Below are 115,343 nucleotides of genomic sequence, written 5' to 3'. Positions count from 1 at the left end.
ATTACCCTGTGGCTGCTGCTGCCGATTTCGCTGCTACTGGCCCTGTTCTTTATTCAGCAAGGCGCCTTGCAGAATCTCCTACCCTATCAGCCATTTACCACGCTGGAAGGCGCGCATCAGCTCCTGCCAATGGGGCCAGTCGCTTCGCAGGAAGCGATCAAAATGCTGGGCACCAACGGCGGCGGTTTCTTTAACGCTAACTCCTCACATCCGTTTGAGAACCCCACGGCGTTGACCAACTTCGTGCAGATGTTGGCGATCTTCCTGATCCCGGCGGCGCTGTGCTTCGCCTTCGGCGAGGCGGTGAGCGATAACCGTCAGGGCCGGGCAATTTTGTGGGCCATGACGATCATCTTCGTGGTCTGCGTGGCGGTGGTGATGTGGGCGGAAACCCGCGGTAACCCGCATCTGCTGGCCTTTGGCGCAGACAGCAGCATCAACATGGAAGGGAAAGAGAGCCGCTTCGGCATCCTCGCCAGCAGCCTGTACGCGGTGGTGACCACGGCGGCCTCCTGCGGGGCGGTGAACGCCATGCATGACTCCTTTACCGCGCTGGGCGGCATGATCCCGCTTTGGCTGATGCAGATTGGCGAAGTGGTCTTCGGCGGCGTCGGATCGGGCCTCTACGGCATGCTGCTGTTCGTGCTGCTGGCGGTCTTTATCGCCGGGCTGATGATTGGCCGCACACCGGAGTATCTCGGCAAAAAAATCGACGTGCCGGAGATGAAAATGACCGCGCTGGCGATTCTGGTGACCCCAACGCTGGTATTGCTGGGTACCGCGCTGGCGATGATGACCGACGCAGGCCGTAGCGCAATGGCCAACCCCGGCTCGCACGGTTTTAGCGAAGTGCTCTATGCCGTATCTTCCGCCGCCAACAACAACGGTAGCGCCTTCGCCGGCCTGAGCGCCAATACGCCGTTCTGGAACTGCCTGCTGGCGGTGTGCATGTTCGTTGGCCGCTTCGGCGTCATCATCCCGGTGATGGCGATTGCCGGTTCACTGGTGAGTAAAAAGATCCAGCCCGCGACGCCGGGGACGCTTGCCACCCACGATGCACTGTTTATTGGCCTGCTGATTGGCACCGTGTTGCTGGTTGGCGCCCTGACCTTTATTCCCGCCCTGGCGATTGGCCCGGTGGCGGAACATCTTTCCCTGTTTTGAGTGATGCGGAGCTATTGGTTATGAGTCGTAAACAACTGGGCCTGTTTGAACCGTCGCTGGTTCGCCAGGCGCTGATCGACGCCGTGAAGAAACTCAGCCCTACCGTCCAGTGGCGCAATCCGGTGATGTTTATCGTCTGGATTGGTAGCGTGCTGACCAGCGCGCTGGCCATTGCCATGGCCGTGGGCGCTCTGCCGGGTAACGTGGGTTTCAGCAGCGCTATCGCGCTGTGGCTGTGGTTTACCGTGCTGTTCGCCAACTTTGCCGAAGCCATGGCGGAGGGCCGCAGCAAGGCGCAGGCCAACAGCCTGAAAGGGGTCAAGAAAACCGCTTTTGCCCGCAAACTGCGCGAAGCCCGCTACGGGGCGGAAATGGATCATATTCCGGCCGATGACCTGCGCAAAGGCGACGTGGTGCTGGTGGAAGCCGGTGACATTATCCCCTGCGATGGTGAAGTGATTGAGGGGGGCGCATCGGTGGATGAAAGCGCCATTACCGGGGAATCCGCCCCGGTCATTCGTGAATCCGGCGGCGACTTCGCCTCGGTTACCGGCGGGACGCGTATTCTCTCTGACTGGCTGGTGGTGCGCTGTAGCGTTAACCCGGGTGAGACCTTCCTCGACCGCATGATCGCCATGGTCGAAGGCGCCCAGCGACGTAAAACGCCAAATGAAATCGCGCTGACGATTCTACTGGTGGCGCTGACTATTGTCTTCTTGCTGGCAACGGCGACCATCTGGCCGTTTTCCGCCTGGAGCGGCGCGCCCATTAGCGTCACCGTGCTGGTCGCCCTGCTGGTGTGCCTGATTCCCACCACCATCGGCGGCCTGCTGTCGGCCATCGGCGTGGCGGGGATGAGCCGTATGCTCGGCGCAAACGTGATTGCCACCAGCGGCCGCGCGGTAGAAGCGGCAGGCGATGTTGACGTACTGCTGCTGGATAAGACCGGCACCATTACCCTGGGGAACCGTCAGGCCTCGCAGTTCCTGCCGGCTCAGGGCGTGGATGAGAAAACGCTGGCCGATGCCGCGCAGCTCTCGTCGCTTGCTGATGAAACGCCGGAAGGCCGCAGCATCGTGGTACTGGCAAAACAGCGCTTCAATCTGCGCGAACGTGATGTCCAGGCGCTACACGCTACCTTCGTGCCGTTTACCGCCCAAAGCCGAATGAGCGGCATTAATATTGATAACCGCATGATCCGTAAAGGTTCGGTCGATGCTATTCGCCGCCATATTGAGAGCAACGGCGGTCACTTCCCGCTGGATGTCGAGCAGAAGGTCGAAAGTGTTGCCAGTCTGGGCGCCACGCCGCTGGTGGTGGCCGAAGGCGCACGGGTGCTCGGCGTCATCGCGCTGAAAGACATCGTCAAAGGCGGCATTAAAGAGCGCTTTGCTCAGTTACGCAAAATGGGCATTAAAACGGTGATGATCACCGGCGACAACCGGCTGACCGCCGCCGCCATTGCTGCGGAAGCGGGCGTTGATGACTTCCTCGCCGAAGCCACGCCGGAAGCCAAACTGGCGTTGATTCGTCAGTATCAGTCCGAAGGCCGGATGGTGGCGATGACCGGCGACGGTACCAACGACGCTCCCGCGCTGGCACAGGCCGACGTGGCGGTCGCGATGAACTCGGGTACGCAGGCGGCGAAGGAAGCCGGCAACATGGTGGATCTGGACTCTAACCCGACCAAGCTGATTGAGGTGGTGCATATCGGTAAACAGATGCTGATGACGCGCGGCTCGCTGACCACGTTCAGTATCGCTAACGACGTGGCGAAATATTTCGCCATTATCCCGGCAGCCTTTGCCGCCACCTGGCCGCAGTTGGGCGTGCTCAACATTATGCACCTGCACTCACCGAACTCGGCCATTCTCAGCGCGGTGATTTTTAACGCGCTAATCATCGTCTTCCTGCTGCCGCTGGCGCTGAAAGGCGTGAGTTACCGACCGCTGTCGGCATCGGCGATGCTGCGCCGCAACCTGTGGATTTACGGCGCGGGCGGGCTGGTGGTGCCGTTTATCGGTATTAAAGTGATTGATTTACTGTTAACCCTGCTGGGTCTGGTGTGAGGAAATAACCATGTCTGCATTACGTCCTGCCATTGTCATTTTTCTATTCCTGGCGGTGATTACCGGCGGCGTCTATCCGTTGCTGACCACCGCGTTAGGGCAGTGGTTGTTCCATACTCAGGCGAACGGTTCGCTGATTTTCGAAAACCATGAGATTCGCGGATCGCAGCTTATCGGCCAGAACTTTAGCGACCCCGGCTATTTCCAGGGGCGTCCCTCCGCCACCGCCGACGCGCCGGATAACCCGATGGCCTCCGGCGGCAGCAACCTGGCGGGCAGCAACCCGGCGCTGGATAAGCTGTTTACGGACCGCATCGCCGCGCTGCGCGCCGCTAATCCGGATGCCAGCCGCACGGTACCGGTTGAACTGGTGACCGCGTCCGCCAGCGGTCTGGATGCCAACTTGTCCCCTGCCGCCGCGCTGTGGCAGGTGCCGCGTATCGCCAAAGCGCGCGGGCTCTCGCCGCAATGGTTAACGCAACAGGTACAGGCGGCAACCCATACGCCGCTACTCGGCTTTCTCGGCCAACCTGTGGTAAATATTATTGAGCTGAATATGGCGCTGGATGCCCACAAGGATAATTGATGATGACCAACGAGCCGCTGCGTCCGAACCCGGATCGCCTGCTGGAACAAACCGCCGACGCGCACCGCGGAAAGCTGAAGATATTCTTCGGCGCCTGCGCCGGGGTAGGTAAAACCTGGGCGATGCTGGCAGAGGCGCAGCGGCTGCGTACGCAGGGGTTGGACGTGCTGGCGGGCGTGGTAGAAACCCATGGCCGCAAAGAGACCGCCGCGATGCTGAATGGCCTGAGCATTTTGCCGCCAAAGCGCACCGCCTACCGCGGTCGCTATGTGATGGAATTCGACCTGGATGCCGCCCTCGCCCGTCGCCCGGCACTGGTGTTAATGGATGAGCTGGCCCACAGCAACGCGCCCGGCTCCCGCCATCCCAAACGCTGGCAGGACATCGATGAGCTGCTGGAAGCGGGCATCGACGTCTTCACCACCGTTAACGTGCAGCATCTGGAGAGCCTGAACGATGTCGTCAGCGGCGTCACCGGTATTCAGGTGCGGGAAACCGTGCCCGATCCTTTTTTTGACGCCGCTGATGAGGTGGTGCTGGTGGATCTGCCGCCGGACGACCTCCGTCAGCGCCTGAACGAAGGCAAAGTTTATCTGGCCGGCCAGGCCGAACGCGCGATCGAAAATTTCTTTCGTAAAGGTAACCTGATCGCCCTGCGCGAACTGGCTCTACGTCGTACCGCCGAGCGGGTGGACGATCAAATGCGCGCCTGGCGCGACGGTCAGGGACAGGAAAAAGTGTGGCATACCCAGGACGCGATCCTGCTGTGTATTGGCCATCATGCCGGCAGCGAAAAGCTGGTGCGCACCGCCGCGCGTCTGGCCGCCCGTCTGGGCAGCGTCTGGCACGCCGTTTACGTTGAAACCCCTACGCTGCACCGTCTGCCCGAACCGCAGCGCCGCGCTATCCTTAACGCACTGCGCCTGGCGCAGGAGCTGGGCGCAGAGACCGCGACGTTGTCGGAGCCGTCCGAGGAAGCGGCGGTGATCCGTTATGCGCGTGAACACAATCTGGGCAAAATTGTCATTGGCCGTCAGCAGAAGCGTCGCTGGTGGCGCGGTGAACGCTTCGGCGACCGGTTGACTCGCCACGCGCCGGAGCTGGACCTGCTGGTGATAGGCGTAGATGAGACGCCCCTGCCGCTGCCCGAGCGCTCAAGCGACCGCCGCCCGTTTATCGACAAATGGCGCGTTCAGATCCGTGGCTGCCTGGTGGCGCTTGGGCTGTGCGCCGCCATTACGTGGGTGGCCGCTCAGTGGCTCATGACATTTGACGCCGCCAACCTGGTCATGCTCTATCTGCTGGGCGTGGTGATCGTCGCGCTGTTCTATGGCCGCTGGCCGTCGGTACTGGCGACGGTGATCAACGTGGTCAGTTTTGATCTCTTCTTTATCGCCCCACGCGGCACGCTGGCCGTCTCCGATGTCCAGTACCTGCTCACCTTCGGCGTGATGCTCACCGTCGGTCTGGTCATCGGTAATCTGACCGCTGGCGTGCGCTATCAGGCGCGTGTGGCCCGCTATCGCGAGCAACGAACACGGCACCTGTATGAAATGTCGAAAACACTCGCGGTGGGTCGCAACGCCCGCGATATCGCCCTCACCTGCGAGCAATATATTCGCTCGACCTTCCACGCCCGCAGCCAGGTGCTGCTGCCGGACGAAAACGGGAAGCTGGCGGCGCTAAATCATCAGGAAGGTATGACGCCGTGGGATGAAGCCATCGCCCACTGGAGTTTTGACAAAGGGCTACCCGCCGGAGCGGGAACCGACACGCTCCCCGGCGTCCCCTATCTGATTCTGCCGCTACGCAGCGCGGATAAAACCCACGGACTGGTCGTCGTCGAGCCCAATAATCTGCGTCAGCTGATGGTGCCGGAACAACAGCGACTGCTGGAAACCTTTACCCTGCTGGTCTCCAGCGCGCTGGAGCGGCTGGCATTGACGGCCAGCGAAGAGCAATCAAGGCTTATCAGCGAACGCGAAAGCCTGCGTAACTCGCTGCTCGCCGCGCTGTCGCACGACCTGCGCACACCGTTGACCGTGCTGTTTGGCCAGGCCGAAATTCTGACGCTCGATCTCGCCAGCAGCGGTTCGCCCTACGCGCCGCAGGCGAACGAAATTCGCCAGCACGTGCTTAACACTACGCGTCTGGTAAACAATCTGCTGGATATGGCGCGAATTCAGTCCGGTGGCTTTAATCTCAATAAGGAGTGGCTGACGCTCGAAGAGGTCGTGGGCAGCGCACTGCGTACGCTGGAACCCACGCTTGGCGGGAGGAAAATCCTTCTTACCCTGCCCGACCCGCTGATGCTGGTGCACCTCGACGGCCCGCTGTTTGAGCGAGTGCTCAACAACCTGCTGGAGAACGCCGTGAAGTACGCGGGCAGCGAGGCGCAAATCGGTATTCGCGCGGCAACGGAAAACAACCGCCTGCTGTTGGACGTTTGGGACAGTGGGCCGGGGATTCCAGGCGGCCAGGAACAGCATATTTTTGCCAAATTCGCCCGTGGCCACAAAGAGTCGGCCATTCCCGGCGTGGGGCTAGGTCTGGCCATTTGTCAGGCCATCGTTGAGATTCATGGCGGGACGCTGTCTGTCAGTAACCGCCCGGAAGGCGGCGCCTGTTTTCGTGTTACACTGCCACTGGAACAACCGCCTGAACTTGAAGAGGGATACGAAGAGCTGTGACCAGCGTTCTGATTGTTGAAGACGAACACGCCATTCGCCGTTTTCTGCGTACCGCGCTGGAAGCCGAAGACCTGCGCGTTTTTGATGCCGAAACCCTCCAGCGCGGGTTGCTGGAAGCGGCGACGCGCAAACCAGACCTGGTGATCCTCGATCTCGGCCTGCCGGACGGTGATGGCCTCGATTTCATTCGCGATATCCGCCAGTGGAGCCCGGTGCCGATTATTGTGCTGTCGGCGCGCAGTGAAGAGAGTGACAAGATAGCGGCGCTGGATGCAGGCGCCGACGATTATCTGAGTAAACCATTTGGCATCGGCGAGCTTCAGGCGCGCTTACGCGTCGCGCTACGTCGCCATGCCGGTGCCCAGCCCAATGAACCCGTCGTCTCCTTTGCTGATATCACCGTTGACCTCGCCTCACGGCGAATTACCCGTGGCAGTGCAGAAATCCATCTCACCCCGATTGAATTCCGTCTGCTGGCGGTACTGCTCAATAATGCCGGTAAAGTGCTCACCCAACGCCAACTGCTCAGCCAGGTATGGGGACCTAATGCCGTAGAACATAGTCACTATTTGCGCATTTATATGGGGCATCTTCGCCAGAAACTGGAAATAGATCCCGCGCGTCCTCAGCATTTATTAACCGAAACCGGAATTGGCTATCGTTTCATGTTATGAATAGTTATTCATATTTACAACATAGCCAACTTTTATTTTTAATCAGAAATAACTTAATCTGAAAATATTAAAATACGGTTTTAAAACCCTTTCAAATATATAATTAACACAATTTATTTACATTACTTAAACAATCCAGCATTTTATCCTGACTCGTCGCTCATCAATAATGAATAATTTTATAAATGATCTCTTATTGTTGATCACCCTCACAGTTTTAAGCCCACCCGGAGATAAAATGGCTGCGCTTTAGGATATTCATCTGAGGTATACGAAATGGAAAACAATAACCGATTGATGCCCCACATACGGCGGACAACACATATTATGATGTTTGCTCACCGTAATAGTTTCGACTTTCACTTCTTTAACGCCCGATAAGTCTCCCGACTTCGGGCGCCTCGCAGTTATTCCTTGCTAATTCAGGCTTCTAGCCTGCTGCCAGCGCTCGCCATGACAAACCTGTATCTGCCGGCCACCGGACCGAGTTGGGTTTGCTACATTCTGAAAAAAGCAATGTTCTGATTTTATTGTCAGCGAGATCTTATTGCTTTTTTTTCCGGCGATATCAATTTCTCCATTGAGAAATTGAGGGACTGCTATTACCTAAAATAAAGAGTCGAAAAAATGTCTGAATTAAAAATTGCCGTTAGTCGTTCATGTCCTGACTGCTTTACTACCCAGCGTAGTATTATCAATACCTGCGACACCCACTTTATTGATGTCGCGGCTGCCGTATTATCTATTGAAGACGTTGAGTGCGGTAAACTCGACGAAATAGATGCGACGGGTTATAACCTGCCAGTATTTATTGCTATTAATAAAGATCAAATCGTTCCGGCTGAATATCTTGCCCGCATTCAAGGGGTATTCGAGCACGATGAAACCCGCAACGATTTCTATGGCCGCCAGTTAGAGGCCGCCGCCCACAAGTACGAAGTCAATCTGCGCCCGCCATTCTTTAGCGCGCTGGTCGATTACGTGGCTCAGGGCAACAGTGCCTTTGATTGCCCGGGGCACCAGGGCGGCGAATTCTTCCGCCGTCATCCGGCAGGGAATCAGTTTGTCGAGTACTTTGGCGAAACGCTTTTCCGTTCCGACCTGTGTAACGCCGACGTGGCAATGGGTGACCTGTTAATTCACGAAGGCGCGCCGTGCATCGCTCAGCAGCACGCGGCGAAGGTGTTTAACGCCGACAAAACCTACTTCGTGCTCAACGGCACCTCCTCCTCTAACAAAGTGGTGCTCAACGCGCTGCTGACTCCGGGGGATTTAGTGCTGTTTGACCGTAACAACCACAAATCCAACCACCACGGCGCGCTGTTGCAGGCTGGAGCCACACCGGTCTACCTGGAAACCGCACGTAACCCGTATGGCTTTATCGGCGGCATCGATGCCCACTGCTTTGAAGAAGGCTATCTGCGTGAACTGGTGGCAGAAGTGGCGCCAAACCGCGCACGTAACGAACGCCCGTTCCGTCTGGCGGTCATCCAGCTGGGCACCTACGATGGCACTATCTATAACGCCCGTCAGGTGGTGGATAAAATCGGTCACCTGTGCGACTACATCCTGTTTGACTCCGCGTGGGTAGGCTACGAACAGTTCATTCCGATGATGGCCGACTGCTCACCGCTGCTGCTGGAACTGAATGAAAACGATCCGGGGATTCTGGTGACTCAGTCGGTGCACAAACAGCAGGCCGGTTTCTCCCAGACTTCGCAGATCCATAAAAAAGATAGTCATATCAAAGGCCAACAGCGCTATGTGCCGCATAAACGTCTCAACAACGCCTTTATGATGCACGCGTCCACCAGCCCGTTCTACCCGCTGTTTGCCGCGCTGGACGTCAACGCGCGGATGCACGAAGGACAGGCGGGCCGCAATATGTGGATGGACTGCGTCTCGAACGGCATTGAAGCACGTAAGCTGATTCTGGATAACTGCCACCACATTCGTCCGTTTGTCCCCGCCGAGATTGACGGTAAACCGTGGCAATCCTGGCCGACCGAGCAGATTGCCAACGACCTGCGCTTCTTCCACTTCGTCCCGGGCGAACGCTGGCACGGCTTCGAAGGCTACGCAGAGCATCAGTACTTCGTTGACCCGTGCAAACTGCTGCTGACCACCCCAGGCATTGACGCTAACGGCGAGTACGACACCTTTGGCGTGCCGGCCACCATTCTGGCCAACTACCTGCGTGAACACGGCGTGGTGCCGGAAAAATGCGACCTCAACTCAATCCTGTTCCTGCTGACGCCAGCGGAAGATATGGCCAAGCTGCAACAGCTGGTGGCGCTGCTGGTGCGCTTCGAAACGCTGCTGGAATCTGACGCGCCGCTGCAAGAGGTGCTGCCGTCGCTCTACGGTCAGCATAAAGATCGTTACGCCGGTTACACCCTGCGCCAGCTGTGCCAGGAAATGCACAACCTTTATGCCCGCCACAACGTCAAACAGCTGCAAAAAGAGATGTTCCGCAAATCGCACTTCCCGCGCGTCAACATGAACCCGCAGGAAGCGAACTTTGCCTACATCCGCGGCGAGGTCGATCTGGTGCCGCTGTCGATGGCGGAAGGCAAAATCGCCGCCGAAGGCGCCCTGCCGTATCCTCCTGGCGTGCTGTGCGTTGTCCCGGGTGAAATCTGGGGGGATTCCGTTCTGCGCTACTTCAAAGCGCTGGAAGAAGGCATCAACCTGCTGCCGGGATTTGCGCCAGAACTGCAAGGGGTTTACATCCAGGAACACAACGGTCGCAAAGAAGTGTGGTGCAACGTGATTAAACCTCAGCAGCCGCTGCCAGCGATGCTGAAAGGGGAGAAATTATGAGCAAAGCCAACAACAAAATGGGTGTTGTTCAGCTCACCATCCTGACGATGGTGAACATGATGGGCTCCGGTATCATCATGCTGCCCACCAAGCTCGCTGAAGTCGGCACCATTTCCATTATCTCCTGGCTGGTCACCGCCGTCGGTTCGATGGCGCTGGCCTGGGCCTTCGCTAAATGCGGGATGTTCAGTAAAAAATCCGGCGGCATGGGCGGCTATGCGGAGTATGCCTTTGGTAAGTCGGGCAACTTTATGGCCAACTATACCTATGGGGTATCGCTGCTGATTGCCAACGTCGCGATCGCGATTTCGGCGGTGGGTTATGGCACCGAGCTTTTCGGTGCCGCACTGAGCCCCGTGCAAATTGGGCTCGCCACCATCGGCGTGCTGTGGATCTGTACCGTTGCCAACTTCGGCGGCGCGCGCATTACCGGACAGATCAGCAGCATCACGGTATGGGGCGTCATTATCCCGGTGGTGGGTCTGTGCGTGATTGGCTGGTTCTGGTTCAGCCCGACAATGTACGTCGAGTCCTGGAACCCGCATCACGTGCCGTTCTTTAGCGCGGTCGGTTCATCCATCGCTATGACGCTGTGGGCCTTCCTCGGTCTGGAATCCGCCTGCGCCAACGCTGAAGTGGTGGAAAACCCGGAACGTAACGTACCGATCGCCGTGCTCGGCGGGACGCTGGGGGCGGCGGTGATTTACATTGTCTCCACCAACGTGATTGCCGGGATTGTACCGAATATGGACCTGGCTAACTCAACCGCCCCGTTCGGCCTGGCCTTCGCGCAAATGTTCACGCCGGAAGTCGGTAAAGTGATCATGGCGCTGATGGTCATGTCCTGCTGCGGTTCGCTGCTCGGCTGGCAGTTCACTATCGCCCAGGTATTCAAATCCTCGGCGGACGAAGGCTACTTCCCGAAAGTGTTCTCTCAGGTTAGCAAGGCGGATGCGCCGGTTAAGGGGATGCTGGTCATCGTGGTCATTCAGTCCGGGCTGTCGTTGATGACCATCAGCCCGTCGCTGAATAATCAGTTCAACGTGCTGGTGAACCTGGCGGTCGTCACCAACATTATTCCGTACATCCTGTCGATGGCAGCGCTGGTTATTATCCAGCGTATGGCTAACGTGCCGATGAACAAAGCGCGCATCGCTAACTTCGTGGCATTCGTTGGGGCAATGTATAGCTTCTATGCGCTCTACTCTTCCGGTGAAGAAGCGATGCTGTACGGTTCCATCGTGACGTTCCTCGGCTGGACGCTGTACGGCCTGGTGTCACCGCGTTTTGAGTTGAAGAATAAACACGGTTAATTGACTTACCCGTTCGGGCTGTAGACCACTACAGCCCGCTTTCTTTTCTTTCGTTGATAAGGCAGCTAACTTGAGTAATCCAGATCGTATTGTCTCCGACCCAGAACGGATCCTCCGTCTTATTCAGACCCAGCAAATTTGCCGTATCGCACTGAACGATGAGAGCAGCCCGTACATTGTTCCGGTCAACTTTGGTTGTACCTATCAGGACGAACGCTGGACGTTCTATTTCCATGGCGCGCGCACCGGTAAAAAGATGCGTTTGTTGCGTAAAGACCCGGCAATCAGCCTGGAAATAGACGGTGATTATCGCTTAATTCCCGCCGAGGATGCCTGTGATTATAGCAGTGCGTACACCAGCATCATTGCCAATGGACAGGCGTCGATTTTGCAAGAATGCGAAGAAATGACCACCGGGCTGGACCTCATCATGCGGCAGGCCGTACCAGGTAAAACCTTCAGCTATCGTGACGATATGATGAAAGCGGTGTGCGTCGTGCGAATGGATTGCCAGACGCTAACCTGCCGCCAGCATCAGGGAATATGAAAAAGGAGCCTTACGGCTCCTTTGTCTTAACAGCGATGATATCAGGCGTTTTTCAGCACTTCGCTAACAATCTCTACCGCTTCTTTCTCAATCTGCTGACGATGCTCAGCGCCAAGGAAGCTTTCGCAGTAAATCTTGTACGCATCTTCCGTGCCGGACGGACGCGCCGCAAACCAGCCGTTATCGGTCATCACTTTCAGACCACCGATAGATGCGCCGTTACCCGGTGCAGCGGTCAGGCGTGCGGTAATCGGATCACCGGCCAGAGTGCTGGCGCTGACCATCTCAGGAGAGAGCTTAGACAGCGCCGCTTTCTGTGCGGAAGTCGCGCTCGCCTGCAGACGGTTATAGCTTGGCGCGCCGAAACGTGCGGCCAGGTCGTTGTAGTGTTCCTGCGGATTCTTACCGGTGACGGCGGTGATTTCTGCCGCCAGCAGGCACATGATGATCCCGTCTTTATCGGTTGACCACGGCGTACCGTCGAAGCGCAGGAAGGAAGCGCCCGCGCTCTCTTCGCCGCCGAAGCCAAAGCTACCGTCGAACAGGCCATCAACAAACCATTTAAAGCCCACCGGCACTTCCACCAGCTTACGGCCCAGGTCATTCACCACGCGGTCAATCATTGCGGAAGAGACCAGGGTTTTACCCACGGCAACGTCTTTGCCCCACTGCGGACGATGCTGGAACAGGTAGTTGATCGCCACCGCCAGGTAGTGGTTCGGGTTCATCAGCCCGGCCGGGGTGACGATACCGTGACGGTCGTAGTCAGGATCGTTGGCAAATGCCAGGTCAAACTTATCACGCAGCGCCAGCAGGCCCGCCATCGCGCACTCGGAAGAGCAGTCCATACGGATTGCGCCATCTTTATCGAGGTGCATGAAGCGGAAAGTCTGGTCAACGTGATCGTTAACGATAGTCAGGTTCAGGTTGTAGTGCTTCGCGATACGTTTCCAGTATTCGATACCGGAACCGCCCAACGGATCAACGCCCAGGGTCAGACCGGCTTTCTGGATCGCCGCCATATCGACGATATCCGCCAGCCCTTCAATGAACGGCTGCACCAGATCGACTTCCTTCACATGACCCGAGGCCAGCGCCGCATCGTAAGAGATGCGCTTCACGCCGTTCAGATCGGCGGCCAACAGCGCGTTAGCGCGGTCTTCAACCACTTTGGTGACGTTGGTATCAGCCGGGCCACCGTTTGGCGGGTTGTACTTGATACCACCGTCTTCCGGCGGGTTGTGGGACGGCGTAATGACAATGCCATCGGCCAGCGGGCCGCCTTTCTTGTTGTGCACCAGGATAGCGTTGGAAACCGCCGGTGTCGGCGTGAAACCATTGTTTTCCTGCACAATCACATCAACGCCATTCGCCGCTAACACTTCAAGTACGGAGATGAACGCAGGCTCAGAAAGCGCGTGCGTATCTTTTCCGACGTAGCATGGGCCCGAAATTCCATTTTTCGCGCGCTCTTCAGCAATCGCCTGAGCAATGGCCAAAATATGCTTTTCATTGAAGCTGTGACGACCTGCGCTACCGCGGTGACCGGAGGTCCCGAATTTCACCGCGTGTTCCGCATTGCTCACGTCCGGCTGCAGCACGTAGTACTGGGCCGTCAGTTGAGCGACGTTGATCAAATCACTCTGCTGTGCGGGTTGACCCGCACGGGTATGGTTTGCCATTGCCTGGTCCTTCTTATGCAAGGGTTAGATTGTCAGTATTAGATGGTACCGCAAACCTTCTCAATCAATTCCGCCGGGAATTGCATTGACTGCATGATGTGTTCGACCATGCTGCATTTACGGCCCGTATTGGTATTGGTAATGACCCAGTATGGCGTATCCGGAACCTGTTTTGGTTTCGTCTGATTGCCGTTTTTCAGCAGCGTTTGCTCGTCGGCAGCAAAGTAGACGCGGGTACGGCCATGAAGGGATTCGGTTGCCTCAGCAAACGCATTGTTGTCCAGAGAGTACAGCGTGGTCAGCACCAGCATGAAGCGGTTTACCGCTTTCTTCTGCTCTGCATACTCGTCGGAGAGCAGCAGTTCGCGCATGGCACGGACTTTATCTTTGGCGGATTTAACCGTTTTCACCTCAGCAACGGGGGCAGCAGCGGGCGCCGGAGCGGCAACCGTTTCTGCTTTGACGACCGGCGCGGCAGCGACGGCTGCGGGCTGGGAAGCGGCGGAGAATTTCAGCATACGCCGTAAAATGTCGGACGCGCTCTCGCCAATGCGCAGAGTGTGGGCTGCAATATAGCGATAGAGCTCGTCATCAACTTCGATCGTTTTCATCTTAATCCGGTGCGATAATTTTTCTGAATACAGTTTATTGGGATTATAAAGTCAAAACCCAACAGCGGGTAGCGCCAAACCAGGGGCACGGCAAAATTCGGATGAGTTCCTCACTTGCCCCTGAGCGTTAGAATGTTCAACATGATACCCTAACCCGACAATGCGAAAAAAAGAACTTTGCTATGAAATTGAATTTCCGAGCGCAAACTGCACAAAACCTGCACAATAATTCCCCCATCGTCCTGGTCCACGGTCTGTTCGGCAGCCTGGATAACCTCGGCATTCTCGCCCGCGACCTGCTTGCCGATCACGATGTCATTCAGGTCGACATGCGTAACCACGGTCTGTCGCCGCGTTCCGACGATATGAGCTATCCGGCCATGGCGCAGGATTTGCTCGATACTCTCGACGCCAACCAGATTGAGAAAGCGACATTCATCGGCCATTCAATGGGCGGAAAAGCGGTGATGGCGCTGACCGCGCTGGCCCCGGAGCGCATCGACCGCCTGGTGGCAATCGACATTGCGCCGGTGGATTACCACGTGCGTCGTCATGATGAGATTTTTGCCGCCATTAACGCCGTCACCAGCGCGGGCGTCTCCACGCGCCAGCAGGCAGCCACGGTGATGCGCGAGTATCTGCATGAAGAAGGCGTGATTCAGTTTCTGCTGAAGTCGTTTGTTGACGGTGCCTGGCGCTTTAACGTGCCGGTGCTGTGGGAGCAATATCCCCATATCGTCGGCTGGGAAACCATTCCGGCCTGGGAACACCCTGCGCTGTTTATTCCCGGCGGCAATTCACCGTATATCACCGAAGCCTATCGTGACGATCTGCTGGCGCAGTTCCCGCAGGCGAAAGCGCACGTGATTGCCGGGGCGGGTCACTGGGTTCACGCCGAAAAACCGGACGCCGTGCTGCGCGCCATTCGCCGTTACCTCGCTGAGTGATTAAAAATGCATCGACCGCGCGCCAGAATGGCCGTGGTCGTTGGCGTGCGGGTTCCACTGTTGTATGATTGCGCGCTGTCTGCACCGGGCACCGTCCGGTAGCTTGTTTCCCCGAAGTCACTCAGAACCATGGCAAAAGAACAAACGGACCGTACGACATTAGATTTGTTCGCAAATGAGCGTCGGCCGGGAAGACCCAAAACCAATCCGCTTTCGCGTGACGAACAGCTCCGCATTAATAAGCGCAATCAGCTCAAACGCGACAAAGTTCGTGGGCTTAAGCGCGTCGAGTTAAAGCTAAACAGCGACGCCGTTGATGCGCTCAACGAGCTGGCGGCAGCCCGTGACATGAGCCGCAGCGAACTCATCGAAGAGATGCTGATGAGCCAACTGGCGCTGCTGCACGGACAAGGGAAAGTCTGAAATATCCCCCCAGAACGCACTTTCATGTAGCAGAGTGTGCAGTACGGCACGATAGCTGTTTCCGCCCGCTTCTCTGTTCTGCTATGATTGCCCTTATCTGTGGGCAATAAGCCACCACCATATCATTAAGTTTCAAGAGGTTATTTTACTCATGGCAATCGTTGGCATCTTCTTCGGTAGCGACACCGGGAACACCGAAAATATCGCAAAAATGATTCAAAAACAGCTTGGTAAAGATGTCGCTGACGTTCACGACATTGCCAAGAGCAGCAAAGAAGACCTGGCAGGCTACGATATCCTGCTGCTGGGTATCCCAACCTGGTACTACGGTGAAGCACAGTGCGACTGGGACGATTTCTTCCCGTCTCTGGAAGAAGTTGACTTCAACGGTAAGCTGGTCGCCCTCTTCGGCTGTGGCGATCAGGAAGACTACGCGGAGTACTTCTGCGATGCGCTGGGTACGATTCGCGACATCATCGAGCCAAACGGCGCGACCATCGTTGGTCACTGGCCAACCGCAGGCTACCACTTCGAAGCGTCGAAAGGCCTGGCCGATGACGACCACTTCGTGGGTCTGGCGATTGACGAAGACCGCCAGCCGGAGCTGACCGCTGAACGCGTTGAAAAATGGGTTAAGCAGGTTGCTGAAGAGCTGCACCTCGACGAAATCAAAAACGCCTGATGATATTGAGGCGCGATAACAAATCGCGCCTCATTAATAGGTAAAAGCAATCAAAATAATAGCTACATTTTTTTAACTTTTCAGCGCATACCTGTACAATATCTTCTGATTTAGCGTAGGTTCATCGCTCTGTTTGTCGGTGACGCCTCGTTTTTGAAAGCTTAGTTTACCCAAGCCTTGCTGTTTTCATTTATCCAGGGTCATTCTATAATGAGACGCATTAAAACGGGTGAATTCTCTGTGATACTTTCGCTGATGGAAGTTAATCGTTTAGCAACAGGACAGATTCCGCATGACTGACAATAATACCGCATTAAAGAAGGCTGGCCTGAAAGTCACACTTCCACGGTTAAAGATTCTGGAAGTTCTTCAGGAACCGGATAACCACCATGTCAGCGCGGAAGACTTATACAAACGCCTGATCGACATGGGTGAAGAAATTGGCCTGGCCACGGTTTATCGTGTCCTGAACCAGTTTGATGACGCGGGCATCGTGACCCGTCATAATTTTGAAGGCGGCAAATCCGTTTTCGAACTGACCCAGCAGCATCACCACGATCACCTTATTTGCCTCGACTGTGGCAAAGTGATCGAGTTCAGCGACGAATCTATCGAAGCTCGCCAGCGTGAAATTGCCGCCAAACACGGAATTCGTCTGACCAACCACAGCCTTTATCTTTATGGCCACTGCGCTGAAGGCGACTGCCGTGAAGATGAACATGCTCACGATGGTGTAGAGAAGTAACTTCCCCCCTCGTTAAAAAGCCAGCGCCATGCGTTGGTTTTTTTTTGCCCTTCGTTCGCATTCAGCCATAAAAAAACCGCTGCAAGCAGCGGTTTTTTCAGTTATTAGCATTCGCCTTATCTTATGGCTTCACGGTGTTATTGCTGCGAATTTCCTGCCACATCTTATCGCATTTGGCTTTTACGGCCTGGTCGTTACCGGTACGGGTTGCCTGAATACACTGCTGGTAATCCAGCACGCGTACGGATTCCTGATTAGCAAACTGTTCATGCTGTTTCTCTTTTTTCAGCACGTTCAGCACGCTCTGGCAGGCCTGGATTTTGTCCGGATTGCCTTCAGCGGTGTTAATGCACGCGCTGTAGGCATCCTTCAGCTTACTGTCTTCTTTCGGCGTGGATGGCTGAGCGCAAGCGGTAAGGCCAGCGGCCATCAGGGCAACAATAATCAGTTTTTTCATACGATGAGCCTCTTAGCGGCGGCAGAGGCTTCCCCCTGCCGCATCATGCATCAGAAAATAGTGAACGGTGCGATAACCATGAATTTCACGTCACGCTCATCCTGGAAGATGTTGCCGTAACCACCGCCCCAGCTTGGGATGTCGGAGTGGTTGTCGTACTGAGTGAAGTGCAGTTTGAAGAGGGTACCCTTCGCGCGGCCTTCCTGTACGGTATACATGGCATCCAGGCTGTATGCAGATTCTCTGATCGTATTGTTTTTGTTGTAGTAGGCATCCGGGTTCATCTGCCAGGTCGCTGGTTTCGCATCCCATGCATAGACGTAGGATGCACCCACTGCCCAGCCAGGAAGATTCCAGTTCTTCAGGTCATACATACCACCGAAGAAGACCGCTTTTTCGCCGTTGGCGTTGAAGTCAGAGCGGTTATCCCACCAGATATCCAGACGACCGTTAGATGACGCGTAGGTCGGGGTCATACGCTGCAGGAAGTAGCCCTGCTGACCGTCAGCCTTAACCCAGGTCCCTTCCAGACGGAAGTCGAACACTTCGTTCAGCTTATAGCCAAATGTTAACGCCTGCAGCCACGCGGTGCCGTCGTAAATGTCGTTCACGCCGTGATCGCTCACTTTGTCACGGGTACCGTAGAACTGGTAGCTGGTGGTCAGCGGGCCGCCAGGGATATCAAATTTGTAGCTTGCTTTGGCGAAGTACTGGTCGACATAACCTTCCGCCTGACCGAATGCCGCTTCCAGCACCAGGTCATTTTTAAAATCGTATTTCGCACCAATAGAGTGCAGGTAATCAACTTTGGTCTTCTTATCATTCTGATAGAAGTTATCCATCTCCAGATGCCATGGCGCCTTATACTCATTGGTCCACATGTAGGAGAAGCTCAGCGCGCCATTGTCGCCGTAGTCAAAGTTTGCCCCGGCTTCAGCGCCCTGGTAAGTACCCGGCATAAAGCTCCAGTGCGGTGCCAGCAGGGTTTGACCGGTTGGTTGAATGTAACCCGCACGCGCCCAGGTTGGGCCAAGTTTAAATTTAGCTGCCGCTTTATACAGGCTGATACCGCTCTTATCGCCGCTGTAATCTTCGCTATAGCCTTTATTTTTTGACGAGAATGCAATTTCGTTCGGGTGACCGCTTTCGCTACTTTCCGCCATTTCAATCGCGGTAAAAGCAGCAATATCAATACCGAACATGTCAGCCGCATAACCCGACTGGAAGTCGAGGTTGGCGTTCCAGGTGGAGTGAGAAAGGTTGGTTTTATATTTGTCGTGGTCGGTCACATCTTTACGGTCACGCTCACGCTGCCAGTAGTAGATGCCGCCGGTTAATGTTGAATCATCAATGAACCCTTCTGCCTTCGCTTCCGGAGTCATCACAAAGCCTGACATTGCTGTCACACCGGCGATAGCCAGCGCCAGCGTACTACGTTTGCCACTAAACGTACGCATAGTTATATCCTCTTTGACTTTTAAAAATGCCGCTGCAAAGCAGAAGCAAAAAAATAAAACGCTAAAAAATGAACTTCTGGAAAAAAGGTGTTTCAGTACATTGATAGACTATTTTTCGCGACGCGAATTATCAATCCTTTTCCGCAACAAGAGTGCAGGATTATGACAAAGCGCACATATTTGGTTTCAATGTGTAACGTAATGCATTGTTAACATTTGCACAAGCCAGCCCTTGCGGGGCTTGGATGAAATGTTAATGAGACCGTTTACATTGAAGATCAGGGGTGGGTAGATGTAAAAAAGTGCGAACGTACCAGATCCAGGAAAATATTATTAATTCGCATCGCGAAACTATAAAAAAGAACCGGTTTGCACATTACCGGAACAGAAAGGAACGATATGTTGCCATCGGCGCCAGGGGCATATGACCAGGCAAAAAAAACGCCGCAAAAGCGGCGTTTTTCATGTTGGATCGGCGAGTATTAGCCAACCCAGGTATCACGTAAACCAACGGTACGGTTAAAGACCAGCTTGTCTGCCGTGCTGTAGCGGCTGTCGAGGCAGAAGTAACCCTCACGCTCGAACTGGTACGCTTTACCGGCCTCAGCGGCCTGCAGAGACGGCTCAGCATAGCCCTGCTTGATAACCAGTGACTCAGGGTTCATCACCGCCAGGAAGTCTTCTGCGGCGCCTGGGTTCGGTACGCTGAACAGACGATCGTACAAGCGAATCTCTACCGGCAGCGCGTGCGCGGCGCTAACCCAGTGAATTACGCCCTTCACTTTGCGGCCATCAGCCGGATCTTTGCTCAGGGTATCAGCATCGTAGGTACAGAAGATGGTGGTGATATTGCCTTCGGCATCTTTCTCCACGCGCTCTGCTTTCACCACATAGGCGTTACGCAGACGCACTTCTTTCCCCATCACCAGACGCTTGTACTGCTTGTTCGCTTCTTCACGGAAGTCTGCGCGATCGATCCAGATTTCGGCGCTAAACGGCACTTCACGGCTGCCCATTTCCGGTTTATTCGGATGGTTAGGCATGGAAACCATTTCGCTCTCACCCTGCGGATAGTTTTCGATCACCAGTTTTACCGGATCGATAACCGCCATCGCGCGCGGCGCGTTTTCGTTCAGATCTTCACGAATGCAGGATTCCAGCGACGCCATCTCAATGGTGTTGTCCTGCTTGGTCACGCCGATGCGCTTGCAGAACTCGCGAATGGAGGCGGCGGTGTAGCCACGGCGACGCAGACCGGAGATGGTCGGCATACGCGGGTCGTCCCAGCCTTCGACATGTTTTTCCATCACCAGCTGATTCAGCTTGCGCTTGGACATCACGGTGTATTCCAGATTCAGGCGCGAGAATTCGTACTGGCGCGGGTGAACCGGAATGGTGATGTTGTCCAGCACCCAGTCGTACAGACGACGGTTGTCCTGGAACTCCAGCGTACACAGCGAGTGGGTAATGCCTTCCAGCGCATCGCTGATGCAGTGAGTGAAGTCGTACATCGGATAGATGCACCACTTGGTGCCGGTCTGGTGGTGATCGGCAAATTTAATACGGTACAGCACCGGGTCACGCATAACGATAAACGGCGAAGCCATATCGATTTTGGCGCGCAGGCACGCGGTACCTTCCGCGAAGCCGCCGGTACGCATTTTTTCGAACAGCGCCAGGTTCTCTTCTACGCTGCGATCGCGGAATGGGCTATTTTTGCCCGGCGCAGTCAGCGAGCCGCGATATTCACGGATCTGTTCCGGCGTCAGTTCGTCAACGTAGGCCAGGCCTTTGTTGATAAGTTCTACAGCGTAGGCGTGCAGCTGATCGAAGTAATCCGAGGAGTAGCGAACGTTGCCTGACCAGTGAAAACCTAACCACTCGACATCGTTTTTGATCGACTCTACGTATTCGATATCTTCTTTCACCGGGTTGGTGTCATCGAAACGCAGGTTGCACTGGCCCTGGTAGTCTTTCGCGATACCAAAGTTCAGGCAGATAGATTTCGCGTGGCCGATGTGCAGATAGCCATTCGGCTCTGGCGGAAAACGTGTATGCACCGTGTTGTGCTTACCGGTTGCCAGATCTTCATCGATGATCTGACGAATAAAGTTAGTCGGGCGGGCTTCAGCCTCACTCATCGTGGATTCCTCAAAGCGTAAACAACGTATAACGGCACATGATCTTATAAGCCGCGCCCGGAGACAACTATTAGTTGCACAAAAAGGCGTTGTACCGATGAATATGGGGGAATTTACGGCAAAAAAAAGCGGCGGAGGAATTCCCCCGCCGCTTAAGGCATTAATCTACTTTACTCAGGAGCGATTATTTACCTTTAATCTCATACAGCGGCGTCTGACCCGCAACCACGTGACCTTCGGCTTTAATCACCAGACCGCCGAAATCATCGCTGTTACTGCATACAACTGGGCTGATCATTGAGCGTGCATTTGCGTTCAGGAAGTCCAGATCCATTTCCAGGATTGGCTGACCTGCTTTGACTTCCGCACCCTCTTCAACCAGGCGGCTGAAGCCTTTACCTTCCAGCGCTACGGTATCGATACCCATGTGGACAACGATTTCCGCGCCTTTATCTGTTTCCAGACAGAACGCATGGTTGGTGTTGAAGATTTTCACGATAGTGCCCGCAGCCGGGGAAACAACGATGTTGTCCGTTGGTTTCACCGCAATGCCGTCGCCGACCGCTTTGCTGGCGAACGCTTCGTCAGGCACCTGCTCCAGCGCCACCACATCACCGGTAATTGGCGAAACCAGCGCTTCAACGGTTGCGGCGTTAGCCACTGCCTGCGGTTTTACCGCAGCAGGTGCCGCAGCCGGCGCGCTGTCAGCAGAAGCAGCGGCAACCGGGCCACGTGCAACCACTTTCTTCATCGCATCGCCAATCGCTTCTGCTTTCGCACCCACGATAACCTGGATGGTTTGTTTGTTCAGTTTCACCACGCCGGATGCACCCAGGCGTTTACATACTGCGTCACTCACCTTCGCGGAGTCGGCAACGGTCAGGCGCAGACGGGTAATACAGGCATCAATCGCTTTCAGGTTGTCAGTACCACCAACGGCAGCAATGTAGCTGGTCGCCAGTTGATCCAGACCTTCTTCCGTGTTGCTGTTGGCTTCGTTGGTCACAACGTTTTCGTCTTTATCTTCGCGGCCCGGCGTTTTCAGGTTAAACATGCGAATAACCACGCTGAACAGCACGAAGTAGATAACGAAGAACACCAGACCCATCACCACCAGCATCCAGACGTTCTTACTCGCTGCCGGCAGGCTGTACATCAACACGTAGTCGATAGCACCTGCGGAGAAGGAGAAGCCCGCGTGGATACCCAACAGCGTTGCAATGAACAGGCTCACGCCGGTCAGAATCGCGTGCAGGAGGTACAGTACCGGCGCCAGGAACATGAACAGGAATTCCAGCGGCTCGGTCACACCGGTCAGGAACGCGGTGACGGCAACAGACAGCAGCATACCGCCGACCATCGGACGACGCGCTTTTGGCGCTGCGAAGTACATCGCCAGTGCCGCACCCGGCAGACCAAACATCATGATCGGGAAGAAGCCGGACATGAACATACCCGCGGTGCCGTCACCCGCATAGAAGCGGTTGATGTCGCCGTGGAATACCGCACCCGCCGCGTTGGTGAACTCACCAATCTGGAACCAGGCGATAGTGTTCAGAACCTGATGCAGACCGGTTGGGATCAGCAGACGGTTGATGAAACCAAAGATACCGGAACCCAGCGCGCCCGCGCCGACGATCCACTCACCGCCCGCATGGATAGCGTTCTGCACCGGCGGCCATACGTAGCCGAAGATGGCAGCCAGCACCAGACAGAAGAAGCCGGTTGCGATCGGCACAAAACGTTTACCGCCGAAGAAGCTTAGGAAGTCAGGCAGTTTGATACCCGCCCAACGGTTATAAACGGCACCACCGACCAGACCGGTAATGATACCGGCCAGCACACCCATGTTAATGGCTGGGTTGATAGTCACCATTGCTTTGGTCAATACGAAATAACCTACCGCACCCGCCAGCGCTGCCGCACCCGCGCTGTCTTTTGACCAGCTGGATGCCACACCGATAGCGAAGATTAGCGCCAGGTTATCAAAGATAGACCCGCCCGCCTGTGCGATAAACGCGACGTTGAGTAAATCTGGCTGACCAAATCGCAGCAACAGCGCCGCAACTGGCAGCACGGCGATAGGGAGCTGTAACGCCCTACCGAGTCGCTGGAAAAAACCTAAAATATTCATCTTATTCCCCCTACGAGACCCCGAGACGGCTCATTTAATCTAAGCCATTTTTTTATTGTGCAAAAAAGCATGACACTGCGATGTCTTGTAAACTGCATTTACACCTGTTCAGGCATCAGAGTGTGTGAAAATTTAATTCGTATCGCAAATTAAACGCGTTCTTTTTGTGACTATAGTCACCAAATATTGTTCTCACCACTCCCTTTCACTGGCTAACTATGAAAACTTATTTTATCATTCAAAAAATCAAAACGGATTGCTCCCTATCGATGCAAACAGGTTACGCTTAGAGAGTGCACGGAGACGCCATCCGCCAACTTCTTACATTTTACATTTGAGGTGAAGAATGAGACTGATTCCTCTCGTTAACGCTGAACAAGTCGGCAAATGGGCTGCTCGCCACATCGTTAACCGCATCAACGCATTTCAACCCACCGCGGACCGTCCGTTTGTCCTCGGACTGCCAACCGGCGGTACCCCGCTGGCGACCTACAAAGTGTTAGTCGAAATGCATAAAGCGGGCCAGGTTAGCTTTAAACATGTTGTCACCTTTAACATGGACGAATATGTCGGCCTGCCAAAAGAGCATCCGGAAAGCTACCACAGCTTTATGCACCGTAACTTCTTCGATCATATCGACATTCCTGAAGAAAACATCAATCTGCTGAATGGCAACGCGCCAGATGTTGACGCAGAGTGTCGTCGCTATGAAGAGAAAATTCGTTCTTACGGTAAAATCCACCTGTTCATGGGCGGTGTGGGCAACGACGGCCACATTGCGTTCAACGAACCGGCATCGTCACTCTCTTCCCGTACCCGCATCAAGACGCTGACTCACGAAACCCGCGTGGCAAACTCCCGCTTCTTCGATGGCGACGTCTCTCTGGTGCCAAAATATGCGCTGACCGTTGGCGTGGGCACCCTGCTGGATGCCGAAGAAGTGATGATCCTGGTGCAGGGCGCGCCGAAAGCGCTGGCGCTGCAGCAGGCGGTTGAAGGTAACGTTAACCACATGTGGACCATTACCTGTCTGCAGCTGCACCCGAAATCGCTGATCGTTTGCGACGAACCGTCCACGATGGAGCTGAAAGTTAAGACCCTGAAATATTTCAATGAATTAGAAGCTGAAAATATCAAAGGTCTGTAATGTCTTACCCGTCCCACGCCGCGGCGTGGGACAACATTTTTTGAATACCGGGGGTCGTAATGTATGCATTAACCCATGGCCGGATCTTTACCGGTCACGAAATTCTGGATGACCATGCGATTATCGTCGCCAATGGCCTTATTGAACGTATTTGCCCACTGGCTGATGTACCAGCGAACGTCGAACAGCGTTCCGTGAATGGCGCCATTCTCGCCCCTGGTTTTATCGACGTTCAGCTTAACGGCTGCGGCGGCGTACAGTTCAACGATACTGCCGAAGCGGTGACCGTTGAAACGCTGGAGATTATGCAGAAAGCCAATGAGAAATCTGGCTGCACCAGCTTCCTGCCGACGCTGATTACCACCAGCGACGACCTGATGAAACAGGGCGTACGCGTGATGCGTGAATATCTGGCCAAACATCCGAACCAGGCGCTGGGCTTGCACCTCGAAGGCCCGTGGCTAAACCTGGTGAAAAAAGGCACCCATAATCCGGAATTCGTGCGCAAGCCAGATCACGAACTGGTGCAATTCCTCTGCGACAACGCTGACGTGATCACCAAAGTGACCCTGGCGCCAGAGATGGTCGCACCGGAAGTGATTACCGCGCTGGCTAACGCCGGTATCGTGGTTTCCGCCGGGCACTCCAACGCCACGGCGAAAGAAGCGCGTATCGGTTTCCGCGCGGGCATCACCTTCGCCACCCATCTGTTTAACGCCATGCCGTACATGTCTGGCCGCGAACCAGGCCTGACCGGTGCAATTCTCGATGCGAATGAAATCTACTGCGGTATCATTGCTGATGGCCTGCATGTGGACTACATCAATATCCGTAACGCCAAACGCCTGAAAGGCGATAAGCTGTGCCTGGTCACCGACGCCACCGCACCGGCAGGCGCCAATATTGATCAGTTCATTTTTGCCGGTAAAACAATATACTACCGCAATGGTCTCTGCGTAGACGAAAACGGCACCTTGAGCGGTTCATCGCTGACGATGATCGAAGGGGTCCGCAACCTGGTCGAGCACGCTAACATTGCGCTGGACGAAGTGCTGCGTATGGCGACGCTCTACCCTGCTCGCGCGATCGGTGTTGAAAAGCACCTCGGCAGCATTGCCCCGGGTAAAGTGGCGAACCTGACCGCATTCACCCACGACTTTAAAATCATCAAGACCATCGTTAATGGCGACGAGGTCGTTACTGAGTAAGAGAAAGTATGACATCAGGCGGACAAGCTCAAATTGGTAATGTTGATCTCGTAAAACAGCTTAACAGCGCGGCCGTTTACCGCCTGATTGACCAGCATGGGCCAATCTCGCGGATTCAGATTGCCGAGCAGAGCCAGCTTGCCCCCGCCAGCGTAACCAAAATTACGCGTCAGCTTATTGAACGCGGCCTGATCAAAGAAGTCGATCAGCAGGCCTCCACCGGGGGCCGCCGCGCCATTTCTATCGTCACCGAAACCCGCAATTTCCACGCGATTGGTGTCCGTTTGGGCCGCCACGACACCACCCTGACACTGTACGATCTGAGCAGCAAGGCGGTTGCCGAAGAACACTACCCGCTGCCGGAGCGCACTCAGGAAACGCTGGAACATGCGTTGCTCAACACCATTGCCACCTTTATTGAATCGTGCCAGCGTAAAATTCGCGAGCTGATCGCCATTTCGGTGATTCTGCCCGGTCTTGTCGACCCGGAAAGCGGCATTATTCGCTATATGCCGCATATCCCGGTCGAAAACTGGCATCTGGTGGAAGCACTGGAAAAACGTTTCAAAGTCACCTGCTTTGTCGGCCACGACATCCGCAGTCTGGCGCTCGCGGAGCACTACTTTGGTGCAAGCCAGGACTGTGAAGACTCCATTCTGGTGCGCGTGCACCGCGGTACCGGCGCGGGCATTATCTCTAACGGGCGTATTTTTATTGGCCGTAATGGCAATGTGGGTGAGATCGGCCATATTCAGGTTGATCCGCTCGGCGAGCGCTGCCACTGCGGTAACTTCGGCTGTCTGGAAACCGTGGCTGCGAATGCCGCCATTGAGCAGCGCGTGCGCCATCTGCTTGAACAGGGCTACCAGAGCCGAATCACGCTTGACGATTGCCACATCAAAACCATCTGTAAGGCGGCCAATAAAGGTGACCCACTTGCCACCGAAGTTATTGAGCACGTGGGGCGCCATCTCGGGAAAACAATTGCCATCGCCATCAACCTGTTTAACCCACAAAAAGTGGTAATTGCTGGTGAGATCATCGAGGCTGACCGCGTGCTGTTACCCGCCATCGAAGGCTGTATCAATACTCAGGTTCTGAAGGCGTTCCGCAAGAATCTGCCGGTGGTGCGCTCAACCCTCGACCATCGCTCCGCGATTGGCGCTTTTGCGCTGGTTAAACGCGCCATGCTGAACGGGATTTTGCTGCAACATTTGTTGGAAGGTTAGTCCTGAGAGGTAATGCTGGGGATAACGTGTATAATTACGCCTCTTCAAAAACAAACGCCAGGTAGTCCATGACCATTCAGAATGTAATCTGTGATATTGACGGCGTGCTGATGCACGATAACGTCGCCGTGCCGGGCGCGGCAGAATTCGTCGCGCGCGTACTGGATAAAGGTATGCCGTTTCTTTGTCTGACTAACTACCCTTCACAGACGGGTCAGGATTTAGCGAACCGTTTCGCCACCGCAGGCATCGACGTGCCTGACAGCGTATTTTACACCTCCGCCATGGCTACCGCCGATTTCCTGCGCCGCCAGGAAGGCAAAAAAGCGTACGTGGTCGGCGAAGGCGCATTGATCCACGAACTTTATAAAGCCGGGTTCACCATCACCGACGTCAACCCTGACTTCGTTATCGTGGGTGAAACGCGCTCCTTTAACTGGGAGATGATGCACAAAGCGGCATTCTTCGTGGCCAATGGCGCACGCTTCATTGCAACCAACCCGGACACGCATGGCCGCGGCTATTACCCTGCCTGTGGCGCACTGTGCGCCGGCATCGAAAAAATCTCAGGCCGTAAGCCGTTTGTCGTTGGCAAGCCAAGCCCGTGGATCATCCGCGCCGCGCTTAACAAAATGCAGGCACATTCAGAGCAGACGGTGATCGTCGGCGATAATCTCCGCACCGATATTCTGGCCGGCTTCCAGGCTGGTCTGGAAACGATTCTGGTCCTCTCTGGCGTCTCCACCGTGGATGACATCGATGATATGCCGTTCCGGCCATCATGGATTTATCCGTCTGTGGCGGAAATCGACATTCTCTAATAGATTCACATAAATTATTGGTAGATGGATATAAAGCACCATATTCATTTGCCAATAATATAGATACAAAATATAAATTCATATCAGCAATACCACCCTTTCCGTTATATAACATAAATCCTCCCATCCTATTCCCACCCTGATAAAAAATGTGATCCATCATGTGAAAAATAATTATCGTAATCCCACAAGCTATTTTTATAATAGATTTCTTTAATTTCATTATTTACCCTCACACTCATACTTGTATGGTGATTGAGAGGATAAATAATGAGACCGCGTCAGGAAATAGCCCAGCCCCGTCACTTTTCATATTGTTGGTTGCCCTCCAGCGTGGAAGGAACATGGCTTAAACCGTATTTACAAGCGGTTCATCTCCCCCATCAGGAGGACGAGAACAACCAGACATTGCTGCTGGAGATTAAACAACTCACTGCAGACACGGTAATAGCCGCCGCTCCTCATGAAGCCTCGCTAATTTTTAAACTCGAGCCCTTCACGGACTCTCAGCCATGTCATGGCGAATATTTGATTACACGCGATGATTACGCGATAACCATTACTGCCGGAGATTATGCCGGGTTACTGTATGGCTGGTTCCATTTGCTGCGTAATATCGCTAATCCAACGGGTGTGAAGGAAATAACAAAAGAACGCCCGGCTTTTGCAATCCGCATGATTAACCACTGGGATAATATGGATGGCTCGATCGAGCGCGGATATGCAGGCCGTTCACTCTTTTTCGCTGATAATAAAATAAGTTACGATGAAACTCGCCTGTGCCAATACGCACGCCTGCTGGCCAGCGTCGGCATCAACGCCCTGACGATAAACAATGTTAACGTCCACCATCATGAAACTAACCTGATTCGTCAACACCTGCTGCCTGACGTTGCCCGTATCGCGGCTATTTTCCGCCGCTACGCTATCCAGCTTTTCCTGAGCGTTAACTTTGCCGCGCCTATCGAAACCGGCGATCTCGCCACGGCAGACCCCTTTGATCCGCAGGTTGTGACGTGGTGGCAGCAACGCGCCGAAGAGATTTATCAATATATTCCTGATTTTGGCGGCTACGTAGTGAAAGCGGACTCGGAGCATCGCCCTGGCCCCTTCACCTATGAGCGTACCCATGCTGACGGCGCCAATATGTTAGCGCGCTCGTTAGCTCCTTACGGGGGTCTGCTGTACTGGCGCTGCTTCGTCTACAACTGCCAGCAAAAATGGTATGACCGTAGCACCGATCGCGCCCGTGCCGCCTGGGACCACTTTGCGCCACAGGATGGGCAGTTCGATGACAACGTTATTTTGCAGATCAAAAGCGGTCCGATGGACTTCCAGGTTCGTGAACCGGTATCACCCCTGCTGGGCGCGATGCCCCACACCAACAAAGTCATGGAATTGCAAATCACCCAGGAGTATACCGGCCAGCAAATCGATCTCAGCTGGTTAGTTCCCCAGTGGAAAACCATTCTCGGCTTTGATACCCAACCGGGAAGGCACGACGCCTCGATTGCCGATATCCTTGCAGGCCGTTGTCGTCAGCACTCTATGCGCCACAGCGGCGTCACGGCGGTGGTCAACACCGGCGATCATCCCTTCTGGACGGGTCATCCGCTTGCGCAGGCCAACCTCTACGGTTATGGCCGTTTAATATGGGATCCTGAGATCGATGAACGCCTGCTGGCACAGGAGTGGTGCAAGCTCACGCTGTCTGACTCCCCCAAAACCGTCGACACCGTTAGCCAGATGCTGCTCAGCAGCTGGTTAGTTTACGAAAGCTATACCGCACCACTGGGTGTAGGCTGGATGGTACAGCCCCATCACCACTACGGTCCCGCGGTTGATGGCTACGAATACGATAGCTGGGGTACTTACCACTACGCTAACCGCTACGGTCTTGGCGTCGACCGCACCCAAAACAGCGGTACAGGATACGTAAAACAATATCATCCGCTCAACTGCCAAATGTATAACAACCCGAATCGCTGCCCGCAGGAGCTGATTTTATTCTTCCATCATCTGAAATATCGCCACGTCCTGCCTTCAGGTAAGACCGTTATCCAGCACATTTACGACAGCCACTTTAATGGCGTGGCTCAGGTTGAAGATTATATTCAAAAATGGGCGGAGCTTGCCGCAGATAAAAACATTCCAGAAGTTCTATTTCACGAAGTACAAGAGCGTTTAAATAGACAACTGAATAACGCTGAAGCCTGGCGTGACCAGGTCAACACCTATTTTTATCGTAAATCAGGTATTCATGACTCACGAAACAGAAAGATTTATCCCTGACAAATAAAAACCATTAGCCGGTGGCATTTATGCCACCGCTAAATAAATTCATCTAACTTTATGGCGTATTTCTGGAGATACCCTATGAGCACCCCTGTACCGATTAAACTGCGAACCTATATTGGTTACGGCATGACGGACCTCTTTTCCAGCGGCGCATTTTCCATTATTGCGGCGTGGTTAATGTATTTTTTTACCAACTTTTCGGGTTTGACGCCCATTCAGGCAGGATCGATTCTATTTATCGCCAAAATTATCGATACCTTCGTTAGCCCCTGCGTTGGCTATCTTACCGATAATATCGGGAATACCCGGTTAGGCCGTCGTTTTGGTCGCCGACGCATCTTCCTGCTGCTGGGCGCAGTGCTGGTTTATGTCTATTCACTGCTGTGGATCCCCGGCATGCCCTATCTTTACTATCTGGTGGTCTACCTTTCCATAGAGATCATCGGTGCGCTGGTCATCATTCCCTGGGAAACCCTCGCTTCCGAAATGACCGACGACTACAAGCAGCGCAGTATTCTGTCCGCCGTTCGTCTGTTTTATGGCGGTTTCAGTACCTGGCTCGCGACCTTCTTACCGGGACGTCTGTTTGCACATTTCGGTACGTCGGACAGCAAAGTTTTCTTCATTAACGCCGTCATTTTCTCCGTTATTTTTATGGTAGCTCTGCTGGTCACCTGGTCCACCACCTGGGAGCGTAAACAGGAAAGCACGGCAGATGCCCCTAAAGCGCGCAGCTTCAGCATAAAACATATTTTTACGGATATGGCTTCTACGCTACGCGTGCGCTGCTTCCGCCAGCACCTGACCATGTACGTGCTGTCGTTTACCTCACTCGATCTGTTCTACACGGTATTTATCTATTTTATTATCTACTCGCTGAACAGCACTTCGGTGATGGCCTCAAACCTGTTGGCGGTGGGTATTTTCCTTACCGGCTGGAGTAACGCGCTGATGGCGTGGATGGTGATCCGTTATGGCCAGACCTGGAGCCTGAGAATCTGCCTGACCGTCAGCATGTTGTGCTTTTTTGTCTTTTCCGGGTTCTACTTCTGGAAGCCTTTATTGATGCTTCCCATCATGTACGTCACTTCGCTTATCTATCAGTTCTTCAAGGGTGGCTACGTCTATATTATCTGGAATATTTATCCTTTTATTCCTGATGTCGATGAATTGGTCACACGCCAACGCCGCGAAGGTGTTTTTGCTGGCGTGATGACGCTTGCCAGAAAAAGCACCTCAGCGCTGGCTGGAATGTTAATTGGCATCGTACTGCAAGCCGTCCATTTCGACGCGACCAGCAGTACTCAATCCATCACCACTATTCACGGGATTACTGCCCTGTTCTTTTTTGGCAACGTCATTTTGTTACTGCTCAGCACCATTATTGCGTTCCGCTTCAAGCTGTCGAAAGAGAATCATCAGATAGTCAAAAATGAAATTGCACGTTTGAAAAATGGCGGTTCGTTAAGCGATACGGCTCCTGAAACGAAGGCGGTACTGCACACCCTGACCGGCCTGCCGCATGAAAAATTGTGGCCCGAAAAATAACCTACTCTCATCCGAATTCAGTCGTATCGGAAATATAATTTAAATTCATAATGGATGAAAAGAATGAAAAATATCACCTTACTATCGACTGCTATTAGCCTTGCTCTTATGAGTACCTCTGCATCAGCAATGAAAATTACAGATTCCTGGGTTAACTTTCGTGAAGCTTATATGTCCGGGAGCGAACAATTCCAGACAAAAATAGAATACGGAATGAAATTGGATGACGACCTCTATTTCAGCATTCAGAATACTTCCGGGCAAGGTAAGCACTTTGATGAATTTAATAACCGCTATAATGAAATTGAATCCAACTATAAGATCCCACTTGCTTCACGCCTGTTCTTCTGGCCCGGTTTCGTTTTTAACTGGGGTTCTAACGGCAGCGCCTTTGATCCCTACGTCAAACTTGGCGTGCAGGTGACTGATAACTTCATGCTCATTGCAGGCTACCGCTATAACCAGAACAATTATCAGAGCTTCGACTATAACGGCGATTACACCGAAGATTCCAACCAGGAAGTTAACATCTGGGCCGACCTCAATGTCACCGACCGAATCTGGATGGAGTACAACTTTACCTATCATAAACGTGATGAAGATTATCGCTACGGCAATGGTTCGACCGAGAACTACGAGCATACGTTAGCGTTAAGCTACAAAATTGACGACCACTTTACGCCTTATATTGATGTCGCTTATCTGGATAAAGCCAGCGACGGCGATGACGAAAACCGGGTACGTATAGGCGTGTACTATCATTTCTGACGTTCTCATCACCCGGCAGCCTGGCGCTGTCGGGTGATGTGCACAAATGCCACATCACACGCCCGCCCGAAAACGGAATCGATAAAAAAATCCGCATAAAAATGAAGATTCATCAATAACAGAAGATTCTACGTACGTATTTTTTAGTATTCATTAAGCCCTATTGCATTATTTCTTCCAGAGGCTGAAAAAGCCTTGCACCCGTGCGCCCTTTACGGCATTTTTTTAGTCATGCAAAGGCAACGCGATAGCGCAACGCCACACAACAACACAGCACAACAGGGTTAACGGAGAAGTCTATGTGTTCTATTTTTGGTGTACTGGATATTAAAACTGACGCGGGCGAGCTGCGTAAAAAAGCGCTTGAGCTCTCCCGCCTGATGCGCCACCGTGGCCCGGACTGGTCCGGTATTTACGCATGCGATAAAGCCATTCTTGCGCATGAACGTTTGTCGATTGTTGACGTGAACGCCGGTGCCCAGCCGCTGTATAACGAAAAGAAAACGCACGCTCTGGCGGTCAACGGTGAAATCTACAACCATCAAGCCCTGCGCGCTGAATATGCCGATCGCTATCAGTTCCAGACCGGCTCTGACTGTGAAGTGATCCTCGCGCTGTACCAGGAAAAAGGCCCCGAGTTCCTTGACGATCTGCAGGGCATGTTCGCCTTCGCGCTGTATGACAGCGAGAAAGACGCCTACCTGATTGGCCGTGACCATATCGGTATTATCCCGCTGTACATGGGCCATGATGAATTCGGCAACTTCTATGTCGCCTCAGAAATGAAGGCGCTGACTCCGGTTTGTCGCACCATTCAGGAGTTCCCGGCAGGCAGCTACCTGTGGAGCAAAGACGGCGAAATTCGTCAGTACTATCAGCGCGACTGGTTCGATTACGACGCGGTAAAAGACAACGTCACCGACAAAAATGAGCTTCGTCAGGCGCTGGAAGAATCCGTGAAAAGCCACCTGATGTCCGACGTTCCTTACGGCGTGCTGCTGTCCGGCGGTCTGGACTCTTCGGTTATCTCGGCTATCACCAAAAAATTCGCCGCCCGTCGCGTCGAAGATCAGGAACGCTCTGAAGCCTGGTGGCCGCAGTTGCACTCTTTCGCCGTCGGTCTGGAAGGTTCACCTGACCTGAAAGCCGCGCAGGAAGTGGCTAACCACCTCGGCACCGTGCACCATGAAATTCACTTCACCGTGCAGGAAGGCCTTGATGCCATTCGTGATGTTATCTACCACATCGAAACCTATGATGTGACCACCATCCGCGCCTCCACGCCGATGTACCTGATGTCACGTAAAATCAAAGCGATGGGCATCAAAATGGTGCTGTCTGGCGAAGGTTCTGATGAAGTGTTTGGCGGCTACCTGTACTTCCATAAAGCGCCGAACGCCAAAGAACTGCACGAAGAGACCGTACGTAAACTGCAGGCTCTGCATATGTATGACTGCGCCCGTGCCAACAAAGCGATGTCCGCCTGGGGCGTGGAAGCACGCGTGCCGTTCCTGGATAAAAAATTCCTCGATGTGGCAATGCGCATCAACCCGCAGGACAAAATGTGCGGCAACGGTAAAATGGAAAAACACGTGCTTCGCGAGTGCTTCGAATCCTATCTGCCGGCAAGCGTGGCGTGGCGCCAGAAAGAGCAGTTCTCTGACGGCGTTGGCTACAGCTGGATTGATACGCTGAAAGAAGTGGCGGCAAAACAGGTGACCGACCAGCAGCTGGAAACCGCACACTTCCGTTTCCCGTACAACACGCCGAGCTCAAAAGAAGGCTACCTGTACCGTGAAATCTTTGAAGAGCTGTTCCCGGTGCCGAGCGCTGCGGAATGCGTACCGGGTGGCCCGTCCGTAGCATGTTCCTCTGCGAAAGCCATTGAGTGGGATGAAGCATTCAAAACCATGGACGATCCGTCTGGCCGTGCGGTAGGCGTGCATCAGTCTGCTTATAAGTAAGCACGATGTTTTAATAGCAGGGCCCCGATGGCGACATCGGGGCCCTGCTTCTTTCCGCTGTCGGCAAACCCACGTTTGCAGTGATAACAATCAATTCTTAAACCGGTGCCAGAACCCACTAGCCAACGCACTGTGAAGGGTCTATTTTACGTTTGGGATAACGGTAAATAGCCAATAATTGCCGAATAATGCGCCAGGCTGTTCGCAACCTAACCAAACAGTCACATTCCGGTGAATTTCATTGAAAAAGGTGTTGACGGTCCAGGGCTCAATACGCATAATGCGCCCCGCAACGCCGATAAGGTAACGCGAAAAAAAGATGGCTACGTAGCTCAGTTGGTTAGAGCACATCACTCATAATGATGGGGTCACAGGTTCGAATCCCGTCGTAGCCACCATCTTTTTTGCGGGAGTGGCGAAATTGGTAGACGCACCAGATTTAGGTTCTGGCGCCGCAAGGTGTGCGAGTTCAAGTCTCGCCTCCCGCACCATTCACCAGTAAGCGTTGCACGGATGGGGTATCGCCAAGCGGTAAGGCACCGGTTTTTGATACCGGCATTCCCTGGTTCGAATCCAGGTACCCCAGCCATTTTTCTTCGATATTTGCGGTTAACCGCGACGGTATTGGGGTATCGCCAAGCGGTAAGGCACCGGTTTTTGATACCGGCATTCCCTGGTTCGAATCCAGGTACCCCAGCCATCGAAGAAAACAATTTGGCTACGTAGCTCAGTTGGTTAGAGCACATCACTCATAATGATGGGGTCACAGGTTCGAATCCCGTCGTAGCCACCATATTCCGGAGTGCCGGGTTTACCCGGTTATCCAAAAACAATTTGTTGGGGTATCGCCAAGCGGTAAGGCACCGGATTCTGATTCCGGCATTCCGAGGTTCGAATCCTCGTACCCCAGCCAATTTTAAAAGTCGTTCACATCAGTGAATGCACCCGTTGGGGTATCGCCAAGCGGTAAGGCACCGGATTCTGATTCCGGCATTCCGAGGTTCGAATCCTCGTACCCCAGCCAAATTTTAAAGCTCGCTTCGGCGAGCTTTTTTTGTTTTTGTCCTTTCCAGAATGTCATGAGCCTGATGAGCAAAGAGCCATCAGGCAACGTGCCGGATGGCAGCGCTGCCTTATCCGAACTACAACTACAATCCCAGCGCGTACTTCAGCGCCTGACGTTTCAATACGCCCGCCCGCTGTGCCGCCATTAACCCCACATTACGCAAAACCCGCAGCGGGCCGAGATCGTTGCTGAAACCGGCGTAGAACAGATCCATGCCGCTTTGCATCAGCAGATTGTCCACCCGACGGCGCGACTGATAGCGTTCGAGCACCGGCAGGCTAGCCCAGTCTTCGCCGACGCTGCGTGCGTTCGCCAGCACGTCCAGCAGCGCATCAACGTCGCGGTAGCCCAGATTCACACCCTGCCCCGCCAGCGGATGAATGGTATGCGCGGCGTCGCCTACCAGCACCAGCCCCGGCTGCACATACTGCAACGCATGGCGGCGCGTCAGGGGGAAAGCTCCTGCCGCCACCGGCGTAACATTTCCTAAACGCGCCGGAAAATGCGCACTGATTTCTCGCTGAAGCTGCGTCATCGACAGCGACTGTAGCTGGCGAATGCGCGCCGGGGTGTCGTACCACACCAGCGAAGCCCAGTTATCGTAAAGCGGTAAAAAGGCACGCGGCCCGGTCGGTGTAAACTGCTGCCAGGTACTGTCACCCGGTTCGTTTTCGGACTTCACGGTGATCAGCATACAGGATTGTGGATACTGCCAGCCATGCACGCCAATACCCGCCAGTTGCCGCACCTGCGACTGCGCCCCGTCGGCACCGACCACCAGAAGAGCAACAATCTCGGTGTCATCCGCCAGATGCAGATGCTGGCCGTGTATTTCTTTTAACGCACTGCCGTGCAGCAGCGTGACCTGCGGATGCGCCTCCAGCGCCTGCCACAGCGCCAGCTGTAGAACATTGTTCTCGACCATATAGCCGAGGTTTGGCAGCTTCAGCTCGGCGGCGTCGAATACCACATGCGCAGTCTGCCACTCCCAGGTCTCAAGACGCCGCCACGGATGCGCGCGCATTGCCAGTACGGCGTCCCAGACCCCCAGGCTGCGTAACAGCTGCACAGACGCGGCGCTGATGGCGGAAATGCGCACGTCCGGCTGAGCCGTAGGATCAAATGCCGGAGGCGGCGCTTTATCCAGCACCACAACCGAAAAACCATTCTGCGCCAGACCTAACGCTAACGCGCCGCCGACCATCCCACCGCCGATAACGGCGACGTCAGTATGTCGAATTGTCATCATTTATTATCCTTAAAGCCGAATCCCTTAAGTTTACCGGACTTTTGCCCTTTACGGCGAATATCCGCCAGGCTGGTCACAACCGCGTCAAAGCATTACAATACGCGCCCGGCAATGTTGGCTATTCATAATTGAGCAAGAGCAAGGCGATGACAAAAAAACTCCATATTAAAACCTGGGGCTGTCAGATGAACGAATACGATTCATCAAAGATGGCCGATCTGCTGGATGCCACTCATGGGTATCAACTGACTGAAAATGCAGCAGAAGCCGATGTCTTGCTGCTGAACACCTGCTCAATTCGAGAGAAAGCGCAGGAGAAAGTCTTTCACCAGTTAGGCCGCTGGAAATTAATCAAAGCCAAAAATCCAAAGGTCATTATTGGTGTCGGCGGCTGCGTTGCGTCTCAGGAAGGCAAACTCATTCGCCAACGCGCCCACTACGTAGATATTATTTTCGGGCCGCAAACGCTGCACCGTCTGCCAGAAATGATTGACGCCGTACGCAACAATCGTCGCCCGGTGATTGACGTCAGCTTCCCGGAAATCGAGAAGTTTGACCGTCTGCCTGAACCGCGCGCCGAAGGCCCGACCGCATTCGTTTCCATCATGGAAGGCTGTAACAAGTACTGCACTTACTGCGTGGTGCCGTATACCCGTGGTGAAGAGGTCAGCCGCCCTTGCGACGACATCTTATTTGAGATTGCCCAACTGGCCGCTCAGGGCGTGCGTGAAGTCAACCTGCTGGGACAGAACGTTAACGCCTGGCGCGGTGAGAACTACGACGGCACCACCGGCTCCTTCGCGGAACTGCTGCGCCTGGTGGCCGCCATTGACGGGATCGACCGCGTGCGCTTCACCACCAGCCACCCGATCGAGTTCACCGACGACATCATCGAAGTCTATCGCGATACGCCGGAGCTGGTGAGCTTCCTGCACCTGCCGATTCAGAGCGGTTCCGACCGCGTGCTGAACCTGATGGGCCGCCCGCACACCGCGCTGGAGTACAAATCGATTATCCGTAAGCTGCGCGCCGCGCGTCCAGATATTCAGATAAGCTCCGACTTTATCGTCGGTTTCCCGGGAGAAACGACCCAGGACTTCGAGCAGACCATGAAGCTGATTGCCGATGTGAACTTTGACGTGAGCTTTAGCTTTGTCTTCTCCGCGCGTCCAGGCACGCCGGCAGCCGATATGGTCGACGATGTACCGGAAGAAGAGAAAAAGCAGCGCCTGTACATTCTGCAGGAGCGTATCAACCAGCAAGCGATGGCCTGGAGCCGCCGTATGCTTGGCACCGTCCAGCGTATCCTGGTGGAAGGTACCTCGCGTAAAAGCATTATGGAGCTGACCGGGCGCACTGAGAACAACCGCGTGGTCAACTTTGAAGGCACGCCGGACATGGTCGGTAAGTTTGTTGATGTGGAAATCATCGACGTCTACACCAACTCCCTGCGCGGCAAACTGGTGCGTACCGAAGATGAGATGGGCCTGCGTGTGGTTGAAACGCCGGAGTCAGTCATTGCGCGTACCCGCAGAGAGAGCGACCTGGGCGTAGGAATCTACCAGCCTTAATCTTCATGGCCCGTCAACTCTGGCGGGCCTTGTATTTCCTCCTGCCACCCCCATATTTATCGCAATGCTTGCGCCTTTTGACTGCGGCGTGAATAATTCCTTTACGAGCCAAAGACGCGTGTCCTACGGCTATACAGACATAAGAGGAACAGTTTGAACATAGACACTCGCGAAATTACCCTGGAGCCTGCAGACAATGCCCGTCTGCTGAGCCTGTGTGGCCCGTTTGATGACAATATCAAACAGCTGGAGCGACGACTGGGCATCGAAATCAACCGCCGCGATAACCATTTCAAACTGACGGGACGCGCCATCTGCGTGACCGCCGCTGCTGATATTCTGCGTAACCTGTATGTGGACACCGCCCCGATGCGCGGCCAGATTCAGGACATTGAGCCAGAGCAGATCCACTTGGCGATTAAAGAAGCGCGCGTGCTGGAACAGAGCGCCGAGAGCGTGCCGGACTACGGCAAAGCAATCAATATCAAAACCAAGCGTGGGGTGATCAAACCGCGTACGCCTAACCAGGCGCAGTACATCGCCCACATTCTCGATCACGATATCACCTTCGGTATCGGCCCGGCAGGTACCGGTAAAACCTACCTGGCGGTGGCGGCTGCGGTCGACGCGCTGGAGCGTCAGGAAATTCGCCGTATTCTGCTGACCCGTCCGGCGGTTGAAGCGGGCGAAAAACTCGGCTTCCTGCCAGGCGATTTAAGCCAGAAGGTTGACCCGTATCTGCGCCCGCTGTACGACGCGCTGTTTGAGATGCTCGGCTTCGAGAAAGTTGAGAAGCTGATGGAACGTAACGTCATCGAAGTCGCGCCGCTGGCCTACATGCGCGGCCGTACGCTGAACGATGCGTTTATCATTCTCGATGAAAGCCAGAACACCACCATCGAACAGATGAAGATGTTCCTGACACGTATCGGGTTTAACTCTAAAGCGGTTATCACCGGCGACGTCACCCAGATTGACCTGCCGCGCAGCACCAAATCCGGCCTGCGCCATGCTATCGAAGTGCTGGCCGAAGTCGATGAAATCAGCTTTAACTTCTTCCACAGCGAAGACGTGGTGCGCCACCCGGTGGTTGCCCGCATCGTCAACGCCTATGAGGCGTGGGAAGAAGCCGATCAAAAACGTAAAGCCGAGCTGGCCGCAGAACGCAAACGCGAAGCTCAGGCGCAGGAGCAGAAATGAGTCAGGTGATCCTCGATCTCCAGTTGGCCTGTGAAAATAACACCGGTCTGCCAGAAGAAAGTCAGTTCCAGGGCTGGCTGGATGCCGTTATCCCGCAGTTCCAGGAGGAATCAGAAGTGACGATTCGCCTGGTGGATGAAGCTGAGAGCCATGAACTGAACCTCACCTATCGCGGTAAGGATAAACCGACCAACGTGCTCTCCTTCCCGTTTGAAGCGCCACCGGGTATGGAGATGCCGCTGTTGGGCGATCTGATCATCTGCCGTCAGGTGGTGGAGCAGGAAGCCGCTGAGCAAGGCAAACCGTTGGAAGCCCACTGGGCGCACATGGTTGTCCACGGCAGCCTGCATCTGCTGGGCTATGACCACATCGAAGATGAGGAAGCGGAAGAGATGGAAAGCCTCGAGACAGAGATAATGCTTGCTCTGGGCTATGAGGATCCGTACATTTCCGAGAAAGAATAAAGCGTTGGGCTGCGGCCCAATGTTTTTCCATGCCGTCCGGCGCTGAATTTACGCGCGACGAGCGACAGTTTAATCAACATGAGAACCCAAACGACGCCATGAGCGACGACAATTCACACAGTAGTGACACAGTAAACAGCAAAAAGGGATTCTTCTCCCTCTTACTCAGCCAGCTTTTCCACGGTGAACCGAAAAACCGTGACGATCTTCTGGCGCTGATCCGTGATTCCGGGCAAAACGAGCTTATCGATGAAGATACGCGCGACATGCTCGAAGGGGTAATGGATATCGCCGACCAGCGCGTCCGCGACATCATGATCCCGCGCTCCCAAATGATTACCCTGAAACGCAACCAGACCCTGGACGAATGTCTTGATGTGATCATCGAGTCCGCCCACTCGCGTTTCCCGGTTATCAGCGAGGACAAAGATCACATTGAAGGGATTCTGATGGCCAAGGATCTGCTGCCGTTTATGCGCAGCGATGCCGAAGCTTTCAGCATGGATAAAGTGTTACGCACCGCGGTTGTCGTACCGGAAAGCAAACGGGTTGACCGTATGCTCAAGGAATTCCGCTCCCAGCGCTACCATATGGCCATCGTTATCGATGAGTTTGGCGGCGTTTCGGGCCTGGTGACTATCGAAGACATTCTGGAGCTTATCGTCGGCGAAATCGAAGACGAGTATGACGAAGAGGACGATATCGACTTCCGTCAGCTCAGCCGCCACACCTGGACGGTGCGCGCGCTGGCCTCTATCGAAGACTTCAACGACGCCTTCAGCACCCACTTCAGCGATGAAGAGGTCGATACCATCGGCGGGCTAGTGATGCAGGCCTTTGGTCATCTGCCGGCGCGTGGGGAAACCATCGACATTGATGGTTACCAGTTTAAGGTGGCGATGGCTGACAGCCGTCGTATTATTCAGGTTCATGTTAAGATTCCGGACGATTCCCCCCAACCGAAACTGGACGAATAATCTCCATGGCATTTGCCTCATTGCTTGAACGCCAGCGCATTCGCCTGCTGCTGGCGCTACTTTTCGGAGCCAGCGGTACGCTGGCTTTTTCTCCTTATGACATCTGGCCTGCGGCGATTATCTCGCTGATGGGTCTGCAGGGGCTGACGCTCAACCGTCGCCCGGTGCAGGCGGCGGCCATTGGTTATTTCTGGGGCTTTGGCCTGTTTGGCTCCGGTATCAACTGGGTTTATGTCAGTATCGCGCAGTTTGGCGGCATGCCCGGCCCGGTCAACGTCTTCCTCGTGGTGCTGCTGGCGGCTTATCTGTCGCTGTATACCGGCCTGTTTGCTGGTGTTCTGTCGCGGCTGTGGCCGAAAGCGAACTGGCTGCGCGTGGCGATTGCTGCGCCGGTTGTCTGGCAGTTGACCGAATTCCTGCGCGGCTGGGTGCTGACCGGTTTCCCGTGGCTGCAGTTTGGCTACAGCCAGATTGACGGCCCACTGAAAGGGCTGGCGCCGCTGATGGGCGTGGAGGCGATTAACTTCCTGCTAATGATGGTAAGCGGCCTGCTGGTGCTGGCGCTGGTCACCCGTAACTGGCGTCCGCTGGTCATCGGCGTGGTGCTCTTTGCCCTGCCCTTCCCGCTGCGCTATATCCAGTGGTACACCCTGCAAACCGACAAAACCACTCAGGTTTCGCTGGTCCAGGGGGATATTCCGCAGGCGTTGAAGTGGGACGAAAACCAGCTGCTGAATACGCTAAAAGTCTACCTCGACGCTACCGAGCAGGTGATGGGCAAATCGCAACTGATTATCTGGCCGGAGTCGGCGATTCCGGATCTGGAAATCAACCAGCAGCGCTTCCTCAGCATGATGGACGATCTCCTGCGCGCCAAAGACAGTACGCTGATTACGGGCATCGTCGATTCGCGCCTCAACAAGCAGAACCGTTACGACACCTACAACACCATTATCACGCTGGGCAAAGACAGCCCATACAGCTACGAATCCAGCAACCGCTATAACAAGAACCATCTGGTGCCGTTTGGCGAGTTTGTGCCGCTGGAGTCTATTCTGCGTCCGCTGGCGCCGTTCTTCGACCTGCCAATGTCATCCTTCAGCCGTGGGCCGTACATTCAGCCGCAGTTGCAGGCGCATAATCTGAAGCTCACCGCCGCGATCTGCTACGAAATTATTCTCGGCCAGCAGGTGCGCGACAACTTCCGCCCGGACACTAACTTCCTGCTAACCATCTCTAACGATGCGTGGTTTGGTAAGTCCATCGGCCCGTGGCAGCACTTCCAGATGGCGCGGATGCGCGCGCTGGAGCTGGCGCGCCCGCTGCTGCGCAGCACCAACAACGGCATTACCGCCGTCATTGGCCCGCGCGGTGAAATTCAGGCGATGATCCCGCAATTTACCCGCCAGGTGCTGACCACCAAAGTCACGCCGACCACCGGCCTGACGCCGTACGCGCGAACCGGTGACTGGACGGTGTGGGTGATTACCGTACTGTTCGGCTTTGGCGCGCTGGTGATGAGCCTGCGTCAACGCCGCAAATAAAACATTGTACTATCGAATGTAGGCCGGATAAGGCGGTACGCCGCCATCCGGCAGTTGTATCGCACCGAGCCTGATGGCGCTACGCTTGTCAGGCCAACAACCTCTCCCCACCACCAAAACCTCATTCTGGCACGCCAATTGCTTAATATAATCAAGAGGCTGCACATTCCCTACCGGCGCAACTAAGTTGCACCACAACACAGCATCGGTAGCACCATTATTGTGCAAACTGCGATTTTTGCCTCAAAGCGGTGCGGCACGCTTCGCAAAAATAAACAATAAAGCAGCAAAATCTTTACATTAAGCCAAACTAAATGCTAACAAACACAGATAACGCTGCACGCTAAAGACGCAGTGATAACAACACAACATTCACAATGGGTTCAATGCGGCAACGTCGCAGAGGATGAAGGAGTTGGATATGCAATTACGTAAGCTTGCCACAGCAATGCTGGTTCTGGGGATGTCTGCCGGCCTGGCGCATGCGGAAGATGCGGCACCCGCCGCGGGCGGAACGCTCGCTAAAATCGCTAAAAACGGCGTGATTGTCGTCGGTCACCGCGAATCATCCGTACCATTCTCCTATTATGACAACCAGCAGAAAGTGGTCGGTTACTCTCAGGACTACTCCAACGCCATCGTTGATGCCGTGAAGAAAAAGCTCAACAAACCGGACCTGCAGGTGAAATTGATTCCAATCACCTCGCAGAACCGTATTCCACTGCTGCAAAACGGTACCTTCGATTTCGAATGCGGCTCCACCACTAACAACCTTGAGCGCCAGAAACAGGCCGCTTTCTCTGACACCATCTTCGTCGTCGGCACCCGCCTGCTGGTGAAAAAAGGCGGCCCGATTAAAGACTTCCCGGATCTGAAAGACAAAGCCGTTGTCGTCACCTCCGGTACCACCTCCGAGATTCTGCTGCACAAGCTGAATGACGAACAGAAAATGAATATGCGCATCATCAGCGCCAAAGATCACGGCGACTCTTTCCGTACCCTGGAAAGCGGCCGCGCAGTGGCCTTTATGATGGATGACGCGCTGCTGGCTGGCGAACGTGCAAAAGCCAAGAAGCCGGATAACTGGGAAATTGTCGGCAAGCCGCAGTCCCAGGAAGCCTACGGCTGTATGCTGCGTAAAGACGACCCTGAGTTTAAAAAGCTGATGGACGATACCATCGCTCAGGCGCAAACCTCCGGCGAAGCCACCAAATGGTTTGAAAAATGGTTTAAAAACCCGATTCCACCGAAAAACCTGAACATGAACTTTGAACTCTCAGACGAGATGAAAGCGCTGTTCAAAACGCCTAACGACAAAGCACTTAACTAATAAAAAATACGGGGCGGAAGAATCTGCCCTCTCGATTGTGGTTCAGCACGGACAGACTATATGTCAGGTGGTCGTTCCCCACCTGGCCTGAATACCGCAAAACGCTGTTCAACAATCTTCGAGGGTAGCAGGTCGAACTGCTACCCTTTTTTTTCTGGAGTTCATTATGTCAATAGACTGGAACTGGGGAATCTTTTTACAACAGGCCCCATTTGGCAACACCACCTATCTCGGCTGGCTCTGGAGTGGTTTCCAGGTCACCGTCGCGCTGTCCATTACCGCATGGATTATCGCGTTCTTCGTCGGCTCACTGTTCGGGATTCTGCGTACCGTACCGAACCGATTCTTATCGGCTATCGGTACCTGCTACGTCGAACTGTTCCGTAACGTGCCGCTGATCGTGCAGTTCTTTACCTGGTATCTCGTGGTGCCGGAATTGCTGCCGGAAAATCTCGGCATGTGGTTTAAATCCGAACTCGATCCCAACATCCAGTTCTTCCTCTCATCGATGATCTGCCTGGGGCTGTTTACCGCCGCGCGCGTCTGCGAACAAGTGCGAGCCGCTATTCAGTCGCTGCCGCGCGGGCAGAAAAACGCCGGCCTGGCGATGGGCCTGACCCTGCCGCAAACCTACCGTTACGTGCTGTTACCGAACGCCTATCGCGTGATCGTACCGCCGATGACCTCCGAAATGATGAACCTGGTGAAAAACTCGGCCATCGCGTCAACCATTGGTCTGGTCGATATGGCAGCGCAAGCGGGCAAGCTGCTCGATTACTCCGCGCACGCCTGGGAATCCTTTACGGCAATTACCCTCGCTTACGTTTTCATTAACGCCGTGATTATGCTGGTGATGGCGCTGGTGGAACGCAAAATCCGCCTGCCGGGCAACCTGGGGGGTAAATAATGTACGAGTTTGACTGGAGTTCAATCATTCCATCGATGCCTTACCTGCTGGCAGGTCTGGTTATCACCCTCAAAATTACCGTCACCGCAGTGGTGGTGGGGATTGTCTGGGGCACGCTGCTGGCGGTGATGCGCCTGTCCGCGTTCAAGCCGATTGCCTGGTTCGCCAAGGCTTACGTTAACGTTTTCCGCTCCGTCCCGCTGGTGATGGTGCTGCTGTGGTTCTATCTGATTGTGCCCGGGTTCCTGCAAAACGTGTTAGGGCTGTCGCCGAAAAGCGATATTCGCCTGATCTCAGCGATGGTGGCCTTCTCCATGTTTGAAGCCGCCTATTACTCTGAGATTATCCGTGCCGGTATCCAGAGTATTTCCCGCGGCCAGTCCAGCGCCGCGCTGGCGTTGGGGATGACCCACTGGCAGTCGATGAAGCTCATCATTCTGCCGCAGGCCTTCCGCGCCATGGTGCCGCTGCTGCTGACCCAGGGGATCGTCCTGTTCCAGGATACCTCGCTGGTGTACGTTCTGAGCCTCGCAGACTTCTTCCGTACCGCCTCAACCATTGGTGAGCGTGATGGTACCCAGGTCGAAATGATTCTGTTCGCAGGTTTTGTCTATTTTGTGATTAGCCTTAGCGCTTCGCTGCTGGTCAGCTACTTGAAGAAAAGGACCGTATAATGATTACCCTGAAAAATGTCTCTAAATGGTATGGTCACTTTCAGGTGCTGACCGACTGCTCCACGGAAGTGAAAAAAGGCGAAGTAGTGGTGGTGTGCGGGCCGTCCGGCTCCGGTAAATCCACCCTGATTAAAACCGTTAACGGCCTGGAACCGGTGCAACAGGGCGAAATCCTGGTCAACGGCACGAAGGTGAACGACAAGAAAACGGATTTGGCACAGCTGCGTTCGCACGTCGGCATGGTGTTCCAGCATTTCGAACTGTTCCCGCACCTGTCGATTATCGAGAACCTGACGCTGGCGCAGGTCAAAGTGCTCAAGCGCGATAAAGCCGCAGCCCGCGATAAAGGTCTGAAGCTGCTGGAGCGCGTTGGCCTGTCTGCGCATGCCAACAAGTTCCCGGCGCAGCTCTCCGGCGGCCAGCAACAGCGCGTGGCGATCGCTCGTGCGCTGTGCATGGATCCGGTGGCGATGCTGTTTGACGAACCAACGTCGGCGCTCGATCCGGAAATGATCAACGAGGTACTGGACGTGATGGTCGAGCTGGCGAACGAAGGGATGACCATGATGGTGGTGACCCACGAAATGGGCTTTGCCCGTAAAGTGGCGAACCGGGTTATCTTTATGGACGAAGGCAAAATCGTCGAAGATGCTGAAAAAGAAGCGTTCTTCGCCAATCCTAAGTCGGAGCGTGCCAAAGACTTCCTCGCCAAAATCCTGCACTAATCTTCCCGGCGCGCACTCGGCAGAGTGCGCGCTCCATCACGCTTTAACGCATCCCCTCTCGTTCATTCCACTAGCAAGCATTACCCTTGTCACAAAATAACGCGAACAAGGAACTGCTATGGCACTGCCGATTATTCTTGATTGCGATCCGGGTCATGATGACGCGATTGCAATCGTCCTCGCTCTGGCGTCTCCTGAGCTTGAGGTCAAAGCTATCACCTCTTCCGCGGGCAACCAGACGCCGGACAAGACTCTGCGCAACGTCCTGCGTATGCTGACGCTGCTGAAGCGCCCGGATATCCCGGTGGCTGGCGGCGCGGTGAAACCGCTGATGCGTGAGCTGATTATCGCCGATAACGTTCACGGCGAAAGCGGCCTCGACGGCCCTGCGCTGCCCGAGCCGTCATTCGCCCCGCAAAGCGGCACTGCCGTTGAGCTGATGGCAAAAACCCTGCGCGAGAGCGCACAGCCGGTCACCATCGTCTCCACTGGCCCACAGACCAACGTGGCGCTGCTGCTGAATAGCCACCCGGAACTGCATACAAAAATCGCCCGCATCGTGATCATGGGCGGCGCCATGACGCTCGGCAACTGGACGCCCGCTGCCGAGTTCAACATTTTCGTCGACCCGGAAGCGGCGGAAATCGTCTTCCAGTCAGGCATTCCGGTGGTGATGGCCGGGCTGGACGTCACCCATAAGGCACAGATTCACGCCACCGATATCGAACGCTTTCGCGCCATTGGCAACCCCATTTCCACCATCGTCGCCGAGCTGCTGGACTTCTTTATGGAGTACCACAAAGACGAAAAATGGGGATTTGTCGGCGCGCCGCTGCACGATCCGTGCACCATCGCCTGGCTGCTGAAGCCCGACATTTTCACCACCGTTGAGCGTTGGGTTGGCGTAGAAACACAGGGGAAATACACCCAGGGGATGACGGTAGTGGATTATTATTTCCTGACGGGGAATAAGCCGAATGCGACGGTGATGGTGGATGTAGATCGTGGGGCGTTCGTTAATCTGCTGGCGGAGCGTTTGGCGTTCTACGCCTGACGCAACAAAAACGCCGGATGGCGCTCACGCTTATCCGGCTGACGATGACCTATTCTTGTCGGCCGGATAAGACGCATAGCGTCGCCATCCGGCATGCTTGATTACGGCTCGAACGGCCTGCGCTGGAACTGATCGTGGCCGCACTTCGGGCAGCGCGGCAGCACATCCGGCGTGTAAACGGCGAGGTGATAATGACACTTCTCGCAAACCAGATTTCCCAATCCTACCACTTCGCCGCTGTGATACACGCCGTGGTGATTCAAATCCTGGAATACCTCGCGCCATTCCAGCTGTGTCTTATCGGTAATATCCGCCAGTTCCTGCCAGATACTCTCTTTAATCACCCGCAGGAAGACGCTATCGGAGTCGTCTTCCTGGCTTTCGCCGTAGCTCATCGCAAACTCTTCGAGATCGCGACGCACGGCGCGCAGCAGCTCGTCAATTTCGCTGCGCGTTAACTCGCTGGTTTGCGCGACTTTCGCCCGTGCCTGAGCCACCAGCGCGTCGATATCGCGTTCGCCGTTACGCAAACGTTCGGTCAGCGTGGCGACCAGTTCACGGTAAATTTGAGCAACCTTGTTCATCATTTCCTCTCCCAGCCAGTTAACCTCTTATAATAATAGCCGTTATTTGTGGATCGCTTTGCCAGCTTCGCCACAGAGTTCAGAAATTACCCGCGCGGCTTTTCACCGCCTTAACGTGCGAAAGGCTGTTTTGACGTGCACGTTTGGGCTATGCTATGCGGATCTGAAATACCACATCTATTGGCTACATTTGTAGCTGTATTGAAAACAGGATCACTGGCTGCCATGCAAGAGCAATACCGCCCGGAAGAGATAGAATCGAAAGTCCAGCTTCACTGGGATGAGAAGCGCACATTTGAAGTTACCGAAGACGAGAGCAAAGAGAAGTATTACTGCCTGTCGATGCTTCCCTATCCTTCTGGTCGACTACACATGGGCCACGTCCGTAACTACACCATCGGCGACGTTATTGCTCGCTACCAGCGCATGCTGGGCAAAAACGTACTGCAGCCAATCGGCTGGGATGCGTTCGGCCTGCCTGCTGAAGGTGCAGCGGTAAAAAACAATACCGCGCCTGCTCCGTGGACTTACGACAACATCGCGTACATGAAGAACCAGCTCAAAATGCTGGGCTTCGGCTATGACTGGAGTCGCGAGCTGGCGACCTGTACGCCGGAATACTACCGCTGGGAACAGAAGTTCTTCACCGAGCTGTATAAAAAAGGGCTGGTGTACAAGAAAACTTCTGCGGTCAACTGGTGCCCGAACGACCAGACCGTACTGGCGAACGAACAGGTTATCGACGGCTGCTGCTGGCGCTGCGACACCAAAGTTGAGCGTAAAGAGATCCCGCAGTGGTTTATCAAAATCACCGCCTACGCTGACGAACTGCTGAACGATCTGGACAACCTGGATCACTGGCCTGACACCGTGAAAACGATGCAGCGTAACTGGATCGGCCGCTCTGAAGGCGTAGAAATTACCTTCGACGTGACCGGTTATGACAATACGCTGACCGTTTACACCACCCGTCCAGACACCTTTATGGGTGCGACTTACCTGGCGGTGGCTGCAGGTCACCCGCTGGCGCAGAAAGCGGCCGAGAATAACCCAGAGCTGGCTGCTTTCATCGACGAATGCCGTAATACCAAAGTGGCCGAAGCCGATATGGCGACCATGGAGAAAAAAGGCGTCGACACCGGCTTTAAAGCGGTTCACCCGCTGACTGGCGAAGAAATCCCGGTATGGGCGGCTAACTTCGTGCTGATGGAGTACGGCACCGGCGCGGTTATGGCCGTTCCGGGTCACGACCAGCGCGATTACGAATTCGCCACCAAATACGGCCTGACCATCAAGCCGGTTATCCTGGCCGCTGATGGCTCGGAACCGGATCTCTCCGAGCAGGCGCTGACCGAGAAAGGTGTGTTGTTTAACTCCGGCGAATTCGACGGTCTGGACTTTGAAGCGGGCTTCAACGCCATTGCCGATAAGTTGGCCGAGAAAGGCGTTGGCGAACGTAAAGTGAACTACCGTCTGCGTGATTGGGGCGTTTCCCGTCAGCGTTACTGGGGCGCACCGATCCCGATGGTGACGCTGGAAGACGGCACTGTGATGCCGACGCCGGAAGATCAACTGCCGGTAATCCTGCCGGAAGACGTGGTCATGGACGGTATCACCAGCCCAATCAAGGCCGACCCTGAGTGGGCGAAAACCACCGTCAACGGTATGCCTGCGCTGCGCGAAACCGACACCTTCGATACCTTTATGGAATCTTCCTGGTACTACGCGCGCTACACCTGCCCGCAGTACAACGAAGGCATGCTGGATCCAGAAGCCGCAAACTACTGGCTGCCGGTGGATATTTACATTGGCGGTATCGAACACGCCATCATGCACCTGCTCTACTTCCGCTTCTTCCACAAGCTGATGCGCGACGCGGGCATGGTCAACTCTGACGAACCGGCTAAACAGCTGCTGTGTCAGGGCATGGTGCTGGCCGATGCGTTCTACTACGTTGGTGCCAATGGCGAACGTAACTGGGTATCTCCGGTTGATGCTATCGTTGAGCGCGACGAAAAAGGTCGTATCGTGAAAGCGAAGGACGCGGCAGGCCATGAGCTGGTGTATACCGGCATGAGCAAAATGTCGAAGTCCAAAAATAACGGTATCGATCCGCAGGTGATGGTTGAGCGCTATGGTGCCGATACCGTACGTCTGTTCATGATGTTTGCTTCTCCAGCGGATATGACCCTGGAATGGCAGGAATCCGGCGTTGAAGGGGCAAACCGCTTCCTGAAACGTGTGTGGAAACTGGTTTACGAGCATACCGCTCGCGGCCCGGTAGCGGCACTGAACGTTGATGCGCTGAGCGAAGATCAGCAGGCGCTGCGTCGTGACGTCCACAAAACCATTGCTAAAGTGACCGATGATATCGGCCGCCGTCAGACCTTCAACACCGCGATTGCGGCGATCATGGAGCTGATGAACAAACTGGCGAAAGCGCCGCAGGAAGACGAACAGGACCGCGCACTGCTTCAGGAAGCGCTGCTGGCCGTCGTGCGTATGCTTAACCCGTTCACCCCACACGTGTGCTTCACCCTGTGGCAGGAACTGGGTGGCGAAGGCGATATCGACAATGCGCCGTGGCCGGTGGCCGACGAGAAAGCGATGGTGGAAAACACCACGCTGGTCGTTGTGCAGGTTAACGGTAAAGTGCGCGGGAAAATCACCGTTGCGGTCGATGCGACCGAAGAACAGGTGCGTGAACGCGCAGGCCAGGAACACCTGGTCGCGAAATACCTTGAGGGTGTAACCGTACGTAAAGTCATCTACGTACCGGGCAAACTGCTGAACCTGGTCGTAGGCTAAGCGCGGGAGGAAGCGTGCGATATCTGACAACGTTGTTGTTATCTTTGGCGGTGCTGGTCACCGCCGGATGCGGCTGGCACCTGCGTAGTACCACGCAGGTGCCGGACGAAATGAAAACATTGATCCTTCAGTCCGGCGATCCTAACGGTCCGCTGAGTCGTGCTGTGCGCGATCAACTAAGAAGCAATGGTATTACGCTGCTTGATCAGAGCACGCTTCGTCAGGACGTACCGTCGCTGCGTCTGGGCGCGGTTAGCCTCTCCCAGGACACGGCGTCTGTGTTCCAGAACGGTCAAACGGCAGAATACCAGATGGTCATGACGGTCAACGCTACGGTGCTGCTCCCGGGTCAGGATATCTTCCCGATTTCCACCAAGGTCTATCGTTCGTTCTTTGACAACCCACAGCAGGCGCTGGCAAAAGACAACGAACAGAGCATGATCGTTCAGGAAATGTACCAGAAAGCCGCCGAACAGCTAATCCGTAAGCTGCCAAGCGTGCACATCGCTGATGTAAAAGAGAGCAAAGAGGCTGCGGCTTCCGCATCCGATAACGGCTCTCGCGTCTCTACCACTCTGGGTAACTGATGATTCGGTTGTACCCAGAACAACTCCGCGCGCAGCTCTCTGAAGGGCTGCGCGCGGCGTATCTCCTGCTCGGTAATGACCCTCTTTTCCTTCAGGAAAGCCAGGATGCGATCCGGCATGCCGCCGTGAGCGAGGGTTTTATTGAGCACCATACCGTGACGCTGGATGCCAGCACCGACTGGAACGAGATCTTCTCTCTATGCCAGGCGATGAGTCTGTTTGCCAGTCGTCAAACCCTGCTCCTGCTGCTACCGGAAAATGGCCCGAACGCCGCCATCAATGAACAGCTAGCCACGCTGGTGAGTTTGCTTCATGGCGATCTATTGCTGATCGTTCGTGGCAACAAGCTGACCAAATCGCAGGAGAATGCCGCCTGGATCCAGGCGCTGGCGAACCGCGCGGTGCAGATTAGCTGCCAGACGCCGGAACCCGCCCAACTGCCCCGCTGGTTGGCCAACCGTGCCAAACAGAACAACCTCCTGTTGGATGAACCCGCCAGTCAACTGCTGTGCTACTGCTATGAAGGCAACCTGCTGGCGCTTTCGCAAGCGCTCGAGCGCCTGTCGCTGCTGTGGCCGGACGGGAAACTCACGCTGCCGCGCGTAGAGCAGGCGGTCAATGATGCCGCACACTTTACGCCGTTCCACTGGGTTGATGCGCTGCTGGCCGGCAAAAGTAAACGCGCGCTGCATATCCTGCAGCAACTGCGTCTTGAAGGCAGCGAGCCGGTGATCCTACTACGCACGGTACAGCGCGAACTGCTGCTGCTGGTGACGTTAAAGCGTCAGAGCGCACACACGCCGCTGCGTTCGTTATTTGATAAACACCGGGTCTGGCAAAACCGTCGGGCGATGGTCGGTGAGGCGGTTAACCGTCTGAGCGGTTCACAGCTGCGTCAGGCCGTCACCCTGCTCAGTCGTGCCGAGCTCACTTTAAAACAGGATTATGGTCAGTCCATCTGGGCTGAACTGGAAAGTTTGTCGCTATTGCTTTGTCATAAAGCGCTAGCCGACGTATTTATCGATGGATGATATGGCAAAACTACAGGCGCTTTTCGGCGGGACATTCGATCCCATCCATTACGGTCACCTGAAGCCGGTCGAGATCCTGGCCAACCAGATTGGTCTGTCCAGGGTCATCATTATGCCCAATAACGTACCCCCACATCGTCCGCAGCCTGAAGCCACCAGCGAACAGCGCAAACTGATGGTTGAGCTGGCTATCGCCGATAAGCCGCTTTTTGTGCTCGACGAACGCGAGCTGCGCCGCGATACGCCTTCCTTTACGGCGGATACGCTCCAGGAGTGGCGAGCGGAACAGGGACCGGATCAGCCCCTGGCCTTCATTATCGGCCAGGATTCGCTGCTCACTTTCCCAAGCTGGCATCGCTACGAAACAATCCTCGACAACGCCCATCTGCTGGTAACCCGTCGCCCAGGTTACCCGCTGACCATGCAGCACGAAGAGCATCAGTACTGGCTGGACAAGCACCTCACCAGTAATATTGAAGAGCTGCACAACCAGCCGGCGGGGAAAATCTACCTGGCGGAAACGCCCTGGTTCGACGTCTCCGCCACGCTGATTCGCGAACGGCTGGAAAATAATGAACCCTGCGATGAAATGATGCCCGAAGCGGTGCTCAACTACATCATGCAACAGGGGTTGTATCACCACGGCGCATAGAGGAAGCGGCATGAAGCTCTGGTTAGTTCGCCACGGCGAAACTGAAGCCAATGTGGCTGGCCTGTACAGCGGCCACGCGCCAACGCCACTCACGGCCAAAGGCCAACAGCAGGCGCAGCGCCTTGGTGAGATGCTGCGTCAGGTTCCCTTCGATCATGCGCTGTGTAGCGGGCTTGAACGCGCACAGCATACTGCACGGCTGCTACTGGGCGAACGTAACATTCCGCTTACCGCAAACCCGCAGCTCAACGAAATGTTTTTCGGTGACTGGGAAATGCGTCACCACCGTGACCTGCAGGTTGAAGACAAAGAGAATTACGCAGCCTGGTGCGCTGATTGGCAGCACGCCGCACCGACCAACGGCGAAGGTTTTCCCGACTTTTCCCGGCGTGTGGCCGACTTCGCGAACGAACTGGCGCACTATCCGTATCAAAATTTACTGATCGTCAGCCATCAGGGCGTCCTGAGTCTGTTAACGGCGCGTCTATTGGGAATGCCGACCGCCAGTATGTGGCATTTCCGCATTGACCACGGCGCGTGGAGCGTCATTGATTTTACGCCAGAATTTACCACGCTCAGGGTGCTCAACAGCCGAGCGATTTGGCGACCCGATGAGTAATAAAACCGATTTCTGCCTCCGGGCAGGGCCAACCCATTGACACTAATTATTAGACTGTTATTCTCCGCAGCCTGAATCATCCCCCTCCAGCATTTGTGGACAGAGATTGTTTTACAAAAATGGCGATGCAATCGGCATAAAGGAATGGGATGATACCCCGCCTGAAAGGCCGTTTGGTGATTTATTGTCCCGACAATATTTTCAGTTCGGGTATACTGTCAGGCTGTTTTATATCGTTTATCTTCACACCCCAGGGGGAAAACTTGCAGGGTAAAGCACTCCAGGATTTTGTAATCGACAAAATTGATGATTTAAAAGGTCAGGATATCGTCACCATCGATGTTCAGGGTAAGTCCAGCATCACCGATTGCATGGTTATCTGCACCGGTACTTCCAGCCGTCACGTTATGTCTATCGCCGATCATGTGGTTCAGGAGTCCCGCGCTGCCGGCCTGCTGCCGCTGGGCGTTGAAGGCGAAAGCGTTGCCGACTGGATTGTCGTTGATTTAGGCGATGTCATTGTCCACGTCATGCAGGAAGAAAGCCGTCGCCTGTATGAACTGGAAAAGCTCTGGGGTTAAGTTGTGAAGCTGCAGTTGGTCGCCGTCGGCACCAAAATGCCGGATTGGGTACAAACCGGTTTTACCGAATACCTTCGTCGTTTTCCGAAAGATATGCCGTTCGAACTGGTGGAAATACCCGCCGGCAAGCGCGGTAAAAATGCGGACATCAAGCGTATTCTGGATAAAGAAGGCGAGATGATGCTCGCCGCCGCAGGAAAAAACCGCATCGTCACGCTGGATATCCCCGGCAAACCCTGGGATACGCCGCAGCTTGCGCGTGAACTGGAACGCTGGAAGGGTGACGGTCGTGATGTCAGCCTGTTAATCGGCGGCCCGGAAGGGCTTTCTCCGGCATGCAAGGCCGCAGCAGAACAAAGTTGGTCGCTCTCCACATTAACGCTCCCTCACCCGCTTGTGCGCGTGCTGGTGGCCGAAAGCCTCTATCGAGCGTGGAGCATTACCACCAACCACCCTTACCACCGCGAATAATGAGACCCAGGTAGATTAAGCAGCGAATGAAACTACAGAATTCTTTTCGCGACTATACGGCAGAGTCCGCGCTCTTTGTGCGCCGGGCGGTGGTCGCTTTTTTGGGAATTTTGCTGCTTACCGGCGTGCTGATTGCCAACCTCTATAATTTACAGATCGTTCGCTTCACCGACTATCAGACGCGTTCTAACGAAAACCGCATTAAGCTGGTGCCCATCGCACCAAGCCGCGGCATTATTTACGATCGCAACGGCACCCCGCTGGCGCTGAACCGCACCATCTACCAGCTGGAAATCATGCCGGAAAAAGTCGATAGCGTTCAGCAGACTATCGATGGTCTGCGTGACGTCGTCGACCTGAGCGATGACGATATCGCCGCCTTTAAAAAAGAGCGCGCCCGTTCGCATCGCTTTACCTCCATCCCACTCAAAACCAACCTCACGGAAGTGCAGGTGGCGCGCTTTGCCGTCAACCAGTACCGTTTCCCCGGCGTTGAGGTAAAGGGCTATAAGCGCCGCTTTTATCCGTATGGTTCCGCCTTGACGCACGTCATCGGCTACGTCTCAAAAATTAACGATAAAGATGTCGACCGCCTGGATAAAGACGGCAAGCTGGCCAACTACGCCGCGACCCACGATATCGGTAAACTGGGTATTGAGCGTTATTACGAAGATATTCTCCACGGGCAAACCGGCTATGAAGAGGTGGAAGTCAACAACCGTGGCCGCGTTATTCGTCAGTTGAAAGAAGTGCCGCCGCAGGCCGGGCACGACATCTACCTGACGCTCGACCTCAAGCTGCAGCAGTATATCGAAACCCTGCTCGCCGGCAGCCGCGCCGCCGTGGTGGTGACTGACCCGCGCAACGGCAGCATTCTGGCGCTGGTCTCAATGCCAAGCTACGATCCTAACCTGTTCGTTGACGGTATCTCCAGCAAAGACTACAGCGGCCTGTTAAACGATCCGAACACGCCGCTGGTTAACCGCGCCACTCAGGGGGTTTACCCTCCGGCTTCTACGGTGAAACCGTATGTCGCGGTCTCCGCCATGAGTGCGGGCGTGATTAACCGCAACACCAGCCTGTTTGACCCAGGGTGGTGGCAGTTACCTGGCTCAGAAAAACGCTATCGTGACTGGAAGAAATGGGGCCACGGTCACCTGAACGTCACCAAGGCGCTGGAAGAGTCCGCGGATACCTTCTTCTACCAGGTCGCCTATGATATGGGTATTGACCGTCTGTCGGAGTGGATGAGCAAGTTTGGCTACGGGGATTATACCGGTATCGACCTTGCGGAAGAGCGCTCCGGCAACATGCCAACCCGCGAATGGAAGCTCAAACGTTTTAAAAAGCCCTGGTATCAGGGTGATACCATTCCGGTAGGGATCGGCCAGGGTTACTGGACAGCGACACCTATCCAGATGAGCAAAGCGCTGATGATTCTGATTAACGATGGCATCATCAAAACGCCTCATCTGCTGGCCAGCACCGTCGAAGAAGGCAAGAAAGTACCGTGGACACAGCCTCAGGAACCCCCGATTGGCGACATCCACTCCGGCTACTGGGAAATTGCCAAAGACGGGATGTTCGGCGTTGCCAACCGCGGCAACGGCACCGCGCATAAATATTTTGCCAGCGCACCGTATAAGATTGCTGCCAAGTCAGGTACCGCGCAGGTCTTTGGCTTGAAGGCGAACGAAACGTACAACGCCCACCGTATTGCGGAGCGTCTGCGTGACCACAAATTAATGACCGCTTTTGCGCCGTATAACGATCCACAGGTCGCCGTGGCGATTATTCTGGAGAACGGCGGCGCAGGCCCGGCTGTCGGTACCATCATGCGTCAGATTCTTGACCACATCATGCTGGGCGACAACAACACCGAATTACCGACCGAGAACCCTGCTGCGGCCGCGTCGGAGGACCAATAATCATGACGGATAATCCGAACAAAAAATCGTTCTGGGATAAAATCCATATCGACCCCGCCATGCTGCTGATTTTGCTGGCGTTGCTGACCTACAGCGCGCTGGTTATCTGGAGCGCCAGCGGCCAGGATATGGGGATGACGGAGCGTAAAATCGGCCAGATCGCCATGGGCCTGGTCATCATGGTGGTGATGGCACAGATCCCGCCGCGCGTCTACGAAGGCTGGGCCCCCTGGCTGTATATTATCTGTATTATTCTGCTGGTGGCGGTTGACGCCTTCGGTGCCATCTCTAAGGGGGCGCAGCGCTGGCTGGATCTCGGTATTGTGCGTTTCCAGCCGTCCGAAATTGCCAAAATCGCCGTGCCGTTGATGGTCGCGCGCTTTATTAACCGCGACGTCTGCCCGCCAACGCTGAAAAACACCGGTATCGCGCTGGTGCTGATTTTCATGCCGACGCTGCTGGTTGCCGCGCAGCCGGACCTTGGCACCTCAATTCTGGTCGCCCTCTCCGGCCTGTTCGTCCTGTTCCTCGCCGGCTTAAGCTGGCGTTTGATTCTGGTCGCCGTAGTGCTGGTCGCTTGCTTTATCCCGATACTCTGGTTCTTCCTGATGCATGACTATCAGCGACAGCGTGTGATGATGCTGATGGATCCGGAATCAGACCCACTGGGCGCGGGCTACCATATTATTCAGTCCAAAATCGCCATCGGCTCCGGCGGTCTGCGCGGTAAAGGCTGGCTCCACGGGACACAGTCGCAGTTGGAATTCCTACCAGAACGCCATACCGACTTTATCTTCGCGGTACTGGCCGAAGAACTTGGGCTTATCGGTATTCTGATTTTGCTGGCACTGTACGTGCTGCTGATAATGCGCGGCCTGTGGATTGCCGCCCAGGCGCAAACGACCTTTGGCCGGGTGATGGCCGGTGGTTTGATGCTGATTTTATTCGTTTATGTCTTCGTAAATATTGGTATGGTAAGTGGCATCTTGCCGGTGGTTGGCGTACCGCTACCGCTGGTCAGCTACGGGGGTTCGGCCCTGATCGTACTGATGGCCGGGTTTGGTATCGTAATGTCGATACACACCCACAGGAAAATGTTGTCAAAAAGCGTCTAAGGGGTGCTCAATGCGTAAGCAATGGCTTGGGATCTGCATAGCGGCAGGGCTGCTGGCGGCTTGTTCGAGTGATGATGTTCAGCAACAAACCGTCTCCGCGCCACAACCTGCGGTATGTAATGGTCCTACGGTGGAAATCAGCGGGGCCGATCCACGCTTTGAACCTCTGAACGCGACGGCGAATCAGGATTACGAACGCGACGGCAAGAAATACAAAATCGTCCAGGATCCGGCTAACTTTAGCCAGTCTGGTCTGGCCGCCATCTATGATGCTGAGCCGGGTAGCAATCTGACAGCCATCGGCGAAACCTTTGACCCGACCCAGCTTACCGCCGCGCACCCCACGCTGCCGGTGCCGAGCTACGCGCGTATTACTAACCTGGCTAACGGCCGGATGATCGTCGTACGCATTAACGATCGCGGGCCGTATGGCAACGATCGCGTCATTTCGCTCTCCCGCGCGGCGGCCGATCGCCTGAACACCTCCAACAATACCAAAGTCCGCATCGATCCGATTATCGTCGCCCAGGATGGTTCACTTTCCGGCCCCGGTATGGCCTGTACCACCGTGGCAAAACAGACCTACGCGCTGCCGAGCCGTCCTGACCTGAGTGGCGGGATGGGCAGCGTCTCTTCCGCGCCACAAGCCGCGGCGCCGCAAGGCGACGTACGCGCCATTAGCAACGATACGCTGACCTCCGCCGACAGCGGCGAAGGCGCACCGGTAAAAAGCAGCGGCTTCCTCGGCGCGCCTACCCCGTTGAATAACGGCGTACTCGAAGAATCTGCGCCAGCGGCAACGGCCGCTCCGGTGACGGCACAGGTCACCGCGCCTGCCAGCACAGCGCCCGCCGCGACTGCGGCGGTTACTGCACCCGCAGCGGCCGCAGCGGGTGATTATGTGGTTCAGGTTGGCGCCGTCAGCGACCAGGCTCGCGCGCAGCAGTATCAGCAGCGCCTCAGCCAGCAGTTCTCCGTTCCTGGCCGCGTAACGCAAAACGGCGCGGTCTGGCGTATTCAGCTCGGTCCATTCGCCAGCAAAAGCGAAGCCAGCACCTTACAAGGGCGTTTGCAGAATGAAGCACAGCTGCAATCGTTTATTACACACGCCAACTAGAGCACTCAGCGGTGTCCGAATCTTCGTATATGTAAAAGTCATTAACAAAGTCATATACGATGTCGGATGCCTGCCCGCGGGGCATTTGCTATAGTAAGGCACTTTTTTAACTCCATCACGGATGTCGTTGTTCTGACCATGAAGACCTCTTTTTTCGCTCGCTTACTCCTTCCGGCGCTTTCCGTCGCAGCACTGACCTCCGCTGCCCACGCCGATGACCTGAACATCAAAACTATGATTCCAGGCGTTCCGCAGATTGACGCCGAATCCTACATTCTTATTGATTACAACTCTGGCAAGGTTCTGGCCGAGCAGAACGCTGACTCCCGACGCGATCCGGCGAGCCTGACCAAAATGATGACCAGCTACGTCATCGGCCAGGCCATGAAAGCAGGCAAATTTAAAGAGTCCGATCTGGTCACTATCGGCAACGATGCCTGGGCTACCGGCAATCCGGTCTTCAAGGGCTCTTCCCTGATGTTCCTTAAGCCAGGCATGCAGGTCCCGGTTTCGCAGCTGATCCGCGGGATTAACCTGCAGTCGGGTAACGATGCCTGCGTGGCGATGGCCGACTACGTCGCCGGCAGCCAGGACGCTTTCGTTGGCCTGATGAACAGCTACGTCAACGCGCTTGGCCTGAAAAACACCCACTTCCAGACCGTACATGGCCTGGATGCTGATGGTCAGTACAGTTCCGCACGCGATATGGCGATGATTGGCCAGGCGCTGATCCGCGACGTGCCGAACGAATACACCATCTATAAAGAAAAAGAGTTCACCTTTAACGGCATCCGTCAGTTGAACCGTAACGGTCTGCTGTGGGACAACAGTCTGAATGTTGACGGTATCAAAACCGGCCACACCGATAAAGCGGGCTACAACCTGGTGGCTTCCGCAACCGAAGGCCAGATGCGCCTTGTCTCCGCCGTCATGGGCGGCCGTACCTTCAAAGGTCGTGAAACCGAGAGCAAGAAGCTGCTGACCTGGGGCTTCCGCTTCTTCGAAACGGTGAACCCGATTAAAGCCGGTAAAGAGTTCGCCTCTGAACCTGCCTGGTTTGGTGATACTGACCGCGCCTCGTTAGGCGTAGACAAAGACGTCTACCTGACCATCCCGCGTGGCCGTATGAAAGACCTCAAGGCAAGCTATGTGCTGACCACCAGCGAGCTGCACGCGCCGCTGCAGAAAAACCAGGTTGTTGGAACCATCAATTTCCAGCTCGACGGCAAAATCATCGACCAGCGTCCGCTGGTAGTGCTGCAGGAAATTCCTGAAGGCAACTTCTTTGGCAAAATCATTGATTACATTAAATTAATGTTCCATCACTGGTTTGGTTAAAAATCACCCACTTGAAAGTGTGATTTCCATCCCCATATACTATGCATAGCTAAAATAACTCCCGCTAACCATGCGGGAGTTATTCTTTTTTAACACTGGAGCTGACATGAAAACCAAACTGAACGAACTGCTTGAATTCCCTACACCGTTTACTTACAAAGTAATGGGTCTGGCGAAACCAGAGCTGGTTGACCTGGTGGTTGAAGTGGTACAGCGCCATGCGCCAGGTGACTACTCTCCGCAGATAAAACCGAGCAGCAAAGGCAATTACCACTCGGTGTCCATTACCATCAATGCTACCCACATTGAGCAGGTTGAGACGCTGTACGAAGAGCTGGGCAATATTGAAATTGTCCGTATGGTGCTGTAATCGCATCTCCGTTACCCGGCACTGCCGGGTAACGCTTCTCCCCTCCTCCCTGTGATATACTCTGCGTCCATCATTTCCCCTCTGCGGAGACGCTGTTTTGGATTTTAATACTCTCCTCATCCGTCAACTGGGCCTACAGCCTTACGAACCCATTTCTCAGGCGATGCACGACTTCACCGACAACCGCGATGAATCCACGCTGGACGAGATTTGGCTGGTTGAGCATCAGCCGGTTTTCACGCAGGGTCAGGCGGGTAAAGCTGAACATGTGCTGGTGCCCGGCGACATTCCGGTCATCCAAAGCGATCGCGGCGGCCAGGTAACCTACCACGGGCCGGGCCAGCAGGTGATGTACGTTCTGCTGAACCTGAAGCGCCGCAAGCTGGGCGTACGCGAACTGGTAACGCTGCTGGAGCAAACCGTCGTCAACACGTTAGCTGAGCTGGGTATTGAGGCACATCCGCGCGCCGATGCGCCGGGCGTCTATGTGGGCGAGAAAAAGATCTGCTCGCTGGGGCTGCGAATCCGTAAAGGCTGCTCTTTCCATGGACTGGCGCTGAATATCGCTATGGACTTATCCCCTTTCCTGCGCATTAACCCTTGTGGCTATGCCGGTATGGAGATGACCCAGGTTTCACAATGGGTGAGTGAAGCGAAGCCGGAAAATATATCCCCAACGCTTGTCAAACATTTTTTAGCGTTGCTAAACAATCCTCCGCACGAATATATCTCTGCTTAATATATTATACATCGCGACCCAATATTGCATTGGGTCGTTAACTCTCTCCATCGCACGCCTTTTATAACGCCGTCAAGTTTCTCTCTTCTTTCAGAGATTCATGTTCTGAAAATGAAGACTGGTTCTCATTTTTTTGCAAAATCACGACAACGATATACACTTAATAAAGCATTAGAATCATTAATGCATTGACCCATAAAGAAAATTTCCATTTCCATCTTGCAGTAAGATGGACTCACCAATCATAATAATAATGAAATCATCAACTATCATTCATGGAGTGAATGAATATGGAGTGAGCAGTGTGGATTATAACAATAAGCCTGAAAATAAAATAAATATGAATGCCGATAATGATACGCCACAAATCTTTCGCACCCTGCGTAATATAGACCTTAACTTATTGACCATATTTGAAGCAGTCTATGTGCATAAAGGCATCGTCAATGCGGCGAAAATCCTGAATCTCACGCCATCGGCCATTAGCCAATCCATCCAGAAACTTCGTCTCCTGTTTCCCGACCCGTTGTTCATTCGCAAAGGACAGGGCGTCACGCCAACGGCCTACGCAACACACCTGCATGAATACATCAGCCAGGGTCTGGAGTCGATACTGGGCGCGCTGGATCTCGACGGCAGCTATGACAAGCAGCGAGTTATCACTATCGGTACGGCGGCATCCGTTGGCGCTATCGTTATGCCGGTTATCTATCAGGTTGTAAAACAAACCTACCCACAGGTACTGCTGCGCAACGTCGCCGTGACCGATGCCAACACGCAGCTCAGCCAGTTCCAGACGGATTTGGTCATTGACAACCACGAGCATAACAACCCGCGCACGCTGGGCCGTCATGCGCTATTTAGCGATAAACTGGTGCTGGTCTGTCGCCATAACCACCCGGCGCTTAACGAAGAGACATCGGTTGATACCCTGATGCAGTATGAACATACGCTGCTGACAATGGATGGTGCGGGGCAAAACGATCAGTATAAGCGCATTCGCGACATGCTCCCCGATCGCCAGGTTAGCGTAAGCAGTTACAACCTGTTCACTATCGCGTCACTGATCGCCTCAAGCGACCTGATTGGCATTATGCCGCTACGCTTCTACCACATCTTTAAGCAGTGCTGGCCGCTGTGCACGTTGGACTTTGCCCCGCTACAGCAGGAACACGTCGACTTTTCATTGCATTACAACAAACTCAGTCTGCGGGACCCGGTCATGCAAAACATTATCAACGTTATCCAGCAAGCGTTCTGATTCACTTGCCCCCTACTTCGCCTTGCCGGCAAAAAAGCATTATTCAACAACTATTTTACAATTTGCCGGCCAGGCAGGCTGCTTTAAACCCCGTTTCAATGGTATACTGCGTGTCATTAATTCAAAAATAGTTGATAAATACAACATTCCCTTGAATTGAAACGCTTTCCCTCGATACTCGGAACTGGAACACGTACGCTATGAGTAAACCCATTGTGATGGAACGCGGTGTTAAGTACCGCGACGCCGATAAAATGGCCCTTATCCCGGTTAAAAACGTGGCAACAGAGCGCGAAGCGCTGCTGCGAAAACCGGAATGGATGAAAATTAAACTTCCGGCAGACTCTTCCCGTATCCAGGGTATCAAAGCGGCCATGCGCAAGAATGGTCTGCACTCCGTGTGTGAAGAAGCCTCCTGCCCGAACCTGGCGGAATGCTTCAACCACGGTACCGCCACCTTTATGATCCTCGGTGCTATTTGTACCCGTCGCTGCCCATTCTGCGACGTGGCCCACGGTCGCCCGGTTGCGCCTGATGCCAATGAACCGCAGAAGCTGGCGCAGACCATTGCCGATATGGCGTTGCGATATGTCGTGATCACCTCCGTGGATCGTGACGATCTGCGCGACGGCGGTGCTCAGCACTTCGCCGACTGCATCTCCGCCATTCGTGAGAAAAGCCCAAGCATTAAGATTGAAACGCTGGTGCCCGACTTCCGTGGCCGTATGGACCGCGCCTTAGAGATCCTGACCGAGACGCCACCCGACGTGTTTAACCACAACCTGGAAAACGTGCCGCGTATTTACCGTCAGGTTCGTCCAGGCGCAGATTACAACTGGTCCCTGAAGTTACTGGAACGTTTTAAAGAAGCGCACCCGGATATCCCAACCAAATCCGGTCTGATGGTCGGCCTCGGTGAAACCAACGCTGAAATCATCGAAGTTATGCGCGATCTGCGCCGCCACGGCGTCACGATGCTGACGCTGGGCCAGTACCTGCAGCCAAGCCGTCACCACCTGCCGGTGCAGCGCTACGTTAGCCCGGACGAGTTTGAAGAAATGAAAGCTGAAGCGCTGGCGATGGGCTTTACCCACGCGGCATGCGGCCCGTTCGTGCGTTCATCCTACCATGCGGATCTTCAGGCTAAGGGCCTGGAAGTGAAGTAAGGCCACCGCCTGACGCAAAAAAGCCGCTCTCTTTCGACAGCGGCTTTTTTATTACCCATTATTGAAATAAATTATTTCAATAAAATACATTCAGAAACCTGATTCCATAAAAAAGGGCCACAGCATCGTCATGCTGAAGCCCCTTCCACAGACCATCGGGTCCGGGCATGGCACGCGCTGATCGGCACGCCATGTTAAACGCTGCCCTGCTTACTCTTTATGAGAGAGTTTTTCTGCCGGAGTCTCGTCTGCGCTTTTCTGCGCGGTGGTTTCATCATCATTCATGGCTTTCTTAAAGCCTTTGATTGCTGAACCCAGATCTCCACCCAGAGTCCGTAATTTCTTGGTACCAAACACCAGAATAATCAGTGCTGCCACTACCAGTAGTTTGGTAATACTAATCTCACCCATAGATACCTTCTTCTCAAAAACAGGCTGCAGAATGCGCCATATCACCGTAGTTTATTAACGGTCATCTGACGCGTGCACACAATAGCAATCTGTAACAAGGTGAATCAAGCGTTGTTTAAAAAAACGTCACGTTAATTGCGGTAGCGCAAAACGTCGGTTTTGCAGCACTGGCAGCTGCTGGCGAATACGAGACAGATCGTCTCGTCGCAGGTCAGATATAATCAGCTGTGGCTCAACCGATGCGCCGGCCAGCGTCACGCCCAGCGGATCAATTATCCGACTCTGACCGATATTACGCGTGCCGCACTCGCCGCTGGCCACGATGTAACAGGTGGTATCCAGCGCCCGCGCCGCCAGCAGCGTGGCCCAGTGGTGCTCTTTGAGCGGTCCTCGTACCCAGGCGGCAGGCAAGGCCAGAATCTCGGCCCCTTTGAGCGCAAGCGCCAATGCCATATCCGGGAAACGCAGGTCATAGCAGGTCATAAGTCCCACCTGAAACCCCGCCACCTCAAGCAACGGCGGTAGCGTGTTCCCGGCATCCACTCGCTTCGACTCCTGGATTGCGAAAGCGTCATAGAGGTGCAGCTTGTGATAATGGGCAATCACCTCACCGCCGCGCAGCGCCACCAGGGTATTGCAGGCTCTTCCCGCCGTCGAGGGCGTATGAATGGTCAATATCGTTGTCAGCGTATCACGGCGGCTTTGTGTTTTCAGATGCTGCATAAAACCGCCGTCCAGCGATTGCGCCGACTTGACCGACATATCCGGGTCGCTATCGCTGCGCGCCAGCAGAGCCTCTGGCAGCACCAGTAGGTCAGCACGCTGTTCCGCTGCCGCCTGCATCAGCGACACGCTGGTTTGCGCATTTTCCCGCCACTCCGATGTGACGATAAACTGCCCTGCGGCAACTCGCATAGCGTCTCCTTACGTTTTTCCAATATATCAAGATGATGAATACTGATGAGTATATAGCCAGATTCACCTGGCAGGGTTAAACTCTGCTGACGATTCGACAATGGCAGGAAATTCGCATGACGCAACTTTTGTTGGCCGTGTTTATCGGCGGCGGCACCGGCAGCGTTGCCCGCTGGCTACTCAGCTTTCGCTTTAATCCTTTGCACCATGCGCTGCCGCTGGGAACGCTGGCGGCGAATCTGCTGGGCGCATTTATTATCGGCGCGGGTCTTGCCTGGTTTAATCGGCTGCCGCATATCGATCCGGTATGGAAAGTGTTGATTACCACCGGCTTCTGCGGTGGATTGACAACCTTCTCTACCTTTTCAGCGGAAGTGGTATTTCTTTTACAGGCGGGAAAGGTCAGCTGGGCGCTGCTTAACGTGGCGGTCAACCTGTTTGGTTCTTTCGCCATGACGGCCCTGGCGTTCTGGCTGTTCAGTGCCAGCAGTCAGGGGTAAAAGAAAGATAAAAAAAACCCGCACTTAAGCGGGTTTTGAATTCTGACTGCTAATTTTCGCTTACAGAGCGATGACGTTAGCAGCAGAAGGGCCTTTGGCACCGTTAGTGATTTCGAACTCTACACGCTGACCTTCAGCCAGAGTTTTGAAACCGTTGGTCTGGATCGCAGAGAAGTGTACGAATACGTCTTTGCTGCCATCTTCCGGAGTAATGAAACCGAATCCTTTGGACTCATTAAACCACTTAACGTTACCTTTAATCTTAGACATCAAAATTACCTTTATATGAAAAAACGACACTAATCTGTGTCAGTTAACAGTACAACAATTGTCGTGCGTTTTGTCCAGCCCAAGTTCGTTAAAAAGTGATAAATGTCGCTAACTTTTATTTGCAGGTTGACATTATCCCACTCCTGGTTACAGGACCCGTTATCAGAACTGGAAACGTAGCCAGGCAAAGTAGACATTGCCGTTGTTATACGTGCCCGGGATGTAGGTCATCTGGAACGTCGCCGGCCCATAGCCGATGGAGGCCAGGGGCAGCACAACCGGCAGCGGAATGTAGTTCCAGTTATCGCGGGCGGTCACCCCAATGGTGTAACCCAACCCAAGGTGGAAGTTATCATCCGCCAGCGGGCGCCAGGTCTTCTCCCAGCCGTAGCCGCCAATAGGCTCCCATTTATTAAAGGAATCCTTAAAAGCCATCAGGTAAATGCCGTGCCAGTTGCCCTTATCATCCCAGCGCGACACGCCGCCCCCCGCCCCCCAGGGGCGCTCATTGTACTTGTCTGTCTTTTCTTTATCGTAGGCAAAACGCGCATGCCAGGTGATGGCTGGCACGTACAGATCGTAGTGCTGCGGTTCATCCCACGTCTTTACAACATTATTGCGCAGCGTGTTATAGCCATCTTTAATGGTTTCCGTAAAAGAAGCCTCAGCAGGATACGCTGCACCAGACAGCCCCGCGAAAATCAGCGATAGCGAGAAAATTTTATTTAGTTTTAACACGATAGACTTGCCAATAAATTATCCATTAAGAATAGTCTAACAAGGATAAACTCAATAGCAGTTCAACGGTACCAATCGATAGCCGTTTTTTCACCGCTTAACAACAAATTAGAATATTCTTAGATAATCGTCAAACCAGAGTGAGACTTGAATGCGAATAATATTCTTTTATAAGAAAAAATTGTAACCGTATTTAGATCTCGTAAGGAAGAATGGCCTATGCCTTTAATATTAGCCGAATTAAAACTCGTATTATTCTCTTAATATTCCTGATATTTTCCTGGCAGATTATTTAAAATCCAGATAGTCGCAGTTAAACGTTTTAAATACTTCACACCAGGAGATAAAAAAACGCGCTTACCTCCTCACGAGCTCAACCCCGTCATACCACCTCAACGCTGCTACCTTGTTGAAAAAACAACATTTCATTTACCTTTGTTGTTTAATATTCGACCAGGCAACTATACTTACTGACGGGTCAATGTTCCGCTTTGTGAGTACATCGTGTAAATTGCATCGTCATGGTCTTTAATTAGTCTCTTTTTTGATTTTCATCAGCTAAATTTGCCGCTTTTTTCGGCACATTTCACCACTTACTTTTTGATGCTGTTCTGCATCAATTTTTATAACTGGGCGATAGGTGTTAATAATGTTAACGTTCTTTGAACTCCTGATTGGTGTTGTGGTTATCGTGGGCGTAGCCCGCTACATCATCAAAGGATATTCCGCAACGGGTGTCCTTTTTGTTGGTGGTCTGCTGCTACTGATTGCCAGCGCGTTGATGGGGCATAAGATTTTACCAAGCAGCGCAACCAGCACCGGCTACTCTGCAACCGACATCGTTGAATATATTAAAATTCTGCTGATGAGCCGCGGCGGCGATCTCGGCATGATGATTATGATGCTCTGCGGCTTTGCCGCCTATATGACCCATATCGGCGCTAACGATATGGTCGTCAAACTGGCATCAAAACCGCTGCAATATATTAACTCGCCATATTTACTGATGATTGCCGCTTATTTTGTGGCGTGCCTGATGTCGCTGGCGGTCTCTTCGGCAACCGGGCTTGGCGTACTGCTGATGGCGACGCTGTTCCCGGTAATGGTTAACGTCGGTATTAGCCGTGGCGCCGCAGCCGCTATTTGTGCCTCTCCGGCCGCCATTATTCTCTCCCCAACCTCCGGCGACGTCGTATTGGCTGCGAAGGCCGCAGAGATGCCGTTAATCGATTTCGCTTTCAAAACCACGCTGCCTATCTCCATCGCCGCGATTATCGCAATGGCTATCGCCCATTTCTTCTGGCAGCGCTATCTGGACAAGAAAGAACATATCTCGCACGAGATGCTGGATGTTAGCGAAATTACCACCACAGCCCCGAGCTTCTACGCCATTCTGCCGTTCACGCCAATCATTGGCGTGCTGATTTTCGACGGCAAATGGGGCCCGGAACTGCATATTATCGCCATTCTGGTGATTTGCATGCTGCTGGCCGCCGTGCTGGAATTCTGTCGTGGCTTTAACACCCAGAACGTGTTTGCCGGCCTTGAAGTCGCGTATCGCGGAATGGCCGACGCCTTTGCAGGCGTGGTCATGCTGTTGGTTGCAGCAGGCGTTTTCGCTCAAGGCTTGAGCACTATCGGTTTTATCAATAGCCTGATCTCCATCGCGACCTCGTTTGGGTCCGCCAGCATTATCCTGATGCTGGTACTGGTGGTGCTGACCATGTTGGCCGCGATGACCACCGGTTCCGGTAACGCGCCGTTCTACGCCTTCGTCGAGATGATTCCAAAACTGGCGCACTCATCCGGCATTAACCCGGCCTATCTCTCCATTCCGATGCTGCAGGCCTCCAACCTGGGTCGTACCATCTCCCCTGTCTCCGGCGTGGTGGTCGCGGTCGCCGGGATGGCAAAAATCTCGCCGTTCGAAGTGGTCAAACGTACCTCAGTACCGGTTCTTGTCGGACTGCTGGTGGTCATTATCGCTACGGAAATACTGGTTCCCGGCGCTGCCGCGTAATCATTGATTGATGAAATAAATAAGGCGCCTGAGGGCGCCTTATTTTATTATGTAATAACGTCACTAAATGATTTAAAACGTGGAGTCAGGAAAATGCTAAGGAAGAATATTGTGTCAGGATGCGCGCTGTTGCTCTGCGCCGGTAGCCTACAGGCTGCCCCTCTCGCACCGACACAATATGGTGACTTCGATCGTTATGTGCTGGCGCTCTCCTGGCAAACCGGTTTTTGCCAGAGCCAGCATGACAGAAATCGCAAAGAACCACTGGAATGTCAGCAGCCAAAAGAAGCGGCCAACAAAGCCGACTACTTAACGGTTCACGGCCTATGGCCCGGCCTGCCCGCGTCGATCGCCGCACGCGGAGTCGATAATAACCGCTGGATGCGCTTCGGGTGCGCCACGCGCCCCATTCCCAATATGCCGGAAGCGAAAGCCAGCCGTAAATGCGCCGCCGAAGAGACCGGTCTGTCGCTGGAAGTGGCTAATAAGCTCAACCAGGTTATGCCCGGCAGCGGTGGAAAAAGCTGTCTTGAGCGCTATGAATACGCCAAACACGGCGTCTGTTTTGGTTTCGATCCCGACGCCTACTTCAGTACGATGGTACGTCTGAATAGCGAAGTGAAACAGAGCGCAATCGGCAAATTCCTCGCCGCCAATTACGGTAAAACCGTGACTCGCGCCAGCTTCGACAACGCAGTAGCCTCGGCCTTTGGCAAAGAGAACGTCAAAGCCGTTAAGCTCACCTGTAACGGTAATCCGGCCTATCTGACGGAAATGCAAATTGCCATTAAATCCGCCAGCATCAACGACCCGCTCACCGCCGCGTCTCTGCTGCCGCAGCCACATCCAGGCAACTGCAGCAAACAGTTTGTGGTGGATCAAAACGGTTATTGATCCCCAGCCCCCGGAGCCGGGGGCTGCATACCGTTATTTCTTAATGAATGCCAGCAGATCGTCGTTGATCTGATGTTTGTGAGTCGTACAGATCCCGTGCGATCCGCCTTTATAAACCTTCAGCTCCGCGTTCGGCAGAATTTCCGCCGCAACCTTGCCACAAGTTTCAAACGGCACAATCTGGTCGTCATCGCCGTGAATCACCAGCGTCGGTACCGTTATCTTACGCAGGTCTTCACGTAAATCAGTCTCCGAGAACGCTTTGATACAGTCGTAAAGCGCTTTTATAGAACCTTGCAACCCTTGCTCGACAAACCCTTCACGCACCGCCTTCGACTCCTTTGCGCCCGCGCGATTATAGCCATAGAATGCCGCCGACAGCTCATAGAAGAAAGCACCACGGTCCTCTATCACGCCGTTGCGAATTCCGTCGAACACCTCAAGCGGTACGCCGTTAGGGTTGAAGTCCGTTTTCACCATAATTGGCGTCACCGCGCCAATCAGCACCGCTTTTGCCACCCGACTGGTCCCATGACGACCAATGTAGTGAGCCACTTCACCGCCGCCGGTAGAGTGTCCGACGTGCACCGCATCTTTCAGATTAAGATGCGAGGTCAACTCCGCCAGATCGTCGGCGTACTGATCCATATTATGTCCGTCCCAGGGTTGTGCCGAACGTCCGTGGCCTCGTCTATCGTGGGCGATGACACGATACCCTTTCGAACCCAGATACAGCATCTGATCCTCAAAGGCATCAGACGTTAACGGCCAGCCATGGCTAAAGACAATGGGCTGTCCGCTCCCCCAATCTTTAAACCAGAGGTAACTACCATCTTTCAGGGTCAGTTTATCGAAACCGCTCATACGATCTCCTGTGTTGGAAGGACGCTGCCAGGTGCAGCCTAAAAAGAATAATCCAGATTTATAAGTTGCGATGTATTTCGCATAAAATTCACACAACAAAGAGTATTGCCATCTGCGAATGTGCGTTCCATCACTTCAAACCTGACGCCAGGATCAGTATGATGGAATGAGATGAACCCTTGCCGCTGGCGGTGAGGGTTTTCTTTTGGATAATCGATAGACATGGAGTAAATAATGACCAGACCTGCCATCATTATTAATGAGTTCGATGCCGAGCGTATCGACCGCCTGCTTGAGCAACCTGCTTACGCAAATTCCCCGGTGGCGAGCGCGCTAAACGACGAACTGGATCGTGCCCAGATGTGTGCCCCAGAGGACATGCCGCACGATGTAGTCAGTATGAATAGCCAGGTCAGATTCCGCGATCTCACCACCGGCGAAGAACGCGTCCGCACGCTGGTCTTCCCGGCCCAGATGACCGATAGCAGCAGCCAGCTCTCGGTGATGGCCCCGGTTGGCGCGGCCCTGCTCGGCCTGCGCGCAGGCAGTACTATTCACTGGGAGCTACCGGGCGGAGCCTCAACGCACCTGGAAGTACTCGAACTGCTGTATCAGCCGGAAGCCGCCGGCGAATTTCATCGTTAATTCCGCGCAATAGTAGCCTAAGAGGGTGCCCGGCATCCTCTTTCTGCCCCGCCTGACCAAACTTTACAACTCCCCTCTCTTCGATAAACTATTTTGCGAACTGAATGACATATTCAAAACGCATTATGTGTTTTGATTGTTCTACAAAGACAAGGAGGAGCCTATGTACAAAACAATCATTATGCCAGTTGATGTTTTTGAGATGGAGTTGAGTGACAAAGCGATTCGTCACGCAGAGTTTTTGGCCCAGCAGGATGGCATTATCCATCTGCTGCATGTGTTGCCCGCATCGGCCAGCTACACCATGAGCCGTTTTGCCGCCGATCTACGCCGCTTTGAGGAGCATCTTCAGCAGGAAGCGGAAAGCCGCCTGACCACCATGGTCAGCCATTTCACGCTCGATCCTTCCCGCATCAAGCTACACGTTCGTCTGGGTAGCGTCCGCGACGCGGTCAACGAACTGGCGGAAGAACTGGGGGCCGATATGGTGGTGATTGGGTCACGTAACCCTTCAATCAGCACGCACCTTCTGGGTTCCAACGCCTCCAGCGTGATTCGCCACGCACACATTCCGGTACTTGTTGTTCGCTGATCCCGGCATAATCCGCAAAACAAAAAAAGGCCACCTTTCGGTGGCCTTTGACATTGCAGGCATTGTCTTCTTTTTTATGCTGTTTTGGTGCGAATCAGATAATCGAACGCGCTCAGTGACGCTTTCGCACCTTCGCCGGCGGCGATAATAATTTGTTTGTAAGGCACGGTAGTACAGTCACCCGCGGCGAATACGCCTTTAACGTTCGTTTCGCATTTCGCATCGATGATGATTTCGCCCATGCGGTTACGCTCAACCGCGCCTTCCAGCCAGGTGGTATTCGGCAGCAGACCAATCTGTACGAAGATCCCCGCCAGCGCCACGTGGTGCTCATCGCCGCTCACACGGTCACGATACTGCAAACCGGTGACTTTGGTGCCGTCGCCTTTCACTTCGGTGGTTTGCGCATTCAGAATGATGTCAACGTTCTTCAGGCTGCGCACTTTATCCTGCAGTACCTGATCGGCTTTCATTTCCGGGGCAAACTCCAACAGCGTAACGTGTTCCACCACGCCCGCCAGGTCGATTGCGGCTTCCACACCGGAGTTGCCGCCACCGATCACCGCTACGCGTTTGCCTTTAAACAGCGGGCCGTCGCAGTGCGGGCAATAGGTTACGCCCTTAGTACGATACTGATCTTCACCCGGTACGTTCATGTTACGCCACTTAGCGCCGGTCGCGATAATGATGCTGCGCGCTTTCAGCACCGCGCCGGAGGCGGTTTCAATCTGATGCAGGCCGCCTTCAACAGCGGCAGGCACCAGCTTAGCCGCGCTCTGGGAATCAATCACGTCCACATTATATTCGCTCACGTGCGCCTTCAGCGCGCCCGCCAGCTTCTGACCTTCGGTTTTCGGCACGGAGATATAGTTTTCAATATCAACGGTATCCAGCACCTGGCCGCCAAAGCGTTCGCCCATGAGACCGGTACGAATACCTTTACGTGCCGAGTAGACTGCCGCCGCCGCGCCAGACGGGCCGGAACCGACAATCAATACCTCATACGCATCACGCTTATTCAGCTCTTCCGCCGCGCGTTTTTCCGCACCGGTGTCCACTTTCGCGACGATTTCCGCCAGCGTCATACGGCCCTGACCGAACTCCTGACCGTTAACATAAACGGCCGGAACGCCCATCACGTTACGTTCGGTGATTTCGTTCTGGAAGGTGCCGCCGTCAATCGCCGTATGCTTGATACGTGGGTTCAGCACCGACATCAGGTTCAACGCCTGCACCACATCCGGACAGTTATGGCACGACAGCGAGTAATAGGTTTCAAACTCAAAATCGCCGTCGATATCGCGAATTTGCTCCAGCAGAGACTGCGTTTCTTTCGACGGGTGACCACCAGTCCACAGCAGCGCCAGCACCAGCGAGGTAAACTCGTGGCCCAGCGGGGAACCGGCAAAACGTGGCCCCTGATGAGAACCTGGGTTGGTGATCAGGAACGACGGTTTGCGTACAGCAAGGGTATTGTCTTCTTTAAAGGTGACTTTGTCTGACAGTTCAGCAATTTCAGCCAACAGTTCCTTGATCTCTGCCGATTTAGCGCTGTCATCCAGCGTGGCAATCAGCTCAACAGGTTTGGTCAGCTTCTCAAGATAGGCCTTGAGCTGGGTTTTCATGTTGGTGTCGAGCATTGTTATCTCCTGGGCTTAAAACATCATCATGCAAGCGGCCTCACGCGGCAGCCTGAATGCGCTTGCATCATGGACGCTAATAAGAAATTCGGGTGCTGGCGCACCCGTTTTTAAAGGGGGCTATTTCCTGAGTGTTTCGCGTCACAGCATGGCGCTGTGGCGCGAAAGACGACGGAAATTTAGATTTTACCGACCAGGTCCAGAGATGGAGCCAGAGTCGCTTCGCCTTCTTTCCATTTCGCCGGGCATACTTCGCCTGGGTGAGAAGCAACGTACTGAGCCGCTTTGATTTTACGCAGCAGGTCAGAAGCGTCACGGCCGATACCTTCAGCGGTAACTTCGATAGCCTGGATGATGCCCTGCGGGTCAACAACGAAGGTCGCACGGTCAGCCAGACCTTCATCTTCACGCATGTTGTCGAAGTTACGGGTCAGGGCGCCAGTCGGGTCACCGATCATCGCATATTTAATTTTTGCGATGGTGTCAGAGCTGCTGTGCCATGCTTTGTGGGTGAAGTGAGTGTCAGTAGACACAGAGTACACGTCCACGCCCAGTTTCTGCAGCTCTTCGTAATGGTCTGCAACGTCGCCCAGTTCGGTCGGGCATACGAAGGTGAAGTCAGCCGGATAGAAGAAGAAGACGCTCCAGCGGCCTTCGGTATCTTTCTCAGTGACTTCGATGAACTCACCGTTTTTGAACGCCTGGTTTTTGAAAGGTTTGATTTTAGTATTAATTAAAGACATCGAGTACTTCCTCCGTGTTTTCGTTGAGGTCTAAGTTAACGAATAATTCCTGATTCGACCAATGCGTTTACATTATCAAATCAATAAGCGTTATCTAACAACCGGAACAAGACAACTTTGTGAACCTGTGTCCGGGGATACGCACGAAAGGCTCATCCCCAAACGTAAAAAGGCCGCAACAAGGCGGCCCGATTACCTGAATCCCCCGCAGGTGAGTTCAGCGCCAGCCAGGCTGGCGTAGTGTTGCGCTCTACATACCCTAACAAAGGTTGTAACAGCTTTTCGATTACATCACTCTGGCCTGTAAAGGGCAATTCACTCACAGTAGGTCCTGTCTATGATTGTGATAGGTTACACCGTCAATCATTCACAATAAGCTGATTTTACGCATATTTTCCATCAAAAAGGCTTCTTTACCCTTAATGTCTCCTCCACGCAGGGCTGAATATTCTGACGACCAACAAAAAGCGATAACGCTGTTACAGACGTCATTTCATTCATTTGCTAAACAAATAAAAACCTACCACGATAATAATAACAGACGGTGTTAACCTTAAGAAAAATATGTATCTTATCTATTATAAAAACAAACAAAATTGACATACTAAATATGTCATACAATATCTTTTATGAGTGACAAACCATACAGTCATGATTTATATTTAGCGGAGTTTCATATATATTTCAGTTTTTCGAACACATGGATTGTGACAATTGGGGAAATGAATACCCCCAAATAATTTATAAAGGATACGTAATGGCAAATCTCTATGACCTGAAAAGATTCGATCTTAACCTGCTGGTTATTTTTGAGTGCATATATCAACATCTTAGCATCAGTAAAGCAGCTGAAATGCTATTTATCACCCCCTCTGCAGTGAGCCAATCGCTGCAGCGGCTACGCACGCAATTAAACGATCCGTTATTCGTCCGCGCCGGAAAAGGGATTACTCCTACCACCATTGCCGTTAATTTACATCAGCATCTGTCAAAAAATCTTAATCAGATAGAACAGACAATTAACATGATGGCAAATGCGGATCTGGATAAAAAGTTCATCATTTACGGCCCGCAGCTCTTTTCAACCCCCGAACTTTCCAGTTTTATCAATGCACTGCTGGCCGAGCCCGACCTTCATATTGAGTATCATGATTACACCAGCATTAACGATTCCGTAGAAAACCTCCTGCACTACCGCAAGGCGGATATTGTTATTACAACCTCGCAAGTCCAAAACCGCGCGCTGGCATGTGAGAAATTTTACGACACGGAAACCGTGTTAGTCTGCCGGGAAGACCACCCGCGACTGGGAACTCACGCGACAATCGAGGAGATTCTCCAGGAAAGATTTACCTACTACGATGTTGATGATTCGTGGGTAAAAAAGTACCAGTATGATAACGAGATATTTCTGGCCGAACGCAATTGCGCATTTCGCTCATCATCTTTTGTATCCACTATTAACGCGATTTACCAGACAGATTTAATTGGTATCGTACCTCGCCCTTATTACACTATGCTAAAAGCATCGCTACGCTTGAAAGAAATTACTCTTCCTGCACCACTTCCCAGAATGTCTGTTTATGTGTGCTATAACCGTGCCTCACTCAACTCAGAATTATTCACCAGAGTAATCAAAAGCATGAAAATATAATTAAAAAACATTAAAAACACAAACACCGTCGTATTAAAAATAAATCCAGAAAAGGAACGGTTTGTGTTCGTGATTATTACTTATATTATTGTATGATGTGAAATTCGCTTAGTAGAACACGTTATCAAGGATGGCGATGTATGCCCATGGTCAAACTCCCGCTGCCACAATCGGTTCTGGAAGCAACCCGGGATCGTATTCTCTGGACATTAGATAACTTTTCTCGCGTTTGCGTTTCGTTTTCCGGCGGTAAAGACTCCACGGTAATGTTGCATTTAACCGCGCAGCTTGCCCGCGAGCGAGGGCTCAAAATTAGCGTCCTGTTTATTGATTGGGAAGCACAATTTTCTTATACCATTAACCATTGTGAGAAATTGCGCGAACAATACCGGGATGTGATTGAGAACTTTTATTGGGTCGCGCTACCGCTGACCACGCAGAACTCGCTGACCCAATTTAATCCGGAATGGCAGTGCTGGGAGCCGGGCGCTAAATGGGTCAGACAACCGCCAGCCGACGCGATTACCGATCCTGCTTTTTTCGCCTTTTATGAACCAGGCATGACGTTTGAACTGTTCGTGCAAAAATTTGCCGAATGGTTCTCCCAGCAGCGTCCGGCGGCGGTGATGGTCGGGATCCGTGCCGACGAATCTTATAACCGCTTTTTGACGATTGCCTCCCAGCGGAAACGTCGCTTTGCCGATGATAAACCCTGGACAACCGTCGCGCCGGGTAACCATGCCTGGTACGTCTACCCTATCTACGACTGGAAAACCGCCGATATCTGGACGTGGTTCGCCAAAACCCAGCAGCCGTATAACCCCCTCTACAATCTGATGTATCAGGCCGGAGTCCCATTGCGCTACATGCGTATCTGTGAACCCTTTGGCCCAGAGCAGCGCCAGGGGCTCTGGCTCTATCACGTACTGGAACCGGATCGTTGGGCCGATATGTGTCAGCGGGTCAGCGGCGTACACAGCGGTGGCGTGTATGCCGGGCAGGACAACCAGTTTTACGGCCACCGTAAGCTCGAGAAGCCAGCCAACCACAGCTGGCGCAGCTACGCGCATTTTCTGCTCCACAGCATGCCGGAAACCACCGCCGACCATTATCGCAACAAAATTGCCGTCTACCTTCACTGGTATCAAAAGCAGGGTTGGGAAGACATTCCTGACGAACAGGAAAAAGATCTGGGCTCGAAGGACATCCCATCATGGCGAAGAATATGCAAAGTACTGTTAAACAATGACTATTGGTGCCGGATGCTCTCCTTCAGCCCCACCAAAGCGAATCACTACCAGCGCTATCGCGCGCGTATGGAACAAAAGCGTCAGCAATGGGGAATCTTATGCGACAAACACTAATTAATCAGCTGCATGACTACCTGCAAAGCCTCGCACCGGATGACAAAATCGATGCCATTAACCAGTTCCGTCAGGCCTTACACGCTGAAAGCCCGTTTAAAGATCAGCCTATCGACTGCGTGCTGTGGGTGAAAGAAGAGCAAATTACCCCAAACGACTACAACCCGAATAATATGGCGCCGCAGGAAAAACGTCTGCTGACCAAATCACTGGAGGCCGACGGCTTCACCCAACCTATCGTAGTCGTTGAGAAAAAAGATCGTCATTACGAAATCGTCGACGGCTTCCATCGCCACCAGCTGTCACAGTCCAAAGCCACGCTGAAAAAGCGTTTTCACGGCTACCTGCCCATCACCCAGCTGGAAAAGTGCGACGATTCGCTCCCCTCACGCATGGCCGCCACCGTGCGCCATAACCGCGCACGCGGGCGACACCAGATTAGCGCCATGTCCGATATCGTGCGTGAACTGAGCCAGCTTGGCTGGAGCGATGAAAAGATGGGCCAGGAACTGGGCATGGATGCCGACGAAATTCTGCGCCTGAAGCAGATTAACGGCCTGTGCGAAATGTTTGGCAATCGCCAGTTCTCACAGGCCTGGACGGTGAAATAGCTACAATCGGCAAAGACGCTCGGCGGCGGCCAGCAGCGTCGTCTCCTGCTTGGCAAAGCACAGACGTATCAGCTTATGCGGGAACGGCGCGGCGCAAAAGACCGACAGCGGAATCGCCGCCACGCCCATCTCCGTGGTTAACCACCGGCAGAAGCTCACATCATCCTGATCGGAGATCGCGCTGTAGTCCGCCAGCAGGAAGTAGGTGCCTTCACACGGCAGCAGCTTCAGGCGGCTCTGGCTGAGAGCATCAATAAACAGGTCACGTCGCGCCTGATAAAATTCCGGCAGTTGGCGGTAGTGCTCCGGTTCCGCGCGCAGCATATCCGCCAGCGCCAGCTGTGCTGGCGTGTTCACCGCGAAGGTCAGATATTGATGCACTTTCCGCAGTTCCGCACTGACAGGCGCTGGCGCTACGCAGTAACCCACCTTCCAACCGGTCATATGATAGGTTTTACCAAACGACGACACCGCGACCGCCCGTTCGCGAAGCGCCGGATGCGCCAGCACGCTGGCGTGTCCATCTTTTGCAAAGCAGATATGCTCATACACTTCATCGCTGAGCACATAAATTTCACGTTCGGCGATAGCCTGCCACAGAGCCTCAAAATCCGCCGCCTGCCAGACGGTGGCTGACGGATTATGCGGCGTATTGAGGATCACCAGACGCGTTTTCTCGCTCAGTTGCGCGGCAAAATCCTGCCAGTTCACGCGAAAATACGGCGGCTGTAGTGCGATACGTTTCACCACGCCGCCGGACAGTTCCACCGCCGGCGCATAGCTATCGTAGCTCGGGTCAAAACAAATCACCTCGTCACCGTCGCGCACCAGCGCGGTAATGGCGGCATACAGCGCTTCCGTGGCCCCTGCTGTCACCGTAATGTCGCTGTTAACATCCGGCGTGTACCCATACAGCGCGGTGGTTTTCTCGGCGATCGCTTCTCGCAACGCCAGCGCGCCGGTCATCGGTGCGTACTGATTCGCGCCGCTCGCCACGTGATGCGCGAGCCGCTGTTGCAGATACGCTGGGCCGTCAAAATCGGGAAAACCCTGAGACAAGTTGATAGCCTGATGCTGCTGCGCCAGGGCGCTCATCTGGGTGAAAATAGTGGTGCCGAGGTTGGGGAGTTTGCTCTGGGGGATGAGTTGCGTTGTTGTCATTCGTCGTCTGCCGCTCGTAAACCGATGTCAAATGACTATAACACGGCCAACTAGCTTGGCAATCAAGACGTTTAGATGTCTAAAACTTTTAACAGCACTTTGCTCCGCCCTTCCCGCCGTAGCGCGCATCCTGGCGGTCGCGGAAAAACGCTTCGTAGGTCATTGGCGTCTGGTCCGGGTGGTTAACGCGCATATGCTCAACGTAGTTGTCGTAATCCGGCACGCCAATCATCATTTTAGCCGCCTGACCGAGGTATTTTCCGGCTTTTGAGAGCGTATCAAACATCGTTTTTGTCCTTATCAGATTAACCCGGCGTCGCCATGCTCGGCCGGGTTACAGATGACATTAATGCGCGCGTTTCGCCTGAGCAACCAGGTTTTCCGCATCCGCAGGCATCGGCTCATACGGCGTTTCTTTTGCCGTCGGTTTGTCCTCTTTCAGCGCCGCCAGCGCGGTTTTCAGCGAGAACAGCGCCAACACGACGACCACCACCATAAAGAAGATAGTCAGACCGGCATCAAGACGGTTGTTAAACACCAACTGCGCCAGCTGCGACTCGGTGTACTGCGGCGGAATGTTACCGCTGTCGATCATCGCCTGGAATTTATTGGCAATTGCCAGGAAGCCCACGCGCGTATCCTCGCTGAACGATTTCTGCCAGCCCGCCACCAGCGTACACACCAGCAGCCACGACGTCGGCACCAGCGCAACCCACGCGTAGCGTTGGCGTTTCATCTTGAACAGTACCACCGCGCACAGCATCAGCGCCATACCCGCCAGCATCTGGTTGGCGATACCAAACAGCGGCCACAGAGTGTTGATACCGCCCAGCGGATCCACCACGCCCTGATGAAGGAAGTAACCCCAGGCCAGCACGCACAGCGCCGTCGCCAGCAGGTTAGCCGGCAGCGAATCGGTGCGTTTCAGCCCCGGATTGATCACCCCCAACAGGTCTTGCAGCATAAAGCGCGCCGCACGGGTACCGGCATCCACCGCCGTCAGGATAAACAGCGCTTCAAACAGAATCGCAAAGTGATACCAGAACGACACGTCCATCAGCCCGCCCAGCGCACCGTGGAGAATATAGGCCATCCCCACCGCCAGAGTCGGCGCGCCGCCCGCGCGGGAGATAATGGATTGTTCCCCCACCTCGTTGGCAATCTGATGCAGCAGATCAGGCGTTACCGCGAAGCCCCACGAGCTCACGACCTGCGCTGCCGAGGCCACCACATCAGCGGTACCTGCCGGTGCCAGCATCGCCATCGGGCTGTTCATCGCAAAATAGACGCCCGGGTCGATAATACAGGCGGAAACCAGCGCCATAATCGCCACGAAGGATTCCATCAACATCCCGCCGTAGCCAATAAAGCAGGCCTGGTTTTCGTTGGCCAGCATCTTCGGCGTGGTGCCGGAAGCGATCAGCGCGTGGAAGCCAGACACCGCGCCACAGGCAATGGTGATAAACAGGAACGGGAACAAATCGCCGGTCCAGACCGGGCCGGTGCCGTCGACAAACTTGGTCAGGGCAGGCATGGTCAGGGTAGGACGCATAATCAGAATACCGATCGCCAGGCCGACGATGGTACCGATTTTCAGGAAGGTCGAGAGGTAGTCACGCGGTGCCAGCAGCAACCATACCGGCAGCACCGAGGCCACAAAACCGTAACCCACCAGCATCCAGGTTAACTGCACGCCGGTATAGTCAAACCACGGAGCCCAGGTTTCGCTCTCGGCCACCCAGCCGCCGGAAATAATGGCAAAGACCAGCAGCACCAGGCCAATCACCGACACCTCGCCAATGCGCCCCGGGCGCAGATAGCGAATGTAAATCCCCATAAACAGCGCCAGTGGAATGGTAAAGGCCACGGTGTAAGTCCCCCACGGGCTGTGGGTCAGCGCTTTCACCACGATCATCGCCAGCACCGCCAGAATGATCACCATGATCATAAAGGTGGCAATCAGCGCAATGACCCCTGCCGTCGGCCCCATCTCCTCTTTTACCAGTTCCCCCAGCGAACGTCCGTCGCGACGGGTGGAGACGAACAGCACCATAAAGTCCTGAACCGCACCAGCCAACACCACCCCGGCCAGCAGCCAGATCATGCCCGGCAGATAGCCCATCTGCGCCGCCAGTACCGGGCCGACCAACGGACCGGCCCCGGCAATCGCCGCAAAGTGGTGACCAAACAGCACTTTCTTATCCGTTGGCACATAATCAAGACCGTCGTTATGCCGCACCGATGGCGTCATACGGGTTGGGTCAACCTGCAGCACATTTTTGGCGATATACAGGCCGTAGAAACGGTAGGCGATAAGATAAACACAGACCGCCGCGACGACTATCCACAGCGCGTTTATCTGTTCCCCCCGGTTGAGGGCGATATAGCCAAGGGCAAAGGCTCCGACAATGGAGAGCAATGCCCATATAAGGTATTTCCCTGAATTGTTCATAGTTATTGTCCGTATCAGTAGCAGAGGATGTTACATTTTGTGTCCGTAGCAACACGTATGATTTAACAACCTTGAAACCAATCTGAACAGGAACAGAACCCGACATTTACATCACATTGTTAAGGAGATCACTTAACAAGAGAAAATGGCTGAATCGCCGGGAGGAAAAAGTGAGCTCTAAGAGATTGAAAAAGAGAGGACCGAATTATTGAGTACGGAACTGGACACGTCCTGGCGCATTAATACCTTACAGTTCTAAAGCCATGGCCCCGATAAAATAAGCCATTCTTTGATACAAAAAACAATAAGATGCCTCTTTATCTATCAACGCAGTTTGATGAGTTTCGGCTCGATAATGGCTTGCTCGCGCATCTGTTTAAGTTTTCGGTGCAACATCATCATTTTATCCTGGTTTTTAGCCCTATTGACATCAGCGACGAGGAGTATCATCAGTTCCGCAATGAAGAAGTCGGGTTTGTGCTGCCTGCCGATTGTTATGATGTGAAATTTGACAGACAAGTGAATTTTGAGAGCGGGGACTTCTATGCACCGCCTTTACCAGGTGAATGTTCCAGACGTTTTGGGTTTGCGAACGAACTCGCCGAAGCGTTGAAGGCAATCATTCAACTGCACTATGCCACCTATAGGGCAAAAGCTTATCTTGCCATCGCAGAGAATGATAAGCTCAAGCGGTACTATGACCGTATTTTACAGACTGTACCTGGTGATGTAGTATACGAATTAATCCAGAATGTTGGAGTAGAGGGGCGTGGTTATGCATTCAAAACCAGATGTTTCAACACTTAAAAAAATGACGGTTGCAGAGCGCAAAGTTGAAGCCATGCGCCAGATTAAAGCCTCCTTCGATCGCGCAACTCGTGAAGGCTCAGTACATAAGCGTCAGGCAGCATCGGTTGCTTAACGCAACAACATTCTGAAACCCGCCACGGCGGGTTTTTTAATGTCCTGGCCATGACGTCCAGTCTACCCCAGCACCGCCGTCCCCAGCCGGCAGGTACAGCAACGCCGCCCCTGCTCGTCAAAAACGACAATTTCCCAGCTCTGGCTCTGCCGCCCCAGGTGCAAAGGCTGACACACTGCGCGCACCTGTCCTTGCGATACCGGGCGATGGTGGGAAGCATTCAGCTCGGTGCCCACCACGCACTGACCCTCACGGGTCATCAGGAAACCAGCCATCGAGCCTAGCGTCTCCGCCAGCGCCGCCGACGCGCCGCCGTGCAGCAGTCCAAAAGGCTGATGGGTACGGCTATCCACCGGCATCACCGCTTCCAGGCTATCGTCGCCGATATGGGTATAGATAATCCCTAAATGCGCCACCAGGGTGTTATCACTGGTCGCGTTCAGCTCATCAAGCGTTAAATGGCGTTTCCAGATCATCCTATGCCCCCAGCGTCGAACCGCCGTCCACCACGATATCCTGCAACGTAATATGGCTGGCGCTGCGGGAGGCGAGGAACAGAATGGTACTGGCAATTTCCTGCGGGCGGGCAATTTTGCCCAGCGGAATGCCCAGCTTAAACTGCTCGGCAAACCCGCGGATACGTTGCTGCTCCGCATCGTCACTGACCCACAGCGTACGCTGCATGTCGGTATCAGTCGAACCCGGTGAGACGATATTACAGCGCACCCCCGCGCTCGCCAGCTCTAACCCCACGGTCAGCGCCAGGCTTTTCAGCGCCGCCTTGGAGGCACCGTAGGCGCTCATGCCGATGCGCGGCGTGTGTGCGGCGTCCGACGCCACGGTGACAATCGCCCCGCCCTGCTGACGGCGAAACTGCGCCATCGTATTCTGGAATAAATTAAACGCACCGCCGACGTTGACCGCAAAGGTCTGCTGCCAGTCAGCCAGACTGAGCGCATCCGTCGCCCCCATGCGCAAAATTCCCGCCGCGTTCACCAGCACGTTCAGACGCTCAGTGCCAGCCAACAGGCGTTCACACACCTGCGCTACCTGCTGCGCATCGGCCACATCCAGCACCTCGGTCGCAAACGGGTAATCTGCGCCGTCGAAGGCTAAATCGAAGCCCGTCACCTGCGCGCCGGCTTCCACGAAGGCCAGCGCGGTGCTATAGCCAATGCCTTTCCCTGCCCCGGTCACCCACACGGTCTGGCCGCGAAAATCGAAGCCAGCCATTATTTCACCTCACGGGAAAGCAGCGCCCACCAGGCGTCAATGCTCGGATTTTTCGCCAGCATCACGAAGTCGATGTCGCCGTGCACTTTACGCCAGCGTGCCGCCAGCGCCATCATGCGTACGGAGTCGAGCCCGTAATCAATCAGGTTATCGTCGTCGAACGGCTCGTCAGACTCATCCAGCAGCGGCAGCACCAACGCGCGTAGCGCCTCTTTGCTGGCGGGAACCGAGGGCAGCAATTCGTCGGTCATCACCACGCGACCGCTGCGCCCGGCGACATATTTCAGCGACATCAGATGCTCATCGCGGCTGAAGTCCGCCAGCGCGTCGGCGACGAAGAAAGGCTTAATATCGCGCATAAAGGCGTCGGTGGCGGTGGTCATACAGCCGATGTGCGCGTACACGCCGGTGATGATCAACTGGTTACGGCCAGTCTCTTTGAGCATCTGCTCCAGCGGCGAGCGATGGAAAGCGCTGTAGCGCCACTTCACCAGCACGGTGTCCTGGTCGTCCGGCGCCAGCGCGGCAATCACTCGCTGCTGCTCCGGTGAGCGGGTCAGGCCCGGCCCCCACATGTCGTTAAGCAGCGCGCGGTCCTCGTCGCTCTGCTCTTTTGGCTGCGCAGTGTAATAGACCGGAATCCCGTTTTTCTTGCAGAAGTCGCGCAGCGCGGCGATGTTCGCCACCACCGTGTCCATCATTTCGCTGTCTTCACCCCAGAAGTTGAGGAAATACTCCTGCATATCGTGAATCAGCAGCGCCGCACGCGCGGGTTCAAACGCCCAGCTCACCTTGTTTTCAGGGATGTCCATCGCGGTTGGCAGCGCGTAGCCCTGCAGTTTTGGAATTGCCATGTTGTTCTCTCCTTCAGGCCTGCGAGCGGCTAGCCAGCCACTGACGCAATTGTTTTTTATCCACTTTGCCGACGTGGGTCAGCGGCAGTTCATCCACACACTCCACGCGATCCGGCAGCTTAAATTCAGCCACGCCCTGTTCGCGCAGGAAGCGACGGACCTGCACCGCGCGCAGCGGTTCTTTCACCACCAGATACGCGCAGCTTTTCTCGCCCAGCAGGGTGTCTTCCATGCTGACCAGCGCCGCATGGACCACCGCCTCATGACGCAGCAGCAGGTTTTCAATCTCTTCCGCGGCAATCTTCTCGCCGCCGCGGTTAATCTGATCTTTTTCACGCCCCTGCACGGTGATGTAGCCATCCTCATCAATCGAAATCAGGTCGCCGGAACAGTAGAAACCGTCGGCATCAAACGCGCTGGCGTTATGCTGAAGACTTTTGTAATAGCCGCGGAAGGTGTAAGGGCCGCGCGTCATCAGGCGCCCCACTTCACCGCGCGGCAGCGGGTTACCCTCTTCGTCCGCCACCCACACTTCATCGTCAGGGCACATCGGGTACCCCTGGGTGTTGAGGATTTTTTCCGGCGTATCGTCAAGACGGGTGTAGTTCACCAGCCCTTCCGCCATGCCGAACACCTGCTGGAGCTGGCAGCCAATCTCTGCCGGAATCCGCGCCGCCAGCGTGGCGGACAGGCGCGCGCCGCCCACCTGCAGCAACGTCAGCGAACGTAGCTGAGCGTTACCGGCCCCCTCGGCAATCGCCTGTAGCCACAGGCTGACCGCCGGGGGTACCAGCGCCGCGACGTTCACCTGGTGTTTTTCAATCAGCGGGAAGCACAGCGTCGCGCTAGGGTCCGCCGCCAGCACCACCGTTCCTCCCGCCAGGAACACGCCCAGCGCGCCTGGTGAACTCATGGCGTAGTTGTGCGCCGAGGGAATAGCGCACAGATAACGCGTCGCCTCATCGAAGCGACACACTTCATTACTGCGGCGAATACTGTAGTAATAGTCGTTATGCGTGCGGGGGATAAGCTTCGGCGTGCCGGTACTGCCGCCGGAAAGCTGAAAAAAGGCCACCTCATCCGCGGCGGTTGGCGTCGGCGTGAAGCCCATCGCCGGGCGAGCCATCGCCGCTTCCAGCGCATGTTCACCTTCACCATTGCGTAGCAGTACGACGCGTAAAGCACGGTGCTGCGCGCAGAAATGATTGAGGAAGGTCTCATCAGCAAACAGCGCGTGACCGCGATCGGCAATCAGGGCTGCGGGGGATATCTGCTCGGCGTAGGCATTCAGCTCACTACGCTGATGGCTGAACAGCGCGTTGACTGGCGCAACGCCAATCTTCAGCAATGCGAAAAAGGTGATATAAAACTCGACGATATTGCCCAGCTGCACCAGCGCCGTTTCACCACGTTTCAGTCCCTGGCTTTGCAGCGTCGCGGCCAGATTGTCGATGGCCTGATTCAACGCGCGATAGCTTATCTGACGTTCGCCGTCGATAACCGCAATCGCATCACTTTCGGCATGCCGCGTCACCATGTCGGTGAGCAGCAGATCCTGCCAGTAGCCTTTTTCACGATAGCGCGCCGCAAGCGCATCCGGCCAGCGGGTAAATTCTACGGTCATTCTGATTCCTTAATGCAGGCCGAACACGTTCAGCATGGTCGAGAGTTTGACGCCGGTTTCGCGCCATTCGGACTCCGGCGATGAGGCGGGCACGATGCCCGCGCCGGCGAACAGGCGCACGCGGTTGGCCTTCACGCGCGCGCAGCGAATCGTCACCACCCACTCGCCGTTCCCTTCGGCATCACACCAGCCCACAATGCCGCCAAACAGCTCGCGGTCAAACGGTTCCAGTTCAGCAATCACCTGTTTCGCCGCCTGATGCGGGAAACCGCTCAGCGCGGGCGTCGGGTGAAGCAGGCAAGCCAGCGTCAGGGCGTTTTCCGCCGCTTTCGCCTGCCCTTCAATCGGCGTCGCCAGATGCCACAGCGTCGGCGTGGTAATCAGCTGCGGCGTCTGCGGCAACGTCAGTTGCAGGCTGCGCGGCGCCAGCGTACGTTGCATCGACTGGGTCACCAGCTCGTGTTCATGACGGTCTTTTTCCGATGCCAGCAGACGGTTACCCGCTTCACGATCCAGCAGGTCATCCGGCTGACGACGCGCCGATCCCGCCAGCGGCAGCGAACTGAAACGATCGCCCTCTTTACGCAGCAGCAGTTCCGGGCTCGCCCCCAGCAGCACCCCGCCGTCCGGCAGCGGGACATGGAAGTTAAAGCTTGCCGGGTTTTGCGCGACCAGTCGTTCCAGCAGCACGCCGCTGTCCAGCGGCTGCCCAGCGGTAATATCAATCAGCCGGGAGAGCACCACCTTATCGACCTGCGGGGTCGCCGTCAGCGCCGCCGCGCGGGCAACCATATCGAGGAAAACGGGGTGTTGCGGAATTTCCTGACGCGCGGTCACCCGCATCGGTTCGCGAGACGCGTGGTAGCGCGAGGAGTGCTGTTTTGCGGTGCGTGAGAAGGACTCACAGCGCTCAGGAATGAACAACGCAGACGGCTGGCGGGTATCAAACGGAATCGCCCCCACCATCACCGGATTGGCGATCCCGGCGGCTTTGGCTGCGGCGAACGCCGAGGCTAAACCTTGCTGAAAGGCGCTATCGGGCGCATCGCCCCCTTCTGCGGGGCAGGTAAAGCGCTGGAAGCAACCCGAGGTCGTAAAACTGCGGAACGGCGACATAAAGAAAAAGCGGTCGGCCGAAAGCGTGGCCCGATGCTGCTGTTCTTGTTCATCCGCAGTCAGTGACGTTTCCATATCATCCTCCAAAAAACGATAAAGATATTACGAATAATTATCATTTATATTTTGGTTTGGTAACCTAAAAGTAAACGCTTCATATGTCAACAGCGCAACGCAGCATCTTGTGCTTAATCGCGATGTCGCCGCCCCAATATGGCGCTTGCAACAGTTCAGCGCCGGGCTTGCATCCGGGGCGGACAATAGTTGAAAATGAGAAGCATTAACTAACTGCAACCGGGATGCATTTCTGTGAAACTCTCCGCTTTATGGCGCACCGCCGCGCTGATCGCTGGCTTCAGCGTTTTAGGACTCTCCTCAGCGCAGGCCGCCGACTGGCCGCGCCAGGTCACCGACAGCCATGGCGTACACACGCTGGAACAAAAACCCACGCGTATTGTATCCACCAGCGTCACCCTCACCGGCTCGCTGCTGGCTATTGATGCGCCGGTGATCGCCAGCGGCGCCACCACCCCCAATAACCGGGTAGCCGATGCTCAGGGTTTCCTGCGCCAATGGGGCGACGTCGCCAAAGCCCGTAAAGTGACCCGTCTGTATATCGGTGAACCCAGCGCTGAAGCGGTGGCTGCACAGATGCCAGATTTGATTCTGATTAGCGCCACCGGCGGCGACTCGGCGCTGGCGCTGTACGATCAGCTCTCCACCATCGCCCCCACGCTTATCATCAACTACGACGATAAAAGCTGGCAGGCGCTGCTGACCCAACTGGGCGGGATTACCGGCAACGAGCAGCAGGCGGCGGCGCGTATTGCCGAATTTGATAAACAGCTGGCGACGGTGAAACAGCAAATTAAACTGCCGCCGCAGCCGGTCAGCGCGCTGGTGTACACCGCTGCTGCCCACAGCGCTAACCTGTGGACCAGCGAATCCGCGCAGGGGCAGTTCCTGCAGCAGCTCGGCTTTACTCTCGCGACGTTGCCGCCTGGCCTGCATGCCAGCCAGAGTCAGGGCAAACGCCACGACATCATCCAGCTTGGCGGTGAGAGCCTGGCTTCCGGCCTGAACGGCGAAAGCCTGTTCCTGTTTGCCGGCGACGAGAAAGACGCCGACGCGATTTACGCCAACCCGCTGCTGGCGCATCTTCCGGCCGTCAAAAATAAACACGTTTATGCGCTGGGCAGCGAGACGTTCCGCCTTGATTACTACAGTGCAACGCGGGTGTTAGCGCGCCTGGCGGCGCTGTTTGGCTAAACGCCACTCCGGCATCATCATCCGATGCCGGATTTTACCTCATCAACATCACGCCAAACCTCATCGCTCCTGATGTTGTGTTGTGATTAGCCATTGTCATTACGCTACCGGATTATTTGCTCACGCCACTTACGGCGACGCCTTTACACCGAGAGGAGATGAACATGGCGAAGAGTAAATTGATCCAAAACGATACACTGACCGAAACCAGTAATGCGGCCGATGGTTTTTACCCCGCAACCGAAGACAGCATGCTGAGCTACACCTCCGCGCGTGTGGCAAAACCGGTCTATAACGAATACAGTGCCAACGCGGCCAAACCGAAAGTCTTCGGCTACTTCACCGACTGGTCTCAGTATGATTCTCGTCTGCAGTCAATTGATACGCCCCTGGAGCGTGGCCGTGGCTATGATGTCACCAACGTCTCCCCGCTGGCCTATGACAAAATCATCGCGGGTTTTGTCGGTATCGTCGGTTTTCATAAAATGGACGGTCAGGAGCGTGATGTCGTGGCGGAAGCCGCGGAACTGTGCGGCAAAGTGAAATACGAACCGACCTTCCTCGACCCATGGGGCGATTTCCAGAGCTACATCAACGTGGGCTATGATGTGAGCGGTTGGGACGTTGACCCGAAAACCGTGACCCAGGCTAATACCAAAGGCTTCCTCGGCGCGCTGCGCGATCTGCAGGCCAAAGCAAAAGCGCTGGGCCATAACCTTGAGCTCTCCATGAGCATCGGCGGCTGGACCATGAGCAACGGCTTCCATGAAACCGCCGCCAGCGATGCCTCGCGTAAAATCTTCGCCAAAGGTCTGGTGAAGCTGTTCAAGCAGTTCCCGATGTTCAGCGGCGTCGATCTCGACTGGGAATACCCGAACGTTGAAGCGGCTGGCAACCCGTACGGCGAAGAAGACGGCGCGAACTTTGCGCTGCTGATTGCCGAAGTTCGCAAGCAGCTGGATGCCGCTAACCGCAAAGACGTCAAAATTTCGATTGCGGCTTCCGCCGTCATTGAAAAACTGCAGTTTATCGACCTCAACACGATGATGAATGCCGGTATGGATTACATTAACGTCATGAGTTACGACTTCTTCGGCACCCCGTGGGCGGAAACGCTGGCGCACCACACTAACCTGAAGGCCACCACGCCGGGCGGCTGGTCAGTGGAAACCATCGTTGACTATCTGCTGGAGCAAGGCTTCCCGGCTGAACGTATCAACATCGGCTACGCGGGCTACACCCGAAACAGCCGGAATACCGAAATCACCAGTTTCTCACCGCTGGAAGGTTCCTACATGCCTGGCGGCGGCACCACGACCGGCACCTTTGAGTCCGGCACCAGCGAATGGTACGACGTGATGTACAACTACCTGGATCTGGAAAACCAGAAAGGTCGCAACGGCTTCAACGTCTATACCGACCAGGTTTCCAACGCGGATTATCTGTATAACCCGCAGTCCAAACTGTTTATGTCTCTGGATACCCCGCGCACCATTAAAGCCAAGGGCGAATATGCGGCAAAATTGGGACTAGGCGGCGTCTTTACCTGGACGGTGGACCATGATAACGGCGTGCTGGTTAACGCTGTACGCGAAGGTCTGGGTTATGAAATCAGCAAGCAAGTCATCGACATGGAACCGTTCTATTTCGAAGGCATCAACATCACTCAAGCGGATGAAGAAGCGCAGGACACACCGGTAAAACCGGAAATCAATCATGCGCCAAACGCGCTGATTGAACTGATGATCGTCGGCGGCTCGCGCATTCGTCTCTCCGGCGCAAAATCCTCTGATGAAGATAGCGACATGCTGAGCTACAGCTGGGGTGTACCGTCGGATATTGTTGTCGATAATAAAACTACGGCTGACATTGAGTTTGATGTCCCCAAAGTGGAAACGGAGACAACATACACCTTCACGCTGTTTGTGCGTGATATCTGGGGCGAACCATCCAGCCAGCAGCGCTTTATCCTCTCGGTCGTTCCCGCGCCGTCAAAAGCGCAGCCTGACGAAGAGGAAGAGGACGATGCCGGGTACGATTCTGACGATGATAACGCGGAGACGGACGAGACGCCGGAAGAGAAGATCGATGCCGATGAAAATGCGCCGTACCCGTGGTGGGACGTCAGTACCATTTATGGCGCAACCTGGGGCGCTTTCGAAACCGTGAGCTGGAAAGGACATAACTATCAGGTCAAGTGGTGGTGCTGCGGTCAGCAGCCGGATCTTAACTGTTCGCAGGGCGACGTCTGGATCGACCTTGGCGCTTATTAACGCTAACCAGCATGATAGCGGGCTCCGGAGCAATCCGGAGCCTTTACGCTTATGCTTTTTCTTCCGGGAGTGGTCGCTGGAAACAACGCAGTTCCCTCAACAATCCCAGTAGCATCACCCCGACAATCGCCAGCCCCCAGCCGCTTACGCTTGCCGACGCCACCGGCGTCAACACAGCCCCCAACCCGCCGAGCAGCGCCGCGCCAATCGCGTCGCCAGTGACGTTCTGCGCAGTCCACAGCCCGTTAATCCGCCCCAGCATCGCCTCCGGCGTCTGGGTCTGAATCAAGGTATATTGCAGCAGCGAGCTGATCGCGCTCAGCCAGCCGAACAACGCCAGGCACACGAAGCCCAGCGTCCAGTGCGGCATCATGGCGAACAGGCCAATGGCGACAAATGCGCCGACGGTGGCCAACAGCATGATCCAGCCGGGTCGTTCGTTCTGCGCCAGCCTGCCGCTGGTTAATGCGCCGCAGGCCGCCCCCAGTGGGATCGCCGCGTACAACAAGCCAATCTGCGCTGCCGACATCTGCCAGCCCAGCGCCAGCGCCGGATAAAGCACGCGTACCGCGCTCGCCATGGTAACTAACCCGCCCAGCAGCGCGATGCCGCCAATCAGCGGGCTACCGAGCAAGAAGCGGAACCCGGCCGCCAGCGACGACAATGGATGTTCGCGCGGTTGCGGTGGCGGTGGCAACTGCGGTAAACGCAGCAGCGTCAGCGTGGTGATAAAGGTGCCGAGCGCCGCCAGCAGGTAGTTCCACGACACGCCGCCGGAAGCCAGCAGCAGGCCGCCAACCATCGGCGAAATCACCGAGCCCAGGCGCACCGTCAGCATGGTAATCGCCCCGGCCTGCATCAGGTTTTCGCGCCCCACCAGCGCCGGCGTTGCCGCCAGCAGCGCCGTAACGCCAAGCGAGGCAAAGAAACCATCCCACAGCCCCAGCAGGTAGATAGCCAATAGCGACGGCTCCGGCAGCAGCGCGTTTAGCCACAGGCCGATAAAACCGACGCCGCAGGTGCCGCGCGCCAGCAAAATCAGTTTGCGGCGCTCATAGCGGTCAGCCAGCACGCCCCCCACCATCAGCCCAACGAACATCGCCCCGCCGGTGAGCGTCACCGACAGCCCCACCTGCCAGGTGGAGTGGGTCATCATCTGGATTTGCACCGGAACGGCGACCCCAAGCAGGCCAAGCGACAAAATGGAGATAAAGCGGGCAATAAAGACGGCGCGGAAGGCCGGATGTGTTTTTAGCAGGCTCAGATTCAGCAGCCAGGATTGTCGGTTCATTACAAGACCTTGAGCTTTTTTTCGTACCCTTTTCGAGGTCGCTCATGCTAACATAAACGAATAAGATAGATAACGATAATCACTATCATTATCAAATCAGGGATGTTGCTATGTCGTTTTCCACCGCCGCGTTGCGCACCGTTGCGCTGCCCGGTCTGCTATTGCTGCTGGTTCTCGCTGCGACGCTAAGCTTGTTGATAGGCGCGACGCCACTGCCGGTTTCCGTTGTCGTCGATGCGCTGAGCGGCACCTGCCACAGCGCCGATTGCACTATCGTTCTCGATGCCCGTCTGCCGCGCACCCTCGCTGGCCTGCTGGCCGGTGGCGCGCTGGGCCTTGCCGGCGCGCTCATGCAAACCCTCACCCGCAACCCGCTGGCCGACCCCGGCATTCTTGGCGTTAACGCCGGCGCCAGCTTTGCCATCGTGCTGGGCGCGGCGCTGTTGGGTATTACCTCGCCACAGGAACAGCTGGCGATGGCCTTTTGCGGCGCGCTGGTGGCGTCACTGATCGTGGCGTTCACCGGTAGCCAGGGCGGCGGCCAGCTCAGCCCGGTACGCTTAACGCTGGCGGGCGTTGCGCTGGCTGCGGTGCTGGAAGGGTTCTCCAGCGGTATCGCCCTGCTCAACCAGGACGTCTACGATCAACTTCGCTTCTGGCAGGCCGGTTCACTGGATATCCGTACGCTGCAAACGCTCAAAACGGTGCTGATTCCGGTGCTGGTTGCCGGCGCGGTGGCGCTGATGATGAGCCGTTCGCTGAACAGTTTGAGCCTGGGCACCGATACCGCCACCGCGCTCGGCAGTAAAGTGGCGCGCACACAAATTCTGGGGCTGCTGGTGATTACCATCCTCTGCGCCAGCGCGACCTCGGTGGTCGGCCCTATCGCCTTTATCGGTCTGATGATGCCGCACATCGCCCGCTGGTTGGTGGGCTCGGATCACCGCTGGTCGCTGCCGGTCACCCTACTGGCGACCCCGTCGCTGCTGCTGTTCGCCGATATTGCGGGCCGCCTGCTGGTTCCCGGCGAACTGCGCGTGTCGGTGGTCAGCGCTTTTATCGGCGCGCCGGTGCTGATTTTCCTCGTCCGCCGTAAATCTTCCGGAGGTGGCCGATGAACGCCCCTTCCCGTCGTCTGCTCGCCAGCTGCCTGCTGCTGGTCATTGGCTGTTTACTGCTAACGCTCCTGAGTCTACGCAGCGGCGCAGTGACGCTGGAATTTTCCCAGGTCTTCAGCGCGTTATTCGGCGATGCGCCGCGCGCCGTCGCCATGGTGGTGACCGAATGGCGTCTGCCACGGGTGCTGATGGCGCTGTTGATCGGCGCCGCGCTTGGCGTCAGCGGCGCGATTTTTCAGTCGTTGATGCGTAACCCGCTGGGTAGCCCGGACGTAATGGGCTTTAACACCGGGGCATGGAGCGGCGTACTGGTGGCGCTGGTCTTCTTCGGCCAGAACCTGACCACCATTACCCTCGCCGCGATGGCAGGCGGCATTGCCACCTCGCTGCTGGTGTGGGCGCTGGCGTGGCGCAATGGTATCGAAACCTTCCGCCTGATTATTATCGGCATCGGCATCCGCGCGATGCTGATGGCCTTCAACACCTGGCTGCTGCTGCGCGCCTCGCTGGAAACCGCCGTCTCTGCGGGGCTGTGGTTTGCCGGGTCGCTCAACGGCCTGACCTGGGCCAAAATCTGGCCCGCCGCACCGCTGATGATTGTCGCGCTGGCCTGTGCGGCACTGCTGGTGCGCCGCCTGCGTCTGCTGGAGATGGGCGATGACAGCGCCTGCGCGTTGGGGGTGCGTGTCGAATATTCTCGCCTGCTGCTGATGCTGGTCGCAGTGGTGCTCACCGCCGCCGCCACCGCGCTGGCCGGGCCGATTTCCTTTATTGCGCTGGTCGCCCCGCATATTGCCCGCCGCCTGAGCGGCACCGTGCGCTGGGGGCTGACTCAGGCCGCGCTCTGTGGGGCGCTGCTGCTCACCGCCGCCGATTTCTGCGCACAACAACTGTTCTTGCCTTACCAGCTTCAGGTGGGCGTGGTGACCGTCAGTCTTGGCGGTATCTATCTCATCGTGCTGCTTATTCAGGAGTCTCGTAAAAAATGACCGATACCGTCGCCCGTTTGCGCGGCGAGGCGTTAACCCTCGCCTACGGTAAAAAAACCATCGCCGAGTCGCTGAATGTCACCATTCCGGACGGTCATTTCACCGCCATTATCGGCCCTAACGGCTGCGGTAAATCGACGCTGCTGCGCACGCTCAGCCGCCTGATGACGCCGACTCACGGTCACGTCTATCTCGACGGCGAAGAGATTCAGCGCTATGCCAGTAAAGAGGTGGCGCGACGTATCGGTCTGCTGGCGCAAAACGCCACCACGCCCAGCGATATTTCAGTACAGGAACTGGTAGCGCGAGGGCGCTATCCGCACCAGCCGCTATTTACCCGCTGGCGTCAGGAAGATGAGGATGCCGTCCAGCGCGCGATGCAGGCGACCGGGATCGTTGAACTGGCGAATCAGAGCGTGGACACCCTCTCCGGCGGCCAGCGTCAGCGTGCATGGATTGCGATGGTGCTGGCGCAGGATACCGCCATCATGCTGCTCGACGAGCCGACGACCTGGTTGGATATCAGCCATCAAATTGATTTGCTGGAATTGTTAAGCGAGCTAAACCGCGAACGCGGTTTTACGCTCGCTGCCGTGCTGCATGATTTAAACCAGGCATGCCGCTACGCTACGCACCTGATTGCGCTGCGCGAAGGGAAAATCGTCGCCGAAGGCGCGCCGCAAGAAATTGTGACGGCGGAATTGATTGAAGCGGTGTACGGGCTACGCTGCATGATCATTGACGATCCGGTGGCCCATACGCCGCTGGTGGTGCCGCTGGGGCGGCGGTAGCGCTTACTCCCTCTCCCTTTCAGGGAGAGGGCCGGGGTGAGGGTACATCGCGCACATTTCCCCTCACCCTAACCCTCTCCCCAAAGGGGCGAGGGGATCAAACCGAACGCGCTTTCCGGACAGAGAAAAACCGAATCCCTACCCCAATATCTCCCGGATCACCGGCCCTATCGTCTCAAACGCCGCGGGCGTGATGATATCCACGTGCGCGCAGTCCTGGCTGTAAACCTCCAGTTCCCCCACCCATGGCCCCCATGCCGTCTGCGGGTCCGCCTGCCGGGTTTTCTCCGCCACAAACAGCGTCGCTTTCCCGTCAAACGTGGCGCTGTGCGCGGTGGTCAGCAGCCGTACCGCATCGGTATAGTTGCCTTCAATCGCGCTGAACAGCGCGCTGGACCCTTGCCCCTGCTGCGCGGCGAGAAATGCTTCGCGTTCGCGGTTTATCTCCGCCAATACAGCCGGGTCGAGGCCGTTAGCCTCTTTTTCCGCCCAGTTTTGTGTCTCCGGCGGCCAGGTATCCAGCAGGCCGAGGAACGCCACCGTTTCACCGCGCTGGCGTAACCGGGCGGCGATGCCCTGCGCCAGCGTCCCACCGAGGGAATAGCCCAGCAGATAGTACGGCCCGTGTGGCTGCTGTGCCAAAAGCGTCGCCAGATGCTGCTCGCAGACTTCGTCCAGCGTCTGCGCCGTTTGCATTGGCCCTTCCGGGCGCGGCGACTGAATGCCGGTGATTGACCAGCGCGGCGACAGATAGCGCGACAGCACGCTGAACTGCCAGGCGAAGCCCGATGCAGGATGGAAGCAGTACAACGTCGGACCGTCGCCAGTGCGCAGCGGCAGCAGCGGCTCATAGCCCAGACGCATTACCTGCTCCTCATCGTCGCTCTCCAGCAACGCACTCAGTTTAGCCACCGTCGAGGAGACCATCACCTGCCCCGGCGTCACCTGACGCCCGCTACGCTGGCTGAGTATTGCCGCCAGACGCATCGCCAGCAGCGAGTGTCCGCCGAGGGCGAAGAAGTCGGCGTCGATATCCTGGATCTCACAGCCTAACAGCTGGCTGAACGCCTCGGCCACCTGCGTCTCTGTCGCCGACTGCGGCGCACGCCCGGCGGTTTTCTGCGTCAGCGACGGCAACGGCAGCGCCTTGCGATCCAACTTACCGTTGGCGCTGAGCGGTAGCGTGCTAAGCTGCAGCAACACCACCGGCACCATATGCGGCGGCAGTCGATCGCGCAATTGCGCCAGCAGCGCATCGGTATCCAGCGGCAGACCCGAAGTCGAGACCACATAGCCCACCAGTTGACGCGCATCACCGCCGGTGGCAGCGGCCTGATTAATAACGCAGGCGTGAGTGACCGCTTGCTCCACGTCTTCCAGCGTCTGCATCACCCGATCGATTTCTCCCAGCTCAATGCGCTGGCCGCGAATTTTCAGCTGATCGTCGCTGCGGCCTAAATACTCCACCGCACCGTTATCCAGCCAACGCGCCACATCGCCGGTGCGATACATCCGCTCGCCGGGAGCAAACGGGTCGGCGATAAAGCGGCTGGCGGTCAGGTCCGGACGCCCCAGATAGCCCTGCGCCAGTTGAATGCCGGTGAGGTAGAGATCGCCCGCGACGCCAAACGGCACCGGGCGCATCATCGCATCGAGGATGCGCAGCCCGGTATTCCATACCGGGAAACCAATCGGCACGCTGTTGCCCGTTACCGCCGCCAGCGCTTCGCCATAGGCCGGGTACCAGCTCACATCAACGGCGGCTTCCGTCGGCCCATAAAGGTTGTGCAGCGGCACGTGAGTGAGCACTTCCCATTCCCGGCACAGCGCGGTCGGCAGCGCTTCACCGCTGCAAAAGACCCGTTGCAGCGAACAGCAGCTGGCCGCGGTTTCCGGCGTCAGTGAGGCGACAAACGCCGCCAGCATCGACGGCACAAAGTGGGTCGTGGTGACGCCATATTGCGCAAAGAAGCGCTGCATCGCCAGCGGGTCACGGTGCGCCTCCGGCTCGGCCATCACCAGGCTCGCCCCGGCGATAAACGGCCACCAGAACTCCCACACCGAGACATCAAAACTGCACGGCGTTTTCTGCGCCACCACGTCGGCGGCGGTCAGCGGATAGTGGTTCTGCATCCACAGCAGGCGGTTAACAATCGCCTCATGACCCACCATGACCCCTTTCGGGCGACCGGTCGAGCCGGAGGTAAAGATGATATAAGCGGTCTGTTCCGGCGTCGCCAGCGCTAACGGCTGGTCATCGCTCGTCGCCAGCGGCGCGTTCAGGCACAGGCTGGAGATATTCGGGAAACGGTGTAACTGATCGTCGGCGGTGATCAGCAGCGATGGCCGCGCGTCTTCCAGCATCATCTGCAGGCGGTCGTCGGGATAACCGGTGTCCAGCGGCAGCCAGGCGGCACCGGCCTCGACGATGGCGTGCAGCGCCAGCGTCAGGAAGACGGAACGCGGCAACGCCACGGCCACACTGTCGCCGGGCTTCACGCCGCGCTGACGCAACACGTTTGCCAGTGCCACTACCTGTTGGCGCATTTCGCGGTAGGTAAAGCGGTAATGGGCGTCAACCAGCGCCACGGCATCCGGCGTTTTTGCCGCCTGAGCGGCAACCAGCGAACTCAGCGTTTCACGCGGTAGCGTTTTACCCGTAGCGTTAATCTGCGCCAGACGATGATATTCATTACCGGAAAGCAGCTCGGCGTCGGCACAGCTTAAGGCTGGATTATCAGCAAACTGCTGCAATAATGCGGTTAAACGCGCGATATGTTGCTGCAAAGTCGCTTTATCATAACGTTGCTGATTCGCCAGCACTTCCAGCGTCAGGCCGCCCTCTTCATCCGGGAACAACGCCAGCTCAAGATCGTTCACCGGACCGGTCGCCAGCGTATGGGTGATGGCCGTCACGTCGTCGAAAGCCAGACGATAATCGAACATTTTGACGTTAAATACCGGGCCGAACAGCGCTTCATCACCGGCGGCTTTACCCGCATCACGGACAATCTGCTCGGCGTCGTAGCGCTGATGGCGACGCATTTTTTTCAGCTGTGCTGAGAGGCGTATCGCCAGCTCGGCCAGCGTCTCCTGCCCATTGAGGGTGACCGCCAGCGGCAGCACGTTCAGCACCGGGCCGGTGGCGGTTAACGCCGCGGAACCCAGGCGGCGCATAAAAATAAATCCTGCGGCGTATTCGCTGCGCCCGCACAGGCGTCCCAGCCACAGCGCCGTTAGCGCCAGCGCCAGATCGGCTGGCTGGCAGTTCGGCGCAGCCGCGCTCAGGCGGCTAAACGCCCGACGATCGGCGGTCAGCTTTAATCGCCAGATGGCGCTGCTTTGCGCCCGCCCCGGCAGCGGCGCGGGTGAGAGTGAAGCGGGAGACGGCAGCGCTTTTCGCTGCTCGGCCCAGAAGGTTTTATCGCGCAAGTACGCGTCGCTATCGCGATAGCGCTGATATTCCTCCACCACTTCCGCAAACGGCGTGAACGCCGGTTCGGGCATCGCGTCACCGCGCTGCCAGGCCTGGTAAATGAGGCTTATCTGGCGGGTAATGGCCGGGAAGCTGAAACCGTCGACCAGCAGGTGGTGATAACGCTGATACCAGAACCAGCGCTTGTCGCCCACCCGGTAAAGGCGGTGGCAAAATAGCGGATTGCCGCTGTCGACGCGGCTGTTTTGCGCCAGGTCGGCCTGCATCCGCGCCAGCGCTTCCTGCGGCGGGTCGTCAAACGTACGTAAATCGTTGATCGACGGTTCGGCGATAACCAGGCTGTCGTCAACCCACTGCCACACTTCACCGTTATCTTCGCCAAAGCGCAAACGCAGCGTATCGGCCTGCATCATGCCAGCGGCAATCGCCCGCGCCAACAGCTCGCCGTCTATTTCACCTTGTAATTCAACGTAATGCGCCACGCTCCAGGCGTTCGGCAGCGTCGAGAGCGCCTCCGCCATCCAGATACCCGGCTGGGCGGCAATCAGCGGTAAACGCGGGCTCATGGGCGGCCTCCGGTGGTGGCAAAATGGTCGGGGGTTAGCGTGGTCCAGTGCGCGCTTAACCATGCGTTGCACGCCTCAAGCGGCTGCGGTTGGCAGACCACCGTCCAATCCGCAGGTAGCGTGCACTGCTGAGGCCAAAGGCTGAATTGTCGCTGCGGGTTTTGCAGAAGGTAAAACAGCCCTTGCGCCACATCGAAGGGGTTACTGACTTGCATACCAAACTCCTGTCGTTAATCGCGCTCGCGGCCCCATAGGGTCATCAACCCGGCGGTCAGCCCGCCGCGCCAGCAAAGCGCATCATGTCCGCCGTCAACCTGACGCCAGAAAATCGGCAGCTGCGTGTGCTGTAATTGGGCAAAAAGCGCCTGATTGGCGCGAAAAATGAGCGGCTCACGAACACCAGCTTCGAGCACGATGCGTAACCCCTGAGGCTGAACTTCGCCGCGCTGAAGCTGTTCCAGAATCAGGCCGCTCTGGTGTCCTCCGCGGTGCGGCCACCAGTAAGAACCGGACTGGCTTAGCACGCAGCCAAATCGCGCCGGCCAGTGTAAGGCGGCGTACAGCGCCGACAGGCCGCCAAAACTCTGGCCAGCCACCACGGTGCGATCGGCACGTTCGCTGAAGGGCGCAATCGCCTGCACCTGCGGTAGCAGCTCTTGCTGTACCGCCAGCCAGAAGTCAGGGTTACACGGCAGCTCGATGCTGCGATGGGCGTTGTCGATGACATCAATCAACAGGTACACCGCCGGAGGCAGTTTGCCTTCGTCGGTTAACGCGGTCAGCGCGGGCCATACCGGCATACTTTCAGCCCAGAACTGGCCGTCGAGCAGCACCGCCAGCGGACGCTCTTCTTCGCCCGCATCGCCGGTGGAAAAAATCCATGCCCGGCGCCGGTTACCCAGCCGTTCGCTGTGCCAGGTGATGCACTGCGGCGGGTTCCAGCGCGCGGCGGGCGTTGACCAGCCAGGCTGCTCCGGCGCCTGCGGCATCTCCAGCGCCGACACTGCGTGGCCGCGCCCGCCCTTCCAGCTCTGCGGATTGAGCGGGTCGGCGATCGCCTGCGGCAGCACCTTGCGCCAGCCTTCACGCAGCAGCATGCGGTCCGGTTCGGGTGTCGTGAAAATATCCGGGGAAAAATCATCTTCGCGCGCTGACGGCGCGAAGCAGTAGCTGCCGCGCCAGGTCGACGGCAGCGAGGTAGTCCAGCACCACGCATCGGTGTGATCAATGCGTCGCAGGGTTTGCGGCACCGAGTTGTGGTGGTGATCGGTGACGCCGGTAATGTAAATCCACACCCGCCGAATCGGCGAAGTAGCCTCGCTTCCCGCCGGATCGCGCCACCAGAACGTCACCTGACATTCACCGTTAACACATTGATACGTTGGCCCTTTTATCGTCGCCCACCAGGCATCACTTCCTGTCGCTAACTTCCCCACCACGTTAACCCCATGTTTATTGTGGAATTTATTGTTACAGCCTAAAATTTATTGATAATATTATTGATAACTATTTGCATTTGCAATAGCGTATTGGCGCGCAACTTTCACATGCTTTACGCATATAACCATGCCGGGGCTTGCCCTTTGGGACGGAGCTGTACGAGCCCCCGGCGACGAAAAGCAGGATACAAAATGAATAATAAAATCAAATCCCTGACCTTCCTGGTCAATTTGGGTATCTATGGCATGGCCGCTCCGGCCTTCGCCGCAGAAACAGACAACAGCAAAACCGACGTCAATGGCGAAACCATGGTGGTAACCGCCGCCGAGCAGAACCTGCAGGCACCGGGCGTTTCCACCATCACCGCCGATGAAATCCGCAAACGCCCGCCAGCGCGCGATGTTTCTGAGATCATCCGCACCATGCCTGGCGTGAACCTGACCGGCAACTCCACCAGCGGCCAGCGCGGTAACAACCGCCAGATTGACATTCGCGGGATGGGCCCGGAAAACACCCTGATTCTGATCGACGGTAAGCCGGTCACCAGCCGCAACTCTATCCGCCTCGGCTGGCGCGGCGAGCGTGACACGCGCGGCGATACCAGTTGGGTACCGCCGGAAATGATTGAGCGCATTGATGTAATTCGCGGCCCTGCGGCGGCACGCTATGGCAACGGCGCGGCGGGCGGCGTGGTGAATATCATCACCAAAAAGACCGAAAATGAATGGCACGGCTCCTGGAACGCCTACATGAATGCGCCGGAGCATAAAGACGAAGGTTCAACCAAGCGTACCGACTTCAGTCTGACCGGCCCGCTGGGCGATGCCTTCAGCTTCCGTCTGTACGGTAATCTCGACAAAACGCAGGCCGACGCCTGGGATATCAACCAGGGCCACCAGTCCGAGCGTACCGGTATCTATCAGGATACCCTGCCTGCGGGTCGTGAAGGCGTTGAAAATAAAAACATTAACGGTCTGGTGCGCTGGGACTTTGCGCCCATGCAGTCGCTGGAATTTGAAGCAGGCTATAGCCGTCAGGGGAACCTCTACGCGGGCGATACCCAGAACACCAATACTAACGATCTGGTAAAAGAGAACTACGGTAAAGAGACCAACCGTCTCTACCGCAATACCTACTCCGTCACCTGGAACGGCGGCTGGGATAACGGCATTACGACCAGCAACTGGGCGCAGTACGAACACACCCGAAACTCCCGTAAAGGCGAAGGTCTGGCCGGGGGTACCGAAGGGATCTTCAGCAGCAACCAGTTCTCTGACATTGATTTGTCGGATGTGATGCTGCACAGCGAAATCAACCTGCCGTTCGATTACCTGGTCAACCAGAACCTGACCCTCGGGACCGAGTGGAACCAGCAGCGTATGAAGGATAACGCTTCTAACACCCAAACCTTTATGGGTGGCGATATTCCGGGTTATAGCAGCACCGATCGCAGCCCGTATTCAGAGGCCAAAATCTTCTCGTTGTTTGCCGAAAACAACATGGAACTGACCGACACGACCATGCTGACCCCGGCGCTGCGTTTCGATCATCACAGCATCGTGGGCGACAACTGGAGCCCGTCGTTGAACCTGTCGCAGGGACTGTTGGACGACTTTACCCTGAAAATGGGTATTGCCCGTGCCTATAAAGCGCCGAGCCTGTATCAGACGAACCCGAACTACATTCTGTACAGCAAAGGCCAGGGCTGCTACGCCAGCAAGGCCGGCTGCTATCTGCAGGGTAATGACGATCTGAAAGCCGAGACCAGCATCAACAAAGAAATTGGTCTCGAATTCAAACGTGATGGTTGGTTGGCCGGTGCCACCTGGTTCCGCAACGACTATCGCAACAAGATTGAAGCCGGCTATTCTCCGGTTTACACCAACGGTACAGGCACCGATGTCTACAAATGGGAAAACGTCCCGAAAGCCGTGGTCGAAGGTCTGGAAGGTACGTTAAACGTGCCGGTTAGCGAGACGGTGAACTGGACCAACAACATCACCTATATGCTGCAAAGCAAAAATAAAACCACCGGCGATCGTCTGTCTATTATCCCGGAATACACGCTGAACTCGACGCTGAGCTGGCAGATTCAGCAGGACGTGTCCGTTCAGTCGACCTTTACCTGGTACGGCAAGCAGCAGCCGAAGAAGTATAACTACAAAGGTCAGCCGGTCACCGGCAGCGAAACCAACGAAGTCAGCCCGTACAGCATCGTTGGCCTGAGCGCGACCTGGGATGTGAACAAATACGTCAGCCTGACCGGCGGCGTGGACAACATCTTCGACAAACGCCACTGGCGCGCGGGTAACGCCCAGACCACCGGCGGCACGACGGGTTATATGTACGGTGCCGGCGCGGAGACCTACAACGAATCCGGCCGTACCTGGTACATGGGAATTAACACCCACTTCTGATTGTTTGCACTCCCCTCTCCCACGCGGGAGAGGGTTTTTCAGGAGCCGCATGAAGACACATCACAGTACCCTTCACACCTTACAGCGTATCGATTTTGACCCCGACAGCTTCACCCCTGGTGATTTACTGTGGCTGCCCCATCACGCGAAGCTTGCCCGCTCAGGAAAAAAACGCCAGACCGAGCACCTCGCCGGACGGATTGCCGCCGTGCACGCGCTGCGTGCATTCGGTGAAAAATCGGTGCCGGGAATCGGCAAGCACCGTCAGCCGATTTGGCCTGAGGGTCTGTACGGCAGCATCAGCCACTGCGGTAACACAGCCATCGCCATCGTCGCTCGTACCCCGGTTGGTATTGATATTGAAGCGGTCTTTTCGCCTCAGCTTGCCGATGAGCTGGCGAGCCATATTGCCAGCGAAGAGGAACTTGCCGTCCTGCGCCACAGCACGCTGCCCTTCCCGTTGGCGTTGACGCTGGCGTTCTCGGCCAAGGAGAGTCTGTACAAAGCGTTCTCCTCACAGTGCCCCGAACTTCAGGGTTTTCATGATGCCGTTACCATCAGTCTTAACGCGGAAACACTCGCCGTTGAGCTTCCCGCCCTTTCCCTCACTGCGTCACTACGCTGGCACGCCGTTGATGCGCAGCGAATCATCACCCTCTTCTCTCAGCGATAAATATGACCGGAAATCGAAAATAACGAATCAATAACCAGATAAAAACTGATAAACAAAACAAAAAATCAATAAACAGGTCACATATCAGTTTTAATACCTGAAAACATATAGTTTCCTCGCGCAATTACCCCTATGATTCCTCCGAAACATTCACACAAACAATGAAACAATTGTGCGAAATTAAGGAATCCAATGAATACGCAAACACGGACACGGAAAGAAGTGAGCGAAAGCCGACTGATGAGCGGCTTTCTCAATGCCATTGAAAAAGCAGGCAACCGTCTGCCAGAACCGGCGCTGATCTTTTTCTACTTTTTACTGGCGGTCATGGGCCTGTCGGCAGTGCTGTCGATGATGACCTTTGACGTCATCAACCCGATGACCCAGGAAGCCGTCAAGGTCAACAACCTGCTTTCCGCCGAAGCGCTGACCAACACGCTGGCCAATATGGTCACCACCTTCACCGGCTTCGCGCCGCTGGGGATTGTGCTGGTCGCCATGCTCGGCGTAGGTGTGGCGGAAAGCTCCGGCTTTATCAACGTAGCGCTGAAAAAGATGCTGCGCGTGACGCCGAAAAAACTGCTGACGCCAATGCTGATTTTCGTCGCCATGTTCAGCCACGTGGCGGCGGATGCGGGCTATGTGCTGGTGATCCCGCTGGGGGCAATTATCTTTATGTCCGCCGGACGCCACCCGCTGGTGGGGATTGCCGCCGCATTCTCCGGCGTGTCCGGCGGTTTCGCCGCCAACATGGTGCCAACCGGTAACGACGCGCTGCTGCAAGGGTTTACTCAGGCCGCGGCCCAGCTGCTCGACAGCACCTACACCGTCAATACCCTGTGTAACCTGATCTTTGGCATCGCCTCGTCTATCGTCATTACGCTGGTCGGCTGGTGGGTCACCGAGCGCATCGTCGAACCGCGCGTCAGCAAAATGACCATTGACGGCGACTTTAAGCACGATGAAGACATGTCCAACGTCACGCCGCAGGAAAGCCGCGCCTTTAACCGCGCGTCGCTGGTGATGCTGCTGGGCCTCGCCGCACTGGCCGCCGCCGCCTGGCCGGAGGGCTCAATGCTGCGTGGGAGCGACGGCTCTCTGACCTCGTATAGCGCGCCGATCATGAAATCTATCGTGCCGCTGATTTTCCTGATCTTTATCCTGCCAGGTATCGTATACGGCTTTGCCTCCAGCACCTTTAAAACCGGCAAAGACGTCATTGGCGCGATGAATGACTCGATGAGTAAAATGGGCTCATACATGGTGATGGCCTTCTTCTGCGCCATGTTTATCAAAGCATTCAGCGACTCGAACATCGGCACGCTGGTGGCGTTGGTGGGCGCGGACGGTTTGAAAGCGCTGGCGCTGCCGGGGCAGGCAACCATCATCGGGATGATTGTTCTGACGGCGGTGGTTAACCTGTTGATTGGTTCAGCGTCGGCAAAATGGGCGCTGCTGTCGCCGATTATGGTGCCGATGCTGATGGCGGTAGGGATTTCGCCGGAGCTGACGCAGGCGGCGTTCCGTATCGGTGACTCCTGCACCAACATCATTACGCCGCTGATGGTCTTCTTCCCGCTGATTGTGATCTACTGCCAGCGCTACGTGAAAGGTGCGGGCGTAGGCACGCTGGTCTCGATGATGATGCCGTACTCCATCGCCTTCTTCGTGGCGTGGAGCGCGCTGCTACTGCTGTGGTGGGGACTGGGTCTGCCGTTGGGTATTGCAGCGCCATATACCTGGAGCCCGAGTTAAGCATCAGGTTCAACGCTGCCCCCTCACCCTCTCCCCAATGGGGAGAGGGAACCGCTTGTAGCCCGAACGAGGCTACACGGCTAAATGGGCAAAACGGCCCAGCACATCCTGCAATATCCCCAGCCCTTTTTTCACCTGTTCAGCGCTGATGGTACACGGCGGCACCACGTGAATGCGGTTTTCCACCACGAAACTCAGCAGCCCCGCTTCGGTTAACGCACCTTTAATCTCCGCCATGTTCCCCGCCGCCAGCGGCGTTTTCTTCACCCGATCGCTGACCAGTTCCAGCGCCTGGAAGACGCCACGACCGCGAACGTCGCCCACCAGCGGTGAACGCTCCGCCAGCGCCTCCAGCCCCTGGCGCAGCACGCCGTTGCCGATCAGCGCCGCGTTTTCCACAATCCCTTCGTCTTTCATCGCGTCCAGCGTCGCCACGATCGCCGCCATCGCCAGCGGGTGGCCGGAGTAGGTCAAGCCACCAGCAAAGAAGCGATCGTCAAAATAGTGGGCGATCCGATCGCTGATGATCACCCCGCCTGCTGGTACGTATCCGGCGTTCACCCCTTTGGCAAAGGTGATCAGATCCGGCACGATGCCGTCCTGCTCGAAGGCAAACCAGCTGCCGGTGCGGCCAAATCCCGCCATCACTTCGTCAAGAATCAGGATGATGTTGAACTCGTCCGCCAGCGCACGAACGCCTTTCATATAGCCTTCCGGCGGCACCAGAATGCCCGCCGTACCCGGAATCGACTCCAGCAAAATGGCCGCGATAGAGGATGGGCCTTCGCACTCGATCATCCGCCGCAGATGGGCCAGCGCGCGGCGGCACTCTTCCTGCTCGGTGGTGGCGTTAAATTCGCTGCGGTACAGATACGGGTTAAAAAAGTGAACATGGCCGCGCGAATATTCGTTCGGCACCCGACGCCAGTCGCCGGTGGCGGCAATCGCACTGCCGGTGTTGCCGTGATAGGAGCGGTAGGCCGACAGCACTTTGTCACGCCCAGTGTACATGCGCGCCATGCGGATGGCGTTCTCGTTAGCGTCGGCTCCGGCGTTGGTGAAGAACACTTTGCTAAACCCTTCCGGCGCGAGGCCAATAATACGCTTTGCCGCCTCGCCGCGCGCCAGGTTGGCGGTTGCGGGCGCAATCGTCACCAGCGTCTCCAGTTGCGCCTTCATCGCCGCCAGCACGCGGGGGTGCTGATAGCCCAGGTTAACGTTTACCAGCTGGCTGCTGAAATCCAGATAAGTTTTGCCGTCGTAATCCCACAGCTCACAGCCTTTCGCCCCGGCAATCACCAGCGGGTTGAGGTTGCCCTGCATTGACCAGGAATGAAAAACATACTCTCTGTCCAGTTGGCGGACGGCCTGATTGTTTAACTCTGTCATCGTCGTTCCTCGCATAGCGTTGGCGTTGATTCATCATGTCGTCGACAGAAAAAAAAGTGATAGAGCCAGTGTAGACCGACGGCTGTGACAACGTGTCACATCGCCGCGCCGCGACTGTCTCTCGGCAGGTCGCGCCGGGGTTTTTATAGTGTTCGGAACAACCTGCACAGGAGAGCACAATGCAACAACGTAACGTGGTGTTTATTACCGGGGCGACCTCCGGCTTTGGGCAAGCGGCAGCGCACGTGTTTGCGCGGGCGGGCTGGGCGCTGGTATTAAGCGGCCGCCGACTGGCGCGGTTACAGGCGCTACAAAACGAACTGGCATCGCGGGTGCCGGTGCATGTTATCGAACTGGACGTGCGGGATAGCGCGGCGGTGGCGTCAGCCGTCGCCGCCCTGCCGCTCGAATTTGCCGACGTCACCACGCTCATCAACAATGCCGGTCTGGCGCTGTCGCCGCAGCCCGCGCAGAAGGTGGATCTCGCGGACTGGCACACCATGATTGATACCAATGTCACCGGTCTGGTCAACGTCACGCACGCGCTGCTGCCCACGCTGGTTCGCCACGGCGCAGGGGCAAGCATTATCAACATTGGTTCGATTGCCGGGCAGTGGCCGTATCCGGGTAGCCATGTGTATGGCGCCAGCAAGGCGTTTGTGAAGCAGTTCAGCTATAACCTGCGCTGTGACCTGTTAGGCACCGGCGTGCGCGTCACCGATCTGGCGCCGGGTATTGCGGAGACGGAGTTTACGCTGGTGCGCACTAAGGGCGACCAGGCGGCATCCGACGCGCTGTATCGCGGCACCACGCCGCTGTCGGCGCTGGATATCGCCGAGCAGATGTTGTACATCGCGACGCTGCCGGATCATATGAATATTAACCGCGTGGAGGTGATGCCGGTGCGTCAGGCCTGGCAGCCGTTTGCCATTGACCGGGATTAGCGCGGTGCACATTCCCCCTCACCCTAACCCTCTCCCCAATGGGGAGAGGGGACTGTGCGGTGCGGTTTATGGGCTAGTTGCAGGTTTGCAAGGGCCTGGTTTTCTCCCTCTCCCTTACAGGGAGAGGGGACTGTTCGGTGCGGTTTATCGGTTAGTTGCGGGTTTGCAAGGGCCTGGTTTTCTCCCTCTCCCTTCCAGGGAGAGGGCCGGGGTGAGGGTTTAACGGCTGCTTTGCAAAAATTGTCGCACACGCTCCGATTTTGGCTGGCTAAAGAAAATCTCCGGCGGCGCCTTCTCAATCAATATCCCCTTCTCCAGAAACACCACTTCATTCGATACCTGACGCGCAAACTCCATTTCATGCGTCACCACCACCATGGTGTAACCTTCCGCCGCCAGCGACTTCATGACGCTGAGCACTTCGTTAACGCGCTCCGGATCCAGCGCTGAAGTGGGTTCATCAAACAGCAGCACCTCCGGCGACATCGCCAGCGAGCGGGCGATGGCCACGCGCTGTTTCTGCCCACCGGAGAGCGTGATCGGGTAGGCATCTGCCTTATGATCCATACCCACCTTTTTAAGCTGTTGGTCGGCAATCGCGCGCGCTTCCTCGCGCTTCATCCCCTTCACGTGCAGCAGCGCCTCCATCACGTTTTGCTGCACGGTGAGATGCGGCCACAGGTTAAAGCTCTGAAAAACCATCCCCACCCGCTCGCGAATCTTCGACAGATCGCGGTGCGACATCGCTTTCCCGGTCTGTTCATTCACGCCGATGCGCTGACCGCCGATACGAATTTCACCGCGGTCCGGCTGTTCCAGCCAGTTCATACAGCGCAGCAGCGTGGATTTCCCCGAACCGGACGAGCCGAGAATACTGACCACCGTCCCCTTCTCCACCGTCAGATTGATGTCGCGCAGCACCTCGACGTTATCAAACTGTTTGGAGACATTTTTGACGCTGACCGCCGTTGTATCAGACATGGCTCATTCCTCTTTTTGCGCTATACACAGTCAACCGTTTCACCAGCAGCTCCAGCACGATACTGATGGCCCAATACAGCGCAATCGCCACAATAAAGGCATTAAACGGAATAAAATAAGTCGCCTGCACGCTATTGGCGGCAGCGGTAATCTCCTGAACGGTAATAATGCTCAGAAACGCGGTATCTTTCAGGCAAATAATGAGCTGGTTGCCCAGCAGCGGCAGTGCGGAGGAGAAAATATTGGGCATCACGATGCGACGAAAAATGGTGTAGCGAGAGAACCCTTGCACCACGGCGGCTTCAATATAACCATGGGAAAATACCCGTCTCTGGCTACGCAGGATCTCAAAGAAATAAGCACCATGATAGATAATTAATGCCTCTAACCCTGCCGTCCAGGCATCAAGACTCAACCCCAGCTCCGGTAACCCGTAGTACAGTAAATAGGCCAGAATCAGGAATGGAATCGCCCGCATCAGGTTTACAAACCCCATAATAACGTTGTTCAAAACCCGCTTCTGGTATTCCGTGACGTAGCACAGGACGGTACCAATCAATAATCCGCAGACGGCGGCGATAATAAACAGTTCCAGTGTCGCCAGTAGCCCGGTAATAAACTTGTCGTGCTCGGCCCAGATAATTGCCCATTGATTCATCAGTCCTCCCGGGCTTAGCGCGCCAGTCGTTTTGCTTTACGTTCCGCCAGGCTCTGGAGTTTCAGCAGCAGGCCAATAATCACCACATACAGCAGCCCGGCGGCCAGAATGGGAGAAAGCGGTTCATAGGTGACCGAGGCGATACGGTTAGTGACGCGGGTGAGATCGACCACGCCAATCACCGCAATCGCCGGGCTGCCTTTGATTAAAAAAGACATTTCGTTGACCAGCGCAGGCAGGCTCTCCAGCCACATCTGCGGCAGCATGATGTAGCGAAAATAGGCCCAGCGGCGCATGCCCACCGACTCCGCCGCTTCCCGCTGTTCACGCGGGAAGGTGCGAAAAGCGTTGCGCCAGATTTCCGCGTTAAACGCCGAGGTGTTCAGCGTCAGCGCGACGATGGCGGCGAGCGTTTTATCGAGGTTAATCCCTACCGTCGGCAACGATAAAAACAGAAACAACACCAGCGTCACCAGCGGCGTCGCCCGCGCCAGGCTGATATAGATGACCAGGATCTGGTCTATGACCGGAATTTTCATCATGCGCACAAAGGCGATAACCAGCCCAATCGCCACCCCAAAGGCGATGGCGATGGCGGAAATCCAGAGGGTCGTCCATGCGCCTTCGATCAGTAACTGCCATGCTATTACGTCCATGGTGCCCTCCTGAAGTGAATCGGGTGTCGCTCCCGGCGTCGCGCGGCTTAGCCGGGTAGCGATTTACTGTCCGGCAAGTTTGTGGAACTGAGCGGCGCTGGTAATCGGTTCGGTCGGCAAATCATCGTAGGTTTCGCCAAACCATTTTTTCTGCAGTTCGGCCAGCTTGCCGGTCTCACGCATATGATTGATAAATTTGGTCATATAGGCCAAAAGCTCCGGCGAGTTTTTCGGGATGGGCCACGCCATATAACCCGGGCCGGAGACCGCCAGTCCCTTAGCAAACACTTTCGGTTTGGCTTTCACCAGGTCATTGACGGAAATCACCACGTTAATCACGTAATCGAGACGCTTATTAGCTAAATCGGCGTACGCTTCCGGGTAAGACGGATATTCCACCACCGGCCCGAGTTTGCCGCCGCTTTTCTCAATCATCGCCTTCAGTTCCGGTAAACGAGCTAATAACGCGCTGCCTGCCTGGAGGCCCACTTTTTTCCCGCTCAGATCGGCAATGGTATTTAATGAATTATCACCCGCGCGCTTAACAAAATAGTGTTGCGCGGAGGCCCACGGCGGAGTGAAATTAAATACGTTGAGGCGTTCGTCGGTCACCACCGCGCCGGTTAACGCCATATCATATTGCCCGGTAGAAACCGCCGCTAATAACCCGGTCCACGGTAAAATACTTTGCGTAACGTTAAATTTGGCGTATTCACGCAGCGCCGCCAGCATATCTTTATTAAACCCATCGGCATTGCCGTTATTCATAAAGTTAAACGGTGCGTAGTCATCCTCGGTCGCCACTTTTAACGTACCGGATTTTTCAATTTCCGGTAAATCAGCGGCGGCCACCTGCAAAGAAAAGGTCATCGCCATCATGGCGGCCAGATAATACGAACCCATCGTTTTTTTCATCGTTTGACCCCTACTCAAATATGCCAGAGACGTTTATTCCGGCGTTGCAAGATGTGTGCCGACAGCGGCATTTTCAGACGCTGGCTGAAGACGTTTTTACTGTAAGGAGACTTTTTGCATTCTGAATAGAGCCAGTTTTCGCGTGCGCTTGTGGCAGACGATTTCAGGCTGGTACAGAAATTGCTGCGCTGGAGGAAAGCGAACAATCGGGAGGGGAGCGCATGATTCGGCACTTATTGCATGTGGATTTTGAGGCGCAACGCGGGTTGCAGGAACAGGTTCGCGAATCACTGATCAACGCGATTCTCGGCGGCATTTTTGCCGCCGACACGCCCCTGCCCTCGTGTCGGCAACTGGCCCAGCAGCTACAGGTTTCCCGTAACACCACCGCGCTGGTGTTCGAAAGCCTGGTCAACGAGGGCTACCTGATAAGCCGCCCGCGCAGCGGCTATTACCTGCACCCGGACTACCATGCGCCGCGCCTTTCCGCACCGACGCCTGCACCCAGCGCCGCCGACAATGCACCATCATGGGGCAAACGGCTGAATATCACCCCCAGTCAGCAGGAGTCAATCCTTAAACCCGCCGGCTGGATGCACTACCGCTATCCGTTTATCTACGGCCAGCCGGACACCCGCCAGTTTCCGCTCGCCAGCTGGCGTTCAGCGGCCAACTGGCTGCACGGTGGCATGCGCGACCCGGCGTGGGTGGTGGACCATATCGACCAGGACGTACCGATGCTGATTGAGCAAATTCGCACCCGCGTGCTGCCCAAGCGCGGCATCGTTGCCGCGCCGGATGAAATACTGATCACCCTCGGCTCACAGAACGCGCTGTACCTGCTCACCCGGCTGCTGATGTCTCGCCAGACCCGCGTCGGCGTCGAAAATCCCGGCTTTCGCGAAGCGATTAACACCTTTTTACTCGGCGAAAGCCAGATTATCCCGCACGCCGTCGATGCCGAAGGTATCGTGCTGAACGATACGCCGTGCGACTACTACTACGTCACGCCGGGACATCAGGTGCCCACCGGCGTCACCATGAGCAAGGCGCGGCGCAGTCAACTACTGGCGCACGCAACGCAGCACGATGCGGTGATTATTGAAGATGATTATGATTCAGAGAGTAACTTCCAGGCCAACCCGCTGCCGGCGCTGAAGGCCAGCGATCGCAGCGGGCGAGTCATTTACGTCAGCAGCCTGTCGAAGGCGCTGTCGCCGGGGCTGCGGCTAGGCTTTATGGTCGCCGACCCGGATTTGATCGATGAGGCCCGCGCGCTGCGCCGCCTGGTGTATCGTCATCCGCCCACCAACATTCAGTATCAGATGGCGCATTTTCTTGCCCAGGGTCATTACGAAACGCATCTGCGCCGCTATCGCGATGACTCCGCGCGGCGTTGGGAGATGCTCAACACGGCGCTATCAACCCTGCTACCGGAGTGCCAGCCGCTGCCCGGTAGTGAACATGCCAACGCCTTCTGGCTGCGCACGCCCGGCAATATCAGCACCCAGCAGTTGACCTGGCGTGCCGCGCATACTGGCGTATTGATTGAACCCGGCGCGCGCCATTTTCTCGACGCCGCGCCGCCGGATAACTTCTTCCGCATGGGATTTCACGCCATCAACCCCGACGCCATTGCGCCGGGGGTGGATGTGCTGCGCAGCCAACTGGCGCAGATGGGCTAGTCCGCCCGGCGATGCGCCCACTCGCGCAGGCGCTGGAACAGCACGTACAGCGACGGGATAAACAGAATGCCGATCACCGTCGCCACCAGCATACCGCTGAACACCGTGGTGCCGATGATCCGGCGGCTCTGCGCCCCTGCGCCAGTGGCGAACATCATCGGCATGATGCCGATAATAAACGACACCGCCGTCATCATCACCGCGCGGAAGCGGCGGGTTGCCCCCTCGCGAGCCGCCGCGACGATCGATAAACCGGACTGCCGCCGCTCGCGGGCAAATTCGACGATCAGTATCGCGTTCTTCGCCGCGAGGGCGATTAAGAGTACCAGCCCAATCTGCACGTACACATCGTTGGCGTAACCGGCGGCCCAGAGCCACAGCAGCGCGCCGCCGATAGCAAACAATACCGACAGCATCACACTCGCCGGCAGCGTCCAGCTTTCGTACTGCGCCACCAGGAACAGCCACGCCATCGCCACCGCCGCCAGCACAATCCAGATGGCCTGGTTGCCGGTCTGCTGCTCCTGCCAGGACAACCCGCTCCAGGCGTAGTCGTATCCCTCCGGCAGGTGCATCGCCAGCAGCCTTTCCATTTCATTCATCGCCGTGCGGCTGCTGACCCCTTCCGCCGCCGAGCCGCTCACCGACACCGACGGGAACTGGTTAAACTGCTGGATAAACGGCGCGCCCACGGTTGGTGTGATGGTCACGAGGTTACTCAGGCGCACCCGCTCGCCGTGGTTGCTGCGCACGAACAGTTCGCTAATCTGCCCGGCGCGCTCGCGCCACTGCATCTCGTTTTGCAGCACCACGTGATAAACGCGATTGTTGATGCTGAAATCACCGGCTCGCGTGCCGCCGAACGCGGTTTGCAGACTGCTAAAAATACGCGATACCGGCACGTCGAGACGTGCAGCCTGGTCACGATCAACGGTTAACGTCAATTGCGGGACGTTGCTGCTCCAGGTGGTGAATACGCGGTTCAGCTGCGGATGCTGATTGGCTTTCATCAGGATCTGACGCGTGACCTGCTCCAGCTCGGCGGGCGTTTGCCCGGCCTGGGCCAGAATGCGTAGGTCGAAGCCCGCGGCGCTGCCAAGGCCCGGCAGCGTGGGCGGCGCAAACAGCATAATATTGGCTTCCGGTAGCGCATGCAGCTGGCGCTGAAGTTCGCCCATCACCGTGTCCAGCGGCGCGCGCTGCGACCAGTCTTTGAGCATCAGCGAGATAAACCCGCCGTTCGAGGCGCTGGTGCCGCTGAGAATGCTGAAGCCGGAGACCTGAATCACATCCTCCACCGCCGGATGCGCCCCCAGCAACGCGCGAGCCTGCGCCATCACCGCTTCGGTTCGCTCCAGCGAGGCCGACTCCGGCAGCTGCACGTTGGCGAAGACATAACCCTGATCTTCCTGCGGCAGAAAGCCCTTCGGCATGGTGGAGAAGCTCAACGCCACCAGCAGCGCGGCGGTTAGTGTGGCCCCCACCGCTACCAGCGGGCGACGGTTCATCCATGCCACCAGGCGACCGTAGCCATCGCGGGTGGTATTCAGCCCCAGGTTAAACCACTGGAATAAGCGGACGGGCTGCTTCAGACGCGGACGCAGCAGTAGCGCGCACAGCGCGGGCGTCAAGGTAAGCGCAACAATGCTCGACAGCGTGACCGCCGTGGAGAGCGTAACCGCAAACTGACGATACAATTCGCCGACAATTCCCGGCAGCATCGCCACCGGCACAAATACCGCCAGCAGCACCAGCGTGGTGGCGATGACCGGCCCGGCAATCTGTCGCAGCGCCAGCGCGGTCGCTTCTTTACGCCCCAGCCCTTCAGCCATATGCCCTTCCACGCTTTCCACCACCACAATGGCATCGTCAACCACCATGGTCAGCGCCAGAATAATGGCAAACAGGCTGAGGGTGTTGGCGCTGTAGCCCAGCAGGTAAAGCACCGCAAAGGTGCCAATCAGCGACACGGGGATCGCCAGCGCGACAATGAGCGTCGCGCGCAGGCTTTGCAGGAACAGCGAAACCACCGCGACAACCGCCAGCAGCGTCAGCGCCAGCGACGTACCAATCTCTTTGATGGTCGCGGCGACAAACCGGGTGGTATCAAACTTCACTTCCCATTTCAGGTCCGCCGGGAAGCGGCTTTGCAGGCGCGCCAATTCGCTACGCACCACGTTTGCGACCTGTAAGGCATTGGCGGTTGGCGTCGGGTAAATCCCCATATAGGCCGAGTCCACGCCGTTAAGCTGTGCGCTGGAGCTGTAGCTACGTGCGCCAAGCTCAATGTTGGCCACGTCCGCAAGGCGCACCAGTTGCCCCTGCTCGCCGCTGCGCACCACGATGTTGCGGAACTCATCGGCGTCGCTCAGTCGACCCAGACCGTTAATGGTCAGCGTTTGCTGCTGGCCGTTAAACACCGGCGGCGTACCAATTTGCCCGGCGGCCCCCTGCACGTGCTGCTCGTTCAGCGCCTGGGCGATATCTTCGCTGGTGATGTTCAGCGCGTTCATGCGGTCTGGCCGCAGCCAGATGCGCATGCTGTAATCGCGCGCACCGAACATCTGCACCTGGCCGACGCCGGGCAGACGCGCCAGCGCTTCGCGTACCTGGGTACTGGCGTAGTTACTGATCTGAAGCGGCGACAGGCTGCCGTTCGGAGAATAGAGGCTCACCCCCATCAGCAGGTTGCTGGCGCGCTTGCGCACCTGTACACCGTTCTGCTGCGCTTCCGTCGGCAGCTGCGCCACCGCCTGCGCCACGCGGTTTTGCACATCGATGGCCGCCATATCCGGATCGGTGCCCGCGGCAAAAGTCAGGTTCAGGCTATAGCCGCCGTCATCAGCGCTGGTCGACTCCATATAGAGCATGTGATCAACGCCGTTGAGCTGTGTCTCCAGCGGCGCGGCGATGGCCTCCGCCACATCCTGCGCGCTGGCGCCCGGCCAGCTGGCGCTGACGTTCACCACGGGCGGCGTGATTTGCGGGTACTGCTCCACCGGAATGAGCTTCAGCGCGACCGCACCGCCAAAGACCATCAGCAGAGCAATCACCATCGCGAAACGCGGACGACGGATAAAAAACGTCAGCATCCTGTACTCCTTAATTCAACAGCTGCACGGCCGCGCCGTCCGTCAGACGCTGCGCGCCATCGGTGACCACGCGCTCGCCTGGGTTAAGCCCCTTCGCCACCGCGAAGGACTGCCCCTGCTGGCCGCCTAACTCCAGACGGCGCTGCCCGGCTGTATTCTCTGCCGTCAGTACCCAACTGAAATAACCGTTGGCATCCTGCTGTACCGCCGCAGCGGGAATCATCACGCTCTCATTGAGCGTCTGCGGTCGCAGGGTTACGGTGACGTTGCCGCCGGGCAGCAACCGATGTTGCGGGTTGGCGAATTCGGCGCGAACCGCCACGCTGGCGGTGCGGGCGTCGATACGGTTATCCACCGAAGTCAGTACGCCATCTTCGCGTTTGCCGTCGAGGGTAATCTGCGCTAACCACGCGGCCTTCAACGCGCGGATATCCGCATGCTGCCCGGCTTTGCTGTAAAACGCGGCTTCATCGAGCGCAAAACTCACGCGGACAGGATCGAGCTGCACAATATCCACCAGCACGCC

The 115,343-nt window shown here is 55.7% G+C and carries 100 protein-coding genes and 7 tRNA genes (2 of these 107 cut by a window edge); 73 read left to right on the top strand and 34 right to left on the bottom strand.

Annotation, left to right across the window (positions count from 1 at the left end; all coding sequences use genetic code 11):
- The 9 genes from kdpA to K7B04_RS12365 form a co-directional block, all read left to right on the top strand.
- Nucleotides 1-1,164, top strand: partial view of a potassium-transporting ATPase subunit KdpA gene (gene kdpA, locus K7B04_RS12405; protein ID WP_223802179.1) — the 3' portion only. It extends 516 nt beyond the left edge of the window; 1,164 of the gene's 1,680 nt are visible here — the last part of the coding sequence; its start codon lies beyond the left edge, outside the window; it ends in the stop codon at nucleotides 1,162-1,164.
- Between the two features lie 20 nt (nucleotides 1,165-1,184).
- Complete coding sequence (kdpB, locus tag K7B04_RS12400; protein ID WP_163449171.1) at nucleotides 1,185-3,233, top strand: potassium-transporting ATPase subunit KdpB; 2,049 nt, start codon at nucleotides 1,185-1,187, stop codon at nucleotides 3,231-3,233.
- 10 nt (nucleotides 3,234-3,243) lie between these two features.
- A complete protein-coding gene (kdpC, locus tag K7B04_RS12395; RefSeq protein ID WP_223802178.1) occupies nucleotides 3,244-3,819 on the top strand; it encodes a potassium-transporting ATPase subunit KdpC in 576 nt (191 codons plus the stop codon).
- 2 nt (nucleotides 3,820-3,821) lie between these two features.
- On the top strand, nucleotides 3,822-6,509 hold the full coding sequence (gene kdpD, locus K7B04_RS12390; RefSeq protein WP_223804159.1) for a two-component system sensor histidine kinase KdpD: 2,688 nt from the start codon (nucleotides 3,822-3,824) through the stop codon (nucleotides 6,507-6,509).
- Nucleotides 6,506-7,183: a two-component system response regulator KdpE gene (gene kdpE, locus K7B04_RS12385; RefSeq protein WP_167576393.1), complete on the top strand. Its 678-nt coding sequence runs from the start codon at nucleotides 6,506-6,508 to the stop codon at nucleotides 7,181-7,183. The genes kdpD and kdpE overlap by 4 nt, the downstream gene beginning before the upstream one ends.
- A 276-nt stretch (nucleotides 7,184-7,459) precedes the next feature.
- The gene (gene speFL, locus K7B04_RS12380) at nucleotides 7,460-7,564 is read left to right on the top strand and encodes a leader peptide SpeFL (RefSeq protein ID WP_106875989.1); all 105 of its coding nucleotides are present in this window, start codon (nucleotides 7,460-7,462) and stop codon (nucleotides 7,562-7,564) included.
- A gap of 246 nt (nucleotides 7,565-7,810) precedes the next feature.
- Entirely contained in the window at nucleotides 7,811-10,006 is a 2,196-nt protein-coding gene (speF, locus tag K7B04_RS12375) for an ornithine decarboxylase SpeF (RefSeq protein ID WP_167576394.1), read from the top strand.
- Complete coding sequence (gene potE, locus K7B04_RS12370; protein ID WP_163449167.1) at nucleotides 10,003-11,319, top strand: putrescine-ornithine antiporter; 1,317 nt, start codon at nucleotides 10,003-10,005, stop codon at nucleotides 11,317-11,319. The genes speF and potE overlap by 4 nt, the downstream gene beginning before the upstream one ends.
- Before the next feature lie 70 nt (nucleotides 11,320-11,389).
- A complete protein-coding gene (locus K7B04_RS12365) occupies nucleotides 11,390-11,866 on the top strand; it encodes a pyridoxamine 5'-phosphate oxidase family protein (RefSeq protein ID WP_167576395.1) in 477 nt (158 codons plus the stop codon).
- 41 nt (nucleotides 11,867-11,907) lie between these two features.
- Here K7B04_RS12365 and pgm read toward each other — a convergent pair whose 3' ends face one another.
- Nucleotides 11,908-13,548 (bottom strand): phosphoglucomutase (alpha-D-glucose-1,6-bisphosphate-dependent), encoded by a 1,641-nt coding sequence (gene pgm / locus K7B04_RS12360; RefSeq protein WP_223802177.1) that lies wholly within the window; start codon nucleotides 13,546-13,548, stop codon nucleotides 11,908-11,910.
- A gap of 38 nt (nucleotides 13,549-13,586) precedes the next feature.
- A complete protein-coding gene (gene seqA, locus K7B04_RS12355) occupies nucleotides 13,587-14,159 on the bottom strand; it encodes a replication initiation negative regulator SeqA (RefSeq protein WP_163449164.1) in 573 nt (190 codons plus the stop codon).
- 182 nt (nucleotides 14,160-14,341) lie between these two features.
- Between seqA and ybfF the strand changes: the two genes are divergently transcribed.
- The 4 genes from ybfF to fur all read left to right on the top strand — a co-directional run bounded on the left by ybfF (nucleotide 14,342) and on the right by fur (nucleotide 16,956).
- Nucleotides 14,342-15,106 (top strand): esterase, encoded by a 765-nt coding sequence (ybfF, locus tag K7B04_RS12350; protein ID WP_223802176.1) that lies wholly within the window; start codon nucleotides 14,342-14,344, stop codon nucleotides 15,104-15,106.
- A 129-nt stretch (nucleotides 15,107-15,235) separates the two neighbouring features.
- Nucleotides 15,236-15,529, top strand: coding sequence for a LexA regulated protein (gene ybfE, locus K7B04_RS12345; protein ID WP_163449162.1), 294 nt, complete (start codon nucleotides 15,236-15,238; stop codon nucleotides 15,527-15,529).
- Between the two features lie 151 nt (nucleotides 15,530-15,680).
- Nucleotides 15,681-16,211, top strand: coding sequence for a flavodoxin FldA (fldA, locus tag K7B04_RS12340; RefSeq protein WP_064548295.1), 531 nt, complete (start codon nucleotides 15,681-15,683; stop codon nucleotides 16,209-16,211).
- Nucleotides 16,212-16,503: 292 nt separating this feature from the next.
- Nucleotides 16,504-16,956, top strand: coding sequence for a ferric iron uptake transcriptional regulator (gene fur / locus K7B04_RS12335; protein ID WP_064548293.1), 453 nt, complete (start codon nucleotides 16,504-16,506; stop codon nucleotides 16,954-16,956).
- 121 nt (nucleotides 16,957-17,077) lie between these two features.
- On the opposite strand, the gene chiQ is transcribed toward fur, so the two are convergent.
- From chiQ to nagE, 4 genes are all read right to left on the bottom strand, one after another.
- A complete protein-coding gene (chiQ, locus tag K7B04_RS12330; protein ID WP_163449161.1) occupies nucleotides 17,078-17,413 on the bottom strand; it encodes a ChiQ/YbfN family lipoprotein in 336 nt (111 codons plus the stop codon).
- A 50-nt stretch (nucleotides 17,414-17,463) separates the two neighbouring features.
- Nucleotides 17,464-18,870, bottom strand: coding sequence for a chitoporin (gene chiP / locus K7B04_RS12325; protein WP_163449160.1), 1,407 nt, complete (start codon nucleotides 18,868-18,870; stop codon nucleotides 17,464-17,466).
- A 482-nt stretch (nucleotides 18,871-19,352) separates the two neighbouring features.
- Nucleotides 19,353-21,011, bottom strand: coding sequence for a glutamine--tRNA ligase (gene glnS / locus K7B04_RS12320; protein WP_163449159.1), 1,659 nt, complete (start codon nucleotides 21,009-21,011; stop codon nucleotides 19,353-19,355).
- A gap of 184 nt (nucleotides 21,012-21,195) precedes the next feature.
- Complete coding sequence (gene nagE, locus K7B04_RS12315; protein WP_223802175.1) at nucleotides 21,196-23,145, bottom strand: PTS N-acetyl glucosamine transporter subunit IIABC; 1,950 nt, start codon at nucleotides 23,143-23,145, stop codon at nucleotides 21,196-21,198.
- Between the two features lie 346 nt (nucleotides 23,146-23,491).
- On the opposite strand from nagE, the gene nagB reads away from it, so the two are divergent.
- The 15 genes from nagB (at nucleotide 23,492) to K7B04_RS12240 (ending at nucleotide 35,152) form a co-directional block, all read left to right on the top strand.
- Nucleotides 23,492-24,292, top strand: a complete 801-nt coding sequence (gene nagB / locus K7B04_RS12310; protein WP_064548283.1) for a glucosamine-6-phosphate deaminase — start codon at nucleotides 23,492-23,494, stop codon at nucleotides 24,290-24,292.
- 59 nt (nucleotides 24,293-24,351) lie between these two features.
- On the top strand, nucleotides 24,352-25,500 hold the full coding sequence (gene nagA, locus K7B04_RS12305; RefSeq protein WP_163449157.1) for an N-acetylglucosamine-6-phosphate deacetylase: 1,149 nt from the start codon (nucleotides 24,352-24,354) through the stop codon (nucleotides 25,498-25,500).
- A gap of 8 nt (nucleotides 25,501-25,508) precedes the next feature.
- A complete protein-coding gene (locus tag K7B04_RS12300) occupies nucleotides 25,509-26,729 on the top strand; it encodes an N-acetylglucosamine repressor (protein WP_163449156.1) in 1,221 nt (406 codons plus the stop codon).
- 68 nt (nucleotides 26,730-26,797) lie between these two features.
- A complete protein-coding gene (locus K7B04_RS12295) occupies nucleotides 26,798-27,550 on the top strand; it encodes an HAD-IIA family hydrolase (RefSeq protein ID WP_163449155.1) in 753 nt (250 codons plus the stop codon).
- Nucleotides 27,551-28,078: 528 nt separating this feature from the next.
- On the top strand, nucleotides 28,079-29,842 hold the full coding sequence (locus K7B04_RS12290) for an alpha-glucuronidase (RefSeq protein ID WP_223802174.1): 1,764 nt from the start codon (nucleotides 28,079-28,081) through the stop codon (nucleotides 29,840-29,842).
- A gap of 84 nt (nucleotides 29,843-29,926) precedes the next feature.
- Nucleotides 29,927-31,396: an MFS transporter gene (locus tag K7B04_RS12285; RefSeq protein ID WP_167576401.1), complete on the top strand. Its 1,470-nt coding sequence runs from the start codon at nucleotides 29,927-29,929 to the stop codon at nucleotides 31,394-31,396.
- Nucleotides 31,397-31,450: 54 nt separating this feature from the next.
- Entirely contained in the window at nucleotides 31,451-32,164 is a 714-nt protein-coding gene (locus K7B04_RS12280) for an oligogalacturonate-specific porin KdgM family protein (protein ID WP_346015166.1), read from the top strand.
- A gap of 299 nt (nucleotides 32,165-32,463) precedes the next feature.
- Complete coding sequence (asnB, locus tag K7B04_RS12275; RefSeq protein ID WP_064548273.1) at nucleotides 32,464-34,128, top strand: asparagine synthase B; 1,665 nt, start codon at nucleotides 32,464-32,466, stop codon at nucleotides 34,126-34,128.
- A 321-nt stretch (nucleotides 34,129-34,449) separates the two neighbouring features.
- A tRNA-Met gene (locus K7B04_RS12270) sits at nucleotides 34,450-34,526 on the top strand.
- Between the two features lie 8 nt (nucleotides 34,527-34,534).
- Nucleotides 34,535-34,619: transfer RNA gene (locus K7B04_RS12265), tRNA-Leu, on the top strand.
- A gap of 23 nt (nucleotides 34,620-34,642) precedes the next feature.
- Nucleotides 34,643-34,717 (top strand) — tRNA-Gln (locus tag K7B04_RS12260).
- 36 nt (nucleotides 34,718-34,753) lie between these two features.
- A tRNA-Gln gene (locus K7B04_RS12255) sits at nucleotides 34,754-34,828 on the top strand.
- Between the two features lie 16 nt (nucleotides 34,829-34,844).
- Nucleotides 34,845-34,921 (top strand) — tRNA-Met (locus tag K7B04_RS12250).
- Between the two features lie 45 nt (nucleotides 34,922-34,966).
- Nucleotides 34,967-35,041 (top strand) — tRNA-Gln (locus K7B04_RS12245).
- Between the two features lie 36 nt (nucleotides 35,042-35,077).
- A tRNA-Gln gene (locus tag K7B04_RS12240) sits at nucleotides 35,078-35,152 on the top strand.
- 124 nt (nucleotides 35,153-35,276) lie between these two features.
- Here K7B04_RS12240 and ubiF read toward each other — a convergent pair.
- On the bottom strand, nucleotides 35,277-36,440 hold the full coding sequence (gene ubiF, locus K7B04_RS12235) for a 3-demethoxyubiquinol 3-hydroxylase (protein WP_163446155.1): 1,164 nt from the start codon (nucleotides 36,438-36,440) through the stop codon (nucleotides 35,277-35,279).
- Nucleotides 36,441-36,589: 149 nt separating this feature from the next.
- On the opposite strand from ubiF, the gene miaB reads away from it, so the two are divergent.
- The 10 genes from miaB (at nucleotide 36,590) to rihA (ending at nucleotide 46,889) form a co-directional block, all read left to right on the top strand.
- Nucleotides 36,590-38,014: a tRNA (N6-isopentenyl adenosine(37)-C2)-methylthiotransferase MiaB gene (gene miaB / locus K7B04_RS12230; protein WP_065355523.1), complete on the top strand. Its 1,425-nt coding sequence runs from the start codon at nucleotides 36,590-36,592 to the stop codon at nucleotides 38,012-38,014.
- A 153-nt stretch (nucleotides 38,015-38,167) separates the two neighbouring features.
- Nucleotides 38,168-39,214: a PhoH family protein gene (locus K7B04_RS12225; protein ID WP_064548269.1), complete on the top strand. Its 1,047-nt coding sequence runs from the start codon at nucleotides 38,168-38,170 to the stop codon at nucleotides 39,212-39,214.
- Complete coding sequence (gene ybeY / locus K7B04_RS12220) at nucleotides 39,211-39,678, top strand: rRNA maturation RNase YbeY (RefSeq protein WP_163446137.1); 468 nt, start codon at nucleotides 39,211-39,213, stop codon at nucleotides 39,676-39,678. The genes K7B04_RS12225 and ybeY overlap by 4 nt, the downstream gene beginning before the upstream one ends.
- A gap of 98 nt (nucleotides 39,679-39,776) precedes the next feature.
- Entirely contained in the window at nucleotides 39,777-40,655 is an 879-nt protein-coding gene (gene corC, locus K7B04_RS12215) for a CNNM family magnesium/cobalt transport protein CorC (protein WP_064548409.1), read from the top strand.
- Nucleotides 40,656-40,660: 5 nt separating this feature from the next.
- Nucleotides 40,661-42,199 (top strand): apolipoprotein N-acyltransferase, encoded by a 1,539-nt coding sequence (lnt, locus tag K7B04_RS12210; protein ID WP_223802173.1) that lies wholly within the window; start codon nucleotides 40,661-40,663, stop codon nucleotides 42,197-42,199.
- A 421-nt stretch (nucleotides 42,200-42,620) separates the two neighbouring features.
- A complete protein-coding gene (locus K7B04_RS12205) occupies nucleotides 42,621-43,529 on the top strand; it encodes an amino acid ABC transporter substrate-binding protein (RefSeq protein WP_064548262.1) in 909 nt (302 codons plus the stop codon).
- A 166-nt stretch (nucleotides 43,530-43,695) separates the two neighbouring features.
- Complete coding sequence (locus K7B04_RS12200) at nucleotides 43,696-44,436, top strand: amino acid ABC transporter permease (protein WP_163446139.1); 741 nt, start codon at nucleotides 43,696-43,698, stop codon at nucleotides 44,434-44,436.
- Nucleotides 44,436-45,110 carry a glutamate/aspartate ABC transporter permease GltK gene (gene gltK / locus K7B04_RS12195; RefSeq protein WP_065355520.1) on the top strand — a complete coding sequence of 225 codons (675 nt, stop codon included), beginning with the start codon at nucleotides 44,436-44,438 and terminating at the stop codon, nucleotides 45,108-45,110. The genes K7B04_RS12200 and gltK overlap by 1 nt, the downstream gene beginning before the upstream one ends.
- Nucleotides 45,110-45,835, top strand: a complete 726-nt coding sequence (locus tag K7B04_RS12190; RefSeq protein ID WP_163446140.1) for an amino acid ABC transporter ATP-binding protein — start codon at nucleotides 45,110-45,112, stop codon at nucleotides 45,833-45,835. The genes gltK and K7B04_RS12190 overlap by 1 nt, the downstream gene beginning before the upstream one ends.
- 118 nt (nucleotides 45,836-45,953) lie before the next feature.
- The gene (rihA, locus tag K7B04_RS12185) at nucleotides 45,954-46,889 is read left to right on the top strand and encodes a pyrimidine-specific ribonucleoside hydrolase RihA (protein WP_223802172.1); all 936 of its coding nucleotides are present in this window, start codon (nucleotides 45,954-45,956) and stop codon (nucleotides 46,887-46,889) included.
- Between the two features lie 101 nt (nucleotides 46,890-46,990).
- Here the strand turns inward: rihA and K7B04_RS12180 are convergent, their stop codons facing one another.
- Nucleotides 46,991-47,473 (bottom strand): zinc ribbon-containing protein, encoded by a 483-nt coding sequence (locus K7B04_RS12180; RefSeq protein ID WP_163446142.1) that lies wholly within the window; start codon nucleotides 47,471-47,473, stop codon nucleotides 46,991-46,993.
- 225 nt (nucleotides 47,474-47,698) lie between these two features.
- Here K7B04_RS12180 and leuS point away from each other — a divergent pair, with 225 nt between their 5' ends.
- The 15 genes from leuS (at nucleotide 47,699) to lipA (ending at nucleotide 63,256) form a co-directional block, all read left to right on the top strand.
- Nucleotides 47,699-50,281 (top strand): leucine--tRNA ligase, encoded by a 2,583-nt coding sequence (leuS, locus tag K7B04_RS12175; protein ID WP_223802171.1) that lies wholly within the window; start codon nucleotides 47,699-47,701, stop codon nucleotides 50,279-50,281.
- 14 nt (nucleotides 50,282-50,295) lie between these two features.
- On the top strand, nucleotides 50,296-50,868 hold the full coding sequence (lptE, locus tag K7B04_RS12170) for an LPS assembly lipoprotein LptE (RefSeq protein ID WP_163446144.1): 573 nt from the start codon (nucleotides 50,296-50,298) through the stop codon (nucleotides 50,866-50,868).
- Nucleotides 50,868-51,899 (top strand): DNA polymerase III subunit delta, encoded by a 1,032-nt coding sequence (holA, locus tag K7B04_RS12165; protein ID WP_223802170.1) that lies wholly within the window; start codon nucleotides 50,868-50,870, stop codon nucleotides 51,897-51,899. Before lptE ends, holA begins: the two co-directional genes overlap by 1 nt.
- Nucleotides 51,892-52,551: a nicotinate-nucleotide adenylyltransferase gene (nadD, locus tag K7B04_RS12160; RefSeq protein ID WP_191091008.1), complete on the top strand. Its 660-nt coding sequence runs from the start codon at nucleotides 51,892-51,894 to the stop codon at nucleotides 52,549-52,551. Before holA ends, nadD begins: the two co-directional genes overlap by 8 nt.
- Before the next feature lie 10 nt (nucleotides 52,552-52,561).
- Entirely contained in the window at nucleotides 52,562-53,170 is a 609-nt protein-coding gene (locus tag K7B04_RS12155; protein ID WP_223802169.1) for an adenosylcobalamin/alpha-ribazole phosphatase, read from the top strand.
- 263 nt (nucleotides 53,171-53,433) lie between these two features.
- Nucleotides 53,434-53,751 carry a ribosome silencing factor gene (gene rsfS / locus K7B04_RS12150; RefSeq protein ID WP_064548405.1) on the top strand — a complete coding sequence of 106 codons (318 nt, stop codon included), beginning with the start codon at nucleotides 53,434-53,436 and terminating at the stop codon, nucleotides 53,749-53,751.
- Between the two features lie 3 nt (nucleotides 53,752-53,754).
- Nucleotides 53,755-54,222 carry a 23S rRNA (pseudouridine(1915)-N(3))-methyltransferase RlmH gene (gene rlmH, locus K7B04_RS12145; RefSeq protein WP_064548242.1) on the top strand — a complete coding sequence of 156 codons (468 nt, stop codon included), beginning with the start codon at nucleotides 53,755-53,757 and terminating at the stop codon, nucleotides 54,220-54,222.
- Nucleotides 54,223-54,248: 26 nt separating this feature from the next.
- Complete coding sequence (mrdA, locus tag K7B04_RS12140) at nucleotides 54,249-56,150, top strand: peptidoglycan DD-transpeptidase MrdA (RefSeq protein WP_163446148.1); 1,902 nt, start codon at nucleotides 54,249-54,251, stop codon at nucleotides 56,148-56,150.
- A 2-nt stretch (nucleotides 56,151-56,152) separates the two neighbouring features.
- Nucleotides 56,153-57,265 (top strand): peptidoglycan glycosyltransferase MrdB, encoded by a 1,113-nt coding sequence (mrdB, locus tag K7B04_RS12135; protein ID WP_064548238.1) that lies wholly within the window; start codon nucleotides 56,153-56,155, stop codon nucleotides 57,263-57,265.
- A 10-nt stretch (nucleotides 57,266-57,275) separates the two neighbouring features.
- Nucleotides 57,276-58,382: an endolytic peptidoglycan transglycosylase RlpA gene (gene rlpA, locus K7B04_RS12130; RefSeq protein ID WP_223802168.1), complete on the top strand. Its 1,107-nt coding sequence runs from the start codon at nucleotides 57,276-57,278 to the stop codon at nucleotides 58,380-58,382.
- Nucleotides 58,383-58,520: 138 nt separating this feature from the next.
- Complete coding sequence (gene dacA, locus K7B04_RS12125) at nucleotides 58,521-59,720, top strand: D-alanyl-D-alanine carboxypeptidase DacA (protein WP_163446151.1); 1,200 nt, start codon at nucleotides 58,521-58,523, stop codon at nucleotides 59,718-59,720.
- A 106-nt stretch (nucleotides 59,721-59,826) separates the two neighbouring features.
- On the top strand, nucleotides 59,827-60,090 hold the full coding sequence (gene ybeD, locus K7B04_RS12120) for a DUF493 family protein YbeD (protein WP_035894333.1): 264 nt from the start codon (nucleotides 59,827-59,829) through the stop codon (nucleotides 60,088-60,090).
- Nucleotides 60,091-60,187: 97 nt separating this feature from the next.
- Complete coding sequence (lipB, locus tag K7B04_RS12115) at nucleotides 60,188-60,829, top strand: lipoyl(octanoyl) transferase LipB (protein ID WP_223802167.1); 642 nt, start codon at nucleotides 60,188-60,190, stop codon at nucleotides 60,827-60,829.
- Between the two features lie 304 nt (nucleotides 60,830-61,133).
- On the top strand, nucleotides 61,134-62,090 hold the full coding sequence (locus tag K7B04_RS12110; RefSeq protein ID WP_223802166.1) for a YbeF family transcriptional regulator: 957 nt from the start codon (nucleotides 61,134-61,136) through the stop codon (nucleotides 62,088-62,090).
- 200 nt (nucleotides 62,091-62,290) lie between these two features.
- The gene (gene lipA, locus K7B04_RS12105; protein ID WP_064548228.1) at nucleotides 62,291-63,256 is read left to right on the top strand and encodes a lipoyl synthase; all 966 of its coding nucleotides are present in this window, start codon (nucleotides 62,291-62,293) and stop codon (nucleotides 63,254-63,256) included.
- Between the two features lie 210 nt (nucleotides 63,257-63,466).
- Here lipA and tatE read toward each other — a convergent pair whose 3' ends face one another.
- Together tatE and K7B04_RS12095 are read right to left on the bottom strand one after the other, a co-directional pair.
- The gene (gene tatE / locus K7B04_RS12100) at nucleotides 63,467-63,667 is read right to left on the bottom strand and encodes a twin-arginine translocase subunit TatE (RefSeq protein ID WP_052284794.1); all 201 of its coding nucleotides are present in this window, start codon (nucleotides 63,665-63,667) and stop codon (nucleotides 63,467-63,469) included.
- Nucleotides 63,668-63,793: 126 nt separating this feature from the next.
- Nucleotides 63,794-64,582: a deaminated glutathione amidase gene (locus K7B04_RS12095; protein ID WP_163446153.1), complete on the bottom strand. Its 789-nt coding sequence runs from the start codon at nucleotides 64,580-64,582 to the stop codon at nucleotides 63,794-63,796.
- A 116-nt stretch (nucleotides 64,583-64,698) separates the two neighbouring features.
- Between K7B04_RS12095 and crcB the strand changes: the two genes are divergently transcribed.
- Nucleotides 64,699-65,082: a fluoride efflux transporter CrcB gene (gene crcB, locus K7B04_RS12090; protein WP_163446154.1), complete on the top strand. Its 384-nt coding sequence runs from the start codon at nucleotides 64,699-64,701 to the stop codon at nucleotides 65,080-65,082.
- Nucleotides 65,083-65,142: 60 nt separating this feature from the next.
- Here the strand turns inward: crcB and cspE are convergent, their stop codons facing one another.
- Nucleotides 65,143-65,352 carry a transcription antiterminator/RNA stability regulator CspE gene (cspE, locus tag K7B04_RS12085; protein ID WP_000034825.1) on the bottom strand — a complete coding sequence of 70 codons (210 nt, stop codon included), beginning with the start codon at nucleotides 65,350-65,352 and terminating at the stop codon, nucleotides 65,143-65,145.
- Nucleotides 65,353-65,514: 162 nt separating this feature from the next.
- Nucleotides 65,515-66,072 (bottom strand): lipid IV(A) palmitoyltransferase PagP, encoded by a 558-nt coding sequence (gene pagP, locus K7B04_RS12080; protein ID WP_346015172.1) that lies wholly within the window; start codon nucleotides 66,070-66,072, stop codon nucleotides 65,515-65,517.
- 667 nt (nucleotides 66,073-66,739) lie between these two features.
- On the opposite strand from pagP, the gene dcuC reads away from it, so the two are divergent.
- Together dcuC and rna are read left to right on the top strand one after the other, a co-directional pair.
- Nucleotides 66,740-68,110 (top strand): anaerobic C4-dicarboxylate transporter DcuC, encoded by a 1,371-nt coding sequence (dcuC, locus tag K7B04_RS12075; protein WP_163449644.1) that lies wholly within the window; start codon nucleotides 66,740-66,742, stop codon nucleotides 68,108-68,110.
- A 93-nt stretch (nucleotides 68,111-68,203) separates the two neighbouring features.
- Nucleotides 68,204-69,004, top strand: coding sequence for a ribonuclease I (rna, locus tag K7B04_RS12070; RefSeq protein WP_167576411.1), 801 nt, complete (start codon nucleotides 68,204-68,206; stop codon nucleotides 69,002-69,004).
- A 33-nt stretch (nucleotides 69,005-69,037) separates the two neighbouring features.
- Here the strand turns inward: rna and K7B04_RS12065 are convergent, their stop codons facing one another.
- Entirely contained in the window at nucleotides 69,038-69,868 is an 831-nt protein-coding gene (locus K7B04_RS12065) for an alpha/beta hydrolase (protein WP_223804102.1), read from the bottom strand.
- A 234-nt stretch (nucleotides 69,869-70,102) separates the two neighbouring features.
- Here K7B04_RS12065 and rnk point away from each other — a divergent pair, with 234 nt between their 5' ends.
- The gene (gene rnk, locus K7B04_RS12060; protein WP_065355501.1) at nucleotides 70,103-70,513 is read left to right on the top strand and encodes a nucleoside diphosphate kinase regulator; all 411 of its coding nucleotides are present in this window, start codon (nucleotides 70,103-70,105) and stop codon (nucleotides 70,511-70,513) included.
- A gap of 163 nt (nucleotides 70,514-70,676) precedes the next feature.
- A complete protein-coding gene (uspG, locus tag K7B04_RS12055) occupies nucleotides 70,677-71,105 on the top strand; it encodes a universal stress protein UspG (RefSeq protein WP_064548214.1) in 429 nt (142 codons plus the stop codon).
- Between the two features lie 74 nt (nucleotides 71,106-71,179).
- Here uspG and ahpF read toward each other — a convergent pair whose 3' ends face one another.
- Complete coding sequence (gene ahpF, locus K7B04_RS12050) at nucleotides 71,180-72,745, bottom strand: alkyl hydroperoxide reductase subunit F (RefSeq protein ID WP_163449641.1); 1,566 nt, start codon at nucleotides 72,743-72,745, stop codon at nucleotides 71,180-71,182.
- A gap of 179 nt (nucleotides 72,746-72,924) precedes the next feature.
- Nucleotides 72,925-73,488 (bottom strand): alkyl hydroperoxide reductase subunit C, encoded by a 564-nt coding sequence (gene ahpC, locus K7B04_RS12045; RefSeq protein ID WP_004859485.1) that lies wholly within the window; start codon nucleotides 73,486-73,488, stop codon nucleotides 72,925-72,927.
- A gap of 757 nt (nucleotides 73,489-74,245) precedes the next feature.
- On the opposite strand from ahpC, the gene K7B04_RS12040 reads away from it, so the two are divergent.
- The 3 genes from K7B04_RS12040 to K7B04_RS12030 all read left to right on the top strand — a co-directional run bounded on the left by K7B04_RS12040 (nucleotide 74,246) and on the right by K7B04_RS12030 (nucleotide 77,117).
- Complete coding sequence (locus K7B04_RS12040) at nucleotides 74,246-75,142, top strand: LysR family transcriptional regulator (RefSeq protein WP_223804101.1); 897 nt, start codon at nucleotides 74,246-74,248, stop codon at nucleotides 75,140-75,142.
- A gap of 140 nt (nucleotides 75,143-75,282) precedes the next feature.
- On the top strand, nucleotides 75,283-76,506 hold the full coding sequence (locus K7B04_RS12035; RefSeq protein ID WP_223804100.1) for a DUF3440 domain-containing protein: 1,224 nt from the start codon (nucleotides 75,283-75,285) through the stop codon (nucleotides 76,504-76,506).
- Complete coding sequence (locus K7B04_RS12030) at nucleotides 76,491-77,117, top strand: ParB/RepB/Spo0J family partition protein (RefSeq protein WP_167576414.1); 627 nt, start codon at nucleotides 76,491-76,493, stop codon at nucleotides 77,115-77,117. The genes K7B04_RS12035 and K7B04_RS12030 overlap by 16 nt, the downstream gene beginning before the upstream one ends.
- Here K7B04_RS12030 and K7B04_RS12025 read toward each other — a convergent pair whose 3' ends face one another.
- From K7B04_RS12025 to cstA, 3 genes are all read right to left on the bottom strand, one after another.
- Nucleotides 77,118-78,278 carry a pyridoxal phosphate-dependent aminotransferase gene (locus K7B04_RS12025; RefSeq protein WP_223804099.1) on the bottom strand — a complete coding sequence of 387 codons (1,161 nt, stop codon included), beginning with the start codon at nucleotides 78,276-78,278 and terminating at the stop codon, nucleotides 77,118-77,120.
- A gap of 88 nt (nucleotides 78,279-78,366) precedes the next feature.
- The gene (locus K7B04_RS12020) at nucleotides 78,367-78,564 is read right to left on the bottom strand and encodes a YbdD/YjiX family protein (RefSeq protein WP_014169079.1); all 198 of its coding nucleotides are present in this window, start codon (nucleotides 78,562-78,564) and stop codon (nucleotides 78,367-78,369) included.
- Nucleotides 78,565-78,624: 60 nt separating this feature from the next.
- Nucleotides 78,625-80,730 carry a pyruvate/proton symporter CstA gene (cstA, locus tag K7B04_RS12015; RefSeq protein ID WP_163447680.1) on the bottom strand — a complete coding sequence of 702 codons (2,106 nt, stop codon included), beginning with the start codon at nucleotides 80,728-80,730 and terminating at the stop codon, nucleotides 78,625-78,627.
- A 309-nt stretch (nucleotides 80,731-81,039) separates the two neighbouring features.
- On the opposite strand from cstA, the gene K7B04_RS12010 reads away from it, so the two are divergent.
- Both K7B04_RS12010 and K7B04_RS12005 read left to right on the top strand, forming a co-directional pair.
- Complete coding sequence (locus K7B04_RS12010) at nucleotides 81,040-81,537, top strand: hypothetical protein (RefSeq protein ID WP_163447681.1); 498 nt, start codon at nucleotides 81,040-81,042, stop codon at nucleotides 81,535-81,537.
- The gene (locus K7B04_RS12005) at nucleotides 81,506-81,652 is read left to right on the top strand and encodes a hypothetical protein (RefSeq protein ID WP_163447682.1); all 147 of its coding nucleotides are present in this window, start codon (nucleotides 81,506-81,508) and stop codon (nucleotides 81,650-81,652) included. The genes K7B04_RS12010 and K7B04_RS12005 overlap by 32 nt, the downstream gene beginning before the upstream one ends.
- Before the next feature lie 62 nt (nucleotides 81,653-81,714).
- Here K7B04_RS12005 and entH read toward each other — a convergent pair whose 3' ends face one another.
- From entH to entC, 5 genes are read right to left on the bottom strand one after another with little or no spacing between them, the layout of a single operon-like run.
- Entirely contained in the window at nucleotides 81,715-82,128 is a 414-nt protein-coding gene (gene entH, locus K7B04_RS12000) for a proofreading thioesterase EntH (RefSeq protein WP_064548199.1), read from the bottom strand.
- A 1-nt stretch (nucleotide 82,129) separates the two neighbouring features.
- Nucleotides 82,130-82,885 carry a 2,3-dihydro-2,3-dihydroxybenzoate dehydrogenase EntA gene (entA, locus tag K7B04_RS11995; RefSeq protein ID WP_223804098.1) on the bottom strand — a complete coding sequence of 252 codons (756 nt, stop codon included), beginning with the start codon at nucleotides 82,883-82,885 and terminating at the stop codon, nucleotides 82,130-82,132.
- Entirely contained in the window at nucleotides 82,885-83,739 is an 855-nt protein-coding gene (locus tag K7B04_RS11990) for an isochorismatase (RefSeq protein WP_163447684.1), read from the bottom strand. The genes entA and K7B04_RS11990 overlap by 1 nt, the downstream gene beginning before the upstream one ends.
- Before the next feature lie 13 nt (nucleotides 83,740-83,752).
- Nucleotides 83,753-85,363 carry a (2,3-dihydroxybenzoyl)adenylate synthase EntE gene (gene entE / locus K7B04_RS11985; protein ID WP_223804097.1) on the bottom strand — a complete coding sequence of 537 codons (1,611 nt, stop codon included), beginning with the start codon at nucleotides 85,361-85,363 and terminating at the stop codon, nucleotides 83,753-83,755.
- 9 nt (nucleotides 85,364-85,372) lie between these two features.
- A complete protein-coding gene (entC, locus tag K7B04_RS11980; RefSeq protein ID WP_223804096.1) occupies nucleotides 85,373-86,554 on the bottom strand; it encodes an isochorismate synthase EntC in 1,182 nt (393 codons plus the stop codon).
- A 234-nt stretch (nucleotides 86,555-86,788) separates the two neighbouring features.
- Here entC and fepB point away from each other — a divergent pair, with 234 nt between their 5' ends.
- Together fepB and K7B04_RS11970 are read left to right on the top strand one after the other, a co-directional pair.
- On the top strand, nucleotides 86,789-87,748 hold the full coding sequence (fepB, locus tag K7B04_RS11975; RefSeq protein ID WP_223804095.1) for a Fe2+-enterobactin ABC transporter substrate-binding protein: 960 nt from the start codon (nucleotides 86,789-86,791) through the stop codon (nucleotides 87,746-87,748).
- Nucleotides 87,749-87,912: 164 nt separating this feature from the next.
- Complete coding sequence (locus tag K7B04_RS11970) at nucleotides 87,913-90,021, top strand: glycosyl hydrolase family 18 protein (protein ID WP_223804094.1); 2,109 nt, start codon at nucleotides 87,913-87,915, stop codon at nucleotides 90,019-90,021.
- Between the two features lie 49 nt (nucleotides 90,022-90,070).
- On the opposite strand, the gene entS is transcribed toward K7B04_RS11970, so the two are convergent.
- On the bottom strand, nucleotides 90,071-91,312 hold the full coding sequence (gene entS / locus K7B04_RS11965) for an enterobactin transporter EntS (RefSeq protein WP_223804093.1): 1,242 nt from the start codon (nucleotides 91,310-91,312) through the stop codon (nucleotides 90,071-90,073).
- 110 nt (nucleotides 91,313-91,422) lie between these two features.
- On the opposite strand from entS, the gene fepD reads away from it, so the two are divergent.
- From fepD to fepC, 3 genes are read left to right on the top strand one after another with little or no spacing between them, the layout of a single operon-like run.
- Nucleotides 91,423-92,430 carry a Fe(3+)-siderophore ABC transporter permease gene (gene fepD / locus K7B04_RS11960; protein ID WP_223804092.1) on the top strand — a complete coding sequence of 336 codons (1,008 nt, stop codon included), beginning with the start codon at nucleotides 91,423-91,425 and terminating at the stop codon, nucleotides 92,428-92,430.
- Nucleotides 92,427-93,419: an iron-enterobactin ABC transporter permease gene (gene fepG, locus K7B04_RS11955; protein WP_223804091.1), complete on the top strand. Its 993-nt coding sequence runs from the start codon at nucleotides 92,427-92,429 to the stop codon at nucleotides 93,417-93,419. The genes fepD and fepG overlap by 4 nt, the downstream gene beginning before the upstream one ends.
- Entirely contained in the window at nucleotides 93,416-94,210 is a 795-nt protein-coding gene (fepC, locus tag K7B04_RS11950) for an iron-enterobactin ABC transporter ATP-binding protein (RefSeq protein WP_065355488.1), read from the top strand. The genes fepG and fepC overlap by 4 nt, the downstream gene beginning before the upstream one ends.
- Nucleotides 94,211-94,348: 138 nt before the next feature.
- Here fepC and entF read toward each other — a convergent pair whose 3' ends face one another.
- From entF to fes, 3 genes are read right to left on the bottom strand one after another with little or no spacing between them, the layout of a single operon-like run.
- Nucleotides 94,349-98,212, bottom strand: a complete 3,864-nt coding sequence (entF, locus tag K7B04_RS11945; RefSeq protein WP_223804090.1) for an enterobactin non-ribosomal peptide synthetase EntF — start codon at nucleotides 98,210-98,212, stop codon at nucleotides 94,349-94,351.
- On the bottom strand, nucleotides 98,209-98,427 hold the full coding sequence (locus K7B04_RS11940; protein WP_223804089.1) for an MbtH family NRPS accessory protein: 219 nt from the start codon (nucleotides 98,425-98,427) through the stop codon (nucleotides 98,209-98,211). The genes entF and K7B04_RS11940 overlap by 4 nt, the downstream gene beginning before the upstream one ends.
- Nucleotides 98,428-98,442: 15 nt before the next feature.
- Nucleotides 98,443-99,648, bottom strand: a complete 1,206-nt coding sequence (gene fes, locus K7B04_RS11935; RefSeq protein WP_163447722.1) for an enterochelin esterase — start codon at nucleotides 99,646-99,648, stop codon at nucleotides 98,443-98,445.
- Between the two features lie 195 nt (nucleotides 99,649-99,843).
- Here fes and fepA point away from each other — a divergent pair, with 195 nt between their 5' ends.
- From fepA to K7B04_RS11920, 3 genes are all read left to right on the top strand, one after another.
- Nucleotides 99,844-102,069 carry a siderophore enterobactin receptor FepA gene (fepA, locus tag K7B04_RS11930; RefSeq protein WP_223804088.1) on the top strand — a complete coding sequence of 742 codons (2,226 nt, stop codon included), beginning with the start codon at nucleotides 99,844-99,846 and terminating at the stop codon, nucleotides 102,067-102,069.
- Between the two features lie 49 nt (nucleotides 102,070-102,118).
- On the top strand, nucleotides 102,119-102,742 hold the full coding sequence (gene entD, locus K7B04_RS11925) for an enterobactin synthase subunit EntD (RefSeq protein ID WP_167576427.1): 624 nt from the start codon (nucleotides 102,119-102,121) through the stop codon (nucleotides 102,740-102,742).
- A gap of 192 nt (nucleotides 102,743-102,934) precedes the next feature.
- Nucleotides 102,935-104,497, top strand: a complete 1,563-nt coding sequence (locus K7B04_RS11920) for an AbgT family transporter (RefSeq protein WP_223804087.1) — start codon at nucleotides 102,935-102,937, stop codon at nucleotides 104,495-104,497.
- Between the two features lie 72 nt (nucleotides 104,498-104,569).
- On the opposite strand, the gene K7B04_RS11915 is transcribed toward K7B04_RS11920, so the two are convergent.
- Nucleotides 104,570-105,901: an aspartate aminotransferase family protein gene (locus tag K7B04_RS11915; RefSeq protein ID WP_223804086.1), complete on the bottom strand. Its 1,332-nt coding sequence runs from the start codon at nucleotides 105,899-105,901 to the stop codon at nucleotides 104,570-104,572.
- 164 nt (nucleotides 105,902-106,065) lie between these two features.
- Here K7B04_RS11915 and K7B04_RS11910 point away from each other — a divergent pair, with 164 nt between their 5' ends.
- On the top strand, nucleotides 106,066-106,830 hold the full coding sequence (locus K7B04_RS11910) for an SDR family NAD(P)-dependent oxidoreductase (RefSeq protein WP_167576430.1): 765 nt from the start codon (nucleotides 106,066-106,068) through the stop codon (nucleotides 106,828-106,830).
- A 219-nt stretch (nucleotides 106,831-107,049) separates the two neighbouring features.
- Here the strand turns inward: K7B04_RS11910 and K7B04_RS11905 are convergent, their stop codons facing one another.
- The 4 genes from K7B04_RS11905 to K7B04_RS11890 all read right to left on the bottom strand — a co-directional run bounded on the left by K7B04_RS11905 (nucleotide 107,050) and on the right by K7B04_RS11890 (nucleotide 110,040).
- Nucleotides 107,050-107,811, bottom strand: a complete 762-nt coding sequence (locus K7B04_RS11905) for an amino acid ABC transporter ATP-binding protein (RefSeq protein WP_223804085.1) — start codon at nucleotides 107,809-107,811, stop codon at nucleotides 107,050-107,052.
- Entirely contained in the window at nucleotides 107,804-108,469 is a 666-nt protein-coding gene (locus tag K7B04_RS11900) for an amino acid ABC transporter permease (protein ID WP_223804084.1), read from the bottom strand. Before K7B04_RS11900 ends, K7B04_RS11905 begins: the two co-directional genes overlap by 8 nt.
- 14 nt (nucleotides 108,470-108,483) lie before the next feature.
- A complete protein-coding gene (locus K7B04_RS11895) occupies nucleotides 108,484-109,125 on the bottom strand; it encodes an amino acid ABC transporter permease (protein WP_163447702.1) in 642 nt (213 codons plus the stop codon).
- Nucleotides 109,126-109,188: 63 nt separating this feature from the next.
- Complete coding sequence (locus K7B04_RS11890; protein WP_064548113.1) at nucleotides 109,189-110,040, bottom strand: transporter substrate-binding domain-containing protein; 852 nt, start codon at nucleotides 110,038-110,040, stop codon at nucleotides 109,189-109,191.
- 221 nt (nucleotides 110,041-110,261) lie between these two features.
- On the opposite strand from K7B04_RS11890, the gene K7B04_RS11885 reads away from it, so the two are divergent.
- A complete protein-coding gene (locus K7B04_RS11885) occupies nucleotides 110,262-111,725 on the top strand; it encodes a PLP-dependent aminotransferase family protein (protein WP_223804083.1) in 1,464 nt (487 codons plus the stop codon).
- On the opposite strand, the gene K7B04_RS11880 is transcribed toward K7B04_RS11885, so the two are convergent.
- Both K7B04_RS11880 and K7B04_RS11875 read right to left on the bottom strand, forming a co-directional pair.
- Nucleotides 111,722-114,817, bottom strand: coding sequence for an efflux RND transporter permease subunit (locus tag K7B04_RS11880; protein ID WP_223804082.1), 3,096 nt, complete (start codon nucleotides 114,815-114,817; stop codon nucleotides 111,722-111,724). The genes K7B04_RS11885 and K7B04_RS11880 overlap by 4 nt on opposite strands.
- 10 nt (nucleotides 114,818-114,827) lie before the next feature.
- Nucleotides 114,828-115,343, bottom strand: the 3' end of a protein-coding gene (locus tag K7B04_RS11875) for an efflux RND transporter periplasmic adaptor subunit (RefSeq protein ID WP_223804081.1). The gene runs 555 nt beyond the window's last position; only the last 516 of its 1,071 coding nucleotides appear in the window; the start codon falls outside the window, past its right edge — the gene reads right to left on this strand; its stop codon occupies nucleotides 114,828-114,830.

The sequence above is a fragment of the Kluyvera sp. CRP genome (genome assembly GCF_019930565.1).
In the GTDB taxonomy this organism is placed as follows: domain Bacteria; phylum Pseudomonadota; class Gammaproteobacteria; order Enterobacterales; family Enterobacteriaceae; genus Kluyvera; species Kluyvera georgiana_A.
This window is presented reverse-complemented; position numbering and strand designations above follow the sequence as displayed.

What these genes read in the sequence shown, in the direction of transcription:
- kdpB (WP_163449171.1), top strand. Translation starts at nt 1,185, where the DNA reads ATGAGTCGTAAACAACTGGGCCTGTTTGAACCGTCGCTGGTTCGCCAG.
- kdpC (WP_223802178.1), top strand. Translation starts at nt 3,244, where the DNA reads ATGTCTGCATTACGTCCTGCCATTGTCATTTTTCTATTCCTGGCGGTG.
- kdpD (WP_223804159.1), top strand. Translation starts at nt 3,822, where the DNA reads ATGACCAACGAGCCGCTGCGTCCGAACCCGGATCGCCTGCTGGAACAA.
- speFL (WP_106875989.1), top strand. Translation starts at nt 7,460, where the DNA reads ATGGAAAACAATAACCGATTGATGCCCCACATACGGCGGACAACACAT.
- speF (WP_167576394.1), top strand. Translation starts at nt 7,811, where the DNA reads ATGTCTGAATTAAAAATTGCCGTTAGTCGTTCATGTCCTGACTGCTTT.
- potE (WP_163449167.1), top strand. Translation starts at nt 10,003, where the DNA reads ATGAGCAAAGCCAACAACAAAATGGGTGTTGTTCAGCTCACCATCCTG.
- pgm (WP_223802177.1), bottom strand. Translation starts at nt 13,548, where the DNA reads ATGGCAAACCATACCCGTGCGGGTCAACCCGCACAGCAGAGTGATTTG.
- seqA (WP_163449164.1), bottom strand. Translation starts at nt 14,159, where the DNA reads ATGAAAACGATCGAAGTTGATGACGAGCTCTATCGCTATATTGCAGCC.
- ybfF (WP_223802176.1), top strand. Translation starts at nt 14,342, where the DNA reads ATGAAATTGAATTTCCGAGCGCAAACTGCACAAAACCTGCACAATAAT.
- ybfE (WP_163449162.1), top strand. Translation starts at nt 15,236, where the DNA reads ATGGCAAAAGAACAAACGGACCGTACGACATTAGATTTGTTCGCAAAT.
- fldA (WP_064548295.1), top strand. Translation starts at nt 15,681, where the DNA reads ATGGCAATCGTTGGCATCTTCTTCGGTAGCGACACCGGGAACACCGAA.
- fur (WP_064548293.1), top strand. Translation starts at nt 16,504, where the DNA reads ATGACTGACAATAATACCGCATTAAAGAAGGCTGGCCTGAAAGTCACA.
- chiQ (WP_163449161.1), bottom strand. Translation starts at nt 17,413, where the DNA reads ATGAAAAAACTGATTATTGTTGCCCTGATGGCCGCTGGCCTTACCGCT.
- chiP (WP_163449160.1), bottom strand. Translation starts at nt 18,870, where the DNA reads ATGCGTACGTTTAGTGGCAAACGTAGTACGCTGGCGCTGGCTATCGCC.
- glnS (WP_163449159.1), bottom strand. Translation starts at nt 21,011, where the DNA reads ATGAGTGAGGCTGAAGCCCGCCCGACTAACTTTATTCGTCAGATCATC.
- nagE (WP_223802175.1), bottom strand. Translation starts at nt 23,145, where the DNA reads ATGAATATTTTAGGTTTTTTCCAGCGACTCGGTAGGGCGTTACAGCTC.
- nagB (WP_064548283.1), top strand. Translation starts at nt 23,492, where the DNA reads ATGAGACTGATTCCTCTCGTTAACGCTGAACAAGTCGGCAAATGGGCT.
- nagA (WP_163449157.1), top strand. Translation starts at nt 24,352, where the DNA reads ATGTATGCATTAACCCATGGCCGGATCTTTACCGGTCACGAAATTCTG.
- K7B04_RS12300 (WP_163449156.1), top strand. Translation starts at nt 25,509, where the DNA reads ATGACATCAGGCGGACAAGCTCAAATTGGTAATGTTGATCTCGTAAAA.
- K7B04_RS12295 (WP_163449155.1), top strand. Translation starts at nt 26,798, where the DNA reads ATGACCATTCAGAATGTAATCTGTGATATTGACGGCGTGCTGATGCAC.
- K7B04_RS12285 (WP_167576401.1), top strand. Translation starts at nt 29,927, where the DNA reads ATGAGCACCCCTGTACCGATTAAACTGCGAACCTATATTGGTTACGGC.
- K7B04_RS12280 (WP_346015166.1), top strand. Translation starts at nt 31,451, where the DNA reads ATGAAAAGAATGAAAAATATCACCTTACTATCGACTGCTATTAGCCTT.
- asnB (WP_064548273.1), top strand. Translation starts at nt 32,464, where the DNA reads ATGTGTTCTATTTTTGGTGTACTGGATATTAAAACTGACGCGGGCGAG.
- ubiF (WP_163446155.1), bottom strand. Translation starts at nt 36,440, where the DNA reads ATGACAATTCGACATACTGACGTCGCCGTTATCGGCGGTGGGATGGTC.
- miaB (WP_065355523.1), top strand. Translation starts at nt 36,590, where the DNA reads ATGACAAAAAAACTCCATATTAAAACCTGGGGCTGTCAGATGAACGAA.
- ybeY (WP_163446137.1), top strand. Translation starts at nt 39,211, where the DNA reads ATGAGTCAGGTGATCCTCGATCTCCAGTTGGCCTGTGAAAATAACACC.
- corC (WP_064548409.1), top strand. Translation starts at nt 39,777, where the DNA reads ATGAGCGACGACAATTCACACAGTAGTGACACAGTAAACAGCAAAAAG.
- lnt (WP_223802173.1), top strand. Translation starts at nt 40,661, where the DNA reads ATGGCATTTGCCTCATTGCTTGAACGCCAGCGCATTCGCCTGCTGCTG.
- K7B04_RS12205 (WP_064548262.1), top strand. Translation starts at nt 42,621, where the DNA reads ATGCAATTACGTAAGCTTGCCACAGCAATGCTGGTTCTGGGGATGTCT.
- K7B04_RS12200 (WP_163446139.1), top strand. Translation starts at nt 43,696, where the DNA reads ATGTCAATAGACTGGAACTGGGGAATCTTTTTACAACAGGCCCCATTT.
- gltK (WP_065355520.1), top strand. Translation starts at nt 44,436, where the DNA reads ATGTACGAGTTTGACTGGAGTTCAATCATTCCATCGATGCCTTACCTG.
- K7B04_RS12190 (WP_163446140.1), top strand. Translation starts at nt 45,110, where the DNA reads ATGATTACCCTGAAAAATGTCTCTAAATGGTATGGTCACTTTCAGGTG.
- rihA (WP_223802172.1), top strand. Translation starts at nt 45,954, where the DNA reads ATGGCACTGCCGATTATTCTTGATTGCGATCCGGGTCATGATGACGCG.
- K7B04_RS12180 (WP_163446142.1), bottom strand. Translation starts at nt 47,473, where the DNA reads ATGAACAAGGTTGCTCAAATTTACCGTGAACTGGTCGCCACGCTGACC.
- leuS (WP_223802171.1), top strand. Translation starts at nt 47,699, where the DNA reads ATGCAAGAGCAATACCGCCCGGAAGAGATAGAATCGAAAGTCCAGCTT.
- holA (WP_223802170.1), top strand. Translation starts at nt 50,868, where the DNA reads ATGATTCGGTTGTACCCAGAACAACTCCGCGCGCAGCTCTCTGAAGGG.
- nadD (WP_191091008.1), top strand. Translation starts at nt 51,892, where the DNA reads ATGGATGATATGGCAAAACTACAGGCGCTTTTCGGCGGGACATTCGAT.
- K7B04_RS12155 (WP_223802169.1), top strand. Translation starts at nt 52,562, where the DNA reads ATGAAGCTCTGGTTAGTTCGCCACGGCGAAACTGAAGCCAATGTGGCT.
- mrdA (WP_163446148.1), top strand. Translation starts at nt 54,249, where the DNA reads ATGAAACTACAGAATTCTTTTCGCGACTATACGGCAGAGTCCGCGCTC.
- mrdB (WP_064548238.1), top strand. Translation starts at nt 56,153, where the DNA reads ATGACGGATAATCCGAACAAAAAATCGTTCTGGGATAAAATCCATATC.
- rlpA (WP_223802168.1), top strand. Translation starts at nt 57,276, where the DNA reads ATGCGTAAGCAATGGCTTGGGATCTGCATAGCGGCAGGGCTGCTGGCG.
- dacA (WP_163446151.1), top strand. Translation starts at nt 58,521, where the DNA reads ATGAAGACCTCTTTTTTCGCTCGCTTACTCCTTCCGGCGCTTTCCGTC.
- ybeD (WP_035894333.1), top strand. Translation starts at nt 59,827, where the DNA reads ATGAAAACCAAACTGAACGAACTGCTTGAATTCCCTACACCGTTTACT.
- lipA (WP_064548228.1), top strand. Translation starts at nt 62,291, where the DNA reads ATGAGTAAACCCATTGTGATGGAACGCGGTGTTAAGTACCGCGACGCC.
- tatE (WP_052284794.1), bottom strand. Translation starts at nt 63,667, where the DNA reads ATGGGTGAGATTAGTATTACCAAACTACTGGTAGTGGCAGCACTGATT.
- K7B04_RS12095 (WP_163446153.1), bottom strand. Translation starts at nt 64,582, where the DNA reads ATGCGAGTTGCCGCAGGGCAGTTTATCGTCACATCGGAGTGGCGGGAA.
- crcB (WP_163446154.1), top strand. Translation starts at nt 64,699, where the DNA reads ATGACGCAACTTTTGTTGGCCGTGTTTATCGGCGGCGGCACCGGCAGC.
- cspE (WP_000034825.1), bottom strand. Translation starts at nt 65,352, where the DNA reads ATGTCTAAGATTAAAGGTAACGTTAAGTGGTTTAATGAGTCCAAAGGA.
- dcuC (WP_163449644.1), top strand. Translation starts at nt 66,740, where the DNA reads ATGTTAACGTTCTTTGAACTCCTGATTGGTGTTGTGGTTATCGTGGGC.
- rna (WP_167576411.1), top strand. Translation starts at nt 68,204, where the DNA reads ATGCTAAGGAAGAATATTGTGTCAGGATGCGCGCTGTTGCTCTGCGCC.
- K7B04_RS12065 (WP_223804102.1), bottom strand. Translation starts at nt 69,868, where the DNA reads ATGAGCGGTTTCGATAAACTGACCCTGAAAGATGGTAGTTACCTCTGG.
- rnk (WP_065355501.1), top strand. Translation starts at nt 70,103, where the DNA reads ATGACCAGACCTGCCATCATTATTAATGAGTTCGATGCCGAGCGTATC.
- uspG (WP_064548214.1), top strand. Translation starts at nt 70,677, where the DNA reads ATGTACAAAACAATCATTATGCCAGTTGATGTTTTTGAGATGGAGTTG.
- ahpF (WP_163449641.1), bottom strand. Translation starts at nt 72,745, where the DNA reads ATGCTCGACACCAACATGAAAACCCAGCTCAAGGCCTATCTTGAGAAG.
- ahpC (WP_004859485.1), bottom strand. Translation starts at nt 73,488, where the DNA reads ATGTCTTTAATTAATACTAAAATCAAACCTTTCAAAAACCAGGCGTTC.
- K7B04_RS12040 (WP_223804101.1), top strand. Translation starts at nt 74,246, where the DNA reads ATGGCAAATCTCTATGACCTGAAAAGATTCGATCTTAACCTGCTGGTT.
- K7B04_RS12035 (WP_223804100.1), top strand. Translation starts at nt 75,283, where the DNA reads ATGCCCATGGTCAAACTCCCGCTGCCACAATCGGTTCTGGAAGCAACC.
- K7B04_RS12030 (WP_167576414.1), top strand. Translation starts at nt 76,491, where the DNA reads ATGCGACAAACACTAATTAATCAGCTGCATGACTACCTGCAAAGCCTC.
- K7B04_RS12025 (WP_223804099.1), bottom strand. Translation starts at nt 78,278, where the DNA reads ATGACAACAACGCAACTCATCCCCCAGAGCAAACTCCCCAACCTCGGC.
- K7B04_RS12020 (WP_014169079.1), bottom strand. Translation starts at nt 78,564, where the DNA reads ATGTTTGATACGCTCTCAAAAGCCGGAAAATACCTCGGTCAGGCGGCT.
- cstA (WP_163447680.1), bottom strand. Translation starts at nt 80,730, where the DNA reads ATGAACAATTCAGGGAAATACCTTATATGGGCATTGCTCTCCATTGTC.
- K7B04_RS12010 (WP_163447681.1), top strand. Translation starts at nt 81,040, where the DNA reads ATGCCTCTTTATCTATCAACGCAGTTTGATGAGTTTCGGCTCGATAAT.
- K7B04_RS12005 (WP_163447682.1), top strand. Translation starts at nt 81,506, where the DNA reads ATGCATTCAAAACCAGATGTTTCAACACTTAAAAAAATGACGGTTGCA.
- entH (WP_064548199.1), bottom strand. Translation starts at nt 82,128, where the DNA reads ATGATCTGGAAACGCCATTTAACGCTTGATGAGCTGAACGCGACCAGT.
- entA (WP_223804098.1), bottom strand. Translation starts at nt 82,885, where the DNA reads ATGGCTGGCTTCGATTTTCGCGGCCAGACCGTGTGGGTGACCGGGGCA.
- K7B04_RS11990 (WP_163447684.1), bottom strand. Translation starts at nt 83,739, where the DNA reads ATGGCAATTCCAAAACTGCAGGGCTACGCGCTGCCAACCGCGATGGAC.
- entE (WP_223804097.1), bottom strand. Translation starts at nt 85,363, where the DNA reads ATGACCGTAGAATTTACCCGCTGGCCGGATGCGCTTGCGGCGCGCTAT.
- entC (WP_223804096.1), bottom strand. Translation starts at nt 86,554, where the DNA reads ATGGAAACGTCACTGACTGCGGATGAACAAGAACAGCAGCATCGGGCC.
- K7B04_RS11970 (WP_223804094.1), top strand. Translation starts at nt 87,913, where the DNA reads ATGGCGAAGAGTAAATTGATCCAAAACGATACACTGACCGAAACCAGT.
- entS (WP_223804093.1), bottom strand. Translation starts at nt 91,312, where the DNA reads ATGAACCGACAATCCTGGCTGCTGAATCTGAGCCTGCTAAAAACACAT.
- fepD (WP_223804092.1), top strand. Translation starts at nt 91,423, where the DNA reads ATGTCGTTTTCCACCGCCGCGTTGCGCACCGTTGCGCTGCCCGGTCTG.
- fepG (WP_223804091.1), top strand. Translation starts at nt 92,427, where the DNA reads ATGAACGCCCCTTCCCGTCGTCTGCTCGCCAGCTGCCTGCTGCTGGTC.
- fepC (WP_065355488.1), top strand. Translation starts at nt 93,416, where the DNA reads ATGACCGATACCGTCGCCCGTTTGCGCGGCGAGGCGTTAACCCTCGCC.
- entF (WP_223804090.1), bottom strand. Translation starts at nt 98,212, where the DNA reads ATGAGCCCGCGTTTACCGCTGATTGCCGCCCAGCCGGGTATCTGGATG.
- K7B04_RS11940 (WP_223804089.1), bottom strand. Translation starts at nt 98,427, where the DNA reads ATGCAAGTCAGTAACCCCTTCGATGTGGCGCAAGGGCTGTTTTACCTT.
- fepA (WP_223804088.1), top strand. Translation starts at nt 99,844, where the DNA reads ATGAATAATAAAATCAAATCCCTGACCTTCCTGGTCAATTTGGGTATC.
- entD (WP_167576427.1), top strand. Translation starts at nt 102,119, where the DNA reads ATGAAGACACATCACAGTACCCTTCACACCTTACAGCGTATCGATTTT.
- K7B04_RS11920 (WP_223804087.1), top strand. Translation starts at nt 102,935, where the DNA reads ATGAATACGCAAACACGGACACGGAAAGAAGTGAGCGAAAGCCGACTG.
- K7B04_RS11915 (WP_223804086.1), bottom strand. Translation starts at nt 105,901, where the DNA reads ATGCGAGGAACGACGATGACAGAGTTAAACAATCAGGCCGTCCGCCAA.
- K7B04_RS11910 (WP_167576430.1), top strand. Translation starts at nt 106,066, where the DNA reads ATGCAACAACGTAACGTGGTGTTTATTACCGGGGCGACCTCCGGCTTT.
- K7B04_RS11905 (WP_223804085.1), bottom strand. Translation starts at nt 107,811, where the DNA reads ATGTCTGATACAACGGCGGTCAGCGTCAAAAATGTCTCCAAACAGTTT.
- K7B04_RS11900 (WP_223804084.1), bottom strand. Translation starts at nt 108,469, where the DNA reads ATGAATCAATGGGCAATTATCTGGGCCGAGCACGACAAGTTTATTACC.
- K7B04_RS11895 (WP_163447702.1), bottom strand. Translation starts at nt 109,125, where the DNA reads ATGGACGTAATAGCATGGCAGTTACTGATCGAAGGCGCATGGACGACC.
- K7B04_RS11890 (WP_064548113.1), bottom strand. Translation starts at nt 110,040, where the DNA reads ATGAAAAAAACGATGGGTTCGTATTATCTGGCCGCCATGATGGCGATG.
- K7B04_RS11885 (WP_223804083.1), top strand. Translation starts at nt 110,262, where the DNA reads ATGATTCGGCACTTATTGCATGTGGATTTTGAGGCGCAACGCGGGTTG.
- K7B04_RS11880 (WP_223804082.1), bottom strand. Translation starts at nt 114,817, where the DNA reads ATGCTGACGTTTTTTATCCGTCGTCCGCGTTTCGCGATGGTGATTGCT.